The organism is Blastococcus sp. SYSU DS0619 (assembly GCF_054051035.1).
The window spans coordinates 1-90,085 of record NZ_JBJHAM010000015.1; the positions used below are offsets into that span (position 1 = coordinate 1).

The window sequence follows — 90,085 nt, forward strand, 5'->3', positions numbered from 1 at the left end:
CCCCCCCCCCCCCCCCCCCCCCCCCCCCCCCCCCCCCCCCCCCCCCCCCCCCCCCCCCCCCCCCCCCCCCCCCCCCCCCCCCCCCCCAGGACCCGGAATGATCAGGTCACCTGATCATTCCGGGTCCGACGTCAGAGGTAGCGGCGGTAGACGACGGTGGCGACCATCGCCGGCTTGCTGCCGCCCTCGATCTCCACGGTGACGGCGAGGTTCATCTGCACGCCGCCCTCGAACGGGGTCGCCGCGTCGAGGGTGGCCCCGGCCCGCACCTTCGCGCCCACCGGCACCGGCGAGGGGAAGCGCACCTTCTCCGTGCCGTAGTTGACGCCCATCCGGAAACCGGTGATCTCCACGATCTGCGGCATGAGCGCGGGCAGCAGCGACAGCGTGAGGTAGCCGTGCGCGATCGGCCCGCCGAACGGGCTCTCCTTCTTCGCCCGCTCCGGGTCGACGTGGATCCACTGGTGGTCCCCGGTCGCGTCGGCGAACTGGTTCACCTGCTCCTGCGTGATCGTCACCCAGTCGCTGTGGCCCAGGTGCTGACCCACCAGGCCCTGGACCCCCTCGACGCCCTCGGCCGTCGTCTGCGCCATCTGCTCTGCCTCCTCGTGCACGGTCTGGTTGGCTGACTCCACCACACACCACCATGGGACGGGGAGCGGGTTGCTGCGACTGGGAGCCCTCGACGTGCCCGACGGACGGTTCGTCGTCATGGCCATCGTCAACCGCACCCCCGACTCGTTCTACGACCGCGGCGCCACCTTCGAGCTGGCCGCCGCCGTCGAGCGGGTGGACCGGGTCGTCGCCGAGGGCGCGGACATGGTCGACGTCGGCGGGGTGAAGGCCGCGCCCGGCGAGGAGGTCTCCCCCGCGGAGGAGGTGCGCCGGACCGTCGACCTGGTGGCCGCGATCCGGGCCGCGCACCCGGCGCTGCCGATCTCGATCGACACCTGGCGCGCGGAGGTGGCCCGGGAGGTGCTCGCCGCCGGCGCGGACATCGTCAACGACGCCTGGGGCGGGGTGGACCCCTCGCTCGCCGAGGTGGCCGCCGAGGCGGGCGCCGGCCTCGTCTGCACGCACGCCGGCGGGCTGCCGCCCCGCACCCGGCCGCACCGGGTGGTCTACGACGACGTCGTCGCCGACATCGTCACCCGGACGACGGCGCTGGCCGAGGCCGCCGTCGCCGCGGGCGTGGACCCCCAGCGGGTGCTGATCGACCCGGGGCACGACTTCGGGAAGAACACCCGGCACTCGCTGGAGGCCACCCGGCGGCTGGGCGAGCTGGCGGCCACCGGCTGGCCGGTGCTGGTGGCGCTGTCGAACAAGGACTTCGTCGGCGAGACGCTCGACGTCCCGCTGGAGAAGCGGCTCACCGGCACGCTGGCCGCGACGGCGGTGAGCGCCTGGCTGGGCGCACGGGTGTTCCGGGTGCACGACGTCGCCCCCACCCGGCAGACGCTGGACATGGTCGCGTCGATCCAGGGCACCCGCCCGCCGGTGCGCACCGTCCGCGGCCTCGCCTGAACCCCGTAATGATCAGGTGACCTGATCGTTCCGGGTCCTGGCTCACGGTCGGCGGTGAGCCAGGACCCCGCACGGTGAGCCAGGACGTCGTGGGGCCGCCCCGCGCCGCAGGGCGGAGCACCGGTGCCGGCGGTCCCCCGCGCCGACCGGCCGAGCCGCGCGGCTAGGTTCCCTTTCCATGTCCGCCACCGGGTTCCTGACCGCCGACGAGCTCAACGACCTCCTGCCGGGCACCTTCCCGGGCCTGCTCGGCATCGTCGTCGACAGCCACGAGCCCGGGACGCTGACCTCGCACCTCGACATCCGCCCGGAGCTGCTCGCGCCGAACGGCTACCTGCACGCCGGCACGGTCGTCACGCTGGCCGACACCAGCTGCGGGCTGCCCACGCGCGCGCTGCTCCCCGAGGGGGCGAGCGGCTTCACCACCATCGAGCTCAAGAGCAACCACCTGAGCACCGCCCGCGAAGGGCGGATCGCCTGCACGGCCACCAACGTGCACGCCGGGAGGACGACGCAGGTCTGGGACGCCGTGGTGACGAATGCCGGCACCGGGAAGACCATCGCGCTGTTCCGCTGCACCCAGTCGGTCCTGTGGCCCCGCTGATCGGGGGAACCCGCCGGTAACCCCCTTGTGAGCGGGCACACGGCAGGTGTGAGACTGGCGCCACACACCGTGCGAGGAGGAACACCTGTGGCTCTGGCCAGCCGTTATCCCGACGTCGAGATCCCGAACGTCTCCGTCCCCGAGTTCGTCCTGGCGGCAGGCCGGGAGAAGCCCGACGCCCCGGCGCTGATCGACGGCCTCAAGGGCGACGTCATCACGCACGGCCAGCTGGCCCAGTACGTCGACCGGGTCGCCGCGAACCTGCACGCCCGCGGGCTGCGCAAGGGCGACGTCGTCGCCGTCTTCTGCCCGAACACCCCCTGGTTCCCCGTGGTGTTCCACGGCATCGCCGCCGCCGGCTGCGTGATGAGCCCGATCAACTCCCTCTACACGCCCGACGAGATCGCCTTCCAGCTGAAGGACTCCGGCGCGAAGATCCTGATCACCATCGGGCTGTTCATGGACCGCGCGACCGCCGCCGTGGAGAAGACGCCGCTCGACGAGATCATCGTGCTGGACGGCGCCGAGGGGCACGCCAACCTCTTCGACCTGCTGGGCGCCGACGCGCCGTCGGTCCAGGTGGACATCGACCCGGCCAACGACCTGGTCACGCTGCCCTACTCCAGCGGCACCACGGGCCTGCCCAAGGGCGTCATGCTCACCCACCGCAACCTGGTGTCCAACGTGGCGCAGTGCCTGCCGCTGCTCAAGACCGCCTCCGACGAGCGGATCATCGCCGTCCTGCCGTTCTTCCACATCTACGGCCTCACCGTGCTGATGAACCAGGGGCTGGCCCTCGGTGGCGCGGTGGTCACCCTCCCCCGGTTCGACCTCGAGGACTTCCTCCGCACGATCCAGGACCAGAAGATCACCCGCGCCTTCGTGGCGCCGCCCATCCTGCTGGCCCTGGCCAAGCACCCGCTGGTCGACCAGTACGACCTCAGCTCGCTGAACTCGATCCTCTCCGGGGCCGCCCCCCTCGACGAGCAGCTGGCGCTGTCCGCCCAGGAGCGGCTGCGCAAGGGCGCCGACACCGGTGTCGTGGTGGGCCAGGGCTACGGGATGACCGAGCTCTCCCCGGTCTCGCACACCACCCCCGACGTCGACGCCCAGCCCCCGGGTGTCTCCATCGACGTGCCCAAGGGCTCGGTCGGCTTCGCCATCCCCAACACCGAGTGCCGGCTGATCGACCCGTCCACCGGTGAGGACGCCGCGCCGGGCGAGCGCGGTGAGCTGTGGGTGCGCGGGCCGCAGGTGATGAAGGGGTACCTCAACAACCCCGATGCCACGGCGGCCACCCTCGACGCCGACGGCTGGCTGCACACCGGTGACGTGGCCGTGGTCGACGACAACGGCTGCTACACCGTCGTCGACCGGGTCAAGGAGCTGATCAAGTACAAGGGCTACCAGGTGGCCCCTGCCGAGCTCGAGGCCGTGCTGATCAACCACCCGGAGATCGCCGACGCCGCGGTCATCGGCGTGCCGGAGAAGGAGAGCGGCGAGGAGCTGCCGAAGGCGTTCGTCGTCCGCGCGCCCGGCTCGGAGCTGACCGAGGCCGCCGTCATGGCCTACATGGCCGAGAAGGTGGCCCCGCACAAGAAGATCCGGTTCGTCGAGTTCATCGAGCAGGTGCCGAAGTCGGCGGCCGGCAAGATCCTGCGCAAGGACCTCAAGAACCGCTGAGCACGTCCGACGGCGCCGCGCCCCTCCCCGGAGGGGGCGGCGCCGTCGCGCGTTCCCGGCGGCGGCGGGTGCGCCGGGATGCGCACCAGCGCGGCCAGGAGCCCCCTGATGTGCTCCCCCGTGCGCATCTCGGCGAGCAGCGCACCCCCGGGGATCCCTAAGGTCGGGGCATGCGTGCGGTGACGATCAGCGGATCCGGTGGCCCCGAGGTGCTCGGCTGGGGCGAGGTGCCCGACCCGGTCTGCGGCCCGGGCGAGGTGATCATCGACGTCGCCGCGACGGCGGTGAACCGGGCCGACCTGATGCAGCGGCAGGGCTTCTACCCGCCGCCCAGGGGGGCCAGCGAGATCCTGGGCCTGGAGTGCAGCGGGATCATCAGCGAAGTCGGCGAGGGCGTCTCCGACTGGTCGGTCGGGGACGAGGTCTGCGCCCTGCTGGCCGGTGGCGGCTACGCCGAGCGGGTCGCCGTCCCCGCCGTCCAGGTGCTGCCCAAGCCCTCGGGCGTGGAGCTGGCCACCGCGGCCGCCCTGCCGGAGGTCGCCTGCACCGTCTGGTCGAACGTCTTCCTGCTGGCCGGCCTGCGCAAGGGCGACTCGTTCCTGGTGCACGGCGGCTCCAGCGGCATCGGCACCATGGCGATCCAGCTGGCCGCCCGCGCCGGCGCCCGGGTGCTCACCACCGCGGGCACCGCCGCCAAGCTCGACGTCTGCCGCGAGCTGGGTGCCGAGGTGGCGATCAACTACCGCGACGAGGACTTCGTCGAGCGGGTGGCGGAGGCGACCGGCGGCCGGGGGGTCGACGTCGTCCTGGACAACATGGGCGCCAAGTACCTGGCCCGCAACGTCGCCGCTCTGGCCGACGGCGGCCGGCTGGTCATCATCGGCATGCAGGGCGGGGCCAAGGCGGAGCTGGACATCAACGCGCTGCTGCGCAAGCGCGGCTCGGTGCACGCCACCGCGCTGCGCTCCCGGCCGGCGACCGGGCCCGGCGGCAAGGCCGAGATCGTCTCGGCGGTGCGGCACGACGTGTGGCCCGACGTCGAGCGCGGCGTCGTCCGGCCGATCGTGGACCGGCGGCTGCCCATGTCCCGGGCCGCCGAGGCGCACCGGGTCGTCGAGGCCAGCGAGCACGTCGGCAAGGTGCTGCTGCTGCCCGGCGACTGACGGCGCGTCAGCGGGGGCGCAGCGCGGCGACGGCGTCGATGATCCGGCCGACCTCGTCGGCGGTGTTGTAGTGCATGAGGCCCAGGCGCACCGCTCCCCCGGTCTCGTTCACGCCGAGCGCGTCGAAGAGCTCGCGGGCGTAGAAGTCGCCGTCCCAGGCGCAGATGCCGGCCCGGGCCAGCTCGGCTGCCACCTGCCGCGGGCGCATGTGCGCGACCGTGAACGACAGGGTCGGGGTGCAGCGCTCGGGCTCACCGAGCACCTGCACGTGCCGCATCGCGCGCAGCGCCTGGTCCAGCCAGCCGAACAGGTCGCCCTCGTGCCGCGCGACGGCGGCCATGGACGCGCGCAGCCGGTCGCGCCGGGTACCGCCGCCCTCGCAGAGCCCGGCGAGGTGGTCGACGGCGGCGGCGACGCCGGCGTACAGCTCGAACGGGGGCGTGCCGGTCTCGAACCGGTCGGGCACCCGGTCCGCCGATGGCAGCAGCTTGTCCGGCCGCAGGTGCTCGAGCAGTTCCGGGTCGGCCACCACCGCGCCGACGTGCGGCCCGCACCACTTGTGGGCCGAGACGGCCACGAAGTCCGCGCCCATCGACCCCTTGTCGAGGAACACGTGCGGAGCCGCGTGGACGGCGTCGACGTACACCAGCGCGCCGACCGCGCGCGCCTGGGCGGCGATGCCGGCGACGTCGGGCCGCGTGCCCAGCGCGTTGCTGGCGGCCGTCACGGCCACCAGCCGGGTGCGCCGGCTCATCAGCTCGGCGTACTGCCACGCCGGCAGCTCGCCGGTCTCGATGTCCACCTCGGCCCAGCGCACCTGCACCCCGGTCACCGCGGCCAGCTGCACCCACGGCCGGACGTTGGCGTCGTGGTCGAGCCGGCTCAGCACGATCTCGTCGCCGGGACGCCAGGTGCGGGCCAGCGCCCGGGCCAGCCCGTACGTCAGCGTGGTCATGTTCGGGCCGAGCACGACCCCGCCGGGCCGGCCGCCCACGAGATCGGCCACCGCCGCGCGGGCCCCGGAGACGAGCGCCTCGGCCCGGCCGGAGGCGGGGAAGACCCCGCCCCGGTTCGCCACAGGCATGCGCATCGCCGAGCCGACCGCGTGCGCGACGTGCTCCGGGACCAGCGAGCCGGCCGGCCCGTCGGCGTGCACGTAGCCGTCCGACAGCGCCGGGAACAGTCCGCGCACCCGCGCGACGTCCAGCCGGTCCGCCCCCGAAACCATGCGCCGCACCCTAGTTCGTGACGGCTTCCGGCTCCGCGACGTCCCGGAGTGGCGCCCAGCTGCCCCGGCCGCCCGGCCGGCCGTCCCCGGCTCGGGGCAGGATGGAGGGCATGACGGCACCGCAGAACGGCAGCGAACGTCCCCAGCAGGTGGTCGTGGTCGGGCCCGACGGGCGCCCGGTCGGCACCGTGCCCGTGCCCCAGGGCGCCGACGACGACGGCGACGGCGGCCTCGACGTCGGTGAGCTGGTGGAGCAGCCCGCGAAGGTCATGCGGATCGGCACGATGATCAAGCAGCTGCTGGAGGAGGTGCGCGCCGCTCCCCTGGACGACGCCAGCCGCAACCGGCTGCGCGACATCCACGCCTCCTCGATACGGGAGCTGGAGCAGGGGCTCGCCCCCGAGCTGCGCGAGGAGCTGGCCCGCATCACGCTGCCCTTCAACGAGGGCGAGACGCCGTCGGACGCAGAGCTGCGCATCGCGCAGGCGCAGCTGGTCGGCTGGCTGGAGGGCGTGTTCCACGGCATCCAGACGGCCGTGTTCGCCCAGCAGATGGCCGCCCGCGCCCAGCTGGAGGAGCTGCGCCGCAAGGCGCTGCCCGGCGGGCAGGCGCCGGCGCAGCAGGGCGACTTCCGGCCGGGCGGTGGCCAGTACCTCTGACGGGGGGGGGGCGCCGTCACCCGGTCGGGTGATCGTCGCACCGGGCAGGGTTCACCGGCCGTGACGGGGCCACCGGTGCGTGCGACACCGGACGGTCCGGTGCTGACCGCTGGAGGACCCATGACTTCTGGAACGTCGACCGCGCCCGGTACCCGGAGCGGGCAGAACGGGCTGGCCATCGCCTCGCTGGTGACCGGCATCGCGGGCATCGTCTTCGCGCTGCTGTTCGCCATCGTCGGGCTCGCGCTGGGCGTCGTGGCCGTCGGTCTCGGTGCCGCGGCGCGTCGCGGCGGCACCCGCTCCGGACAGGCGACCACCGGCCTGGTCACGGGCGCCGTGGCGATCGTCGTGGCGATCGTGAACATGGTGATCGCCTACAACGTCCTCACCTGATCCACGACGACGGCGCCGCTCCCCGGGTGGGGAACGGCGCCGTCGTCACGGGCAGGGCGGACTCAGACGGTGAACCGCCGGACGGCGTCCTGGAGCTCGCCGCTCATGCGGGCCAGCTCGCCGGCCGCCCGCTGGGCGTCCTCCACCCGCTGGTTGGTCTCCTGGGTGCCGGCAGCCAGCCCGGAGATCGCCGCGGCGATGCCCTGGGTGCCGCTGGCGGCCTCGGCCACGTTGCGGTTCATCTCGTTGGTGGTCGCGGTCTGCTCCTCGACCGCCGCGGCGATCGTCGCCTGGAAGTCGTTGATCTCACCGATCACCTGGCTGATCTGACCGATCGCGTCCACCGCGCCGGCGGTGTCGGCCTGGATGGCCTCGACCCGCCTGGAGATGTCCTCGGTCGCCCGGGCGGTCTCCTGCGCCAGCTCCTTGACCTCGCTGGCGACGACGGCGAAGCCCTTGCCCGCCTCCCCGGCGCGCGCGGCCTCGATGGTGGCGTTCAGCGCCAGCAGGTTCGTCTGCTCCGCGATCCCGTTGATCAGCTTGATGACCGTGGCGATCTCCTGCGAGGAGTCCCCGAGCTTGCCGACCGTCTTCGTGGTGTTCTCCGCGACCGACACCGCCTGACCCGCCACGCGGGCGGCCTCGGTGGCGTTGTGCGCGATCTCCCGGATCGCCGACTCCATCTGCGAGGACCCGGTGGCCACCGTGTCCACGCTGGAGGCCACCGCACCCGCCGAGGCGACGACGTCGTCGGCCTGACCCGCGGCGGTCTGCGCGTTGTGCCGCATCCCCTCGGCCGCACCGCTGAGCTGCTGGGAGGCAGCCGCCAGGCGGGTCGAGGAGTCGTTGACCAGCACCAGCACGTTGCCGATCGAGTCCAGCGTGTGGTCCAGCGACTCGGCCATCTCGCCCAGCTCGGCGCCACCGGTACGCCCGGCGCGGACGGTCAGGTCACCCGCGGCGACCTGGGCCAGCACCTCGCGGATGCGCTGCACCGGGCCGGTCACCCCTCGGGCCACCGCGAAGGCGAGGACCACGGAGATGGCCAGGCCGGCCACGATGATCAGCAGGGTGAGGGTGCGGGCGGTCTCGTAGGCGTCCTTCGCGTCGGTCGCCGTCGCGCGCGCGGCCGCAGCGGCGGCGTCGGTCGCCTCGGCCAGCGACTCCGCGATGATGATCTCGTTCTCGTTCATCGTCCGCAGGATCGCCGGCATGCCGGCGGGGTTGGTGGCGGCGGTCGACTGGAGCTGACCGAGGGCCGCGAGGTAGTTCTCGGTGGCGGTCGCGAACGTCTCGTACGCCGTCCGGGTCGCCGCGTCCAGCGGCATCTCCCCGACCGCGGCGATGTCCTCGGCGAGGGCCTCGGTCGAGTCGACCGTGCCCCGCTGCGCCTTGGCGATCGTCTCCGGCGGCAGCGTGGGGATGGACGCGCGCGCGACGTTGGTCGACAGCCGCCACCAGTCGGACTCGAGCCCCTGCAGCCCGGCGAGCGGCACGGCACCGTTGTCGTACACCTGCTGCGCCTGGTCGCTGATGGTCGACATCCGGTGGATGCCGAAGGCGCCCACGCCGACGGTGGTCAGCGCGACCACGAGGACGGAACCCAGCAGGCGGCCGCGCAGACCGATGCCGGCCAGACCCCGCCCGGGCTCGTGAGCCCCCGGTTCGGCGTTCACCGAGGTGTCGGCGTCGTGCACGTTCTCCATACCTGTTCGCTCCCTGACGTCGGTCGGCCCCCGAGGACCGTCGTGATCCTTTTCGGCACGCGCCCGGCCGACTGCAGCCGAGTGCTGTAGCGGATACAGCGGGCCGACGGTCCCGTTCCCGGTGGGGACGACGACGGCGCCGCGCCCGGGTGGGGCACGGCGCCGTCGTCCGGTGTGGCCGGTAGCGGGAGCTGCCTCAGACGGTGAACCGCCGGACGGCCTCCTGCAGCTCGCCGCTCATCTGCCCGAGCTCGACCGCTGCCCGCTGGGCATCCTCGACCCGCTGGCTGGTCTGCTGGGTGCCGGCAGCCAGCCCGGAGATCGCCGCGGCGATGCCCTGCGAGCCGCTGGCGGCCTCGGCCACGTTGCGGTTCATCTCGTTGGTGGTCGCGGTCTGCTCCTCGACCGCCGCGGCGATCGTCGCCTGGAAGTCGTTGATCTCACCGATCACCTGGCTGATCTGACCGATCGCGTCCACCGCACCGGCGGTGTCGGCCTGGATCGCCTCGACCCGCCTGGAGATGTCCTCGGTCGCCCGGGCGGTCTCCTGCGCCAGCTCCTTGACCTCGCTGGCGACGACGGCGAAGCCCTTGCCCGCCTCACCGGCCCGCGCGGCCTCGATGGTGGCGTTCAGCGCCAGCAGGTTCGTCTGCTCCGCGATCCCGTTGATCAGCTTCACCACGGCCGCGATCTCCTGGGACGAGTCACCCAGCTTCCCCACCGTCGCCGTCGTGTTCTCCGCCACCGACACCGCCTGCTCGGCCACCCGGCTGGCCTGGCTGGCGTTCTGGGAGATCTCCCGGATCGCCGACTCCATCTGCGAGGACCCGGTGGCCACCGTGTCCACGCTGGAGGCCACCGCACCCGCCGAGGCGACGACGTCGTCGGCCTGACCGGCCGCCGTCCGCGCGTTGTCGGCGATCGCCTCGGAGGCCACGTTCAGCTTCTGCGAGGCCTCCCCGAGCCGCGCCGCCGAGTGGTCGACCAGCCGCAGGACGCCGCCGATGGAGTCGAGGGTGCGGTCGACCGAGGCCGACACCCGGGCCAGCTCGGCGCCACCGGTCGGCCCGACGCGCACGCTGAGGTCGCCGTCGGCCACCCGGTCGAGGACCTCGCTGATCCGCTGCACCGGGCGGTTGATGCTGCGGGCCACCAGCACGGCCAATCCCACCGACACGACCAGACCGATCCCGATGACGACGAAGGTCAGGGTGCGGGCGGCCTCGGCCGCGTCCTTGGCGTCCTCCGCGACGCGGCCGGCGAACTCCGACTGGGCGTCGGCGGCCTCGGTGAGCGCGCCGACGGCCTCGATCTCGGCCGCGTCCAGGTCTGCGCCGAGGGTCTCCAGCCGTGCCAGCTGCGCCGGGTCACCGCTCTGCAGCGCCGCGATGATCGCGCCGAGCGCCGTGAAATAGGCGTTCATGGCCGGCTCGAAGCGCTCGAACGCCGCCCGGGACTCCGCACCCAGCGGCTCCTCACCGACGATCCCGGTGAGCTCCTCGACCCGGGCCTGCACCTCGGTGGCGCGGGCCTGGTACTGCGCGACCGCCTCGGGCGCCAGGGCGGGGATGGAGGTGCGCGCCGAGTTCGCCTGGTACTCCCACCAGGCTGCCTGCAGCAGCCGGATCTCGTCGAGCGGGACGGTGCCCTCCTCGTAGACCTGCTCGGCCTGGTCGCTGAGGACGGTCATGCGCGAGGCGCCGATCATCCCGACCGCGAGGGTGGTCAGGGCGACCAGCAGGATGGCCACCAGCAGCCGGCCCTGCAGCCCGACGCGGGAGAACAGGCTGCGGGCGGCGTCGACGGGGGACCCGTCGGTCTGCTGCGGAGATGGGGCGAGCACGGCGTCCATGCCGGTCCTCCTCGGTGCCGGGACCGCTCAGGTGCGATCGTCTGATCGCAGTGTCGGCCGGTTACGGCCAGACTTGAGCCGATACACCGGTGGAGTGACCCCAGGGACCCGTGCGACGTGCCGCCGCGGAGGAGCCGCCTAGAGGGAGCTCAGGAACCGGGCGACGCCGTCGTCGTCGTTGCCGCCCGTGACATCCGTGGCGACGGCGAGCAGGTCGGGGTGGGCGTGCGCCATGGCGACCGCGCGGCCGCCGCCGGCGCGCACCCACTCGAAGGCGGCGATGTCGTTGGGCATGTCGCCGAAGACCACGATGTCCTCGGGGCCGACCCCGTGCCGGTCGGCGACCGTGGCCAGCCCCGACGCCTTCGTCACCCCCACCGCGGAGATCTCCGCGAGGGCGTCCGTCGACGAGCAGGTGACCGTCGCCCGGCCGCCGATGACCTCCTCCACCAGGGCGACGAACTCGTCGCGCGGCAGGGTCTCGTGGCGGGCCAGGAGCTTGGCGACCGGCTGCGCCAGCATCTCCTCCAGCGTCGCCTCCGCGACCCCCGGGGCGTCGACGTCCCACCGCGGCTTGTAGATGGGCTCGTGACGGAACTCCAGTCCGTACTCGACCGCGAACCAGGTGTCCGGCTGCCGCCGGCGCAGCTCGTCCGTGACCGACCGGAGGACGTCGGTGTGCACCGGCTCCTCGTGCTGGATCTCGAAGCTCTCCAGGTCCAGGAGCACGGCGCCGTTGCAGCACACCGCCGTCCCGTACCCGAGCACCTCGCGGATGCGGTGCATCCAGCGCGGCGGGCGGCCGGTGGCCAGGACGACGGGGACGCCGTCGGCTCGCCAGCGCCCGAGCTCGGCGACCGTCGCCTCGCTGACGGTGTCGTCCCGGCGCAGCAGCGTGCCGTCCATGTCGCTGGCGATCAGGCGGGGCTTCCAGTCAGACATGGCGCATCCGGTCAGACACCGAGGACCTCTTCCAGGTAGCGGGCGACGCCGTCGGCGCGGTGGCCGCTGGTGACCCCGGTGGCGACGGCGCGCACTGCAGGGTGCGCGTTGGCGACCGCGACGGCCCGGCCACCCGCCTCCGCGACGGCGGTCAGCATCGGCAGGTCGTTGGGCATGTCACCGAAGACCAGCACGTCGCCGAAGCCCACCCCGTGCCGCTCCAGGGCGATCGCCAGGCCGGTGGCCTTGGTGATGCCGGGGGGCAGGACCTCGATGAAGCCGAGGCCGGCGTGGGTGAGCTCGGCGTCGGCCGGGTCGACGACGGACCGGGCGAGCGCCAGCAGCTCGTCCTGGCCGATGGTGGGCGAGCGCAGGAACACCTTCAGCACGGCCTCGGTCGGCAGCACCTCGTCCCTGGCCAGCAGCTGGGCGTCCTCCGGGTAGGGCCAGTCGAAGCCGTGCTGCACCCGCAGCGCGCCCCGCGCCTCGCCCTGCTGGGCGGCGTCCTCGACGGCCACCACGAGCGCGCCGGTCACCGCCTCGATCCGCTCGATGACGGCCACGGCCTGGGCGCGCGGCAGGGCGACGGCGCGCAGCACCTCGTCCCGCTCCAGGTCGACGACGAAACCGCCCTGGGCGAGGACGGCGACGCCGCGCCCACCCAGGGCGGCGCGGACGCTCTCCAGCAGCCGCGGGCCGCGCCCGGTGACGCCGACCACCGGGATGCCGGCGTCCCAGCAGGCCGTGAGCGCCGCACGGGTGCGTGGGCTGACCTCGCCCGAGGCGTCGAGCAGCGTGCCGTCCAGGTCGCTGGCCACGAGCTTCGGGCGCCACGACCCCAGGTCACCCAGCTCGACGACCTGGTCGGCGCCGGGCAGGACGCCGTAGGCCTGCAGGGCCTTCGGGGGACGTGCGCTCATGCGGACCGCCCGACGACAGCCGCGGGAGCATCGCAGCGAGGTCTGCGAGCGAGGAGCGGACCGGGGCGCGGAGTCGGGCTCATGCGGACCGCCCGACGACAGCCGCGGGAGCATCGCAGCGAGGTCTGCGAGCGAGGAGCGGACCGGGGCGCGGAGTCGGGCTCATGCGATCGCCGGCGGCGGGACGGGGGCCGCCAGGGTCATGCCCGGGGTCAGCGCCTCGACGCCGCCGAGCCACGGGCGCAGGGCCACCGGCACGTGCACCGAGCCGTCGGCGCGCTGGTGGACCTCCAGGAGGCAGGCGATGGTGCGGGCGATCGCGCAGAGCGTGCCGTTCAGCGTGGCGGCGGTCTGCGTCTTCCCGTTCTCGTCGCGGTAGCGGATGTTGAGCCGGCGGGCCTGGAAGGTCGTGCAGTCCGACGTGCTGGTCAGCTCGCGGTAGGTGCCCTGGGTGGGGAACCACGCCTCGATGTCGTACTTGCGGGTGGCGCTGGTGCCGAGGTCCCCGGCGGCGATGTCGACGACGCGGTACGGCAGCTCGAGCGCCTGGAGGAACTCCTCCTCCCAGGCGAGCAGCCGCAGGTGCTCGGCGGCGGTGTCCTCCGGCCGGGCGAAGCTGAACATCTCCACCTTGTCGAACCAGTGCACCCGGATGATGCCGCGGGTGTCCTTGCCGTAGGACCCGGCCTCGCGGCGGAAGCAGGACGACCAGCCGGCGTAGCGCTTCGGCCCCGTCGACAGGTCGAGGACCTCACCGCCGTGCATCCCGGCCAGCGCCACCTCGGAGGTGCCGACGAGGTACAGGTCGTCCCGCTCGATCCGGTACACCTCCTCGTCGTGCTCGCCGAGGAAGCCGGTGCCCTCCATGGCGCTCGGCTTGACCAGCGCCGGGGCGATCACCGGGGTGAAGCCGGCCGCGACCGCGCGGCTGATGGCCAGCTGCGCGAGCGCGAACTCCAGCAGCGCCCCGGGCCCGGTGAGGAAGTAGAACCGCGAGCCGGAGACCTTCGCGCCGCGCTCCATGTCGATCGCGCCGAGGGCCTCGCCGATCTCGATGTGGTCGCGCACCGGGAAGTCGTAGGCGGGCACCTCCCCGACCGTGCGGAGGGTGACCGCGTCGTCCTCCCCACCCGGCGGCACCTCGTCGGCCACCACGTTGGGGATGCGGACGTGCGCGTCGCGCAGCGCGGCGTCGGCGGCGCGCTGCGCCTCCTCGGCCTCCTTGACCTCGGTGGCCAGCGCCCGGGCCCGCTCCAGGACGGCGGGCCGCTCCTCCGGGGATGCCTTCTTCACCGCCTGCGAGGCGCTCTTCTGCTCGGCGCGCAGGTCGTCGGCCCGCTTGACCGCCTCGCGCCGGGCGACGTCGGCGGCGAGCAGGGCGTCGACCAGGGAGTCGTCGGCCCCCCGCGCACGCTGGCTGGCACGGACGAGGGCGGGGTTCTCGCGCACGAGCCGGAGGTCGATCACCCGTCCCAGAGTAGTGAGCGGGTCCGAAGGGGACCGGGCCAGTCCGGACGACGCCCACCGTCCGGCTCGACCCTCGCCGGGGAGGGTCGAGCCGCAGGCGCGCGCGGCTCCACCCTGCTCCGTCCGGGTCGACCCGGACGGGATGGAGCGGCGCCGCCCGCCCGCGCCTCCGTGCGGGACACTGGTCGACATGCGGTTCCTGCAGCGCCCCGACCACGACCTGACCTACTCCGACGTCTTCATGGTGCCGGCGCACTCGACGGTCGGGTCCCGGCTCGAGGTCGACCTGACCACCCCGGACCGGGTGGGCACCACGATCCCGATCGTGGTCGCCAACATGACGGCGATCTCCGGCCGGCGCATGGCCGAGACGGTCGCCCGGCGCGGCGGGCTCGCCGTCCTGCCGCAGGACATCCCGATCGACGTGGTCACCGAGGTCGTGTCGTGGGTCAAGACCCGCCACCCGGTCTACGACACCCCGATCACCCTCTCCCCCACCTCCACCGTCGGCGAGGCGCTGTCCCTGCTCACCAAGCGGGCGCACGGGATCGTCGTGGTGGTCGAGGGCGGCGCACCGGTCGGTGTGGTCACCGACGGCCAGTGCCAGGGCGTGGACCGGTTCACCCAGCTGTCCGAGGTGATGACTCCCGAGCCGCTGACCATCCCGGCCGGCACCGACCTGCCCAAGATCTTCGACGTGCTCTCCGGCGAGCGGATCAGCGCGGCGCCGGTGGTCGAGGGGGACCGCCTGGTCGGCGTGATCACGCGGAAGGGCGCGCTGCGCTCGGCGATCTACGCGCCGGCGACCGACGCCGACGGCGCCCTGCTCACCTCGGCCGCCGTCGGCATCAACGGCGACGTCGCGGGCAAGGCCGGCGCCCTGCTGGCCGGCGGCGTGGACGTGCTCGTCGTCGACACCGCGCACGGGCACCAGGAGAAGGCGATCGAGGCGCTGCGCGCCGTGCGTGCGGTGGCCGGCTCCACGCCGGTCGTGGCCGGCAACGTGGTGACCGCGCAGGGCACCCGCGATCTGATCGAGGCCGGCGCCGACGTCGTCAAGGTGGGCGTGGGCCCCGGCGCCATGTGCACCACCCGGATGATGACCGGCGTCGGCCGCCCGCAGTTCTCCGCCGTCGAGGAGTGCGCCGCCGAGGCCCGCTCGCTCGGCAAGCACGTCTGGGCCGACGGCGGCGTGCGGCACCCGCGCGACATCGCGCTGGCGCTGGCGGCCGGCGCGGCGAACGTGATGGTGGGGTCCTGGTTCGCCGGCACCTACGAGAGCGCCGGCGACGTGCACGAGGACGGCGGCCGCCTCTACAAGGAGTCCTTCGGCATGGCGTCGGCGCGCGCGGTCAGGGCGCGCACGGCGACGCAGACCGGGTTCGAGCGGGCGCGCGCCGGGCTGTTCGAGGAGGGCATCTCGTCGTCCCGGATGTACCTGGACCCAGCCCGGCCCGGCGTCGAGGACCTGATCGACCAGATCGTGGCCGGCGTGCGGTCGTCCTGCACCTACGCGGGTGCGCGCACCGTCGACGAGCTGCACGAGCGCGCCGTCCTGGGGGTGCAGAGCTCGGCCGGCTACGAGGAGGGCCGGCCGCTGCCGACCAGCTGGTGAAGGCGCTGCCGCTGCCGGTGTTCGAGGGCCTGGTCGCCGACGCCCTCGACCAGGTGCCGGCCGAGCTGATGGCGCTGCTGGACAACGTCGTCGTCCTGGTCGAGGACCGGAACCCCGACGAGCCCGGGCTGCTCGGGCTCTACGAGGGGTACGCGCTGACCGAGCGCGGCTGGGACTACGGCGGCTCGCTGCCGGACCGGATCATGATCTACCGCGAGGCGATCTGCGACATCTGCGAGACCGAGGACGACGTCGTCGAGGAGGTCACGATCACCGTCGTCCACGAGATCGCGCACCACTTCGGCATCGAGGAGGACCGCCTCCACGAGCTCGGTTGGGGCTGACGGAGCTCTCCCGCGGGAACCCACGGCGCGCGGCGTCCTGCGCACCTGCGGCCGCGACGAGTGCGCCGGGTAGCGTGGATCGACGTGCCCGACAACATCGCTTCCGAGTCAGCCACGGCCCGGGGCGGCGGCCTGCCGATCAAGATGCTGCACGACCGCATCCTGGTCGCGCTGCGCAAGGAGGACGGCGACCGTCGCTCCAGCGGCGGCATCCTGATCCCCGCGACCGCCCAGGTGGCCAAGCGGCTGGTGTGGGGTGAGGCGAAGGGCGTCGGGCCGAGCGTGCGCCAGGTGAAGACCGGCGACCAGGTGCTGTTCTCGCCCGAGGACCAGCACGAGGTCGAGGTGCACGGCGAGGACCTGATCATCCTGCGTGAGCGCGACGTGCACGCCGTCGCCGCCGAGCGCATCGAGGAATCGACCGGCCTCTACCTCTGAGGCGCAGACACCCTTGCCCCCTGGGGCGCCCGGCCCGATCATGCTCGTCATGACGCGCGTCGCGGACCGGCCCCGACACTTCGCCGTCGGCGTCTGGGCGGTGTTCGTCGCCGCGACCGCAGTGCTCGCGAGCCTGCCCGGAGACCCGGGGACCATCCCCGGCGGCTGGCTGGTGGTCCTGGCGGTCCTCGGGGTGCTGGCCTTCCGGGGGAGCGACGTCGCCTACGCCGTGCTCGTCGTGCTGAACCTGACGCTGCTGGGCACGGTGCTGCTGCTCGCCGCCCCCGTCGCGCCGGCGATCTGGGCCTTCTACGCCCTGGTCGCCGCGGCGCTCGCCGCCCTGGTGGCCATCCCGCTGCTCGCCCGCCGCGCCGCGATCCCTTCCGCGGCTCCCTGACCGGCCCTCAGAACTCGCGGTTCGTGCACGGGCCCTCGGCGAGGAGGCTCGTCGCGTCCGGGCAGCGGGCGTAGGTCCAGGGGCTGGACGCGTACCCGTCGTCGCGCGCGTCGAGCCACCACTCGAGTCCGCCGTCCGGGAGCGATCGGTAGTACGTGGTGATCGGGTCGCCCTCCGCCGTCGACGACCGGACGACGAGCTCGGCGCCTCGCCCCTCCCGGAGCGCGGACTCCAGGCATTCCGCGGGCGGGCCGCCGTCGCCCGCGACGACGGCCTGCCACTCGACCTCTCCGCAGGCGGGGAGCTCGCTCCGGGCCTCGAACCCGCCGGGTACACCGTCGGTGTTCACCGCGACGAAGACCCAGACGATCCCCGCGAGGACCGCCAGCCCCAGAGCGCCGGCCAGGACCCACTCGAGCAGGTGCCGTCGCGTCATGCCCACCTCCGTCCGGGCGGGCAGTGTGCCGCCGTCCGGCGACCTCGGGGAACGGTCGCGGCTGAACCGTTACCCCGTCGACTCCGTCGCGCGGGCGTGCTCGACGATCACGTCGGTCATCTCGACCAGGAACCGGCGGACGACGGCGAGCTCGTCGTCGGTGTAGCCCTCCATCGCGGCGGTGAGGTCGCGGGCGAGCCCGCCGAAGTGCTCGGCGCCGGCCGCCATCGCGGTGTCCGACATCTCCAGCACCACCCGGCGACGGTCCGCGTCGTCCCGGACCCGGCGCAGGTGGCCGCCCTTCTCCAGCCGGTCCACCAACGCCGTCACCGAGGCCGACCGCAGCTCCACGGCCTCGCCCAGGCGCCCGGCGGTGAGCGCCTCACCGCGGCGGGCGGCGTCCATGATCGCGACCAGCGCCCGCACGTCGGTGCGGTTCAGCCCGTGCCGCTGGGCGAATCGCTGCCCGACCGCATCCAGTTCGACGGTCAGCCGGCGAAGGAGCAGGGCCAGCTCCTGCCGCTCCCCGGCGTCAGGCACGCGCCACCTCCGTTCGCACTCCGCCGCCGACCGTCGTAATCTCTCGACGATCGAGATTATCGAACATCAAGGGGAATCATGCCTCGTCGCACCTCTGCCCTCCGCTGGCTGGTCCCCGCCATCATCGCCCTGGCGTGGCTGGCCCTCGCCGGCCCACTGGGCTCCTTCAGCGGCAAGCTCGGCGAGGTCTCGGAGAACGACTCCGCCGCCTTCCTCCCCGACAGCGCGGAGTCCACCCGGGTCACCGAGCTGCAGCAGCAGTTCCGCACCGAGCGCACCCTGCCGGTGATCCTGCTCTGGGAGAGCGAGGACGGCGCGCTCGACCCCGCCGCGCCGGCCGAGGCACAGGCCCGGGTCGACGAGGCGGCCGCCGTCGCCGAGGACGCCGGCGCGCTCGCGGGTGCGCCGTCGCCGGCGATCCCGTCGGAGGACGGCGAGGCCGTGCAGGCGGTGCTGCCCTTCGACCCGGACCTGGGCGAGGCGCTGCCCGAGGTCATCGCCGAGCTGCGCGCCCTCCCCGGCATCGACGGCACGACCGCCTACGTGACCGGCCCCGGCGCGATCTTCTCCGACTTCGCCGAGGGCTTCTCCGGCATCGACGGGCTGCTGCTGATCGCGGCGTTCGGCGTCGTCCTGATGATCCTGCTGGTCGTCTACCGCAGCCCGCTGCTGCCGCTGCTGGTCATCGGCACCGCCGGCCTGGCGCTGACCGTCTCGCTCGCGGTCGCCTACTTCCTGGCGCGGCAGGGCTGGATCGCGGTGAACGGCCAGAGCCAGGGGATCGCCTCGATCCTCGTCGTCGGCGCGGCCACCGACTACGGCCTGCTGCTGGTCGCCCGGTACCGCGAGGAGCTGCGTCGCGAGGAGTCGAAGTACGCCGCGATGCGGGTGGCGCTGCGCCAGTCGTGGGAGCCGATCCTGGCCTCGGGCGGCACGGTGATCCTCGGCGTCCTCTGCCTGCTGTTCTCCGACCTGGGCTCCAACCGCGGCCTCGGCCCGATCTCGGCGGTCTGCATCGCCTTCGCCATGCTGGCTGCGCTCACCTTCCTACCGGCGGTGCTGGTGCTGTTCGGCCGCGCGGCGTTCTGGCCGTTCCGCCCCCGGTACGGCGAGGAGCACGTGCACGGGCGGGGCTGGGAACGGGTGTCGGCGTCGGTCGGCCGCCGCCCCGGCCGGTACCTGCTGGGCAGCGCCGGCGCGCTCGTCGTCCTCGCGCTCTTCCTCCCCACGTTCGACGCCGACGGGATCCCGCTGTCGGAAGCCGTGCGCGGCGGCTCGGAGTCCGGCGCCGGCCAGGAGGCCCTGGCCCGCCACTACGAGGCCGGCGCCGCCAGCCCCGCGGTGATCATCACCCCGGTCGACGACTGGGAGGACGTCGCCGACGCCGCCGCAGCGACCGACGGCGTGGCCGAGGTGGCGCCGTACACCGGCGAGGGCCCGCCCGGGCAGGGCGGCGAGCCGCTGGTGGCGGACGGACTGGTCCGGATCGACGCCACCCTGACCGACGCCCCCGACAGCGAGGCCGCGCAGGGCACCGTCCAGAGCCTGCGGACGGCGGTCGGCGACGTCGACCCCGACGCGCTCGTCGGCGGCTCCAGCGCGAGCGACCTGGACACCCAGGAGACCGCCGCCCGCGACCTGGCGGTGATCGTGCCGCTGGTGCTGCTGGTCATCGCCGTCGTGCTGGCCCTGCTGCTCCGCGCGATCGTCGCCCCGCTGCTGCTGGTCCTCACCGTCGCGCTGAGCACGGCGGCGACCGTCGGCGTGGCCGCGCTGGTGTTCGAGCACCTGTTCCGGTTCCCGGGCAGCGACCCGCAGGTGCTGCTCATCGGGTTCGTGTTCCTCGTGGCCCTGGGGATCGACTACAACATCTTCCTGATGACCCGGGCGCGGGAGGAGTCGATCCGGCACGGCGCCCGGGACGGCGTGCTGCGCGCCCTGGCGGTCACCGGCGGCGTGATCACCAGCGCCGGGCTGGTGCTGGCGGCCACGTTCGGTGCGCTCACGGTGCTGCCGCTGGTGATCCTCATCCAGCTCGGGTTCCTCGTCGGGTTCGGCGTGCTGCTCGACACCTTCGTCGTCCGGACCCTGCTCGTCCCGGCCGCCGTCCACCTCATCGGGGACCGGGTGTGGTGGCCCAGCAGGCTGGCGACGGGGCCGACGGCGCCCGGGGAGCAGCGCGAGCTCGAACGCGTATGAGGGGCACCCCGCCCGCCGGGTGAGCAGTTGGTGTCGCCGACACGCAGCGACGCGCCGCACGCGACGACCACGACTGCTCACCCGGAACTTGACCGGGCGGGCAGGGTGGCTGCGTGAAGACCTTGCGCGTGGCCGTTCTCGGACCCGGGGGCGTCGGCGGGCTGCTGGCCGCCCTGCTGGCGCGGGACGGGCACGCGGTCACCTGCCTGGCCCGACCGGACACCGCCGCGCACCTCGACCGGCACGGCCTGACCGTCACCAGCGACCACTTCGGGGAGCTGGCGGCGCGGGTCCGCGGCGCCGAGCGGCTGGACGGGCCGGTCGACGTCCTGCTGGTGACGACGAAGGCGACCCAGCTGGACGACGCGCTCGACCGCGTCCCGGCCGACGTGCTCGGCGACGCCGTGGTGGTGCCGCTGCTCAACGGGGTGGAGCACCTCGCGGCCCTGCGCGGGCGCTACCCGGCCGCGCGGGTGGTGGCCGGCACGATCCGCGTGTTCGCCTCCCGCCCCGCCCCCGGGGAGATCCGGCACGAGGGGCAGCTCTGCGCCGTCCAGCTGGCGCCGGGCGCCGAGCCGCTGGCCGACGCCCTGGCCGCGACCGGCGTCGACGTCACCATCCGCCCGGACGAGGCCGGCCTGCTCTGGGACAAGCTGTGCTTCCTGGCGCCGATGGCGCTGTTGACGACGGCCGCGGACGCGCCCCTGGGGCCGGTGCGCGACGAGCGGGGCGAGGAGTTCGCGGCGGTCATCGCCGAGGTGGCCGCGGTGGCGCGGGCCGAGGGGGCGGCCGGCGACGCGACGGCCACCCGCGATTTCGCCTGGTCGCTGCCCGACGGGATGCGTTCGTCGATGCAGCGCGACGCCGAGGCCGGCAACCCCACCGAGCTGGAGGCGATCGGCGGCGCGGTGCTCCGGGCGGCCGACCGGCACGGCGTCGAGGTCCCCATCACCCGGCGCATCGTCGAGGAGCTGCGCGCCCGCCTGGGCTGAGGGCGGTCAGCCGGCGACGAGGATCCAGGTCAGCAGGGCGGCCCCCGCGGCCACCCAGGCCAGCGGCACCCGGTTGGTCCACCGTGCCGCGGCGAGGCGCCCGGTCGCGAACAGCACCCAGGCGGTTCCCGTCGTCGCCAGGAGCAGGAACGGGTAGCCGCCCCAGGCCACCATGAGGAGCGCGGCGAACGGGGAGTTCCAGTTCGCCGCACCCATGACGAGCCCGATCGCGAGGAAGAACCACGGGACCAGGCACAGGACGAAGACGCCCTGCAGCACCCCCAGCTCCACCGCGGCACGTCGCCGGGCCGCCGCGTCGAGCGGCAGGTCGCGGCCGGGCGGCGGGGACGGAGCGGTGAGTGCGGTCACGGCGGCGGAGCGTAGCGGCGCTCGGGCCGCACGGGGCGGTGCGCCGCGGGGCGCGTCGGCGACGGAACGCGCACCCCAGGTCCTAGTGTCCGGGGCAGGAGGCCCCACCATCGCCGAGAACCTGACCGGACCGGCCCGCCGCGCGGCGGCCGGCACCGCCCTGGCCCTGCTGGCGGGCCTGGCCGCGTGCTCGTCGTCCCCGGCCCGGCCGGTGGACCAGGTGATCACCGATCCCGCGCTGGCGGCCTGCGTGGCCACCGCCGCCGGGCTGCCGGACGCCACCGCGAGCGCCTCGGACGCCGAGCTCGAGGCGATCGACACCCTCCACTGCGACGGGCAGGTCTCCGCACCCGGGCCGATCCGCTCGCTCGACGGCCTCCAGCGGCTGACCGCGCTGAACGAGCTGGACGCGCCCCGGAACGAGATCAGCGACCTCTCCCCGCTGGCGGCGCTGCCCCGGCTGGGCACGCTGACGCTCACCGACAACGCGGTCAGCGACCTCTCACCCCTGGCCGGGCTGCCACTGTTCGACCTCGGCCTCTCCCAGAACCCCGTCAGCGACCTGACACCGCTCGCCGGGACGACGACGCTCAACGCCCTGGGCGTGGCCGCCGCGCAGGTCACCGACGTCTCTCCGCTGGCCGGCCACGACGCGCTCCGGATGCTGGACCTCTCCGGCAACGCGATCACCGACGTGGCACCCCTGGCCGGGCTGCCCACGCTGGACACCCTGCGGCTGGCGGAGAACCGGATCGCCGATCCCTCCCCGCTCGGCACCATCCCGACGCTGCTGATCCTGGACGTCTTCGGCAACGCGATCACCCACGTCGGCGGGCTGGCCGACGCACCGCTGCTGCAGGAGCTCCAACTGGGCGCCAACCCCCTCACCGACCTCACGCCGCTCCTGCAGGTCCGGTCGCTGGTCAACCTCGGCCTGGACGAGACGGAACCCACCCGGCTGACCGGCATCGAGGAGCTGCGCGCCGCGGGCGTGCACGTCAACGGCCTGGCCTGAGCCCGTCCGACCCGGCCCGGCGCCGTCGGGCGTCGGCTCAGACCTCGCCGGCGCGCACCCGGGCCAGCCATGTCCCGGCGTCGGCGAACGCCGCGTCCGACGACTCGTCGCCCACCGCCCGGTTCTCCCGGCCGTCGGCACGCGGGTAGGAGCCGAGGAAGCGGACGTCGTCGCACCTCCGGTGGAGGGCGGCCAGCGCCTCCCCCACCCGCGGATCGGCGACGTGCCCCTCGCAGTCGAGCGAGAACGAGTAGACGCCGAGCCGCTGCCGGGTGGGGCGCGACTCGATGCGGGTCAGGCTGATGCCGCGGACGGCGAACTCCTGCAGCAGCTCCAGCAGGGCGCCGGTGCGGTCACCGACGACGGCGGTCAGCGACGTCTTGTCGTTGCCCGTCGGTGCGGGCAGCGCCCCGGGGCGCTGCACCAGCACGAACCGGGTGACGGCGCCCGCGTGGTCGGCGACGTCGTCGAAGAGGGTCTCCAGCCCGTACCGGTCGGCCGCGATCGCCGCGCAGACCGCGGCGTCCACGTCTCCCGCGGCCACCGCGGCCGCGGCCGCCGCGGTCGACGTCGTGGGCAGCGGAGGGATCCCGGGCAGGAGGTCGCGGAGCCGACCGACGGTCTGCGCGAGGGCGTGCGGGTGGCTGGCGACCGACCGGACGTCGGCGAGCCCCGTCCCCGGGCGGACGGCCAGGACGAAGGCCACGTCGAGGAAGACCTCGCGGGTGATCACCAGGGGCTCGCCGTCGGCCAGCCCGTCCATGGTCGCGGGCACCGATCCCTCGACCGAGTTCTCCAGCGGGACCAGCGCGGCGTCGGCGTTCCCCGACCGGACGGCGGACAGCGCCGCGGCGACACTCGGCTGGGGGTCCCGCCGTCCCTCCGGAGTGGTAATCGCCCTGCTCAGCGCGGCTTCGGCGAAGGTACCCTCGGGCCCCAGATAGGCGAACCGCGTCGGAGACGGACTGGGTGGCATCCCGGGCATCCGACGAGGGTAGTGCGCACGGCACGAGGCGGTCGCCCCACCCGGGACACGGGTGCGGGGGCCGGCAGCACCGGCCCGCGTGGCCGCCTACCCCGGAGTGGAGGGATGCGTGACCCCCGGTCCGGCTCGCGTCGCCCCCGGTGCGCTCCAGGCGGCGCTGTGGCGGCTGCTCGACGCCAGCGACCGGGAGGACCCCGCGTCGTTCCTCGCCCTCGTCGACGCCGCCGACGGCGCCTTCGCCGCCGCGAGCGGGGAGCCGACGTGGACCGCGTGGCGGCACGCGCTGGATGCCCGGCGGGCGATGCTCGACGGGGACGAGGAGGGCCGGGCGGCCGGGGTCTCCGCCGCACGGGAGCTGCTGGCCGAGGTCCCGGTGTCGTCGGAGACCGCCCTGCTGGTGGCCTATCTGGCCCACATCGAGATGACCACGGACCAGCTCGACCACGCGATGCTGCTGTCGGTCGACGCCAGCGTGCTCACCGACGGACCCGCCGCCCAGCCGTCCCGCGCCCTGCTGCAGGCGCACCGCTGGCTGTCCATGACGCTGTCCGGCCTCGACCTGGAGGAGCTCGCCGTCGCGCACGCCGTCCGCGGCCTCCAGGTCGCCGCCGCGCTCCCCGACGTCGGCGACCTCGGACGCCTGCTGCTGCTCACCGCCCGCCAGCACGTGGAGCTCGCCCAGACCCTCCGCCGGCGGGGCGAGACCGAGCGCGCCGCCGAGCTGGCCGCCGTGGCGATCGCCCGCGCGACCGAGGCCCGGGCGCTGGACTGGGACGCCGAGCAGGCCGACGCCGACCTGCTGGACGTGGTGCACGGCTGGGCGCTCGTGTGCAGCGACGACCTCGACGCCGCGCTCGGCCCGCTGCGCCGCGTCCGCCGCTCGCTGCAGCGCGAGGGCGGCCTCTGGCTGCGCGGCTACACCGACCTGGTGCTCGCCCGGCTGCTCGCCGCCCTCGTCCGGCGGGACGGGGACACCGCGGCGGGCGAGGAGGCGATCGACCTGCTGGTCGACGCCTCGGGGGCCTTCGCGGCCACCGGCGACCGCCGCCGCTACCGGCAGAGCCTGCTGGAACTCGGCCAGGCCTACGCCGACCTGGGGCGCCCGGCCGAGGCGCTGTACTGGCTGGAGGCCTACCGCGCCGACACCGGCCGCTCGCACGCCCGGGGCCGGCAGGTGTGGGCGGAGATGTTCGTGCGCCGCAGCCGGCTGCGCGAGGCCGAGCGCCAGGCGGCGCTGCTGCGCCGGCACGCCCTCGAGGACCCGCTCACCGGCCTGGGCAACCGGCGCAGCGCCGAGCGGCGGCTCGGTGCGCTGCGGATCGGCGAGGAGCCCCTGTCGCTGGCCGTCGTCGACGTCGACCGGTTCAAGGAGGTCAACGACGACACCTCGCACACCCACGGGGACGCCGTGCTCCGCCGGGTGGCCGACCTGCTGCGCGAGCACAGCCGCACCGGCGACGAGGTCTACCGCTGGGCCGGCGACGAGTTCCTCGTCGTGCTGCCGACGGCGACCGAGGCGCAGGCCGTCGTGGTGATGGAGCGGCTGCGGTCGTCCGTCGCCGAGGCCGACTGGACCGACCTGCGGCTGTCCGGGCCGGTCACCGTGAGCATCGGGGTCGCGACGGCCCCCGCGGTCCCCGACGGGGAGCCGGGCACCGTGGTCGGCTGGCGGGCGCTGTTCGACACCGCGGACCTCCACCTCTTCTCCGCCAAGCGCCTGGGCCGCAACCGGGTGCGCGCGCACGGCCCCGGCGATGCGGCTCCGGCCGATCGCGGGGCGAGCGCGTGAGCGTCCCGCACGCGTGGGGCGGGAGGGACGCGACGGACGACGGACGGCGCGTTCCCAGTCACCTCCTCGACACTCTCGGTGACGACATGCACAGTGCGCTGGTGCCACCGGGAGCCCTGCACCACCGGGTGACCGCCGCCCTCAGCAACTGGCAGCTCGACGACGCCGAGCAGCTGCTCGCCGGGGTCGAGCGCGATCCCTCCCCCTACGTCGCCGCCGCTCCGGCCGCCGACGCGACCGACGACGCCCCGGCGTCCCTCGGCCGCGCCTGGGCGGACACCCTGCGCGCCGAGCTCCTGGTGCGCCGGCTGCGCGTCGCCGGCTTCACCCTGGTCGGCGACCCGGTCTCCCCCGACCCGTCCGGCACACCCCCCGAACCGGCCCTGGACCTGCACGCCGGCGTCGCGGAGCTGATCGACGGCACCGGCCCGGCCGACGGCGAGCAGGCCGACCCCCGGTCGGAGTCGGCCTCCCGCGCCGCGCTGGCGATCGCGCTGGTCCGCTCGGCGAAGGCGGCGTTCGACGCCACCGACGACGACCTGCAGCGGGCGGCGGGCCTCGCCCGGCACGCCCGCATCGAGCTGCTGTCGCGGCGGATCGACGCCGCCATGGACGAGGCCGTCGAGGCGGCGAGCCTGCTCGACCCGGCGCTGCCGCCGACCACGCTGCTGGTCGACACCCTCGGCACCCTCGCCGGCGTCCTCGCCGACCTGGAGCTCATGCCGCTCGCGCTGGACTACCAGCGGCGGGCGCACGAGACCGCGCAGGCCGCCGCCGCCGACCCGGCCGTCCTCGGTCCGGAGGACCCCGAGCCGGACGTGCTGGTCGCCGTCGCCGCCACCCGCCTCGGCGAGCTGTGCGCCGAGCTGGGCGAGGGCCTGCTCGACGACGGCGCCCCCGAGTCGGCGGCCCCCTACTTCGCCGAGGCCCGGCAGCTGGCCGAGCAGGCGCTGGTGCAGCTGCCGCCGGACGACGACGGCGTCGTCCCCGCCCAAATCGTGCACGGCTGGGCCCTGGTGGGCCTGGGCGAGCAAGCCGCCGCGACCGGGCCGCTGCGTGCCGCCGTCCGGCTGTCCGCGGCCGCCGCCGACCGCGACCGGCTCGCCTCCGCGCAGCTCGCCCTGGGCCGCGCGCTGCGCCGTCAGGGCGACGGCCGGGCCGGCGACGAGCACCTGGTCGCCGCGCTGGCCCTGGCCACCGAGCACGGCCTGCCCCGGCTGCGGCGGGCCGCCCTCCGGGAGCTGTGCACGCTGCACGCGGACCTCGACGACGCCGGGCGGGCGCTGCCGTACCTGCAGGCCTACCTCACCGACGAGCTGGACCGGGTCGACGAGCGGCGCACCCGCTGGGTGGAGCTGTTCGGCCGGCGCAAGAGCCTGCTGGAGACCGAGCGCGCCGCCGGGCAGCTGCGCCGGCAGGCCTACGAGGACCCGCTCACCCACCTGCCGAACCGCCGCTACGCCGAGGCGCGGCTGGACGGCCTGCTGGCCGCGGGTGACGTGCCCGCGCTCGCCGTGGTCGACGTCGACAACTTCAAGGCGATCAACGACACCGCCGGGCACCCGGCCGGCGACGCCGTGCTGCGCACCATCGGCGAGCTGCTGGTCGCCGGCGTCCGCGACACCGACGAGGTGTGCCGCTGGGCCGGCGACGAGTTCGTGATCCTGCTGCCCGAGACGACCGCCGAGCAGGCCGAGCGGGCGCTGGAGCGGATCCGCGCCTCGGTGGCCCGCTACCCGTGGGCCGACCTCGGCCTCGACGTCCCGGTGACGATGAGCGCCGGCATCGCCTCGGCGACCCGGGGCGACGACCGCAAGACGCTGTTCGCCGCCGCCGACGGCGTGCTCTACGACGCCAAGCGGAGCGGCCGCGACCGCGTGGTCCGGCTCTCGGCCGTGACCCAGACCCGGGCCGAGCCGCTCGACGGGGGCGCCGGCGCCCCGGCGGCGGCCGGTCCCACCGCCGTCGTGCCGGCCGGCTCCGGGCAGGACGACGTGGCCCCCGCTCCGGTGGACGACGTCCTCCGCGCCGTCACCGCCGTGCGCGAGGAGGCCGCCGGCTTCGCCTCCCTGCTGGGGATCCCGCACCCGCCGCTGGGGACCGCGGGACCCGGTGAACCGCTGCTCGGCACGGTCCCGGTGGCCGCCGGGCCGGCCGTCGACGAGCCGACGCCGCTCCCCGTCCCGCCCGCCGGCTCGGTCGAGCCGGAGGTCGTCTGGGCCACCGGCCGCACCACCGAGCAGGTGCTCGCGCTGGTCCGCGAGGCCCGCCGCGCGCACCCGCACCGCCCGGCGCTGGTCCTGCGCGCCGCCGCCGAGACCCTGGTGGCGCTCGCGACGGAGCACGACGGCGGCACGACGATGGACGTCGCGGCCATGGCGGCGGCGATCGGCCCGCTGCCCGAGCCGGTCGGCCGGACGACGGTGCTGTGCGCCGGCGGCGCCGACGCCCCGGTGGCCGCCGAGGTCGCCTTCGTGGCCCGGGTGGCCGGCACCGAGGTCGTGCGGGTCGACGACCTCGCCGGCCGCACCCGCACGCTGCTCGAGGACCGGTCGCTGTTCGACGGGGTCGACTGCCTGGTCGTCGTCGCCGGGCTGGACGCCTCGCTGGCGACGGTCGCCGGCTCGCTGACCGACGTCCCGGTGATCGCCGTCCCCACCTCGGCCGCGCAGCCCACCGCGTTCGGCGGCCTGGGAGCCCTGATGACGATGCTCAACTCGAGCGTGCCCGGCGTGGCCGTGAGCACGATCGACAACGGCTACGCGGCCGGGGTGTTCGCCGCCCGGGTGGCCCGCCGCAGCTCCCGCGGCTGAACGGCTCGACCTCCGTCACCGCCGGTCGCGGAGCCCGCCGGCCACCGCGGGGACGACGGCCAGCACCAGGAGGGCCACCGCGGACATCCCGTCCACGGCCCAGGCGAGGAAGACGAGCAACGACGCCAGCTCCATGCCGGCGCCGGCCACCGAGGTGACCGTCGCCCGGTACGGGCCGCTGATCCGCCGCTGCAGCTCCGCCTCGGCGGCCACCAGGACGGCCACGTACAGCCCGTACGCCGCGGCGAGCAGGGCGAGCGCGACCGCCGGCGGGGCTCCCGGCGTGAGCAGCAGGCCGGCACCGGACGCCGCCAACAGCGCGGCGAGGGTGCGCGGCCGGGGCCGGTCCGCCCGCCCGCCGAGCGCGGCGCCGGCCGCCCCCGCGAGCGAGACGACGAGCACGACCCCCGGGACGGCGGCGGGAGGCACCCCGCGCTGGGTGGCCAGCACCGGGAAGAACTCCTCCATCCCGTCCAGCCCGCCGACCAGCGCCACGGCCGCGACGGCTCCGAGCAGGGCCGGACGCCGCACGGCCAGGACCAGGCCGGTGCGCAGCGAGCCCTCCTCCGGGTCGCCGCCGGGCCGCGGCTCCGGGAAGCGCAGCGCCAGCGCCGCGGCGGCCAGGCAGACCAGGACGCTGACCCAGCCGACGAGGCGGTAGCCGCCGAGGGCGTGCAGACCGGTCGCCGCGAGCGCCGTCGGCACCTGCACCAGCAGCTCGACCGCCGTCATGGCGCCGTTGACCCGGGCGAAGCTCTCCGCCGCCCCGACGTCGGCCAGCCCGTCGTGGACCAGCGCCTCGGCAGCGCCCGAGGTGCAGGCGCCGGCCACGCCCCAGATCACGAAGCCGGCGACGAACGCCCCGAAGGAGGGCAGCGCCGTCCAGAGCGCGAACGCGGCGGCCTGCAGGCACCCGCCCAGCACGAGCGACCCCCGGCGCGACCACCGGTCGGCCAGCAGCCCGGCCGGCACCTCGGCCAGCAGCGCCGACAGCGACCAGGTGGCGAACAGCAGCGACAGCTGGGCATCGGAGAGCCCGGTGTCGAGGAAGAGCAGCGCGTAGAGCGGGTAGAGCGGCACCAACTCCGAGAGCGCTGCCCACCCCACGGCCAGCCGGGCCAGCGCCCGGGCCGGGGGCGGTACGGAGCGGGATCAATGTCGGCGCATGACCGGGACGGTAGCGGTGCCGGAGCCCGTCCGCAGCGGGTTTCCCGGCGGGTCCATGCCGGGCGCCCTTGACCCGTGCGGGGGAAACTGTTCCGGTACGTCTCAATACAGCCGGGCATCCGGCCGTTGCCGATCAGGTCGGACCGCCCTGGTCCGTCCGCTCCCGGAAGGACGCAGCGATGACCGGCACGACCGATCCGGGACCCGCGGGGTCCCGGCCGGAGCTGCCGGCGTCCGGATCCGCCCTCCCCGGCATGGACGCCGACCCGGAGCTCGACGGCCTGGTCCGGGTAGCCGCCGCGATCCCCGGCCTGCGGTACGCCACGGTGATCACGATGGACAACCCGGTCCTCCGGGCGATCTCCCTCCACGGCCGCAGCCCCGTCTCCTGGCCCCGGGACGCCTCGGTGAGCGCGGTGCTGGCCGCCCGCGGCCCCGGCGTGCACACCGTGGACGACCTGTCGGCCGAACCGGAGTTCGCCTTCAGCGCCTGGGTGGACGGCAGCCGGGCCCGGTTGCGCGGCTTCGCGTACGCACCGGTGGTGGAGGACGGCGCCACCGTCGCGGCACTCGTCGTCTTCGACGAGGAGCCGCACCGGTTCACCGCCGACGAGCGCGACCGGCTGGCCGACCTCGCCGCCCTGGTCGCCTCGCTGTTCCGTGCGCGGAGGCAGACCCGCGAGCTGGCCGACCTCGCCGCCGCCAGCCAGGTCGCCCACCAGCAGCTGGCCCGGTCCACCGCCTTCACCCGCGCGCTGCTCGAGGTGCTCCCGGTCGGGGTTGTCGGCGGCGACCCCGAGGGGCGGGTGGCGCTGTTCAACGCGGCCAGCCGCCGGTGGCACGGCATCGACGCCGACCCCACGGTCGACCCGGCGGACATCGCCGCCTCCTTCCGGCTCACCACCCCCGCCGGCCGCCCCCTCCTCCCCGCCGAGGTGCCGCTGACCCGCGTCTACGCCGAGGGCCGGATCGACGACGTCGAGATGGGCATCGCCGGACCTGACGGGGTGCGGCTCATCTCCTCCTCCGGAGCGCAGGTCCGCGACGACGACGGGAACCTCCTCGGCGCGGTCGTGACCCTCTCCGACGTCACCGAGCAGCGGGCGCTGGAGGGCGCGCTGCGCGAGGCGGCCCTGCACGACCCGCTGACCGGCCTGCCCAACCGCAACCTGCTGCTGGACCGGCTGGAACAGACGCTCGCGACCGCGGCGCGCGCCCGGCAGGCCATGGCGGTGCTCTACTGCGACCTGGACGGGTTCAAGCCGGTCAACGACACGGCCGGCCACGCCGCCGGCGACGAGGTGCTGGTGGACGCCGCCCGGCGCCTGGCCGCCTCGGTGCGCCCCGGCGACACCGTGGCCCGGATCGGCGGCGACGAGTTCGTCGTCCTCTGCCCGGAGGTGGGCTCCGAGCGCGCCGCCGAGGTGATCGCCGACCGGATCGTCCGGGCGTTCGGCGCCCCACTGCGGCGGCCGTCCGGCGACGAGCACCGGGTGGGCATCAGCATCGGGATCACGATGTGCGGCCCGGAGGACACCGCCGACTCCGCGCTGGCCGCCGCCGACGCGGCGATGTACCGGGTCAAGGCCGACCGCCGCACCGGGCGGGTGCCCGGTCCCCGCGCCCCGGGCGAGACGGCCGCGACCTCCGACGTCGGCGGCTGCTGAACGCTCCCGGCGCCCTGCGCGACCGCCCCGGCGGCGGTCGCTACCGTTGCCCGTCGACAGCGACTGCCCGCGCCCCGCCCGGCAGTGCCGAGCGAGGAGTGCCATCCGTGATCTGGTCGGTCGTCCTGACCGCGTTCGTCCTGGTGCTGCCGGTCGAGCTGCCCGACAAGACGCTGTTCGCCAGCCTCGTCCTCGCCACCCGGTTCCCCCCGCTGCCGGTCTTCGTCGGCGTCGGGACGGCGTTCGGCCTGCAAGTGGCGATCGCCGTCACCGCCGGCTCGCTGCTCTCGCTGCTGCCCCAGGCCCTGGTCACCGGCGTGGTGGCCCTGCTGTTCCTGGTCGGGGCGATCATCCTGTGGCGCAGCGCCGCCGGCGGGGCGGAGGACGGCGGCGAGGCCGCCGACACCCGCGAGCAGACCTCGTTCCTGCGCGCCGCCGCCATCTCCTTCGGCGTGCTCTTCGCCGCCGAGTGGGGCGACCTCTCCCAGCTGGCGACGGCCGGGCTCGCGGCCCGCTACGACGCCCCGATCTCGGTGTTCGTCGGGTCGTGGGCGGCGCTGCTCGTCGTCTCCGGCCTGGCCGTCTTCCTCGGCAAGAAGCTCGCCGACCGGCTGCCGGTCGCGCTGATCCGGCGGGTCGCCGCCGGCCTGTTCCTGGTCTTCGCCGTCGTCGCCGTCGTGGAGACGATCCGCGCGCTCGGCTGACCCGGGAGCTCAGCCCAGCGTCGGGATCCAGTCGGCCACCGCGCGGCCGATCCCGTGCGGCGAGTCCTCCGGCACGAAGTGGCTGCCCGCGACGGTGACCTCGGTGAGCGCGGGCCAGCCGCGCACCAGCTCGCGCTGGCGGCCGATCAGGATCGAGCCGGGGTCGGCGTCGATGAACAGCTTCGGGACGTCGCTGCCCGCCAGCCAGGCCCCGTACCGCTCCACCCGCTGCACGACGGCCGCGGGCTCTCCCTCGATCGGGAGCTGGCGCGGCCACTCGAGGGTCGGCCAGCGGTCCTCGCGCCGGGCGAAGGGCGCGCGGTAGCGGTCGTGCGCCTCCGGGGTGAGACCGCGGGCCACGGACGCCGGCAGAATCTTCTCGACGAAGACGTTCTTGTCCAGCACCGCGGCCTCGCCGTCGGGCCCGCGCATGAGCTGGAAGATGTTGCGGGCGCCGGCGGGCCAGTCGTCCCAGGTCACCGGCGCCACGATCGCCTCGGTGAACGCGATGCCCCGGATCCGGTCCTGGTGGCGTGCGGCCCAGTCGAAGCCGAGCCCGGAGCCCCAGTCGTGCAGGACCAGGGTGACCCGGTCGCCGACGAAGACGCTGTCGAGGAACTCCTCCAGGTAGGCGGCGTGCGTCTCGAACGAGTAGGTGCCCGGGCCCGGGTCGGGCAGCTTGTCCGACTCGCCCATCCCGATGAGATCGGGGGCGATGCAGCGGCCGAGGTGCTGCACGTGCGGGATGACGTTGCGCCACAGGTAGGACGACGTGGGATTGCCGTGCAGGAAGACGATCGACTCCCCGGTGCCGACGTCCACGTAGGCCATCTCGGCCCCCTGCACCTGCACGCGCCGGCGGGGGAACGGGTCCTCGGGGGAGATCTCGTCGGCCATGCCCCGATCCTCACACGCACCTGGGCGAGGCCGCCGTTCCGGGAGCCGGCGCACCCGAGGCCCGGACGAGTGCCGGGGGCAGGCGTACCGGCCGGGCGGTTCTCGTCAGCGCGGCCGTGCGACCAGGAGCCGGAACAGGTTCTGCAGCCGATAGCCGCCGTCCTCGGTGCGGAAGGGCTCCAGCCGGTCGAGCACCGCCGAGCGCAGGGTGCCCGGGTCCACCCGGCGTGCGACCGTCCTGGCCAGCGGAGTGGCCAGCGCAGGGCGGAGGACCTCGTCCGCGCCGGCGTAGTGGAACGGGACGACCACCTCGTCGAGCCGCTCGACCACCAGGCCCGCCCGCGCGGCCATGGCCCGGAACCGGGCCGGCTCGCTCGTCGTGGACCCACGCGCCGCCCGGCGGGGGCCCAGCCAGGGGGCGAACGCTTCGTCGAACGCCCGCAGGTCGCACTCGCGCGGCCGCCCCCACGCCGTCGCGGCCACCACCCCGCCCACGCGCCCCGCCCTGCGGAGCACCGCGACCGGATCGGCGACGTGCATCAGCAACTGGACAGCCACCACCACGTCGAAGGGGCCAGGCGGTGGGTCCTGCGCGTTCCGGACGGCGAACGTCCCCTCGGGCACCCGGGCGGCAGCCCGCGTCACGGCCTCCCGGTCGGTGTCGACGCCGGTCACCCGGGCACCGCGGTCGCTCGCCAGCCGGGCGAGCGCCCCCGCGCCGCACCCGAGGTCCAGCACGCTGGTACCCGGCCGCACGCCGGTCGCGTCGAGCACGGCCGCGTACAGCGGCCGGGTCGAGCCGAGTGGTTCCTCCTGGGTCACCCGTCGGACCCTAGACACGCCGCCGACCGTGGACCGGGCCCGCCCGACCGCCTACGTTCCGCGCATGGAGTTCCGGACGGCGGTCACGCTCGGCGGTAAGACGGCGACCGGCCTGCAGGTGCCCGACGACGTCGTGGCGGCCCTCGGCGCGGGCCGCCGCCCGCCCGTGGTGGTGACGGTCGGCGGGCACACGTACCGCACGACGGTGGCGCCGATGGGCGGGGCGTCCTGGATCCCGCTGTCCGCCGAGCACCGGACGGCCGCCGGCGTCGCCGCCGGGGACGAGGTGACCGTCGTCGTCGAGCCGGACACCGCCCCGCGCGAGGTCGCGCTGCCCGACGACCTCTCCGCCGCGATGGACGACGCCGCCCGGGCGTTCTTCGCCGGCCTCGCGCCCAGCCACCGGAAGGAGTGGGTGCGCTGGGTGGAGGAGGCGAAGAAGCCGGAGACCCGGACCGCACGGATCGAGAGGACCGTCGAGTCGCTGCGGGCGGGGAAGAAGACCCGGTAGGACGCTTGACCCTGACGCGACGTCAGGCTGTTGCCTTCTCCCTGTCAGAGGAAGGGAGGACCCGATGAACGGTGGGATGAGCGTCGGCGACACCGCCGCGCTGGCCGGCGTCACGGTGCGCACGCTGCACCACTACGACCGGATCGGCCTGCTGTCGCCGTCCGGGCGCACGTCGGCCGGCTACCGGCAGTACGCGCCGGCCGACCTGGAGCGGCTGCACCAGGTGCTGCTCTACCGCGAGCTCGGGTTCCCCCTCGAGGAGGTCGCGACCCTGCTGGACGACGCGTCCGCCGACCCGGCCGAGCACCTGCGCCGGCAGCACCGGCTGCTGCAGGACCGGCTGGAGCGGACGCAGGCGATGGTTGCGGCCGTCGAGAAGGAGATGGAGGCACGAGCCATGGGGATCTCGCTGACCCCGGAGGAGCGGTTCGAGGTGTTCGGCGACTGGCTGCCCGAGGAGTACGCGGCCGAGGCCGAGGAGAAGTGGGGCGACACCGACGCCTGGGCGCAGTCCCAGCAGCGGACCCGCGCCATGACGAAGGACGACTGGCTGCGCGTCAAGGCCGAGAGCGACGACGTCGAGCGCCGGTTCGCCGAGGCGCTGGCGGCGGGCGTCGACCCCTCGTCGGCACAGGCGATGGACCTCGCCGAGGAGCACCGGCAGCAGATCAGCCGGAACTTCTACGACTGCTCGCCGGAGATGCACGCCGGGCTGGGGCGGATGTACGTCGAGGACGAGCGCTTCACCGGGTACTACGAGCGGATCGCGCCCGGGCTGGCGCAGTACGTGAGCGCCGCCGTCCAGGCCAACGCCGCCCGCCAGGGCTGACCCGCCCGGCGGCACTGTGCGCTGATGGCGGGTCTCCGGCCTGGGAACCCGCCATCAGCGCACACCGCTCACCGCACGCGGACGAGCAGCTCGCCGTGCAGCATGCCCAGCCAGCCGTCGTCGGCGTCCGCCCAGCGCAACCAGGCGGCGGCGATGCCCTCGAGCTCCTCGGGCGTGGCCAGCCCGTAGCCGACCGCCTGCTCGGCGAAGGCCGACGCCGTCGCCCGGCCGGCCCACGACCGGCCCCACCACTGCCGCTCCTCGGCCGAGGCGTAGCAGTAGGTGCCGGCGGACGCCGTCGTGTCCCGGAGCCCGGCCGCGTGCGCCCAGGCGAGCAGCCGGCGTCCGGCGTCCGGCGTCCGGCTCGGCGTCGTTGCGGCGGGCCACTTGCCGGTACAGCGCCAGCCAGCGCTCCAGCCCGTCGTCGGCGGGGAACCACGTGGTCGCCGCGTAGTCGACGTCGCGCACCGCGATCACCCCGCCCGGCCGGCAGACCCGCGCCATCTCCCGCAGCGCGGCCACCGGATCGGTCAGGTGCTGCAGCACCTGGTGGGCGTGCACGACGTCGAAGGAGTCGTCCGGCAGGTCGAGGGCGTAGACGTCGCCGACGGCGAAGGTCGCCGCGACGCCGGTGCGCTCGGCGTTCGCGCGGGCCTCGTCGAGCGGGTCCGGGGAGAGGTCCAGGCCGAGCACCCGGCCGGGCGCCACCCGTGCGGCGAGGTCGACGGTGATCGTGCCGGGCCCGCAGCCGACATCGAGCAGGTCGAGCCCCGGGCGCAGCGAGGGCAGCAGGTAGGCCGCGGAGTTCTCCGCGGTGCGCCAGCGGTGCGACTGCAGCACCGGCTCGGCGTGACCGTGCGTGTAGGTGTCCACGGGGACAGTCCTACTCTGTCGTCCCACTGTTCGGAACGACGTTCCCAGATGCTGGGATAGGCCACCGCTCCGGGGGTGCTGCTCGCGCTCCCCCGGTCCTGCAGGACCCGCAGCGCACGAGCAACGCTCCCAGAGCGCGGCGGGCCGGGTCAGCTCTCCTCGGCCAGGACCTCCTCGGCCACTGGGACCGCGCGCTCGCGGTCCGCGGCCACCAGGCCGATGCGGGTCCGCCGGTCCAGCAGGTCGGCCACCGTCCGCGCGCCCTCGTGCCGGACGGCGAAGCGCAGCTCCCCCACCGTCTCGGGGCGGCCGGCCACCACCGCTGCCGGGCCCAGCGCCTCGACCAGCGGCGCCTCGGTGCCGTACCGGGCGACCAGCCGCTCCGGCGCCGGCACCCGGTCCAACGCCACCCGGGGCGCGGCACCGACCAGCGGCAGCCGGGTGGTCGGCGATCGCACCGCGCCCCGCCCGAGCCGGGCCACCACCGCGTCCCCGGCCTCCTCGGCCATCGCGCGGTAGGTGGTCAGCTTGCCGCCCACCACGGAGAGGACCGGTCCGTCCCACGTCAGCAAGTGCTTCCGGGAGAGGTCGGCCGTCGCGTCCCCCGGGCCCGTCCCCGCGGACTCCGGCAGCACCAGCGGCCGGTAGCCGGCGTAGGCGCCGACCAGGTCCGCGCTGGTCAGCGGCTCGGCCAGCACCTGGTTCACCGTGTCGAGCAGCTGCCGCACCTCGGCGTCGGACGGCGTCGCGTCGTCGTCGGGCACCGGGCCCTCCACCGGCTCGTCGGTGAGCCCGAGGTAGACCAGCCCGTCGGGCTGCGGCAGCGCGAACACGTACCGCGAGCGCGATCCGGGCAGCGGCACGGTGAGCGCCGCCGACGGCGACCCCAGCCGCACGCCGGGCACCACCAGGTGCGAGCCGCGCGAGGGCACCAGCCGGATCCGCGGCGCCAGCCGCTGCGCCCACACCCCGGTCGCGTTCACCACCGCGCCGGTCCGCACGGTCAGCGACCCCTCGCCGGTGGTCACGTGCACGTCGGCGCCGTCGACGCCGGTCACCGTCGCACCGGTGAGCACCCGGGCCCCGTGCGCGGCCGCGGTCCGGGCCAGGGCGACGACGAGCCGCGCGTCGTCGGTCAGCTGCCCGTCCCAGAAGACGACGCCGCCGCGGCCGGACCGCACCCCCGGGGCCAGCCGCCCGACGTCGGACGCGGTCACCCGCCGGGTCGAAGGCAGCGTCCGGCGCCCGCCGGGCACCGAGGCGCGCACCGCGTCGCCGAGCCGGCCGCCGAGCCCGGCCAGCGCGGTGACGTCGCGGCCGGCCGCGTCGGGCACCAGGAACGGCAGCGGGCGCACCAGGTGCGGTGCCGTCGCGCCCATGAGGACGGCGCGCTCGCGGGCGCTCTCCCGGGCCAGCCCGATCTCCCCGTGCGCCAGGTAGCGCAGCCCGCCGTGCACGAGCTTCGAGGACCACCGGCTGGTGCCGGCCGCGAGGTCGGTGCGCTCGCAGAGCAGCACCGAGAGCCCGCGCGACGCGGCGTCCAGGGCGACCCCGGCGCCGGTGACGCCGCCGCCCACCACCACGACGTCGACGGCCGAGCCGGCGGCCTCCGCCAGGTCACGGGCGCGGCGCGCGGGCGAGAGCGAACCGATCACGTCGTCCCCCGGCGCTGCGGCACCGGCAGACTGTAGCCGTGCCCGAGCAGCCGGAACTGACGATCCAGGGCTGGGGCCCGCGCCCCGCCTCCCCGGGGGACGAGGGCCTCGACGGCGCCCTGCCCAAGGCCGCCCGCCGGTACCTCGGCCGGGAGCTGGGCTGGGAACCGCGGGCCACGCCGCCCGCACCGGTGGACGGGATCCGGCTGGCGCCGTGCCGGCTGCCCGAGGAGTCCCGCGCCGCGCTGGCCGACCTGCTCGGCGAGGACCACGTGCGCACCGACCGGGAGTCGCGGCTGCGGCACGCGGGCGGCAAGAGCTACCTCGACCTGCTCCGCCGCCGCGAGGGCGACGCCTCCGACGCCCCCGACGCCGTGGTGCTGCCGGGCACGACCGAGGAGACCGCCGCGCTGCTCGCCCTGTGCGGGGAGCGCGGCATCGCCGTCGTGCCCTTCGGCGGTGGGACGAGCGTCGTCGGCGGGCTGGCCGGGGTCGACCCCGACGACCGGCCGACGATCGCCGTCGACCTGGGCCGCATGGCGTCGGTGCAGGCCCTCGACGTGCCGTCGTCGCTGGTCACCGTCGGGCCCGGGATGCGCGGCCCGGCGCTGGAGCAGGCGCTCGGCCGGGAGGGGCTGACCTTCGGCCACCTGCCGCAGAGCTGGGAGTTCGCCACCCTCGGCGGCTACGCGGCGACCCGCTCGGCCGGGCAGTCCTCCACCGGGGTGGGCCGGTTCGACGACCTGGTCGCCGGCCTCACGCTGGCCACGCCGGCCGGGGTGCTGGAGCTCGGGCACCCGCCCGCCTCGGCCGCGGGCCCCGACCTGCTCGGCCTCGCGCTGGGCTCCGAGGGCACGCTCGGCGTCATCACCGAGCTGACGCTGCGCGTCCGGCCGAAGCCCGCGGCCAGCTCCTACGAGGGCTGGTCCTTCCGCACCTGGCCGGCCGGCCTGGCCGCGCTGCAGCTGCTGGCCCGGCACGACCTGCTGCCCGACGTCGTCCGGCTCTCCGACGCCGACGAGACCCGCGCCAACCTGCTCATGGCCTCCGGGCCCGGGGCGAAGGCGCTGCGCGGCAGCCTGCGCGCCCGCCGGCACGGCGACGGCTGCATGCTCGTGGTCGGCTGGGAGGGCGTGCCCGACCTGGTGCGGGCCCGGATGCGGGCGGCGGCGTCGCTGCTGCGCGACGGCGGCGCGATCCGGCTGGGCCGCCGGGTCGGTCAGTCCTGGCGTGCGCACCGGTTCGAGGCGCCGTACCTGCGCGACCGTCTTCTGGACCACGGCCTGCTCGTCGAGACGCTGGAGACGGCGGCCACCTGGACCGCGCTGCCGACCGTCTACGACGCCACCCGCCGGGCGCTGCAGGAGGCGCTCACCCGCGGCGGGCGCCGGCCGCTGGTGCTCAGCCACCTGTCGCACGGCTACCCGACCGGCGCCTCGCTGTACCTGACCGTGATCGCCGACCGGGACGACGCGCTGCCGATCCAGCAGTGGCTCGCCGCCAAGCGCGCCGCGACCGACGCGCTGCTGGCCGCCGGCGGCACGCTCACCCACCACCATGCCGTCGGCGCCGACCACCGCCCCTGGCTGGAGCGCGAGGTGGGCCCGCTCGGCGTCGAGGTGCTGCGCGCGGTCAAGCAGCAGCTGGACCCGCAGGGCATCTGCAACCCCGGCGTCCTGCTCCCCGACTGACCCGCGCCCCCATGGTGATCAGGTGACCTGATCGTTCCGGGTCCTGGCTCACGGTGGATGGTGAGCCAGGACCCCGAGTGGTGAGCCAGGACCACCGACGGTGAGCCAGGACCGCGCGGTGCGCCGGGCGCGGTCAGGAGGTGGTGGCAATACCGCCGTCGACGGGGATGACGGCGCCGGTCACGTAGGCGCCGGCCCGCGAGGACAGGTAGACGACGACGCCGGCCATGTCGTCCGGGCGGCCGATGCGGCCCAGCGGCGACTTCGCCGCGATCTCGGACCCGAAGGCGTCGAGCGTGGCGGCCATCATCTTCGACTCGAACGGCCCGGGGGCGACGGCGTTGACGGTGATGCCCCGGGGACCGAGCTCCTTGGCGAGCACGCGGGTGAGCTGGTGCAGCCCGGCCTTGCTCGCCGCGTAGGAGTAGGTCGGCATCGGGTTGACGTGCAGGCCGTCGATGCTGCCGACGTTGACGATGCGCGCCGGGTCGCCGTCGGCCGCCGCGGCCTCGAGCTTCGGCAGGAACGCGCGGGTGAGGAAGAACGGCGACTTCAGGTTCAGGTCGAGCAGCTTGTCCCAGGCCGACTCGGGGAAGGTCTCCAGCGGCTCGCCCCAGGTGGCGCCGGCGTTGTTGACGAGGATGTGCACGCGCTCCTCGGACCGGCCCACCTCCTCGGCGAGCCGGACGCACTCGGCCTCGGTGGAGAGGTCGGCCGGGATCGAGATGGCGGCGCCGAACTCGGCCAGCTCCGCGACGGCGGCGTCGCCGGCCTCGGCCTTGCGGGAGCTGATGTAGACCTTCGCCCCCGCCTGCAGCAGGCCCCGGGCCATCATCAGGCCGATGCCGCGGGTGCCACCGGTGACCACGGCCACCTTGCCGGTCAGGTCGAACAGGTCCACGGGTACCTCCGGGTCGGCGTCGCGGGGCCGTCGTCGGCACCACCCCAGGCACCCTAACGAGGGCCACGGCGGGCGGCGCCGCGGCCGGGTGTGCCAGCCTGGCGTCCATGATCGAGTCAGCCGCGACGTCGGGTGCCACGAGCGAGGTCGGCCGACTGCGCACCGTGCTGCTGCACCGCCCGGGCCCGGAGCTGCGCCGGCTCACGCCACGCAACAACGACCAGCTGCTCTTCGACGGCGTGCCCTGGGTGGCCCGCGCGCAGGAGGAGCACGACGCGTTCGCGCAGGCGCTCACCGACCGCGGCGTCGAGGTGCTGCACCTGGCCACGCTGCTGGCCGAGATCCTCTCCTCCCCGGCCGCGCGGACAGAGCTGATCGACGCCGCCGTCGACGACCCCCGCCTGGGCGCGACGCTGCAGCGGGACACCACCCGGCACCTGGCCGCGCTGTCGCCGGAGGACCTCGCCTCCGCGCTGATCGCCGGCGTCGCCCACGACGAGCTGCGCGGGCACGGGCTGGCCTACCAGCTCATGGACCGCTCGGACTTCGTCGTCCCGCCGCTGCCGAACCTGCTGTTCACCCGCGACTCGTCGGTGTGGATCGGCGACGAGGTGGCGGTGACGTCGCTGGCGATGCCCGCCCGGCACCGGGAGAGCACCATCACCGCCGCGATCTACACCCACCACCCGCGCTTCGCCGGCGCCGAGCAGCTGTACGGCTCGGACCTGGAGCACCTGGAGGGCGGCGACGTCCTGCTGCTGGCCGAGGGCGTGGTGGCCGTCGGCGTCGGCGAGCGGACGACGCCCGGCGGGGCCGAGCGGCTGGCCCGGCGGCTGTTCACCCGCGGGCTGGCGCACACCGCGCTGGTGGTCCCGATCGCCCAGGAGCGGGCGACCATGCACCTGGACACGATCGCCACGATGGTCGACGTCGACGCGATGGTCATGTACCCCGCGGTGGCCGACTCGCTGGTCGCCTGGACCGTCCGCGCGCGCCCCGGGTCCCCGGCCGACGACGCCGACAGCAGCGACCTCGCCGTCACCGGCCCGCAGCCGTTCGTGGTCGCCGCCGCGGCCGCGATGGGCATCGACAAGCTGCGCGTCATCGACACCGGCCTGGACCCGGTCACCGCCGAGCGCGAGCAGTGGGACGACGGCAACAACACCCTCGCGCTGGCGCCGCGGCTGACGGTGGCCTACGAGCGGAACACCGTCACCAACGCGGCGCTGGAGGCGGCCGGCATCGAGGTCGTGCGGATCGCCGGCTCGGAGCTCGGCAGCGGCCGCGGCGGCCCGCGCTGCATGTCCTGCCCCATCTCCCGCGCCCCCCTCTGAGCCCTTCCGCCGACGAGCGCACGAGGGTTTCCGCGGGGAAGCGCGGGGGGACGGCGGGGCCGCGTTACGGATGGGGGAACTTCCGCACCGGAGGCCCGCCGGCGTGATCACGGCCACTACGCTGCCAACTTCCCGCGCCGGGCCCGGCGCCTCGGCGAAGGGACCCCTGCGGTGGCACGCACGGAGACGGCACGGCGGACCGGGCGGATAGCGGGGATCGGCGGCGGGCTCGTCGGCTACCTGATCTTCGTCGAGTTCACCAGCGGCGTGCTGCAGGGCTACTACGTCCCGCTGCTCACCGACATCGCCCGCTACCTGGGCGTCAACGACGCCGACGTCAACTGGCTCGAGGCCGCGCAGCTGGTGCTCTCGGCCATCGCGGTGCCGGTGCTGGCCAAGCTCGGCGACCTCTACGGCCACCGCCGGGTGCTGCTCTGGTCCGCCGTCGTCGTCGCGCTGTCCACGGTCGTGCTCGCCTTCGCGCAGAGCTTCCCGCTGTTCCTGGCCGCCTGGGCGCTGCAGGGCATGTACGTGGTCTGGCTGCCGCTGCAGGTGGCGCTGATCTGGGACCGGTCCCGCCGGACGCCGGGAGCCGCGAGCCAGACCCGGCGGGCGACCGGGCTGATCGTCGCCGCGCTGCAGGCCGGCGCGATCGTGGGCGCGCTGAGCGGCGGGCAGATCGGGCAGAGCCTCGCCGACTCGTTCTGGCTCGTGCTGATGGCGCCGCTGGTCCTGGTCGTCGGCGTCTGCGTCGTCGTCGCGCTCCGGGTGCCGGAGAGCGAGGACCGCACCGGCGGCAGCATCGACGCGACCGGCGCCGCCCTGCTGAGCCTGGTGCTGCTGGTCATCACCGGCGGGCTGAGCTTCGTCCGGCTCAACGAGGACGCGCTCTGGCCGTGGGCGGTCACCGCGCTCGGGCTCCTGCTGCTCGTGCCGTTCGTGCTCTACGAGCTGCGCCAGGACGACCCGCTGGTCGACTTCCGGGTGCTGCGCAGCGCCTCCATGTGGCCGGTCCAGCTGACCGCCGGCCTCTTCGGCATCAGCGTGCTCGGCGCCCAGGGGCCGCTGTCGACCTTCGCGCGCACCGATCCGGAGGTCTACGGCTACGGGCTGGGGCTCTCCACCAGCGAGGTGTCCATCGTCATCGGCGCCTACGTGATCTCCATGCTGGTCGGCGCGAGCCAGTTCTCCCGGGTCAGCCGGCTGACCACCCCGCGGCGCACGCTGATCGGCGCCGCCACGCTCACCGGCATCGGTTACCTGCTGCTCGTTCCCTTCCACGACACGCTCGCCCAGATGCTGGCCTGCATCGCGATCGCCGGCCTCGGGTCCGGCGCGCTCGTCGCCGCGCTCCCGGCGGCGGCCGCCGCGGCGGCCCCGGTGGGACGGACGGCGGTGGCCACCGGCCTGACCAACACCACCAAGGTGCTCGGCGGGTCGTTCGCCTCCGCCGCCTTCGCCATCGCCCTGGCTTCCAACGTCCCGCTGCTGCCCGACGGGTCGGCGGGCACCGCCGGCTCGCTGTCGGGTTACATCACGGTGTGGGTGGTCTGCGGCACGGCCGCGCTGCTCGCGGCGCTGGCGCTGCTCGTCGTCCCGAAGCTCGCCTTCGCCGACCCGTCGGCCACCGCACCCGCTGAGGAGTCCCGAGCATGAAGCGCACCCTCGCGCTGGCCGCCGCCGCGGCGGCCGCCACCACGACGGCCCGGCGGGTGGCCCGGTTCCGGCCGGACGACCGTCCGGTCGAGCCCGTGGACCTGAACGGCCTGGACGCCGACGCCGCGGCCGGGCGCCTCGCCGAGCTGATCCGCATCCCGACGGTCTCCTCGCGGGACCCCGCCGAGGTGGACCGGTCCGTCTTCGCGGCCTACCGCGCCCGGCTGGCCGAGCTCTACCCGCGCACGCACGAGGCGCTGGAGCGGGAGGAGCTGGGCGACGGCGCCCTGCTCTACCGCTGGCGGGGGACCACCGGCGAGCCGCCGCTGGTGCTGATGGCGCACTACGACGTCGTCCCGGTGGACGGGCAGGAGTGGAGCCGCGACCCGTTCTCCGGCTCGATCGAGGACGGCTGCGTGCACGGCCGCGGCGCGATCGACGACAAGGGCACGATGGTCGCGATCCTGGAGGCCGTCGAGGCGCTGGTCGCCGACGGGTTCACCCCGCGCCGCGACGTCTACCTCTCGTTCGGGAACGACGAGGAGGTGGCCGGCGTCGGGGCGGAGCTGGCGGTCGGGGCGTTCACCTCCCGCGGCATCCGGCCCTGGGCGGTCGTCGACGAGGGCGGCGCCGTGGTGAGCGGGATGTTCCCCGGCGTCCCGGGGCAGGTCGCCGTCGTCGGGCTGGCCGAGAAGGGGCTGCTCGACGTCGAGCTGGTCACCACCGACGCCGGCGGGCACGCGTCCTCCCCCGTCCGCGGCGGCGCTCCCGCGCGGCTGGCGAAGGCGATCCTGGCGATCGAGGACGACCCGTTCCCCGCCCGGCTGCACGACGTCGTCCTCGGCATGATCGACGCCGTCGGCCGGCGGGCGCCGCTGGGTTACCGCGCGCTGTTCGCGCACGCCGACCGGCTGCGGCCGGTGCTGGCCGAGGTCCTGGCGCGGGCCGGCCGGGAGGCCGGCGCCATGGTGCGGACGACGGTCGCCGTCACCCGCCTGGAGGGCAGCCGGGCGGCGAACGTGCTGGCCACCCGGGCGCTGGCGCACCTGAACATCCGGATCGCGCTGGGCGAGACCGTGCAGTCGACCGTGGACCGGCTGCACGCGGTGATCGACGACCCGTCGGTGGAGCTGCGCGTGGTCTCGGGCAACGACCCGTCACCGGTCTCCCGGACCGACAACGAGGCGTTCGCGCTGATCGGCGCCGCGGCGCGGGCCACCTACCCGGACGCCGTGGTCGCGCCGTACGTGATGGTGCAGGCCAGCGACGCCCGGCACTTCAGCCGGATCTGCGACAGCGTCTACCGGTTCATGCCCTTCGACCTGAGCCGGGAGGAGCTGTCGGCGCTGCACGCGGCCGACGAGCGGATCTCGGTGGCCGCCCTGCACCGGGGCGCGGGCTTCTTCCGCCACCTGATCCGCAGCGTCTGACCGGTCAGCGGGCGCGGCGGAGGTTGACCACCAGGCCGACGGCGGCGAGCGCGGCGACCGCCAGCAGGAGCACCCGGTAGCCCCACGCCAGCTCGGTGGCGAACGACAGCACCCCGGTGACGCCGCAGGTGAGCAGCACCGTCGCGGCGAGGAAGGTCAGCACGCTGCGGCCTCCGCCGGGCGGTGGTGCGAACGCGCCGGCCACCGTGGCGTCGGCCGGGGGACGCACCTGCTCGTCCCGCCCGTCGGGTCCCTCGGCCATGCCGGTCCGCGTACCCGCGCCGGCACGCGGCATGCGCCGTCCCCGCGCCCCGGAGGACGCGGGGACGGCGCAGCTCAGCGCAGGGTGATCTGGCGGGACAGCAGGCCGGCCCGCGCGCGACGCTCGTCGGCGTTGAGCGGAGCGGTCTCGGCCAGGGCCTTCTCCAGCCGCGCCTGGAACTCCGTGGCCGGGGCGATCCAGTCGGCGGCCGGGGTGTCGGCGGGCAGGTCCCACACCGGGACGACGAGCCCGTGGGCGCGGAAGGCGCCGGCGTACCGGGTGCCCTCGCCCAGCAGGATCTGCTCGGCCGCGGACAGGCGGGCCAGCGCGTCGAGCAGCTGCTCCTCCTTCTCCGGGCGCACCCAGCGCAGGTGGGCGCGCTCGTTGCCCGGGCGCACCCAGTAGGCCGCCTCCAGCCCCTCGAGCCGGACGGTCGGCAGGATCGCCTCGTTGGCCTGCTGCAGCCCGGCCCGGGCGGCGGCGCCGGGCTCGGTGCCCTCCAGCCAGAACCCGAAGTCGTCGTGGACGGTGACCTCCATCGGCGCGGTCAGGTCCAGGACCTCCTGCAGCCGGGGCCCGGCCGAGCCGGCGCCGCCGATCGGGCCCGGGTCCACCGGTGCGCCGGCGGGGGCCTCCAGGGCGGCCGCGACGGCGGTGCCGAGGTCGCGGCTGACGTCGTCGGACGACGTCTGCAGCTGGGCGCCGACGAGGATCTCGCCGCTGGCGCGGACCAGCGCGGGCGCGCCGCCGGGCAGCACGCTGGCCAGCGTGATGTCGCGGCCGTCGGCCGCCTTCAGCTTCGCCGTCGCCGCGGGGACGAGCTCGCGCAGCGCCACCCAGTCCGCCTCGCCGGGCAGGCCCTCGAACGGGCGGGTGACGACGGGCGCGTAGCCGGAGCCGTGGCAGTGCTTGTAGCGGCGGCCGGAGCCGCAGGGGCACGGGGCCTTGGGGTTGACGCCGCCCTCGGCGACGGCAGTGCTGGAGGAGCGCTTGCGGGAAGCCATGCGAGCAGCGTAGGTGGACCGGTCCGTGGGCCGGAGCACACGCCTAGGCTGCGGCACGTGATCTCGGCCGTGGACCCCCTCGACCTCACCGCCCCGTCCTTCGTCGCCGACCCGTACCCGGCGTTCGCGCGGGCGCGGGCACAGGCGCCGGTGCAGTGGCACGAGGGGCTGGGCCTGTGGCTGGCGTTCACCCACGCCGAGGCCAACGCCGTGCTGCGCGACCGCCGGCTGGGCCGCATCTGGGCCGACAAGGAGCCCGGCGACCGGTTCGAGAGCTTCAACCTGATCCACCGGAACGCCATCCTGGAGATGGAGCCGCCGAACCACACCCGGTTGCGGCGGCTGATCACCAGCGCCTTCGCCCGCGGGCACGTGGAGCGGCTGCGGCCCTGGGTGGAGGAGCTGGCCGGGCGGCTGGCCGGCGAGCTGGTCGAGCGCTCGGGTGGCTCCGAGCCGGTCGACCTGCTCACCGGGATGGCCGAGCAGCTGCCGGTCGCCGTCATCGCCGAGCTGCTGGGTGTGCCGGAGGCCGACCGCCCGCTGCTGCGGCCGTGGTCGAACGCGATCGTGAAGATGTACGAGTACGACCGCACCCGGCAGCGGGAGGACGACGCCGAGCGGGCCGCCGACGAGTTCGTCGCCTACCTGCGGGAGCTGGCCGCCGACCGCCGTCAGCACCCCGGCGAGGACCTGGTCAGCCACCTGGTGAGCGTCCGCGACGCCGACGGCGACACGCTCACCGAGGACGAGCTGGTCACCACCTGCATCCTGCTGCTCAACGCCGGCCACGAGGCGACGGTGAACGTGACCGGGAACGGCATGCTCGCGCTGCTGCGGCACCCCGAGCAGCTGGCCCGGCTGCGCGCGGACCGCGCGCTGCTGCCGGCCGCGCTCGAGGAGCTGATGCGCTTCGACCCGCCGCTGCAGCTGTTCGAGCGCACCGCCACCGCCGACGTCGAGATCGGCGGCGTCACCGTGGCGGAGGGGCAGAAGATCGCCGCGCTGCTGGGCGCGGCCAACCACGACCCCGCCGTCTTCGCCGAGCCGGAGACCCTCGACCTCACCCGCACCGACAACCCGCACATCTCCTTCGGCGCCGGCATCCACTTCTGCATCGGCGCCCCGCTGGCCCGGGTCGAGCTGCAGGCCACGTTCGGTGCGCTGCTGGACCGGGCGTCGGTGCTGGAGCTGGGCGGGGAGCCGGTGCGCCGCCCCGAGTTCGTCATCCGCGGGCTGGACACCCTCCCCGTCGTCCTCACCCCCTGATCGCCGTTACCGAACCGTGACCTGACGGGCTGGGGCCCGGGCCGGCCGCCGATGTGTCTTCCGGGTGGAGACATCGGCGGAGGGTGGGCGCGTGGCACGACCGACGGACGACGGGTTCACGGACTTCGTCCGCGACCACGGGCCGGGGCTGCTGCGCACCGCCTGCCTGCTGACCGGTGACCGCGCCCGGGGCGAGGACCTCGCGCAGACGGCGCTGGCCCGGGCCTTCGCCCACTGGCCGAAGGTGCAGCGGGCCGACAGCCCGCTGGCCTACGTCCGCCGGATGCTGGTCAACAGCCACCTGAGCTGGCTGCGGCTGCTGCCCAACACCGAGCAGGTCATCGCCGCCGTGCCGGACCGCGGGGACGGCACCGACCTGCAGGCCGTGCACGCCCAGGCCGACGAACTCCGGACGGCGCTGCTCCGGCTCTCGCCGCGGGTGCGCACCGCCGTCGTCCTCCGGTACTTCGACGACCTCAGCGAGGCCGAGACCGCCCGGCTGATGCGGTGCTCCACCAGCACGGTCAACAACCACGTCAGCCGCGGGCTGGCCACCCTGCGCACCCTGCTGAACGGCCGGGGCGCCCACGAAGAGCTGTCGAGGAGGTCCTCGTGAACGAGGTCGAGCACTCCCTGCCGGCGCGGCTGACCGCGCTCGCCGACGACCTCGCGGCCGACGGCCACGTGTCGGCCGATGACGTCCTCGCCCGGCACCGGCAGCGGCGCCGCACCCGGGCCGGCGTGCTGGCGACGGCGGCCGCGGTGGTGACGATCGCGGTCGGCGTCCCGGCCACCGCCGGCTCGCTCTCGTCGGCGCCCGCCGGCCCAGCCGCGCCGGCTCCCGTCACGGTGCCGGCCGACGCGGCACGCGAGGCCGAGGCCGCACGCGACGCCGAGGCCGCGCGTGCGGCCGCCGAGGAGGCCCAGCGGGCCGCGGACGTGGCCGCACGTGAGGCCGCCGAGGCGGCAGCCGCCGCGGCCGCCGCGGCCGGGCCCGAGCTGGACGCCGCGCTCGCCGCCCTCGGCGGGCCGGTCGAGCTCAGCTCGCCGCCCGCCTGGGACCAGTGGTTCCCCGAGGGGAAGCCCTATCCGGGCGCGTTCACCGAGGAGGAGATGGCCACCTGCCCGCGGCTGGCCGCCGGGCTGGGCGCGGAGTTCGGGATGGAGTTCAGCTACTGGACCGGCACCCTGCCGGCCGGTCCGGTCGGCTGCACCTGGGTCCCCGTGCCGCTGTCCTACGACGGGCCCTACGACTACGCCTACCACGTGAGCGTCGGCTTCCTGGGGGACGGGACGACGGTGGAGCAGCTGCGGAACACCTTCGTCATGGGCGGCGGCCAGACGCAGTACCCGGGTGCGACGCCCTGCCCCTCGGCCGACGTCCCCGGCGGCGCCGCGCTGATCCGGTGCGCGGGGACGGACGAGCGCTACGACGCCCAGTGGACGCTGGCGGTGCCGGACGCCCGGGGAGCCGGCGTGTGGGTGCTCTCGGCGACGGCGCAGAGCTCGACCGGCCGCTCATCGGCCGAGGTGCTGACCGTGCTGACCGACCTGGTGGGGGAGAACTACGGCTGACCGCACCTCTGGATCGCCCGCGCGGTCACGGGCAGGATCGGGGCGTGCGCGGCGCCGGGACCCCGTCCGTCGACGAGGTGCTGGCCCGGCTGCGCGCGCTCGCCGACCCGGCGCGGCTGCCGGGCATGGCCCGGTACGGCATCGCCACCGAACACGCCTACGGCGTGACGGTCGGCGAGCTGCGCGCGGTGGCGAAGGAGATCGGCCGGGACCGTGACCTGGCGGCGCAGCTGTGGGACAGCGGCGGGCACGAGGCGCGCATCCTCGCCTCCCTGCTGGACGACCCGGCGCGCGTCGACGACGCGCAGTTCGAGCGCTGGGCCGCCGGCTTCGACTCCTGGGACCTCTGCGACCAGGTGTGCCAGAACCTCCTCCGGTACGCGGCGCCGGCCTGGACCAAGGCCGTCGAGTGGACGACGCGACCCGAGCCGCTGGTGAAGCGGGCCGGGTTCACGCTGATGGCGGGCCTGGCGGTCGCGGAGAAGCGGACCGACGACGAGCGGTTCGCCGCGCTGCTCGCACCGCTGGCCGCCGGCGCGGACGACGACCGGCCGCTGGTGCGCAAGGGCGCGAGCTGGGCGCTGCGCGCGATCGGGAAGCGCAGCACGGGCCTGCACCGGCTGGCGATCGAGACCGCCGAGCAGCTGCGGGCGGGCGGCGCCGGGGCCCGGTGGGCCGGCGCCGACGCGTTGCGGGAGCTGCACAGCCCCGCGGTGCGGGAGCGCCTCGCCCGGCGTCCGTGACCGCCCGCACCCGCGGTTCGCCGGCCTCGCGCTGCAGCCCGAGGGCGGCGTGCCGGAGGTGAGGTCGGTGATCGCACTGCTACCGCTGGAAGGTGAGCGCGGTCACTGGCAGGATCCGGTCATGCGCGGCTTGATGCAGGACTACCCCCTCACGATCGACTCGATCTTCCGGCACGTCGAGCAGCACTACGGCGACGGGACGATCGTCACCAACAACCCCGGCGGGGTGACCAGGGCGACGTACGCGGAGTGGGCGCAGCGCACCCGCAAGCTCGGCGGGGTCCTCGACACCCTCGGCATCAGCGCCGACGGGCGGGTGGGGACCTTCGGCTGGAACAGCCAGCGACACCTGGAGCTCTACTTCGCCGCGCCGTGCAGCGGGCGCGTGCTGCACACCCTCAACGTGCGGCTCTTCCCCGAGCAGCTGACCTACATCGCCAACCACGCCGAGGACGAGGTCGTCTTCGTCGACCGCACCGTCCTGCCCCTGCTCTGGCCGCTCATCGACACCATGAAGACCGTCAAGCAGGTCGTGGTCATGGACGACGGCGGCGACAACGAGATCCCCGACGACGACCGGATCCTCGACTACGAGACCCTGCTGGCCGACGCCGAGCCGGTCGAGTTCGCCGTCACGGACGAGTGGCGGGCCGCCTCGATGTGCTACACGAGCGGCACCACCGGCAACCCGAAGGGCGTCGTCTACTCGCACCGCTCGACGTTCCTGCACACGATGGGCGTGATGGCGCCCAACGCCTTCGGCCTGGGCATCTCCGACGTCGCGATGCCGGTCGTGCCGATGTTCCACGCCAACGCCTGGGGCATCGCGCAGGCCGCGCCTGCCGCCGGCGCCTCGCTGGTCATGCCCGGTGCGCTGATGCAGCCCGAGGCGCTGGCCAAGCTGATCGTCGACGAGGGCGTCACCTTCACCGCCGGCGTCCCGACCATCTGGCAGGGCGTGCTCCCCCACCTGGCCGGGCAGCCGCACAAGCTGCGCGACATCGGCTGCGGCGGGTCGGCGGTGCCCAAGGCGCTGAGCGAGGCCTACCGCGAGCAGGTCGGCATCCCGATCCTGCAGGCGTGGGGCATGACCGAGACCCACCCGGTCGCCTCCTCCGGCGTGCTGCCGAAGCGGTACGAGGACGCCGACGACGAGACGAAGGCGGCCCAGCGCGCCCGCGCCGGCATCCCGTTCCTCGGCGTAGAGGCCCGCATCGTCGACTCCGACACCCTCGAGCCGCAGCCGTGGGACGACAAGGCCACCGGTGAGCTGCAGGTGCGCGGCCCGTGGTGCGCGCAGGACTACTACCAGCCGGACGCCGGCGTGGAGCTGACCACGGCCGACGGCTGGATGAAGACCGGCGACGTCGCCGCGATGGACGAGTACGGCTCGATCCGCATCGCCGACCGCACCAAGGACCTGATCAAGTCCGGCGGCGAGTGGATCTCCTCGGTCGACCTGGAGAACGCGATCATGAGCCACCCGGCGGTGAAGGAGGCCGCCGTCGTCGGCATCCCGCACCCCAAGTGGGACGAGCGCCCGCTGGCCTGCGTCGTGCTCAAGGAGGGCGAGAGCGCGACCGAGCAGGACATCCTCGACCACCTCAAGCCGCTGGTGGCCAAGTGGTGGATGCCCGAGGGCGTCGAGTTCATCGACGAGGTGCCCAAGACCAGCGTCGGCAAGTTCTCGAAGAAGGACCTCCGCAGCCGCTTCGCCGAGTACGCGGTGAAGAGCTAGCCCCCGGAGGGAACCCGCGGCCGCCGTCGACCCGTCATCCTGGAGGAGGACGGGTCGGCGGGAGGTGGGAGTGGACCGGGACGAGGAGTTCGCGCGGTTCGTGGACGAGCGCTGGCCGGTGCTCGTCCGCTCCGCCGTGCTGCTCGGCTGCGCCCGCACCGAGGCCGAGGACCTGGTGCAGACGGCGCTGGTGCGCTGCTACGTGGCCTGGGAGAAGGTCAGCGGGGCCGGGAACCGGGACGCCTACGTCTACCGCGTGCTGGTCAACTGCCACCACGACAACCACCGACGTCGCTGGTGGCGGGAGCGGCCCACCGAGCAGGTCCCGGAGGTGCCGGCCGACGACGTCACCGGCCAGGTCGACGACGCGGACGCCGTCCACCGGGCGCTGCGCCGGCTGAGCCCGGCGCACCGGGAGGTCGTCGTGCTGCGCTACTACGCGCACCTGGGCGAGCAGCAGATCGCCGCGGCGCTGAAGGTCGCGCCCGGCACGGTCAAGAGCCGGCTGTCGCGCGCCCTGGCCCAGCTGTCGACCGACCTGGACCTCTCCGAACTGCGCGGCGGGAGGGCATCGTGACCGATCGGGAGACCTCGGCGCTGCTGGGGGACGCGGCCGACCGGGTGCCGGTCGGCCCGGCCCCGACGTCGCAGCTGCTGAAGGCCGGGCGCCGGGCGCGCCGGCGCCGCACCGCGGGTGTCTCGCTGGCGGTGGCCGCCGGCGTCGCGGCGGTGGTCGGCGGTGTGGCCACCGTCGTCGATCTGCCCGGTGGGGACGGCGCCGCCGACTCGGCCTCGGTGCTGGTCGCCGAGGAGCCGCGCGAGGACGCTCCGGGGGCGGCCGACAGCGGTCCGGGCACCGGCATGCCGCCGGCAGACGGCGGGGACCCGCCCGGCGCGGCCGCCGGCAGCGAGCTGTCCCCGCCTGCCGAGGACCCGACCGCCGGGCGCACCGGGCCGCTGGCCGGCACGGAGGCGAGCTCGTGCGCCGTCGAGTACAGCCCGGCCGCGCTCGGCAAGCAGGACTTCGCCTTCGCCGGCGTGGTGGTCGGCATCGGGCCCGCCGTCACCACCCGCCCGGGGCTGCCCGGGCCGCCGGAGGACCTCGTCGGGGTCACCTTCGCCGTGCAGGAGTGGTTCTCCGGCGGGTCGGGCGACACGGTCACCGTCGACCTCCCGGCGCCGTACGACGAGGCCGCCGGCAGCACCACGCCGGGCCCGGTCTACGGCGTCGGGTCGCGGCTGCTGGTCAGCGGAGCCGACCGGTGGGAGGGCGAGCCGCTGGAGCCGATCGCCTGGCTGTGCGGCTTCACCCGCTACTACGACGAGGAGACCGCGGCCGCCTGGCGCTGAACGTCAGCGGACGATCTCGGCGGTTCGCTTCCGCGCCGCCGTCCGCTCCTCACTCGCTGCGATGCTCCGCCGGCTGTCAGCGCACGAAGGGCTCCTCGCCGGTCTCGCTCACCATCGGCTTGCCGGCGGCCTGCCACTCCCCCATGCCGCCGCCGACGTTCACCGCGTCGAAGCCGTTGGCGTTCAGCCACGCGGCCACCCGCGCCGAGCGGCCACCGCCGCGGCAGGTGACGTAGAGCGGGTCGCCCTCGGGCAGTTCGTCGAGCTTGGCCGGGACGTCACCCATCGGGATGTGGGTGGCGCCCTCGATGTGGCCGTGCACCCACTCGTCGTCCTCGCGGACGTCGAGCACCACGGCGTCGGCGGGCAGCTCGGAGGCGGGCACGGTCGGAACCTGCTGCGGCATCACGGGGTCCATCGTGCCAGTGCCCCGGACATCCCGACCGGTGGACGGCTCTGCCCGGACACCGCTCTCCTGGCCGGGGCGCCTGCGAGGATGAGGGCGATGTCCCCCAGCCACCGGGCCGCCTCGCGGACCGCTCCCACCTCGCCCGTGCGCGAGCCCGCCTGGGAGCTGCCGCGGTCGGCCATCGGGCTGTGGGTGACCGAGAGCGTGTTCAGCACCATCGTCATGTGGCTGGCCGTCGGTGCCTTCCTGCTGTTCGCCCCCTCCGACGGCGGTCCCCTGCCGTTGCTGCACCGGGTGCTGCCGGTCGCCGCGGCCCTCTACGGGGTCGTCGCGATGGGCATCCGCCCGTGGTTCAAGCACCGGGTGTACCGCTGGGAGATCACCGCCGAGGCCGCCTACACCCGCACCGGCTGGCTCACCCAGACCTGGACCCTGGTGCCGATCTCCCGCATCCAGACCGTCGACGTCACCCGCGGCGTGCTCCAGCAGATGTTCGGCCTGGCCACCGTCGCGGTGCTCACCGCCTCCAGCCAGGGCACCGTGCGGATCTCGCACCTGGAGCACGACGTCGCCCAGCGCGTCGCCGAGGACCTCGCCCACCGCGCGGAGCAGGTCCGCGACCAGGCCACGTGACCGCTCCCCCACCGGCCCGGCGCACGTCCCCCCGGATCGTGCTCGTGCACACGGTCACCTTCCGGCAGGCCCGCCAGTTCGTGCCGGTGCTCATCCCGGTCGGCGCCGCCACCGGGTTCGGCGGTGGCACCGGCACGGTCATCGCCCTCGTCGTGGCCGTCACGCTCTTCTCCCTGGCCGCGGCCGCCGTGACCTGGTGGCGGTTCAGCTACGCCGACGGCCCGACGGCGGTCGTCGTCACCCGGGGCCTGCTCTCCCGTTCGGTGCGCACCGTGCCCAACGACCGCATCCGCGGTGTGGAGGTGGAGGCGCCCGCGCTGCACCGCCTGTTCGGGCTGGTCCGGGTGCGCATCGACGCCGCCGCCGGCACCGCCGCCGGGCAGGAGGAGGAGATGGTCGTCGACGGCGTCCCGCGCGCCGAGGGCGACCGGCTGCGGGTCGCCGTCCTCACCCACCGCTCCGCACCGCTGGCGCAGCCGGACGCCGATGCCCCGGCGCCACCGGAGGAGGAGCTCTCCCGCTGGGACAACCGGTGGCTGTTCTACGCACCCCTGGTCGGCAGCTACCTCGCGCTGCCGCTCGCCGGGATCGGCGCGCTGTTCCGGCTGGGCGAGGAGCTGCCCGACGACCTGCTCGACCGCCTCCCCGACGTCGACGTCCCGTCCGGGTGGGTGATCGGCGCGGTCGTCCTCGGCATGCTGCTGCTGGTCCTCGCCGGGTCGGTCATCGGCGCCGCGATCGTCAACTGGGGCTTCCGGCTGGTGCTGCGCGGCACCACGCTGGTCTCCGTCCGCGGCCTGTTCACCCGGCGGCACACCGAGCTCGAGCTCGACCGCATCCGCGGCGTCGCCGTCTCCGAGGGGCTGGGCATGCGGCTGGTGCGCGCCGCCCGCGCCGGCGCGCTGGTCACCGGCCTGGGCGACGCCGAACGGCGCGGGCAGCTGCTGCCGCTCGGGCCCCGCGACGAGGCATGGACGCTGACCCACCGGCTGGTCGACGACCCGGGCCCGCTCCGCGCCCATCCCCGGGCCGCGCTGCGCCGCCGGATCGTGCGGGCGCTGACCGTCGGGCTGGGGGTCAGCGCGGGCGGCGCGGCGCTGCTGGCCACCACCGGCCGCTGGGACGTGCTGGCGGCCGGCGTCGCGCTGACCGTCCTCGGCGTCCCGCTCGCCTACGGCCTCTACGGGGCGCTCGGGCACGCGGCGGGCCCGCACTCGTTCAGCGTGCGGCGCGGCTGGCTGGTGCGCGAGCAGGTGGTGCTCGAGCAGCGCGCGGTCGTCGGCTGGGAGATCCGGCAGTCGTTCTTCCAGCGGCGCGCGGGGCTGGCGACGGTCACCGCCTGCGTGGGCGCCGGCAGCGGCGGCTACGCCGCCGTCGACATGGCCGCGGGCGACGTCGCCGCCTTCACCCTCGCCGCCTCCGAGCCGTGGGCCGGCGCGCTCGAACGGCCACGGCGGGACGGCGCCCGGGTGTAGGGAAGGGAAACCTTCCCTCACCGGCGCTTGGCGAGCCGGGACCCGGGTAGCTGGCCGGTCGATGACCCCCCGGCGAGCTCACCCCGCGAGGCCGCCGGCCTGCCTGCCCGGCGCCCCGGAGTCCTTCCCGAGGCCGACCCGTCCGGCCAGCGCCGCCGCCTCCACCCGGGTCGCCACGCCCAGCCGGCGCAGCAGGTGCGCGACGAGGCGCTTGGTCGTCCGCTCCGAGACGTGCAGCGTCGTGGCGATGTCCACGGTGCTCGTGCCGTCGGCGATCAGCCGCCACAGCCGCCGCTCGTCGGCGGTCAGCGTGTCGGCGATGCTCTGCTGCCCGGACGGCGCCGCCTCGTCGAGCAGCTGGCGCAGCACCGCCTCCGGCAGCACCGACCAGCCGTCCAGGACGGCGAGCAGCGGCCGCACCAGCGCCTCCGGGTCCGCGGTCTTGGGCAGGAAACCCGACGCCCCGGCACGCAGCGCCTCGATCGCTGCATCGGCCTCGGCCAGCCCGGAGAGCGCGACCACCCGGACCAGCGGATCGGCGCGGCGGATCGCCGCGATGGCCCTGGTCCCGCCGGGCGGCGGCATGTGCAGGTCGACGATCGCCACGTCGGCGTGGTGCCGGCGCACCAGCGCCGCGGCGGCCGACGCGTCCTCCGTCGTCCCCACCACCCGGACCCTGCCGCCGCTGAGCCCCGGCAGCAGCAGGCTCAGCCCACGCGTGAACAACGGGTGGTCGTCGACGACGACCACGTCCACCGGCGGCCTGCGGTCAGCAGCGGTCGCGTCGTCGGTCTCTCCCACATCGCTCCTGACGGTCGGTGCGTCTCCCGGCGCCTCCGGCCGGTGCCCGAGGAGGTGCCCGTGACCCTGGCTGCCGACACGCAGGCGTCCACGCGTAGTCGTGGACTGCTCAACGATCTCGCTCGAGTGCTGCGCGCGCATCTCCCGCGCCCGCGCCGGGCCTCCGCCACCGAACCGGAGGCGCCCAGCCCCGAGGACGCCGTCGTCCGCGCGCTCTGCCACGACATGCGGAGCCCGCTGGCCTCGCTGGAGGCGGTGCTGGGCTCCCTGGACCGCGCACCCGCGCAGGCCGGCGAGCTGCTGGCGCTCGCCCGGGCCCAGACCGCGCACCTGTCGTCGATGCTGCGCACCGCCGACGCGACCGGGGGTGCGGAGCGGCGGTCGCCGGGCACCCGCCGCCTCGACGACGTGCTCCGGGCGTCGGTGGCCGCCTCGGGGCTGCCCCGGTCGCAGCTCACGTGCGAGCTGGACGACGGCGCCGGGGACGTCGGCGTCGCCGACGCCCGCGTGCAGCGCATCCTGATCAACCTGCTGGAGAACGCCCACCGCCACGGGGACGGCGCCCCCGTGCGGCTGCGGGTGACCACCCGCAGCGGCTGGGTCGACCTGGCGCTCAGCCAGACCGGCGTGCCCGTGGACCGCGTGGTCCAGCACCTGCAGACGGCGAAGCCGCCGGTGGACCTCACCGGGCTCGGGCTGTGGTCGGTGCAGCGGCAGGCCGGCGAGCTCGGGGGCCGGGTGCTGTGGTTCGAGGAGGGCGAGACGTTCACCCTCCTGGTGCAGCTCCCGGACCGCTGAGCCGACGACAGCCGGGTCGTGCCCAGTGGGGCCCGGAGGGTTCCGCGCAGGCGCGGCGGCAGGCGGGCGCCAGTGGGGGACGGCACGTGGCCGCGGTGTCGTCCGGAGGACGACCGTGTGATTGGCACCGGCGGGCCACCGGACGGCACCGGTGGGCCACCCGGGGCGGGCAGATCCCCTGTGTCACCGCAAACGCGGGACGGCGACGACGCAGAGGAGAACACCGTGTTCACGCACACCCAGGCGCTGCAGTACGAGGCCAAGCCCGACGGCCCGGACCCGGACTTCGCGCGCAAGCTCCAGGAGGTCCTCGGCGGTCAGTGGGGCGAGATGACCGTCGCCACCCAGTACCTGCTGCAGGGCTGGAACTGCCGGCTGCCCGGCAAGTACAAGGACATGCTCCTCTCGATCGGCACCGAGGAGCTCGCCCACGTCGAGATCCTCGTGACGATGATCGACCGGTTGCTCGACCACATGCCGCTCAAGCCCGACGCGTCGGACCGCACCAAGGAGGCGGCGGCGGGCTACGGCCAGCACAACCCGCAGCACCCGCTCACCAACGGCGGCGGCGCGTCCTACATGGACAGCATGGGCAACCCCTGGACCGGCGCCTACGTCACCGCCAGCGGCAACCTGATGGCCGACTTCCACTACAACGCCACCGCCGAGATGCAGGGCCGGCTGCAGGTCGCCCGGCTCTACAACATGACCGACGACCCGGGCGTCAAGGAGACCCTGAAGTTCCTCATCGCCCGTGACCACATGCACCAGATGCAGTGGCTCGCCGCGATCGAGGAGCTCAAGGCCGACGGGCTCGAGGGCATCCCGGTGCCCGAGGCCTTCCCGATCGAGGAGGAGCCCGGCGACGCCGGCTACGCCTTCATCCTCGCCTCCGACGGCCCCGAGGCGGCCGCCGGCCGCTGGGCGCACGGCCCGACCCCGGACGGCCGCGGCGAGTTCACCGCCCGCCCGATCGAGGCCGCCGCCGACGCCCCGGTGCTGCCCCCGGGCGACCCGCGCCTGTTCCCGACGCCGCAGATGCCGGGCCAGTCGATGCTGCAGAAGGCCAAGGACCTGCTCACCTGAGGTCTCGCACCACCCCGTTGCGCCGTCGCCGTGCCGGTGGCCCACCCTCTCCCGGGTGCGGCCGCCGGCCCGGCGGGCCACCCCCTCCAGGAGGTCCTGCCGTGCACCCCCACCTGCACCTGCCCCGCCTGCCGGTCCCTGCGGTCCTGCTCTCCGTGGTCTACCTGGCCGCGATCGCCGTCGCGGTCAGCGCCCCCGGCCAGCACGCGGTCGCCGGCCTCGTCGTCCTCACCGGCCTGGTCGCCCGCTGGGCCGTCCGCGCCCGCCGCCCCGAGCGCTCGGCCACCCCGGTGGCGCTCGCCGTCGCGGGCACGGCCACCGCGGTCGACGCCGTCCTCACCCCCGAGCCCGCTCCCGCCCGCATCGCCGCCTGACCGCGGCGCCGGGCCCGGCGCCCATCCGCCGGCCGACGTGCTCACCGCCCTCACCGTGAGGTCGCCGACCGCGTGCTGCAGCGCGAGGCCGGCCACCCCACCGCGAGGTCCGGCGTCCGTACCCGGCGACCCGGGAACGCGCGAGGCGCGCGCCCCCCTCGGGGGACGCGCGCCTCGGCTGGTGCCCCGTCCCAGGAGGACGGGGTCCGTGCTCAGTGGTTGACGGCCTTCTCCGCCCCGATGCCGGTGAAGGCACGGACCTCGAGCTCGGCCCACTTCGCCTCGTTCGGCTTCTCCTTGGTGAGCACCGTGCCCAGGTACCCGAGGAGGAACGACGCCGGGATCGACACCAGGCCCGGGTTGCGCAGCGGGAACCAGGCGAAGTCGGCGTTCGGCAGCATCGACGTCTCCGTGCCGGACACGACCGGCGAGAAGACGATCAGCCCGATGCAGATGATCAGACCGCCGTAGATCGACCACAGCGCGCCCTGGGTGGTGAACTTCTTCCAGAACAGCGTGTAGAGGATTGTCGGCAGGTTCGCCGAGGCGGCCACCGCGAACGCCAGCGCCACGAGGAAGGCGATGTTGATCCCGGCGCGCAGCGCCAGGATGCCCAGCCCGATGGAGACCGCGCCGATGACGACCGCGGTGATCCGGGCGACCCTGACCTCGCCGTTCGGCGGGACGTCGCCCTTCTTGATCACCGAGGCGTACACGTCGTGGGCGAACGAGGCCGACGCGGTGATCGTCAGACCGGCCACCACCGCCAGGATGGTCGCGAACGCGACGCCGGCGATGATGCCCAGCAGGACCGTGCCACCGAGCTCGAACGCCAGCAGCGGCGCGGCGGCGTTGACCCCGCCGGGTGCCGCGACGATGGTCTCGGCGCCCACCATGGCACCGGCGCCGTAGCCGATGACCAGGCTGAACAGGTAGAAGATGCCGATCAGCCAGATCGCCCAGACCACCGACGTGCGGGCGGCCTTCGCCGTCGGCACGGTGTAGAAGCGCATCAGCACGTGCGGCAGGCCGGCCGTGCCGAGCACCAGGGCCAGCGCCAGGCTGATGAAGTCCAGCCGGGTCGCCTCGCTGACGCCGTACTGCGCGCCCGGGTTGAGCACGTTCTCGTTGCCGGCGCTGTCCACCGCGCCGCCGAGCAGCGCGGAGAGGTTGAAGCCGTAGTCGGCGAGCACCCAGATGGTCATCACGAGCGCGCCGGCGATGAGCAGGCTGGCCTTGATGATCTGCACCCAGGTCGTGCCGCGCATGCCGCCGACGAGGACGTAGAAGATCATCAGCGCGCCGACGATCGTGACGACCAGCGCCTCGGCCACCGGCCCGCTCACGCCGAGCAGCAGCGCGACCAGACCGCCGGCCCCGGCCATCTGCGCGAGCAGGTAGAACAGCGAGACGGCCAGCGTGGAGATGGCGGCCGCGGTGCGCACCGGTCCCTGACGCATCCGGAAGGCCAGGACGTCGGCCATGGTGAACCGGGCGGTGTTGCGCATCAGCTCGGCGACGAGCAGCAGCGCCACGAGCCACGCCACCAGGAAGCCGATGGAGTAGAGGAAGCCGTCGTAGCCGTAGATGGCGATGGCGCCGGCGATGCCGAGGAACGACGCCGCCGACAGGTAGTCGCCGGCGATGGCCAGGCCGTTCTGCTGGCCGGTGATGGTGCGGCCGGCGGCGTAGTAGTCGGCGGCGCTCTTGTTGTTGCGGCTGGCCCGGAAGGTGATGGCCAGGGTGATGACGACGAACGCGCCGAAGATCGAGATGTTGATCGCCGGGTTGCCGATGGTGGCGTCGGCGGCGAGCACGTCAGGCACGGGTGGCCCCCTGGGTGTCGGTCGGGTTGCCGGCGGTCGTGCCGGGCGCGAAGTCGTGGGCCTCGAGACGGTCGCGCATCTCGTCGGCGATGGGGTCGGTGCGCTTGTTGGCGTGCGCGACGTAGAGGTGCGTGATGACGAACGTGGTGACGAACTGGCCGAGGCCGAACAGCAGCCCCACGTTGACGTTGCCGAAGACCTGCGTCGACATGAAGTCCGTCGCGTACGTCGAGAGGAAGACGAAGAGCAGGTACCAGACGATGAACGCCACGGTCATCGGGAAGGCGAAGCTGCGGAAGCGCTTCTTCAGCTCCACGAACTCCGGTGAGTCCTGCGCAGCGCGGTACTCCTCGGGCGTCAGCAGACGCCGTTCATGTGGATCGGTCACGGTGCGAGCTCCTGGTTCGATCGAGCGGGGCATCGGCATGCGGACAGCCGGGACTGTGAGCCCTGTCACGGTAGGGCGCACGGGCCGAGGAGAGCGCCGGTCGCGCCGCCGCTGCGCCGAGCGGTGAGCAGGAGTCGTCGTACGGCAGGTCCGGCGGGACGAGCGGTCGCGCGGCGCACCTCGGCGCGGCCCGAGCGCGCCGTGCCCGGCGCGGTCCGGCCTCCCCCGGTGCCACGTCCGAGCGCATGATCTCCCTGGTCAGGGAGCCGGGCTCACCGCGGCAGGATCCCTCGGTCGAGCTGCACCGCCTCGGGAGTGTGCAGCCGGACCATGGTGCGGGCGGCGTGCCGCGGCACCCGCCGGGGCGTGGCCAGCGACACCGCCACCATGGTGAGGAACGCGAGCGGGACGGTCCAGGCCGCCGGCTGGGCGAGCAGCGCGCCGGGCCAGCCGACGGGTGCCGCGCCGAGCAGGGTGGCGACCACCGCCGCGCCGGCACACCCGCCGCCGACGAGCATGCCCGCGATCGCACCGGCGTCGGTCAGCCGGCGCCACCAGATGCCGAGCACCAGCAGCGGGCAGAAGGTGGAGGCGGCGAAGGCGAAGGCCAGCCCGACGGCCTGGGCGACGCCCACTCCCTCGGCCAGCAGGGCCAGGCCCAGCGGGACGAGGACGGCGACGACGGCACCGACCTGGAAGGCGCGCACGCCGCCGAACCGGCGGCCCAGGACGTCCTGGCTGATCACGCCGGCCACCGCGACGGTCAGCCCGGACGAGGTGGACAGGAACGCCGCGAACGCCCCGGCGGTGGTGAGCGCGGACAGCAGGTCGCCCAGCGTGCCGGCCACCATGCGTGCCGGTAGCTCCAGCACCACCGACTCGGTGTTGCCGCTGGCGATCAGGTCCGGCGCGTAGAGCCGACCCAGCCCGCCGTACACCGGTGGCAGGAGGTAGAAGAGCCCCAGCAGCGCCAGCACGAACAGGGTCGTGCGCCGCGCCGCGGCCCCGTCGGGGTTGGTGTAGAAGCGCACCACGACGTGCGGGAGGCCCATCGTGCCGAGGAACGTGGCGACGATGATCGAGTACGTGGTGTAGAGCTGGTACTCGCCGGTCCCGGCCAGCGGCGACTCCCAGGAGTCCCCGGGCGTCGTCCCGGTCGAGGCAGGGGACACCCCGCCGTCGCCGAGCCAGATGGTCACCATGAACAGCAGCGGGAACAGCAGCGCGGTGAGCTTGAGCCAGTACTGGAAGGCCTGGACGAAGGTGATACTGCGCATGCCGCCGAACAGCACGTTGACCAGCACCACCGTCGCGACGAGCACGCCGCCCAGCCAGGCCCCGGTCCCGGTGGTGGCGGCCAGCGCGATCCCGGCGCCCTGGAACTGCGGCATGAGGTACAGCCAGCCGATGGCCACGACGAGCAGCGCGGACAGCCGGCGCACCCCGCGCGACTCCAGCCGGCTCTCGGCGAAGTCGGGCAGCGTGTAGGCGCCGGAGCGGCGCAGCGGCGCGGCGACGAGGACCAGCAGGACCAGGTAGCCGGCCGTCCAGCCGACCGGGTACCACAGCATCTCCGTGCCGAACGCCAGCACCAGACCGGCGACGCCGAGGAAGGACGCCGCGGAGAGGTACTCCCCGCCGATGGCCGAGGCGTTCAACCCGGGCCGCACGGTGCGGGAGGCCACGAAGAAGTCGCTGGTGGTGCGGGAGAACCGCCAGCCGTAGGCGCCGACCGCCAGCGTGGCCACGACGACGGCCGTGACCGCGATGACGCTGTAGCCCGCGGCGCTCACGAACGGCTGCTCATCGGCCGGGGGTCACGAGCGGTCGAGCACGTCGGTGAAGGCGCGTTCGTTGCGCTCGGCGGCCCGCACGTAGAGCCAGCCGATCGCGAGCAGGAACGGGTAGACGGCGAACGCCAGGAGGAGCCACGGGAGCGGCACGGCGAGCACCTGGACGCTGGACAGCTCCGGCGCGAGCCAGAACAGCAGGGGGATCCCGCCGACTCCCACGACGAGGGTGGTGAGGGCGAGCAGCGCCAGCCGGAGCTGGGAGCGCAGCAGCGAGGACATGTACACCTCGCCCAGGGCGGTCTGGGCGTCGATCTCGCTGGCGACCGGGACCAGCTGCACGCGTGCGGCACCGGTGCGCGGGCTGGTGACGCGCACCCGGCGGGGCGGGGTCTCCGGCACCGGTCAGCTCCGGCCCTGCGTGCCCGGTCGGGCGCGCCGCACCAGGAGGTCGCGCAGTTCCCGGGTGTGCCGCCGGCTCACCACCAGCTCGGTGCCGCCGACGACCACCGTGCACCGCCCGGCGTCCATCCGGACCTCCTCGACGTGCTGGAGCGCGACCAGCAGCGACCGGTGGATCCGCACGAAGCCGGCGTCCTTCCAGCTCTCCTCGAGGGTGGTCAGCGGCACGCGGACCAGATGGCTGCCCGACGCGGTGTGCAGCCGCGCGTAGTCACCCTGCGCCTCGACGTAGCCGACGCTGGACCGCGGGACGAACCTCGTCACACCGCCCAGCTCCACGGCGATGTCGTCGTCCACCGGCACCGGTCCCCCGGCCCGCGCGCCGACCACCCGGCGGACCGCCTCGGCCAGCCGGTCGTCGCGGACCGGCTTGAGGACGTAGTCGACGGCGCCGAGCTCGAACGCGTCCACCGCGTGGTCGTCGTACGCGGTCACGAAGACGACCGGCGGCGGCACCTTGAACCGGGACAGCACGCGCGCCAGGTCGACCCCGCCGAGCCCGGGCATCCGGATGTCGAGGAAGACGGCGTCGACCGACCGCTCCTGGAGCAGGCGGAGCGCCTCGGTGGCCGAGTCGCTGGTCAGCACGGTCGCGATCCGCCCGTCCCGCTCGAGCAGCCAGCGCAGCTCCTCGAGGGCGGGGCGTTCGTCGTCCACCACCAGGACGGTCAACCGGTCTGCGGTCACGGCACCTCCTCGCCGGCGGTCGTCGGCGTCGCGACGGACCGTCCGCGTGCGGGACGTCGCGAACCCGGTCACGGGTGCACCCCCGGCGCGAACTTGGGGACGCGCACGGTGACCTTGGTCCCCGCGCCGGGGGCGGTCTCGACGACCAGACCGTAGTCGTCACCGAAGGCGGTGCGCAGCCGGGCGTCGACGTTGCCCAGCCCCACCGAGTCGACCGAGACGTCACCGGCGAGGGCCCGCCGCACCTTCTCCGGGTCCTCGCCGACCCCGTCGTCCTCGACCGAGATCAGGCACTCCCCGGCCTGGTCGGCGGCGATGATGGTCACCGTCCCGGTGCCCGGCTTGCGTTCCAGGCCGTGCCGGACGGCGTTCTCCACGAGCGGCTGCAGGCAGAGGAACGGGACGGCGACCGGCAGGACCTCCTGCGCCACCCGGAGCGTGACCTGGAGCCGGTCACCGAACCGTGCCTTCTCCAGCACCAGGTACCGCTCGATCGACCGCAGTTCCTCGGCCAGGGTCGTGTACTCGCCGTGGTGGCTGAAGGAGTACCGCGTGAAGTCGGCGAACTCCAGCAGGAGCTCCCGTGCCCGCTCGGGATCGGTCCGGACGAACGAGGCGATCGCGGTCAGCGAGTTGTAGATGAAGTGGGGGCTGATCTGCGCCCGCAGCGCCCGGACCTCGGCCTCCATCAGCCGCGTCCTCGAGGCGTCGAGCTCGGCCAGTTCCAGGTTCCCCGACACCCAGCGCGCGACCTCGGTCACGGCCCGGACGAGTCCGGCGGAGGCCGAGGAGGTGAACGCCTGCAGGGTGCCGACCACCCGGTCCTCGACCACGAGCGGGCTGACGACGACCTGCCGCAGCGCGCAGGCGGCGTCCGAGCAGGGGAAGTCCGCGCGGCCGCGGACCACGGTGTTGCCCGACTCCAGGACGGTGGCGGCGAGAGCTGCCGCGTCCCGCTCGTGGTGGCCGAAGCGGCCGTCCCAGGCCAGCGCCGTCACGGTGTCGGTCAGCGCGACGGCCGGCACCCCGAGCAGGTCCCGCAGGTGCCGGATCGCGCGTCCGGCGGAGCCGCTGGTCAGGCCCTCGCGCAGCTCCGGCGCCGTGAGGGAGGCCGAGTGGAGGGTCCGGAACGTCGCCTGCTCCGCCTCCGTGCCCAGGTGACCGGGCCGCAGCCAGCGCAGTGCGTCGCGCATCGACGGTGTCTCCCTCCAGGCGGGCCGGCCGACCGGCGGACGGTGAGCCAGCGAACCCTAGATCCTGACGGCCCGCGCGGGCCGGCGAACCCGGACGTGTCCCCGGGTCGGGGTACGACCTCGTGCCCCGCGGCCGCCGGACGCACGGTCGGACCGAGACGTAGCCGAACCGCTCCATCGCCGTAACCCCGTGTGCACAGGGCACGGGTGCAATGGCTCATGGCCGCATCCAGTGCTGCAGCGTCGGGATGGTTCGCGGTGGCCCGCGCCGCCGAGGTCGGCAGCACGCCGGTCGCGGTCGGCGCCGGCGGGCGCAGCTACGTCGTCGTCCGCCTCGGCCCCGGTCGCGAGGTGAGCGCGTTCCCCGCCCGGTGCCCGCACCGGCTCGTACCGCTGGCCGCGGGACACGTGACCGACGGCCGGCTGGTCTGCCCCGCACACGGCTGGCGGTTCGACGGCGACGGCCGCTGCACGGACGTCCCCACCCTCGGTGCGGACGGCTGCCCACCGCCGCGGGCGGACCTCGTCGGCCCGTGGGCGGTGGAGGAGCGCTACGGCTGGGTCTGGCTGGCCCCCGAGCGGACGGGCTCCGGCCCACCCCGGCCGGTCTCCGAGCCGCGACCCGAGCCGGCCCCACCGCCGGGCCCGCCCGGCGGCCGGGTCCTCGACAACCTCGACCCGTCGCTGGACCACGCCTGGCACCCGGTGGCGCTGGCCACGGAGCTCCGGACCGGCGGCTGGCTGCAGGTCCGGCTGCTCGGTCGCACCTGGACGCTGGGTCGTTCCGACGACGGCCTGGAGGTCTCGCCCCCCGCGTTCGGGGTCCGCGAGCGGCTCGGGCTGGTGTGGCTGGCGCCGGCCGAGCCGATCGACCGGACGCTGGAGGTGCCGGAAGTCGCCGATCGGCGCTTCGTCCCCAGGTGGCTGCCTCCTACGCGGTCCCCCGGCCCGGCCGGCCCGCTCGCGGACACCTTCCTCGATCCGACGCACGGCCCGTTCGTCCACGCCACCACGATCGGCACGCCCGACCGCCCCGACGTGCACCCGGTGGAGGTCCTGGCCGAGCCGGGCGGCTTCCGGATCGTCCGCGAGCAGTGGGTGGACAACCCCGTGGACCCCGAGGTGGCCACCGGCGCCCGCCCGCTACGGCAGCGCCGCCGGACCACCTACGTCTTCCGGGCGCCGTTCCGGCTGCGGCTGCGGCAGGAGTTCCTGGACTCGGGGGCAGCCACGACGCTGCTCTACTTCCTGCAGCCCGAGGACCTCGACTCCACCCGCGTGTACACCTGCCTGCTGGTCTCGGCCGGCCCCGGACAGCCCCGGCCCGCCCCCGGCTGGCTCGCCGACCTGGTGGCCCTGCAGCGCCGGATCCTCGCCGAGGACATCCGGTCGCAGGAACTCCTGGCGATCAGCGGGCTGCCGCTGGACCCGCGGGACGAGGTGCACGTGCCGGCGGACCGGGCGGCCGTGGCACTGCGCCAGGGGTTGTGCGAGTTCATGGCGGCTGCCCGTCTCCTGGCCGGGCGGTCCGCCGCGGCCTGACCCCTCACTCCGTCGGCAGCCGCTCCCCGCACCGGGGGCAGACCGTCGGCGGGTCCTCCTCGGCCAGCCCGCCGCACGCAGGGCAGACCCGGCGCAGCCAGCAGGCGGGGTCGCCGCCGCCGTCGTCCGGCACCCGCCGCACCCGGTCGTCGTCCACGCGGCCTCCCAATGCGACAACTCTGTTGCGGTCCACCCGATCGGCGGGAGCCCGGAACCGGCCGGGGTAGCCCTGGACGGACGTACACCACTCAGGGAGGACCAGCATGACCCGCCGCCGCACGCGCACGCACCCGCTCGCCGCCCTGCTCTTCGCCGCGGCCCTGCCCCTGGCCGCCTGCGGCGGAGGTGACGACGCAGGGACGGATGACGTGGCGTTGGACGACGCGGGGGTGGATGACATGGACAACCCGCTCGACGTCCCCGGCGACGAGGTGATCGGCGGGAACCCCGGCCCCGACGAGGCCGTGACCGAGGACATCAAGGTCACCGCCCTGCAGCTCGCGTACCCCGAGGACGGCGTGTGGGAGGAGGGCGAGGAGGTCCCGCTGTACGCCGCCATCGCCAACACCGGGACCACCGGCGACCAGCTGATCGAGGTCCGCGGCGCGGACTTCACCGGCGCGGAGCTCCTGGCGGTCGACGGGACCGACGGGGCGATCGAGGTGAACGAGGACGACAACGTCTACCTGGAGCCCGAGGGCCCGCCGTCGGTGATGCTGACCGGCCTGGACATGTCCCTGCGCTCGTCGCAGTCGATCCCCGTCACCTTCGTGTTCGAGCAGGCCGGCGAGGTGACCCTGGAGGCGCCGGTCGCCTCCTCGCCCCCCGGCCAGGGCGACTTCACCGCGCCGGAGGACCCGACGACCGAGAACTGATCGTCCTGCGGGCGGACGCGGAGATCCTCCCGAGGGGCGACGAGATCCGGCGGCGCGGTCCCTAGGCTTCGACCCATGGACCGGTCCGCGCCCGTGGAGCGCCTGACGGCGTGGCTGCGCGAGCGGCCGTTCCTCGCCGACGGGCTGCTGGCGGCGGCGATCGGCTTCGTCACGGTGGTGCTGCCCGCCGGGACGTACTGGTCGTCCGAGGGCGCGTCCTTCCTCGTCGGCGTGCTGCTGGTGGTGCCGCTGGCGTGGCGCCGCCGGGCACCGGTCGCCGCGGCGGTGGCCGTGGTGGTGGCCTGCCTGCTGGAGCTGGTGGTCTCCTCCCAGTTCCTGGCGGCGAACTACGCGGCGCTGGTGATGGTGTACTCGCTGGCCGCCTACGCCCCGCGCTGGGCCGGCCGGGCGGGCCTCGCCGTCGGGCTCGTCGGCGCCCTGCTCGCCAGCCTGCGGTACTACTCCATCGACGTGTTCACCGCCGTCTTCCCCGCAGGCTCCATCGGCGTGACCGTCGTCGCCGCGTGGGCGCTGGGCGACCTCCGCCGGGCACGGATGCTGCGGCTCTCCGGACTCGAGGAGCGCGCCCGGCTGCTGGAGCTGGAGCGCGACCAGGAGATGCGGCTGGCCGCCACCGCCGAGCGGGCGCGGATCGCCCGCGAGATGCACGACGTCGTGGCGCACTCGCTCTCCGTCGTCATCGCCCAGGCCGACGGCGGCCGGTACGCCGGGAAGGCGGACCCGCAGGTCGCCACCCAGGCGCTGGAGGCGATCGCCGCGACCGGCCGGCAGGCCCTGACCGACATGCGCGCGCTGCTCGGCGTCCTGCGCGACGGCGGCGGCGAGGAGTACGCCCCGCAGCCCGACGTCGCGGCGATCCCCGCCCTGGTCGAGGACGTGCGGGCCAGCGGCCTGGACGTGGACCTCATCGTGGAGGGCACGCCGCACCCGCTCCCGGCGGGCCCCCAGCTGGCCGCCTACCGGATCGTCCAGGAGTCGCTCACCAACGTGCTCAAGCACGCCGGGCCGGCCGGGCGGGCCTGGGTGCGGCTGCAGTGGCGGCCCGATGCGCTGGAGCTGTCCGTGCTCGACGACGGCCGCGGCGCCTCGGCAGCCGTCGTCGACTCCGACGGCAAGGGCCAGGGCTTGCGCGGGATGCGCGAGCGGGCCCAGTTGCACGGCGGGCGGCTCGACGCCGGCCCGCGGCACGGCGGGGGGTTCGGCGTGCACGCGGCGCTGCCCTACCGTTCGGTCCGATGAGCGCGATCCGGGTGGTCCTCGTGGACGACCAGCAGATGGTCCGGGCGGGGTTCCGGATGGTGATCGACTCCCAGCCCGACCTCACCGTGGTGGGGGAGGCCGGCGACGGCGCGGCGGCGGTCGAGCTGCTGGCGCGCACCCCCGCCGACGTCGTCCTGATGGACATCCGCATGCCCGGCACCGACGGGATCGAGGCGACCCGGCAGGTCACCGCGCGGCCGGAGCCGCCGCGGGTCGTCGTCCTGACCACGTTCGACCTCGACGAGTACGTCATGGCCGCGATCGGCGCCGGGGCCAGCGGCTTCCTGCTCAAGGACGCCGCACCCGAGGACATGCTCGCCGCCATCCGGACGGTGCACGCGGGCGACTCCGTCATCGCGGCGAGCTCCACCCGCCGGCTGCTGCAGCACGTCGCCCCCCTGCTGCGCGGCGGAGCGCCGGTCCTGCCGGCCGGTGAGGCCGATCCGGGCCTGGCCGAGCTGACCCCGCGCGAGCGCGAGGTGCTCGAGCAGATGGCCTACGGCGCCACCAACGGCGAGATCGCCGCGCACTTCTTCGTCAGCGAGGCGACGGTGAAGACCCACGTCGGCCGGGTGCTGGCCAAGACCGGGTCCCGCGACCGGGTGCAGGCCGTCGTCCTGGCCTACCGCACCGGCCTGGTCGCCCCCGCGGACCTGCTGCGCAACGCCTGACGCCGCAGGGCGCCGGGGCGATGTGCGCCGGTGGCGCGTCCGGCGGCGCGGAACGCGCCGCCTCCGCACATCGCCGAACCGGCTGAGCCCTCCTCCTGCGGGATGACGGCGGGGTCCACCCGGGGGCCCACCTGCGACGGCGGGAAGATCGCTCCCCGCTCCGACGCGGGCGGACGCGGTCGACCGGCAGCGTGATCACCGTCGAAGATCACTGCCTCCGGAGGTCCGAATGTCCGTTCCCGTCATGACCGTCCCCGGCGAGCCGCCCGCCTCGCTGTCCACCGCCGCCGTGCGCGCCTCCGGGCTGCGGAAGACCTACGGCACGGGTGAGACCGCCGTCCAGGCGCTCGCCGGCGTCGACGTCGCCTTCGCCGCGGGCGAGTTCACCGCGATCATGGGGCCGTCCGGCTCGGGCAAGTCCACCCTCATGCACTGCCTGGCGGGCCTGGACTCCGCCACCGCCGGGGAGGTCTGGCTGGGCGGCACCGAGCTGACCCGCCTGCGGGACGACGAGCTGACGAAGCTGCGCCGCCAGCGGATCGGGTTCGTCTTCCAGTCCTTCAACCTGCTCCCGGTGCTCGACGCCCGCGACAACATCGCGCTGCCCATGCAGCTGGCCGGGCAGCGACCCGACAAGGCCTGGCTGGACTCGGTCGTCGCCCGGCTGGGTCTGCGCGAGCGGCTCGGCCACCGTCCCCACGAGCTGTCCGGCGGCCAGCAGCAGCGGGTGGCCATCGCCCGCGCGCTGCTCCCCCGCCCGGACGTCGTCTTCGCCGACGAGCCCACCGGGAACCTGGACTCGCGCTCCGGTGCCGAGGTGCTCGGCCTGCTGCGGTCGAGCGTGCGGGAGACCGGCCAGACCGTCGTCATGGTCACCCACGACCCCGTCGCCGCCGCCTATGCCGACCGCGTCGTGCTGCTGGCCGACGGCCGGCTCGCCGGCGACATCGACGCCCCGACGGCCGAGTCCGTGCTGGACGCGCTGCGCGGACTGGGGGCCTGACGCCATGCGCGGAGTCACCTTGGCGAGCGTCCGGGCGCATCTGCCCCGCCTCATCGCCTCGACCCTGGCGATCGTCATCGCCGTGGGCTTCGTGGTCGCCACCCTGGTGCTCAACGAGACCACGAGGGCCACCGTGCTGAAGGCCGCCGGCGCCCAGTACGTCGACACCGACGTGGTGGTCACCTCCGACAGCGGCACCGGGCTGGCCGCGCACGTCGACACGCTCACCGCGCTGACCTCCGTGCAGGCCGTCGACCCGACCTGGCAGACCTCCGTCCAGGCCGTCGCCCCCGGGCGGACCGGCGCCCAGTACCTGCTGGTCGAGTCCGTGGCCGCCGACCCGCAGCTGCGCTGGCAGCAGCTGACCGCCGGTGCCCTGCCGGAGCGGCCGGGCGAGATCGCGGTCAGCGAGCGCGTCGGCGCCGCCGTCGGCGACACCCTCCCGGTCAGCAGCTACGACGCCGAGGGCACCGCCACCACCGCCGACGTCACGGTGACCGGCGTCGTCGACCTGGGTGGCGACCCCACCGCCGGGGTCTACGGCAAGGCCTACGTCACCGCCGACCAGGCCCGGGCCTGGGGCGCCGTGGAGCCCACCGAGCTGCGCATCGCCGGCCCCGCCCGCACCGAACCCGCCCTCCTGGCCGACGAGGTGCGCGCCGCGCTGCCCGGCGCCGACGTCACCGTCCGCACCGGCACCGAGCAGGCCGAGAAGTCCGTCGCGGCGCTGACCGGCGACGCCACGTGGCTGACCACCGGTCTCCTGGTGTTCGCCACCATCGCGGTGCTCGTCGCGGGGCTCGTCATCGCGAACACCTTCGCCGTGCTCCTGGCCCAGCGGACCCGGGACCTGGCGCTGCTGCGCTGCGTCGGCGCGACCGCCCGGCAGGTGCGCCGCAGCGTGCTCGGCGAGGCCGTGCTCACCGGCCTGGCCGCCTCCGTCCTCGGCGTGCTGGCCGGGATCGGGCTGTCCGCAGCCGTCTCGGCGGTGGTGTCCGGCATCGACTCGCCCATCCCGCTGTCCGGGGTGTCGGTGCCGCTGTACGCCGTGCTGGTCGGCCTCGCCGTCGGCACGGTGACCACGCTGATCGCCGCGCTGGCCCCGGCTCGCGCCGCCACCCGGGTCGCCCCGCTGGCCGCGCTGCGGCCGACGGACCCCGCTCCGCTGCGCTCCCGCGGCGGCGTCGCCCGGCTGGTGACCGGCCTGGTGCTCGCCGTGACCGGCGTGGCGCTGATGGCCTGGGGCGTGGGAACGGCGGACCTCCTCATCGCGCTGGCCGGCGGGGTGCTCAGCTCGCTGGGCCTCCTGCTGCTCGCCCAGCGGGCGGTGCCGCCGATCGTCGCCGCGGCGGGCCGGCTGCTCGGCCGCCTCGGCGGGCTCCCCGCGCGGCTGGCCACCGGCAACGCCACCCGCAACCCGCGCCGGACGGCGGCCACCGCCACCGCGCTGCTGATCGGCGTCACGCTGACCACGGCGATGGTGGTCGGCGCCAGCTCCACCCGGGCCACCGCCCAGGAGGGCCTGGCGGCCAACTACCCGACCGACGTGATCATCCAGAGCTTCGACGAGCCGGTACCGGCCACGCTGCAGGGCCAGCTGGAGTCGGTCGACGGCGTGGTCGCGGCCACCGGGCTCACCGCGGCGACGGTCACCGGGCCGGACGGCACGGAGAGCTGGGTCAGCGGCGTGGACGCGGCGCAGGCGCTCCCGGTGCTGCGCTCCACGACCGACCTGACGCTGCCCGGGGTTGGTGAGGTCGTGCTCTCCGGCTGGGAGGCCGACACCTGGGGCCTGCAGCCGGGCGACCCGCTGACGCTGACCGCCGGCGAGCGCTCGCGCACGCTGACCGTGGTGGCGGGCGACACCGACCGCACGCTGCTGACCAGGGCCGACCTGCAGGGCCTCGTGCCCGGGGCGCAGGTGGAGACGATGTGGCTGCGGCTGGCCGACGACGTCGACCAGACCGCGGTGATCGACGAGGTCACCGACCTGGTCGGCACCGCGCTGCCCACCTCGTTCGTCACCGGGGTGGCCAGCGAGCGGGCCGCCATCGACGAGGTGGTCGACGTCCTGCTGCTGGTGGTCACCGGGCTGCTGGGCGTGGCGGTGCTGATCGCGCTGATCGGGGTCGGCAACACGCTGGCCCTGTCGGTGGTCGAACGGCGCCAGGAGAGCGGCCTGCTGCGGGCGCTGGGCCTGACCCGCGGCCAGCTGCGCGCGCTGCTGGCCTGGGAGGCGGTGCTCGTCGCCGGGGTCGCCGCGGTGCTCGGCGTGCTGGTCGGCGGCGCCTACGGCCTGGTCGGGGCCGCCTCGGCGCTCGGCGAGTTCGGCGAGGTGGTGATCAGCATCCCGTGGCTGCAGATCGGCGCCATCGTGCTGGTCGCCACGGTGGCCGGGCTGCTGGCCTCCGTGCTCCCGGCCCGGCGCGCCGCGCGCACCTCCCCGGTGGCCGCCATCGCCGGCTGACCTGCGGTGATCAGGTCACCTGATCGTTCCGGGTCCTGGCTCACCGTCGATGGTGAGCCAGGACCCTGGATGACCAGGTCTCCTGATCGTTCAGGGAGGTATCACCCGCTCCTCGGCCGGGACGGAGCTGCGGCTGGGATGCTGGGACCGTGCCGTCCCCCCTCGCTCGCCGCACCGCCCTGACCGCCGCCGCCCTCGCCCTCCCCGTCGGCTGGCTCGCCCGCGCCGCCTGGGGCCTGCCGACGGCCCTCGGCGCGCACCGCCGCCGGCTGCGCCCGGTCGTCACCGGCTCGGCGCAGTTCTCCGAGGGCAAGTTCCACAACCGGATGCCGACGCCGGCGCTCTCCCCTGCCAACACCCGCGACGGCCTGCTGCGGCAGTGGCACGAGGAGCGGCACGTGGGCCTCCCCGGCGGGCCCATCCCGCTGGCCACCTCGCCGCTGCCCGACCAGGCCGGCGAGCTCGCCGTCACCTGGTTCGGCCACGCCAGTGCGCTGCTCGAGGTCGACGGCCAGCGCGTCCTGGTCGACCCGGTCTGGGGCCACCGGGTGTCGCCGTCGCCGGTGTTCGGGCCCACGCGCCTGCACGAGCCGCCGATCGCGATCGAGGAGCTGCCCCCGGTCGACGCCGTCCTCATCTCCCACGACCACTACGACCACCTCGACCTGCCGACCGTCCGGGCGCTGGTCGCCACGCAGACGGCGCCGTTCGTCGTGCCCCTCGGTATCGGTGAGCACCTGCGCAAGTGGCGCGTGCCCGAGGAGCGGATCATCGAGCTGGACTGGGACCAGACGCACGTCGTCGGGGGGCTGACGCTCACCTGCACCGAGGCCCGGCACTTCTCCGGCCGCTACTTCCACCGCGACACCACCCTGTGGGCGTCGTGGGCGGTCGCCGGGCCGCGGCACCGGGTCTTCTTCGGCGGCGACACGGGGTACACGCCCGCATTCGCCGGGATCGGCGCCCGGTTCGGCCCCTTCGACCTGACGCTGCTGCCGATCGGTGCGTACAACGACGCCTGGCACGCGATCCACATGGACCCCGAGGAGGCGATGCGCGCGCACGGCGACCTCGGCGGGCGGGTGCTGCTGCCGATCCACTGGGCGACGTTCAACCTGGCCTTCCACCGCTGGGCCGAGCCGGTGCAGCGCCTGCTGGCCGCCGCCGAGCGGCGCGGAGCGACCGTCGTCGTGCCGCAGCCGGGCGGGCGCATCGACGTCCTGGACCCGCCGCAGGTGCACGACTGGTGGACGGCGGTCGGTTCCGCGACCCCCGAGGCGCAGGAGGACGCCGGGGTCGGCTCCTCGGTGCTCGCCAGGACGCTGACCCGGCTGCTGTCCTCACGACCGGACTGATCCTCGGGGCGGCAGCCCGGGCCTCCGTGGCGAAACGGTCCTGAACGTATCCGTTGCGCGCAATCTCTTCGGGTGATCCAGATGAATCCGGACTCAACTACCTGCCTCCGGATCCCGATGGTCGAGCACGCCCATCGATGGAGGAGCTCCACCATGTCGCCGTTCAGCCGTCGGCCGCCGCACGCCGAGCAGTCCGTGCACGTCGCCGAGGCGCGGGCCAACGTGGAAGCGGTGACCGAGGTGGTGACCGCCCTCAGCCGCGCCACCACCGCCACCGAGGCGGTCACCGCCGCCCTCGACGCTGTCCGGAAGTGCTTCGGCTGGGCCTACGGCTCGTACTGGCGGGTGGAGCCCGCCGAGCGGGCGCTGCGCTTCGTCCAGGAGTCCGGCGACGCCGGACCGGAGTTCCGCGAGGTGACCCGGCAGGCGTCCTTCCGCGAGGGCGTGGGGCTGGCGGGCCGGGCCTGGCGGGCCCGCGACCTCGTCTTCGTCGCCGACCTGGGGCAGGTGCCCGACTGCGTGCGCGCCCCGGCCGCGCAGCGCGTCGGCGTCCGCAGCGGGATCTGCTTCCCGCTGCTCGAGGACGGCGCGGTCGTCGGCACCATGGACTTCTTCGCCACCGAGACCCTCGACCCGTCCCCCGACCGGCTGGGCGCCCTGCGGGCCATCGGCCGGCTGGTCTCCCAGACCATCGAGCGGATCGTGGCCGCGGAGCGCCAGGCCGAGGCGGCGCAGGACACCGACGCCGTGACCCGGGTGCTGCGGGAGATCGCCGCGGCGGCGACCCCCGAGGACGCCATGGCCCGGTGCCTGGACACCATCCGCGAGGGCTTCGGCTGGGCCTACGGCTCCTACTGGCGGGTGCGGGAGGAGGACCGGGCGCTGCACTTCGTGCAGGAGTCGGGCACGGCCGGCACGGAGTTCCGCGAGGTCACCCTGGCCGCCTCCTTCCGGGAGGGCGTCGGCCTCTCGGGGCGCGCCTGGCGGACCCGCGACCTGGTGTTCGTGGAGGACCTGGCACAGGTGACCGACTGCGTCCGCGCCCCGGCGGCGCAGCGCGCGGGCGTGCGGTCCGGCGTCTGCCTGCCCATCACGGTCGCCGGCGAGGTCGTCGGGACGATGGACTTCTTCGCCACGGAGACCCTGACGCTCGCCCCCGGGCGCGCGGACGCGCTGCGCAACACCGCCTTCCTCCTCGGCCAGGGGATGGAGCGGTTCGCCGCGTCGCAGAAGCTCGAGCGGGCCGGCCGGGAGCTGCTCGAGTCGATCACCGAGGTGGAGCGGAACGTGCTGTCGGCGGCGACCGTGGCGGGCGAAGGCATGCGGCTCACCGAGCAGGCCAACGACCAGGTCGCGGGCCTCGGGGACTCCAGCGCCGACATCGGCAAGGTGGTCAAGACCATCCGCGGCATCGCCGACCAGACCAACCTGCTGGCGCTCAACGCGACGATCGAGGCGGCGCGCGCGGGCGAGGCCGGGCGCGGGTTCGCCGTCGTCGCCAACGAGGTCAAGGAGCTGGCGGCCGAGACGGCGCGGGCGACCACGGACGTCGACGCGAAGGTGTCCGCGATCCAGGACCAGGTCGACCGGGTCGTGGCCGCGCTGGCTGCGATCAGCACCGCGGTCGAGGAGATCAACGAGACGCAGCGGGTGATCGGCGGGGTGCTCACCGAGCAGTCCGCCGTCACGAAGGCGATCCTCGGCTGAGCCCGGGGCCCGGGGTACACCGGCCGTGCCCCCGGGTCAGCGCAGCAGCTTCGACATCCGCCGGTCGGCCAGCGGCTTGCCACCGGTCTGGCAGGTGGGGCAGTACTGCAGCGAGGTGTCGGCGAAGCTCACCTCGCGCACGGTGTCGCCGCAGACCGGGCAGGGCAGGCCGGTGCGCGCGTGCACCTGCAGCCCCGACCGCTTCTCGCCCTTCATCGTGGCGGCCCGCTGACCCACCTGGCGGTCGAGCGCCCCGGTGAGCGTCGCGCGCACGGCGTCGAAGAGACGGACCAGTTCGTCGTCGGTGAGCTTGTCGGCCATCTTGAACGGCGAGAGCCGGGCGGCGTGCAGGATCTCGTCGGAGTAGGCGTTGCCGATGCCGGCGATCAGCGTCTGGTCCGTGAGCGCGCCCTTGAGCTGCCCGGAGCGGCCGGCCATCAGCCGGGCGAACGTCTCGCGATCGGCCTCGAGCGCGTCCGGGCCCAGTCGCGCGATGCCGGGCACCTCGGCCGGCGAGCGGACGACGTAGACCGCCAACCCCTTGCGGGTGCCCTGCTCGGTGAGGTCGAAGCCGTCCCCGTCGTCGAGGTGCACCCGCAGCGCGAGCGGGCCCTTGCCCGGCTTCGGCGGCGCGGCCGGCAGGCTCTCCCGCCAGTGCAGCCAGCCGGCACGGGCCAGGTGGACGACGAGGTGCAGCCCGCTGACGTCGAGGTCGAGGAACTTGCCGTGCCGGGCGGCGCCGGTGATCTCCAGTCCGGCGAGCGACGACAGCGGCGGGTCGAAGGTCTTGATCGCCTGGACCGCGGCGAGGTCGGCGCGCGCCAGCACGTGGCCGACGGCGTTCTCGCGCAGGAACGCGGCCAGCGCCTCCACCTCGGGCAACTCGGGCACCCGCCCATGATCGCCCGGATCGCGGCGTCGCGCCGTCCCCGATCGGGCGGTTTCCCGGCGGCGGCGTTGCGGCGGTACGACGACCGCATGACGGCCACGACGACCTGGTGGAGACCCTGTTGCGGCGGCTTCCGGGGCCCTCGCCCGCGAGTACACCTTCGTCCGTAGGCCCGTTCCACCGGGCGCGGGCCCCGACGATGGAGGTCATCGTGACCAGGTTCCGACTCAGCTCCCTGGCGGTCCTCGCCGGCGTGCTCGCGCTGCTGGTCGGCGTGCTCACCCCGGCGTCGGCCGCGGGAGCGACCGCTGCGCCGTACTGCGGGCTGGTGTGGGGCTCGCTTCCGGAGAACGGCGCCGCAGCCACCCCCGGCCTGACCGTGACCGACGTGCGCGCCGGCCGGCACGCCTGCTTCGACCGCCTGGTCGTCGACCTGCGCGGTCCCGCGGCGGCGGCCGGCTACTCGGTGCGCTACGTCGACGCGGTGCACCGGGAGGGCTCGGGCGACGTCGTCCCGCTGGCGGGCGGCGCGGCGCTGCGGATCGTCGTCCACGCCCCGGCGTACGACGCGTACGGGCGGGCCACCTACCTGCCGCCCAGCCCCGGCGAGGTCGTCGACGTCGACGGCTTCCGCACCCTCCAGCAGGTCGCGTGGGCCGGCTCCTTCGAGGGCCGCACCACCCTGGGGGTCGGCACCCGCGCCCGGCTGCCGTTCCGCACCTTCACCCTGCTCGGCACCCCCGGGGACGACGACGCGGTGCGCCTGGTGATCGACGTCGCCCACCGCTGGTGACCGCTCCGCACCCGACGGGGGCTGCACACCGGGCCGGCTCCGGTGTGCAGCTCCCGCCGTCGTCTCAGCCCCGGTGCAGCACCTCCACCACGACCCGGTTCGGGCTCTGCAGCCGGTAGACGCGGAACGGTCGCTCGGCCGCGATGCCGAGGAACGACACCAGCTGCCCCTCGAACACCGGGTCCAGCACGACCTCGCGCACGGCCGGCCCGACGGCGGGCAGCCGACCGGGCCCCGCGTACGGGGCGATCCCGGTGTCCCCGGGAAGCCCCACCCCGGTGACCACGAGCTGGAGGACCGCCTCCCCCGCCACGGTCACCGCGGCACCGCTCCCCGCCGAGCGCGCCTCGGGCACGTAGCGGGCGTCCCAGCCGGGCAGCCCCGCGCCGTCCACCTCGAGGACGACCCGGTCGAACCCCTCGTGCCGGCCGACCCGGACGTCGGTCACCGTCACCGCCGCCCCCGGCGACGCCGCGGCCGTGTCCGGCCGGGTGTCGGCGACGAAGGGCGGCGGCACGGTGGGCGACGGCCGCGGCGCGGTGGTGGGCTGCGGCACGGGGGTGGCCGGCGCCGTCGTGGCGGCGGACGGCGACGACGGGTCCGGCGACGGGGTCGGCGCCGGAGGAGTGAGGAACTCGGCGTAGTCGGCCGGCAGCAGCGGCGCGTCCGTGAGCGCACCGGAGGGCAGCGGTGCCTCCACCGGCTCTCCCCCGCTGGTCAGCAGGACCGCCGCGACCCCCGGCAGGCTGGTCGCGGTGAGCACGATCTGCGCCACGGCCCGGCGGCTGGCGGACAGCGGCGCGGTGCCGGAGAGGTCGATCGTCGCCGTGGCCGCGTCGATGCCGGTCACCGACAGCGTCGTCCCCGAGGGCAGGGCCGTGGACAGCTGCTCCCGCTGCTCCTCCTCGGTCGGGCCGGCGGACAGCGCGGACAGCAGCTCGCCCAGCCGCTCCTCGGGGGTCCCCGCGCCGGTCTCGCGGGCTCGGGGGACGAGCGCCTCGTCGCCGCCGACGAAGTAGGCCCAGCCGGTCTGACCGACTACCGACGACGGCACGGCCGACGGCGCCGGCGTCGGCGCGGCGAGCCCGTACGGGACGTCGCCCGGCGCGATCGTCGACGGGCCCTCGCCGGTCGGGACCCCGCACGACGCCGTCACCGCGAGGACGGCGCCCAGCGCGCCGGCGGCGCGCAGCCGGTGGCGGCTCACGTCGGCGCCGCCGGCAGCGAGAGGACGAACCGGGCGCCGCCGCCCGGGCTCGCGGCGCACCACGCCGCGCCGCCGTGCTGCGCGGTGGTCTCGGCCACGATGGCCAGGCCCAGCCCCGCGCCGGGCACCGATCGGCGCGCCGAGCCGGGCGCCCGGGCGAAGCGCTCGAAGATCCGTTCCCGGTCCAGCGGGGCCACGCCGGGACCGGCGTCGTCCACCGTGACGAGCACCGCGCCGTCGCCGCGCCGGACCTCCACGCACTCCGGCCCGCCGCCGTAGCGGTCGGCGTTGTCCAGGAGGTTGCGCACCGCCCGCTCCAGCCGCGACTTGTCCCCGAGCACGGTGGTCTCCTGCTCGGGAGCGGCCGCCAGCAGGCCGTCGGGCCGGCCGGTCCGTGCCAGCACCTCGCGGACCAGCGCCGTCATGGACACCGGGACGGCGTCGGGCACGTGGCCCGCGCCGTCGAACCAGGCGAGCTCCAGCAGGTCGTCCAGGGTGACGCGCAGCCGCGCGACCTCCCCCTCCACCAGGGCCAGGGCCTGCTGAGCCCGCGGCGGGAGCTCGTGGCGCCGGGTGGCCAGCACCTCGACGCTCGTGGTCAGGCTGGTGAGCGGGCTGCGCAGCTCGTGGCTGACGTCCCCGACGAAGCGGGCGTCGCGGGTGATCCGTGCGGCGAGGGCGTCGACCATGCTGTTAAAGGCGGCCACGATGCCGACGAGGTCGGGGTCGTCGGTGGCCGGGAGCCGGGTGGACAGCTCGCCGCCGGCGATCCGGGTGGCCGCGCCGGCGACCTGCTCCAGCGGGGAGACGGCGCGCCGGCTGGCCCACGCCCCGAAGCCGGCGCCCGCCAGGGTCGCCACGGCCGCGCCGGCACCGAGCACCACGGCCAGCGTGCGCAGCAGCGTCTCCAGGTCGTCGAGCGGTGCCACCTCGTAGAACTCGATCCCCGCGCTGACCACGGGAACGGCGACGACGAGCCGCGGGCCGTCCGCCGTCTCGACCCGCACCGCGCCCGCCGCGCCGGTGCCCACCACCTCCTGCACGGCCGCCGGCACGTCCCGCCGTCCGATCTCCAGGCTCGAGGAGTACCAGTCGTCCCCGCTCCGGACGACGACCTCCGCGTCGCCGAACGGGACGAGCTCGCCCAGCACCCGGCCGACGTCGTCCCCGGCGCCGGACAGCCGGTTGCGCAGGACGTCGGCGTCGGCGAACGCCTGCTGGGTGAGCGCCTGCTCGCGCTGCTCCACGACGAAGCTGCGGGCCAGCAGCCAGGTGGTGATCACGAGCACGGCCGAGACCAGGAGGGTGCTGGCCGCGAAGCCCAGCACGATGCGGCGCCGCAGCCCCCGCCGCCCCGGGATCCTGCTCACCGGCGGCTCACTGCGGGTCCAGGCGGTAGCCCAGCCCCCGGACGGTGACCACCAGCCGAGGGCTGCTCGGATCCCGCTCGACCTTCGTCCGCAGCCGCCGCACGTGCACGTCGACGATCCGCTCGTCCCCGAAGAAGCCGTGCTCCCACACCCGCTCGAGCAGCGCCTGCCGGCTGAAGACCCGCCCCGGAGCACCCGCCAGCTCGCACAGCACCCGGTACTCCGTCAGCGTCAGCGGGACCAGCTGCTCCCCGCGGTAGACGGTGCCGCTGGCCTCGCGCAGGACCAGCGGCGCGCGGGGGTCGTGGTCGAGGACCACGCCGGCCTGACCGCCGGCCTGCCCGGCGGTCTGGTGGTGTCCCGGTGCCTGCGCGGTCCGGCGGCGCAGGGCGCGCAGCCGCGCGGTGATCTCCTTGATCTGGAAGGGCTTGGTCACGTAGTCGTCGGCGCCCGCCTCGAGCGCCTCGACGATGTCCTGCGTGTCGGCGCGGGCGCTGACCACGACGACGGGCAGGTCGTGGGCGCGGCGCACCTCGCGGATGACGGTGAAGCCGTCCATCGAGCCGAGCATCAGGTCGACGATCATCATGTCGGGCGCGGCGATGCCCACCATGCGGACGGCGTCCTCCCCGGAGGCGGCCTCGGCGACGTCGTACCCCTCGTCCTCCAGCGCCCACCGCAACGCGGTCCGGATGGAGTCGTCGTCCTCGACGACCAGGATCCGCAACGACACGCGGACATGCTGCCACCGCCGGGCCCCCGCCCCGAGCGCGCCGGCTCCCGTCATCCGATCGCAATGGAACGACACGGAGGATCGCAAAGTCGGGTCGCGAGGCTGGGGGAGACCGTGCGGATGCCGACCGCCGAGGAGACCCCCGTGCGCCCTGCCGACCGCGACCGCGTGGACCCCGGCGCGTCCGGGGCCGGGTCGGACGAGGTCGTCGTGCGGCTCACCGAGGACATGCTCGCCGACGGGGTGGCCGACATCCGCTGGGCGCTCCACGATGCACTGGTCACAGGTGCGCGGCGGGTGGTCGTCGACCTCCGGGACGTGGAGCACCTGTCGAGCCCGGCGGCGGCCAGCCTGCTCACCGCGCACCGGGCGTGCCGCGCCCGCGGCGGCAGCGTGGTCGTCCGCGGGGCCAACCGGCGAACCGTCGGCCTGCTGCGCCGCACCGGCCTGTGGCGGGTGCTGGGGCTCGAGGACCTCGGCCGCTCCGCCTGACCGGCCTTTCCGCGGGAACCCACGCCCGCCCTTCCGCGGAGCCGCTGGGGGAGCGGCGCGGCAACGCCGCTCCTAGGCTCGCCGGGTGCCCACCGCGCTGCTCTGGTTCCGCCGGGATCTGCGGCTGGGCGACCACCCCGCACTGCTCGCCGCCCGCGATGCGGCGGGCCCGGACGGCGACGTCCTGCCCGTGTTCGTCTTCGACGACCGGCTGTGGGGGCCGTCCGGCGAGCCCCGGCGTCGCTTCCTCCTCGACTGCCTGGCCGCGCTGGACGGCGACCTCGACGGCGCCCTGGTGCTGCGCTCCGGCGACCCGGCGCAGGTCCTGCCCGCGCTGGCGCAGGAGGTGGGTGCGACGTCGGTGCACGTCAGCGCCGACGCCGGTCCGTACGGCCGCCGCCGGGACGACGCCGTGGAGCGGTCGCTGGGTGACGTCCCGTTCGTGCGCACCGGCTCCCCGTACGCGGTGACGCCCGGCCGGGTCACCAAGGCCGACGGGACGCCGTTCCGCGTCTACTCCCCCTTCGCCCGGGCCTGGCGCGAGCACGGCTGGCGCGCGCCGGCGTCGTCCCCGGACGGCGTCCGGTGGCGCACCGGCGTCCGCTCGGAGGAGCCGCCTGCCGCGCCGGACCTCTACGGGGTCGTCCTCCCGCCCGCCGGCGAGCAGGCGGCGCGCGCCGCCTGGGCCCGCTTCCGGGACGACCGGCTGCTGGGCTACGCCGACGGGCGCAACGTGCCCGGCGGCGACGGGACCAGCCGGCTGTCGGCGTACCTGAAGTACGGCTGCATCCACCCCCGCACGCTGCTGGCCGACCTCGCCGCGGCCGGGCAGAGCGAGTCGGTGCGCCGCTACGCCGACGAGCTGGCCTGGCGGGACTTCTACGCCGACGTCCTCTGGCACCGGCCGGAGTCGGCCCGGGAGTACCTCAAGCCCGAACTGCAGGCGATGAGCTACGACGACGGCCCGCACGCCGACGAGCTGGTGCGCGCCTGGCAGACCGGCCGCACCGGCTTCCCGATCGTCGACGCCGGCATGCGCCAGCTGCTGGGCGAGGCCTACGTGCACAACCGGGTGCGAATGATCGTCGCCTCGTTCCTGGTCAAGGACCTGCACCAGGAGTGGACGCTCGGCGCCCGGTACTTCATGGAGCACCTGGTCGACGGGGACCTGGCCAGCAACAACCACGGCTGGCAGTGGGTCGCCGGTACCGGCACCGACGCCTCGCCGTACTACCGGGTGTTCAACCCGATCACCCAGGGCAAGAAGTTCGACCCCGACGGCACCTACGTGAAGCGCTGGGTGCCCGAGCTGCGCGACCTGGACCCGAAGCACGTGCACGAGCCGTGGACGGCGCCCGGCGGGCTCCCGGCCGGCTATCCGGAGCCGGTCGTCGACCACGCGCACGAGCGCCAGGTGGCGCTGGACCGCTACGCCCGCGTCCGCGGCCGCTGAGCCCGGTCGGCCGGTTCAGCCGACGAGCAGCGTCACCGGGTCCCGCCGGACGACGGTGCGGACGACCAGGGCGACCGCCACGGCCGAGGCCGCGGCGACGGCGGCGACCATGACCGGGGCCGGGCCGCCGTCGACCGCGACGGCCAGCACGCCCCACACCACGGCGAGCGCGAAGGGCCCGGCGGCCGCGCGGGCGGTGAGCACCAGCGCGCAGGCGACCAGGGCGACCGCGATCAGGGCGCCGACCGCCCAGATCTGGGCGGTGGTGCCCGATGCCGGGGCGCCGAGGGCGACCCCTGCCTGGCCGGCGTTGACCGTCGCGGCCACCGTGACCCAGCCCAGCAGCAGGCCGGCGACGGCGGCCGGCAGCACCCGGCCCAGGCCCTCGACCGGGAGGTCCTGCAGCCGCGCCCAGGCGACCGCGGTGGCCGCCACGATGCAGAACAGCAGCACGAGCGGGAACAGCGGCACCGAAACCCCGATCAGGGGGAACGCGATCTCCCACGCCGCGTTCCCGGCGAAGGCGGCGGCCAGCGGCCAGCCGGTGCGCCGGTGCAGCTCCCGCCCGCGCTGCGACGGCAGCGCCTGGTAGACCGCCCACGCCAGCGCGCCGGCGAAGATGACGCCCCAGATGGTGAAGGCGTAGCCGGCCGGGGTGATCAGCGAGCCGGTCTCGTCGCTGACCGCGCCGACGCTGCGCCCGGCGAGCGCGCTGCCCAGGGGGCTGCCGGCCACCTGCGCGACGGCGGCGGCGAGCACCGCCGCGGCCCGGATCCCGTCCTGTCCTGCTCCGCTCGAGGTCATGCCGCGGGTGTGCCCGGGCCACCCGACGGCGAACCGGTCAGCCGCGCAGCCGGGGGGCGGCGGCGGCCGGGTCACCGGCCGTGCCCGGAGCAGCGGCGAGGGCCCGCGCCCACGCCACCAGCCCGGCGACGTCGACCCCGTGCGGCGGGGCGGCCGCGTACCCGGCGACGTTCCCCGCGCCCCGGTCCAGCAGCGTGGCCGCTCCCCGCGCGTTGCCGCGGGCGGCATGGGTCAGCCCGACGGCGAGCTGCGCCAGGCCCCGCCACAGCTGCCGCTCCTCCTCGGGCGCGGACTTCCAGGCGTCCTCGAGCACCTCGTGCGCGTGGAACGGGCGGCCCGCGTCCAGCAGCTCCTGGGCCTCGGCGAGCGCCACCTCCGGCGGCCGGACGACGCCCTCGGGGGCGCGCCCCTCGCCCACGGCGCCGTGGGGCAGCGGACGCCCGAGGGCATCCCGCGGCCGCGCATTGCGGGCCCGGCCCTCGTCGTCCCGGTCACGGTCGGCCACGACGCCATCCTGCCCGCCCACGGTGGACGCGCGACGGCCGACCGTGCGGTTGCATGACATTCGTCGGACGGCCCGTGCATCCAGGACGGCGGGGGGCACGGAAGAGGGGGTGTCGCACCTCCTGCTACGAGAGGAAAGACCATGAACACCACCACCCGCACGATCGGCCGCACCGCCGGTGTCCTCACCGCCGCCGGCGCCATGGCCCTGGTGGCCACCCCGGCCCTGGCCGACAGCCACACGGCGACCGTCTCGGTCCTCCACGGCATCCCGGAGACCCCGGTCGACGTCTACGCCAACGGTGAGGAGCTCATCTCCGACTTCCAGCCGGGCACCCTGACCGACCCGCTGACGCTGCCCGGCGGCGAGTACGACCTGACCGTGTACCCGGCCGGCGCCGACCCGGAGTCCGCCGAGGTCGCGGTCAGCCTCGACGACGTGGAGATCCCCGCCGGTGCCAACGCCACCGTGGTGGCCCACCTGACCGAGGGCGGCGACCCGGAGCTCACCCCCTTCGTGAACGACACATCCGCTGTCCCCGCGGGCGAGGGGCGAGTCACCGTGCGGCACGTGGCCGCCGCACCCGCGGTCGACGTCCGGGCCGGCGGCCAGGTCGTCATCGACGGGGTGACCAACCCGAACGAGGAGTCGCTGACCGTCCCGGCCGGGACCGTGTCCGCCGACGTGGTGCTCGCCGGCACCGACACCGTGGCGATCGGCCCGGCCGACCTGTCGGTGGCCGAGGGCGCGAACACGATCGTCTACGCCTGGGGTTCCGGTGACGCCGGCTACGAGCTCGCCACCCAGACGGTGACCGGTGCGGCCTCCGCCCCGAGCGGCGTCCCCGGTGGCACGGCCGGTCTCGCCGAGGAGTCGGGCCTGCCGCTGCCGGTCGGTGCCGCCGTCGTGGCCGGTCTCGCGCTGGCGGGTGCGGGCGCTGTCCGCATGGCCCGCGCCTCGCGCTGACCGCCAGAGGACCGAGGAACTGACCGTGCGACCCGCCGCCGCCTCCGTCGGTCTGGGCCTGGCCCTGGCCGTCGGCGCGCCGATCGCCTGGGCCGTGGCCCAGCCGGAGGCGACGGCTGGCGCACCGCTCGACCAGGCGCTGGAGCGTCCCGGCATCGTCGCCGAGGCGCCGCCCCCGTCGACCGAGGCGCCGTCCTCGTCCGTCCAGGTGCCACCCGCGACCGCGGCGGCGCCGTCCAGCACCAGGTCCCTGCCACCGGTGACCGTCCGCGACGCGTCACCGGTGGTGGTGCCCGCCGCCCCCGCCCCCGTCCGTCTCCACCTGCCCGCTCGCGGTATCAGTGCACCGATCGACCCGGTCGGCGTCGCCGGGGACGGCCAGATGGAACTGCCGGAGGACGTGGACCGGGTGGGCTGGTACCGCTTCGGCCCGGAGCCCGGCACGGACGGCAACGCCGTGCTCGCCGGGCACGTGGACGACCGGGAGCAGGGCATCGGCGCCCTCTTCCCGGTGCGCGACGCCGAGCCCGGCGACGAGCTCACCGTCACCGACGCGGCCGGGGAGACCACCCGCTGGCGCGTCGTGTCCCGCGAGCTCGTGCAGAAGCAGGTGCTGCCGCTCGAGGAGATCTTCGCCCGCACGGGGCCGCCCCGGCTGGTCGTCATCACCTGCGGCGGTCCGTTCCTGCCCGAGTTCCGCAGTTACCGCGACAACGTCGTCGTGGTCGCCGAGCCGGTGGTGGACGCCGCGCGGTGACCGGGCTGCTCACCCGGCCGGTGGGCGACCTCGGTAGCGTCCCCGACGTGACCTCCGATCCGGTGCCGACGCCTCCGGGTGCCGCGGACCCGGAGGACGCCGAGGTGGGCCGCCGCTTCGCCGCCGGTGACGAGCAGGCGCTGGTGCTGGCCTACGAGCGGTGGGCCGGCCAGGTGCACGGGATGGCGGTGCGCGCCTTCGGCTCCGGGCCGGACGCCGAGGACGTCACCCAGCAGACCTTCATCTCCGCCTGGACCGGGCGCGCCCGCTACCGGCCGGACCAGGCACCCCTCCCGGCCTGGCTGACCGGCGTCTGCCGGCACAAGATCGCCGACACCTGGGCGCGCCGCGACCGGATGCGCCGCGAGGCCGAGGCCGCCGTCTCCGAGGCAGGGGCCACACCTGCCCGCGGGACGACGCCGGCGGTCGACACCGTTGTGGCCGACAGGATGCTGGTGCTCGAGGAGCTGGACCGTCTGGGGCAGCCGCAGCGCGGGATCATCGAGCTCGCCTTCTTCGCCGACCTCACCCACGCCCAGATCGCCGAGCGCACCGGAATTCCGCTGGGCACGGTGAAATCCCATATCCGCCGCACGCTCGAACGCCTGAGAAGCCGATTGGAGGTGGACGGTGACGCACTGCCAGCCTGAGCAGCTCGCCCTGGCCGCCCTGCGCGAGCCATTGCCCGACGACGACGCCGCCCACCTGGCGTCGTGCGAGGACTGCCGGTCCGAGGTCCGTTCCCTGCAGCGGGCCGTCGACGCGGTCGCAGTACCCGAGTTCGCCGCGTCCGTCGCCCCCGTGGCGCCGCCGGCCTCGGTGTGGGCGGGCATCGCCGCGGCCACCGGGGTGTCCCCTGCCCCGCGGTCGGAGGCGTCCGCCGCCACGGCACCGGCCCCGCCGGTCGCGGTCGCCCGGCCTGCGCCGGTCGCCGCTCCGCCCGAGGACCCCCCTGCGGGCGCCCAGGTGCTGCCGTTCCGCTCCCGCCGTCCCCGGGTGCTGCTGATGGCCGCGGCCGGCCTCGTCGGCGCCGTCGTGGGCGCCGGTGCGGTGGCCGTGCTGGACCGCACCGACGACGTCGAGCCGCTCGCCGCGGTGGCGCTCGACCAGCTCGCCGATGCGCCGGCGTCGGGCCGTGCGGAGGTCGTGGTCCGCGACGACGGCTCCCGCGCCCTGCAGGTGGACCTCGAGGCCCCGGACCTGGACGGCGAGTACTACGAGATCTGGCTGATCGAACCGGATGTCGTCGAGATGGTCCCGCTCGGCGTGCTGCGCCCGGGGAACCAGACGTTCGAGCTGCCGGCGGGGCTCGACCTCGCCGCGTACCCGATCGTCGACGTCTCGGTGGAGCCGCTCGACGGCGATCCGGCGCACTCGGGCGTCTCGGTGGCCCGGGGCCAGCTGGAGAGCTGACCGGTGCCTGGCGTGTGGACATGACGCCCGACGCGCTGCCTTCGGACGACCTCGGCGCCTCCTGGCGCGCGGTCCGCCCGCGTCCGCCGGGCCGGCACCTGGACAGCGCCGCGTCCAGCCGGCAGAGCCACCGGGCGCTGGAGGCCGCGGCGCACCACGCCCGGCACGAGGCGGAGCTCGGCGGCTACGTCGCCGAGGCGACCGCCGACGACCTGCTGCAGCAGGGCCGCTCGGTGCTGGGCGGCCTGGTCGGCATGGCGGCCGCCGACGTCGCCTTCGTGGAGTCCGCACAGGCGGCGCTGGTCGCCCTGCTCTCCGGCTGGCGGCTGCCCGCGGGTTCGCGGGTGGCCTGCCTGCCCGGCGAGTACGCCCCCAATGTGGCGCAGCTGCGGGCGGCGGGGCTGCAGCCGGAGCCGCTGCCGGTCGACGGCCTGGGCCGGGCCGCCGTCGACGGCGTGGCCCGGCTGCTGGCCGTCGATCCCCCGCGGTTCGTCCACCTGACGCACATCGGGAGCCACCGCGGCCTCCTGCAGCCCGCCCGCGAGATCGCCACCCTCTGCCGCGAGGCCGGTGTCCCGCTGGTCCTCGACGCCGCGCAGTCCCTCGGGCACGTGGACGTCGACCTGGGCGCCGACGTCGTCTACGGCACTTCCCGCAAGTGGCTGGCCGGCCCCCGGGGGGTCGGGATGCTCATCGCGCGCCCGGCGATCGCGGCGCAGCTGGTCCCCGTGCTGCCGGAGCCCGCGGACGTGCCGCCGATGCGGGCCTTCGAGTCGGGGGAGGCGCACGTCGCGGGCCGGGTCGGGCTGGTCGTCGCGGTCGGGGAGCACCTCGCCGCGGGCCCCGACCGGGTGCGCGACCGGCTGGCCGCGCTCGGCCGGGCCACGCGGGAGCTGCTGGACGGCGTGGCCGGCTGGCGCGCCGTCGAACCGGCAGGGGAGCCGACCGCGACGACGACCCTGCGCCCGCCGGACGGCGTCGACGTCGTCGCGACCCGCACCCGGCTGCTGACCGAGCACGGGATCGTGCTCAGCGCGATCGGTCCGGAGCGGGCGCCGGGCGAGATGACCGGGCCGGTGCTGCGGGTCTCCCCGCACCTGGACGCGACGGTGGAGGACCTCGAGGCGCTCGCCGCGGCTCTCTGACCGGGCGGCAGGTCCCCACCCGTCCGGGAACGCCTCTTGCGCTGCGTGCGCGGCCACCTCTACGGTTCATTACATGAGTAATGAACCCAGGGAGCTCATCGGCCCTGGAGCGGCCCGGTCCGCCCCGTGAACGAGGACGGTGGACCGATCTTCCGGCAGGTCGCGGACCTGATCGAGAACGCGATCGTCGACGGCTCCCTCGACGAGGAGAGCCAGGCGCCCTCGTCCAACGAGCTGGCCGCCTTCCACCGGATCAATCCCGCGACCGCCGCCAAGGGGCTCAACCAGCTGGTGGCCGACGGGGTCCTCTACAAGAGACGAGGAGTCGGGATGTTCGTCGCCACGGGCGCCCGCGACCAACTGCTCAAGCGGCGGCGCAGCGAGTTCGCCGACCTCTACGTCCGTCCGCTCCTGGCCGAAGCGCAGAAGCTCGGCATCTCCGCGCGGGAGCTCACCACCATGATCGACCGCTGGGAGGACCCCCGATGACCGCCGTCGCCACCATCCGGAACGTCACGATGCGCTACCGCGACCACACCGCGCTCGACGACGTCACCACCGCTTTCGCGGAGCACGCCATCACCGGTCTGCTGGGCCGGAACGGCGCCGGCAAGACCACGCTGATGCAGGTGCTCACCGGCCAGCGGGTGCCCACCAGCGGGCACGCCGAGGTCTTCGGTGGACGGCCCTACGAGAACGACGAGGTGCTGGGCCGCATCTGCTTCATCAAGGAGGGGCAGCGCTACCCCGACCACTTCCGGGTCCGCGACGCCCTGGACTCGGCGGCCATGGTCTTCCCCGGCTGGGACGACGCCCTGGCCCGCTCGCTGGTCGACGCCTTCGAGCTCCCCGCCAAGCGCCCGATCAAGAAGCTCTCGCGAGGCATGAACTCCGCCGTCGGCATCATCATCGGGCTGGCCTCGCGCGCGCCGCTCACCCTCTTCGACGAGCCCTACCTCGGGCTCGACGCCGTCGCCCGGCACCTCTTCTACGACCGGCTGCTCGCCGACTACGCCGAGCATCCGCGCACCGTCGTCCTCTCCACGCACCTCATCGAGGAGATCGCCGACCTGCTCGAGCACGTGGTGCTCATCGACCACGGCCGGCTGCTCGTCGACGCCGACGCCGAGACGCTGCGGGCCAGCGCCGTCACCGTGACCGGGCCGCAGGAGCGCGTCGCCGCCTTCGCGGCCCGCCACGAGCTCCTGCAGCAGGAGTCGCTCGCCGGCTACAGCCGGGCCGTCGTCCGCCTCCTCGGCGACGCCGACGGCGACGACGCCGCGGCGGCCGACCTCGCCTGGGAGCCCACTCCGCTCCAGACGCTCGTCGTCGCCCTCAGCCTGCGTTCCGTCTCCCCCGCGACCGCTCCCACGGGCCTCCAGGAGGTCTCCCGATGAACCGCATCCTCAGTGCCGCGCGCCTGCACGTGGTGCACCCGCTGGTCATCCTCGGCGTCCCCTGGGTGGTCGTGGGGATCAGCTTCGCCATCAACGTGGCCCTGTGGGGCAGCGTCGGGATCGGCGAGGACGACCCCGGCGCCACCACCTGGGGTGTCGTGGCTCTGTACGCGGCGGTGGCGTTCATCTTCGGCCAGGCGGTGACCCAGCTGCTGCCCTTCGCGATGGGCGTGAGCCTCAGCCGCCGCGCCTTCTTCCTGGGGACGGCGCTCGTGGCGGCGGTGCAGGCGGTGGGCTACGGGCTCGCCGTGGCCACCCTGACCCGGATCGAGCGGGCGACGGACGGCTGGGGCGTCGCGCTCTCCTACTGGGCGCCCGGGCCGCTGTACGTGGAGAGCTTCTGGCTGCAGGTCCTGGTGTCGGGGACGCCGATGCTCGCGTTCATGGCGATCGGCGTGGGTGTCGGCATCGTGCAGAAGCGCTGGGGGCTCAACGGCATCTGGGGGCTCATCATCGGCCTCACCGCGGTGATCGGCGGACTCATCGTGCTGATCAGCTGGCGGCGCGGATGGGACGACCTCGGGTCGTGGCTCGGGGACCGGGACATCGCCACGCTGGCCGTCGGTCTCCCTCTCGCCGTGGCCGCGGTCCTGGGCGTGCTCGCCTTCGGTGGGATCCGTCGCGTCGTTCCCTGACCCGCGCTCCTGGCACCCGGGCCCCTGTTCCGCCACGTGACGGAACAGGGGCCTTGCCGTGCCCGATGCCATGCCCGCAGAGACCGCGGTCCTGCGCCGCCGGTCGGCATGTTCGCCGCGACCCCGACCGACCGCACACCTCTCCCGGAGGCGAGGCCGCACCCGCCGGCTATGGCGTCGATGCACGCCGTTCTCCTCGGCTGTCGTGCTTTCCGCGGTGGAGCCTCGTGAGGGTGGCCGGCCCGGCGGCCCGGCGGTGGCGTTTTACGGCGGGAAGCGTCGCGGGGGCGGGGCCGGCCACCGCGGCGGTCGAGGCGGGTGCGGGCATGACGAAGGGGCCCCAGCACGAATGCTGGGGCCCCTTCGGGAATGGTTGTCCGGCGGCGTCCTACTCTCCCACCCCGTCTCCAGGGCAGTACCATCGGCGCTGAAAGGCTTAGCTTCCGGGTTCGGAATGTGACCGGGCGTTTCCCTCTCGCCATGGCCGCCGTAACT

Annotated in this window: 88 protein-coding genes and 1 rRNA gene; 54 read left to right on the forward strand and 35 right to left on the reverse strand. The window is 75.1% G+C overall.

The genetic code is table 11. The features are described 5' to 3' along the window. Positions 1-131: 131 nt before the first annotated feature. Positions 132-635: a MaoC family dehydratase gene (locus ACI79T_RS15390; protein WP_456610950.1), complete on the reverse strand. Its 504-nt coding sequence runs from the start codon at positions 633-635 to the stop codon at positions 132-134. Between the two features lie 52 nt (positions 636-687). Here ACI79T_RS15390 and folP point away from each other — a divergent pair, with 52 nt between their 5' ends. The 4 genes from folP (at position 688) to ACI79T_RS15410 (ending at position 4,974) form a co-directional block, all read left to right on the forward strand. Beyond that, on the forward strand, positions 688-1,524 hold the full coding sequence (folP, locus tag ACI79T_RS15395; RefSeq protein ID WP_456610951.1) for a dihydropteroate synthase: 837 nt from the start codon (positions 688-690) through the stop codon (positions 1,522-1,524). Positions 1,525-1,702: 178 nt separating this feature from the next. Then, positions 1,703-2,128: a PaaI family thioesterase gene (locus tag ACI79T_RS15400; RefSeq protein WP_456610952.1), complete on the forward strand. Its 426-nt coding sequence runs from the start codon at positions 1,703-1,705 to the stop codon at positions 2,126-2,128. Between the two features lie 87 nt (positions 2,129-2,215). Beyond that, positions 2,216-3,811, forward strand: coding sequence for a 4-coumarate--CoA ligase family protein (locus ACI79T_RS15405; RefSeq protein WP_456610953.1), 1,596 nt, complete (start codon positions 2,216-2,218; stop codon positions 3,809-3,811). 170 nt (positions 3,812-3,981) lie between these two features. Beyond that, positions 3,982-4,974, forward strand: coding sequence for an NAD(P)H-quinone oxidoreductase (locus ACI79T_RS15410; RefSeq protein ID WP_456610954.1), 993 nt, complete (start codon positions 3,982-3,984; stop codon positions 4,972-4,974). Between the two features lie 7 nt (positions 4,975-4,981). On the opposite strand, the gene ACI79T_RS15415 is transcribed toward ACI79T_RS15410, so the two are convergent. Beyond that, on the reverse strand, positions 4,982-6,202 hold the full coding sequence (locus ACI79T_RS15415; protein ID WP_456610955.1) for a cysteine desulfurase-like protein: 1,221 nt from the start codon (positions 6,200-6,202) through the stop codon (positions 4,982-4,984). 110 nt (positions 6,203-6,312) lie between these two features. Between ACI79T_RS15415 and ACI79T_RS15420 the strand changes: the two genes are divergently transcribed. Next, positions 6,313-6,861, forward strand: a complete 549-nt coding sequence (locus tag ACI79T_RS15420) for a bacterial proteasome activator family protein (RefSeq protein ID WP_456610956.1) — start codon at positions 6,313-6,315, stop codon at positions 6,859-6,861. A 120-nt stretch (positions 6,862-6,981) separates the two neighbouring features. Next, complete coding sequence (locus ACI79T_RS15425) at positions 6,982-7,254, forward strand: DUF4190 domain-containing protein (protein ID WP_456610957.1); 273 nt, start codon at positions 6,982-6,984, stop codon at positions 7,252-7,254. A 62-nt stretch (positions 7,255-7,316) separates the two neighbouring features. Here the strand turns inward: ACI79T_RS15425 and ACI79T_RS15430 are convergent, their stop codons facing one another. The 5 genes from ACI79T_RS15430 to serS form a co-directional block, all read right to left on the reverse strand. After that, positions 7,317-8,960, reverse strand: coding sequence for a methyl-accepting chemotaxis protein (locus ACI79T_RS15430; protein WP_456610958.1), 1,644 nt, complete (start codon positions 8,958-8,960; stop codon positions 7,317-7,319). A gap of 196 nt (positions 8,961-9,156) precedes the next feature. Then, positions 9,157-10,812 (reverse strand): methyl-accepting chemotaxis protein, encoded by a 1,656-nt coding sequence (locus ACI79T_RS15435; RefSeq protein ID WP_456610959.1) that lies wholly within the window; start codon positions 10,810-10,812, stop codon positions 9,157-9,159. Positions 10,813-10,950: 138 nt separating this feature from the next. Next, positions 10,951-11,754 carry an HAD family hydrolase gene (locus tag ACI79T_RS15440; RefSeq protein WP_456610960.1) on the reverse strand — a complete coding sequence of 268 codons (804 nt, stop codon included), beginning with the start codon at positions 11,752-11,754 and terminating at the stop codon, positions 10,951-10,953. Positions 11,755-11,765: 11 nt separating this feature from the next. Beyond that, positions 11,766-12,674, reverse strand: a complete 909-nt coding sequence (locus ACI79T_RS15445) for an HAD family hydrolase (protein ID WP_456610961.1) — start codon at positions 12,672-12,674, stop codon at positions 11,766-11,768. Between the two features lie 162 nt (positions 12,675-12,836). Next, positions 12,837-14,141, reverse strand: coding sequence for a serine--tRNA ligase (gene serS / locus ACI79T_RS15450; protein WP_456610962.1), 1,305 nt, complete (start codon positions 14,139-14,141; stop codon positions 12,837-12,839). 190 nt (positions 14,142-14,331) lie between these two features. Between serS and ACI79T_RS15455 the strand changes: the two genes are divergently transcribed. The 4 genes from ACI79T_RS15455 to ACI79T_RS15470 all read left to right on the forward strand — a co-directional run bounded on the left by ACI79T_RS15455 (position 14,332) and on the right by ACI79T_RS15470 (position 16,935). Then, a complete protein-coding gene (locus ACI79T_RS15455) occupies positions 14,332-15,756 on the forward strand; it encodes a GuaB1 family IMP dehydrogenase-related protein (RefSeq protein ID WP_456610963.1) in 1,425 nt (474 codons plus the stop codon). After that, positions 15,753-16,100 (forward strand): metallopeptidase family protein, encoded by a 348-nt coding sequence (locus ACI79T_RS15460; RefSeq protein WP_456610964.1) that lies wholly within the window; start codon positions 15,753-15,755, stop codon positions 16,098-16,100. The genes ACI79T_RS15455 and ACI79T_RS15460 overlap by 4 nt, the downstream gene beginning before the upstream one ends. An 84-nt stretch (positions 16,101-16,184) precedes the next feature. Next, positions 16,185-16,538 carry a GroES family chaperonin gene (locus ACI79T_RS15465; protein ID WP_456610965.1) on the forward strand — a complete coding sequence of 118 codons (354 nt, stop codon included), beginning with the start codon at positions 16,185-16,187 and terminating at the stop codon, positions 16,536-16,538. 49 nt (positions 16,539-16,587) lie between these two features. After that, entirely contained in the window at positions 16,588-16,935 is a 348-nt protein-coding gene (locus ACI79T_RS15470; RefSeq protein ID WP_456610966.1) for a hypothetical protein, read from the forward strand. A 7-nt stretch (positions 16,936-16,942) separates the two neighbouring features. Here ACI79T_RS15470 and ACI79T_RS15475 read toward each other — a convergent pair whose 3' ends face one another. Both ACI79T_RS15475 and ACI79T_RS15480 read right to left on the reverse strand, forming a co-directional pair. Continuing rightward, positions 16,943-17,371: a hypothetical protein gene (locus tag ACI79T_RS15475; RefSeq protein WP_456610967.1), complete on the reverse strand. Its 429-nt coding sequence runs from the start codon at positions 17,369-17,371 to the stop codon at positions 16,943-16,945. 69 nt (positions 17,372-17,440) lie between these two features. After that, positions 17,441-17,911 carry a MarR family winged helix-turn-helix transcriptional regulator gene (locus ACI79T_RS15480; RefSeq protein WP_456610968.1) on the reverse strand — a complete coding sequence of 157 codons (471 nt, stop codon included), beginning with the start codon at positions 17,909-17,911 and terminating at the stop codon, positions 17,441-17,443. A gap of 78 nt (positions 17,912-17,989) precedes the next feature. On the opposite strand from ACI79T_RS15480, the gene ACI79T_RS15485 reads away from it, so the two are divergent. Beyond that, positions 17,990-20,110 carry an MMPL family transporter gene (locus ACI79T_RS15485; protein ID WP_456610969.1) on the forward strand — a complete coding sequence of 707 codons (2,121 nt, stop codon included), beginning with the start codon at positions 17,990-17,992 and terminating at the stop codon, positions 20,108-20,110. 113 nt (positions 20,111-20,223) lie between these two features. Further along, complete coding sequence (locus ACI79T_RS15490) at positions 20,224-21,102, forward strand: ketopantoate reductase family protein (protein WP_456610970.1); 879 nt, start codon at positions 20,224-20,226, stop codon at positions 21,100-21,102. Positions 21,103-21,108: 6 nt separating this feature from the next. On the opposite strand, the gene ACI79T_RS15495 is transcribed toward ACI79T_RS15490, so the two are convergent. Beyond that, positions 21,109-21,471, reverse strand: coding sequence for a hypothetical protein (locus ACI79T_RS15495; RefSeq protein ID WP_456610971.1), 363 nt, complete (start codon positions 21,469-21,471; stop codon positions 21,109-21,111). Positions 21,472-21,556: 85 nt separating this feature from the next. Here ACI79T_RS15495 and ACI79T_RS15500 point away from each other — a divergent pair, with 85 nt between their 5' ends. Continuing rightward, positions 21,557-22,486 carry a leucine-rich repeat domain-containing protein gene (locus ACI79T_RS15500; RefSeq protein WP_456610972.1) on the forward strand — a complete coding sequence of 310 codons (930 nt, stop codon included), beginning with the start codon at positions 21,557-21,559 and terminating at the stop codon, positions 22,484-22,486. 37 nt (positions 22,487-22,523) lie between these two features. On the opposite strand, the gene pheA is transcribed toward ACI79T_RS15500, so the two are convergent. Further along, a complete protein-coding gene (pheA, locus tag ACI79T_RS15505; protein ID WP_456610973.1) occupies positions 22,524-23,471 on the reverse strand; it encodes a prephenate dehydratase in 948 nt (315 codons plus the stop codon). A gap of 109 nt (positions 23,472-23,580) precedes the next feature. Here pheA and ACI79T_RS15510 point away from each other — a divergent pair, with 109 nt between their 5' ends. Together ACI79T_RS15510 and ACI79T_RS15515 are read left to right on the forward strand one after the other, a co-directional pair. Continuing rightward, entirely contained in the window at positions 23,581-25,260 is a 1,680-nt protein-coding gene (locus ACI79T_RS15510) for a diguanylate cyclase (protein WP_456610974.1), read from the forward strand. Positions 25,261-25,361: 101 nt separating this feature from the next. Continuing rightward, positions 25,362-28,073 carry a diguanylate cyclase domain-containing protein gene (locus ACI79T_RS15515; protein WP_456610975.1) on the forward strand — a complete coding sequence of 904 codons (2,712 nt, stop codon included), beginning with the start codon at positions 25,362-25,364 and terminating at the stop codon, positions 28,071-28,073. Between the two features lie 15 nt (positions 28,074-28,088). Here ACI79T_RS15515 and ACI79T_RS15520 read toward each other — a convergent pair whose 3' ends face one another. Beyond that, complete coding sequence (locus tag ACI79T_RS15520) at positions 28,089-29,153, reverse strand: MFS transporter (RefSeq protein WP_456610976.1); 1,065 nt, start codon at positions 29,151-29,153, stop codon at positions 28,089-28,091. 266 nt (positions 29,154-29,419) lie between these two features. On the opposite strand from ACI79T_RS15520, the gene ACI79T_RS15525 reads away from it, so the two are divergent. After that, positions 29,420-30,907, forward strand: coding sequence for a diguanylate cyclase domain-containing protein (locus ACI79T_RS15525; RefSeq protein ID WP_456610977.1), 1,488 nt, complete (start codon positions 29,420-29,422; stop codon positions 30,905-30,907). 107 nt (positions 30,908-31,014) lie between these two features. Continuing rightward, positions 31,015-31,611: a TMEM165/GDT1 family protein gene (locus ACI79T_RS15530; RefSeq protein ID WP_456610978.1), complete on the forward strand. Its 597-nt coding sequence runs from the start codon at positions 31,015-31,017 to the stop codon at positions 31,609-31,611. Between the two features lie 9 nt (positions 31,612-31,620). Here the strand turns inward: ACI79T_RS15530 and ACI79T_RS15535 are convergent, their stop codons facing one another. Together ACI79T_RS15535 and ACI79T_RS15540 are read right to left on the reverse strand one after the other, a co-directional pair. Further along, complete coding sequence (locus ACI79T_RS15535; RefSeq protein ID WP_456610979.1) at positions 31,621-32,508, reverse strand: haloalkane dehalogenase; 888 nt, start codon at positions 32,506-32,508, stop codon at positions 31,621-31,623. A 105-nt stretch (positions 32,509-32,613) separates the two neighbouring features. Beyond that, positions 32,614-33,330, reverse strand: a complete 717-nt coding sequence (locus tag ACI79T_RS15540) for a class I SAM-dependent methyltransferase (protein ID WP_456610980.1) — start codon at positions 33,328-33,330, stop codon at positions 32,614-32,616. A gap of 64 nt (positions 33,331-33,394) precedes the next feature. Here ACI79T_RS15540 and ACI79T_RS15545 point away from each other — a divergent pair, with 64 nt between their 5' ends. Together ACI79T_RS15545 and ACI79T_RS15550 are read left to right on the forward strand one after the other, a co-directional pair. After that, positions 33,395-33,841, forward strand: coding sequence for a YdeI/OmpD-associated family protein (locus tag ACI79T_RS15545; protein ID WP_456610981.1), 447 nt, complete (start codon positions 33,395-33,397; stop codon positions 33,839-33,841). A gap of 64 nt (positions 33,842-33,905) precedes the next feature. Continuing rightward, positions 33,906-34,670, forward strand: a complete 765-nt coding sequence (locus tag ACI79T_RS15550; protein ID WP_456610982.1) for a MerR family transcriptional regulator — start codon at positions 33,906-33,908, stop codon at positions 34,668-34,670. A gap of 54 nt (positions 34,671-34,724) precedes the next feature. Here the strand turns inward: ACI79T_RS15550 and ACI79T_RS15555 are convergent, their stop codons facing one another. Both ACI79T_RS15555 and ACI79T_RS15560 read right to left on the reverse strand, forming a co-directional pair. After that, positions 34,725-35,543 carry a class I SAM-dependent methyltransferase gene (locus tag ACI79T_RS15555; RefSeq protein WP_456610983.1) on the reverse strand — a complete coding sequence of 273 codons (819 nt, stop codon included), beginning with the start codon at positions 35,541-35,543 and terminating at the stop codon, positions 34,725-34,727. A gap of 149 nt (positions 35,544-35,692) precedes the next feature. Beyond that, positions 35,693-37,198 carry a glycerol-3-phosphate dehydrogenase/oxidase gene (locus tag ACI79T_RS15560; protein ID WP_456610984.1) on the reverse strand — a complete coding sequence of 502 codons (1,506 nt, stop codon included), beginning with the start codon at positions 37,196-37,198 and terminating at the stop codon, positions 35,693-35,695. 38 nt (positions 37,199-37,236) lie between these two features. On the opposite strand from ACI79T_RS15560, the gene ACI79T_RS15565 reads away from it, so the two are divergent. Then, positions 37,237-38,889 (forward strand): FAD-binding oxidoreductase, encoded by a 1,653-nt coding sequence (locus ACI79T_RS15565; protein ID WP_456610985.1) that lies wholly within the window; start codon positions 37,237-37,239, stop codon positions 38,887-38,889. A gap of 133 nt (positions 38,890-39,022) precedes the next feature. Here ACI79T_RS15565 and ACI79T_RS15570 read toward each other — a convergent pair whose 3' ends face one another. Beyond that, positions 39,023-39,790: an SDR family oxidoreductase gene (locus tag ACI79T_RS15570; protein WP_456610986.1), complete on the reverse strand. Its 768-nt coding sequence runs from the start codon at positions 39,788-39,790 to the stop codon at positions 39,023-39,025. A gap of 107 nt (positions 39,791-39,897) precedes the next feature. On the opposite strand from ACI79T_RS15570, the gene ACI79T_RS15575 reads away from it, so the two are divergent. From ACI79T_RS15575 to ACI79T_RS15585, 3 genes are all read left to right on the forward strand, one after another. After that, entirely contained in the window at positions 39,898-41,124 is a 1,227-nt protein-coding gene (locus tag ACI79T_RS15575) for an arginine deiminase (protein WP_456610987.1), read from the forward strand. A 171-nt stretch (positions 41,125-41,295) separates the two neighbouring features. Further along, a complete protein-coding gene (locus ACI79T_RS15580) occupies positions 41,296-42,780 on the forward strand; it encodes an MFS transporter (protein ID WP_456610988.1) in 1,485 nt (494 codons plus the stop codon). Then, the gene (locus ACI79T_RS15585) at positions 42,777-44,210 is read left to right on the forward strand and encodes a M20/M25/M40 family metallo-hydrolase (protein WP_456610989.1); all 1,434 of its coding nucleotides are present in this window, start codon (positions 42,777-42,779) and stop codon (positions 44,208-44,210) included. The genes ACI79T_RS15580 and ACI79T_RS15585 overlap by 4 nt, the downstream gene beginning before the upstream one ends. 4 nt (positions 44,211-44,214) lie before the next feature. On the opposite strand, the gene ACI79T_RS15590 is transcribed toward ACI79T_RS15585, so the two are convergent. Both ACI79T_RS15590 and ACI79T_RS15595 read right to left on the reverse strand, forming a co-directional pair. After that, positions 44,215-44,472, reverse strand: coding sequence for a hypothetical protein (locus ACI79T_RS15590; RefSeq protein WP_456610990.1), 258 nt, complete (start codon positions 44,470-44,472; stop codon positions 44,215-44,217). Between the two features lie 74 nt (positions 44,473-44,546). After that, the gene (locus ACI79T_RS15595) at positions 44,547-45,476 is read right to left on the reverse strand and encodes a DUF5926 family protein (protein ID WP_456610991.1); all 930 of its coding nucleotides are present in this window, start codon (positions 45,474-45,476) and stop codon (positions 44,547-44,549) included. Positions 45,477-45,533: 57 nt separating this feature from the next. On the opposite strand from ACI79T_RS15595, the gene ACI79T_RS15600 reads away from it, so the two are divergent. The 7 genes from ACI79T_RS15600 to ACI79T_RS15630 all read left to right on the forward strand — a co-directional run bounded on the left by ACI79T_RS15600 (position 45,534) and on the right by ACI79T_RS15630 (position 52,148). Next, positions 45,534-46,742 (forward strand): cytochrome P450, encoded by a 1,209-nt coding sequence (locus ACI79T_RS15600; RefSeq protein ID WP_456610992.1) that lies wholly within the window; start codon positions 45,534-45,536, stop codon positions 46,740-46,742. Positions 46,743-46,833: 91 nt separating this feature from the next. Next, entirely contained in the window at positions 46,834-47,358 is a 525-nt protein-coding gene (locus tag ACI79T_RS15605) for a SigE family RNA polymerase sigma factor (protein ID WP_456610993.1), read from the forward strand. Next, the gene (locus ACI79T_RS15610) at positions 47,355-48,317 is read left to right on the forward strand and encodes a hypothetical protein (RefSeq protein WP_456610994.1); all 963 of its coding nucleotides are present in this window, start codon (positions 47,355-47,357) and stop codon (positions 48,315-48,317) included. The genes ACI79T_RS15605 and ACI79T_RS15610 overlap by 4 nt, the downstream gene beginning before the upstream one ends. Positions 48,318-48,361: 44 nt before the next feature. Then, positions 48,362-49,060: a DNA alkylation repair protein gene (locus ACI79T_RS15615; protein ID WP_456610995.1), complete on the forward strand. Its 699-nt coding sequence runs from the start codon at positions 48,362-48,364 to the stop codon at positions 49,058-49,060. Between the two features lie 121 nt (positions 49,061-49,181). After that, positions 49,182-50,798: a long-chain fatty acid--CoA ligase gene (locus tag ACI79T_RS15620; protein WP_456610996.1), complete on the forward strand. Its 1,617-nt coding sequence runs from the start codon at positions 49,182-49,184 to the stop codon at positions 50,796-50,798. Positions 50,799-50,868: 70 nt separating this feature from the next. Next, entirely contained in the window at positions 50,869-51,375 is a 507-nt protein-coding gene (locus ACI79T_RS15625; protein ID WP_456610997.1) for a SigE family RNA polymerase sigma factor, read from the forward strand. Then, positions 51,372-52,148, forward strand: coding sequence for a hypothetical protein (locus ACI79T_RS15630; protein ID WP_456610998.1), 777 nt, complete (start codon positions 51,372-51,374; stop codon positions 52,146-52,148). The genes ACI79T_RS15625 and ACI79T_RS15630 overlap by 4 nt, the downstream gene beginning before the upstream one ends. 76 nt (positions 52,149-52,224) lie before the next feature. Here ACI79T_RS15630 and ACI79T_RS15635 read toward each other — a convergent pair whose 3' ends face one another. Further along, the gene (locus ACI79T_RS15635; RefSeq protein ID WP_456610999.1) at positions 52,225-52,554 is read right to left on the reverse strand and encodes a rhodanese-like domain-containing protein; all 330 of its coding nucleotides are present in this window, start codon (positions 52,552-52,554) and stop codon (positions 52,225-52,227) included. Positions 52,555-52,653: 99 nt separating this feature from the next. On the opposite strand from ACI79T_RS15635, the gene ACI79T_RS15640 reads away from it, so the two are divergent. Both ACI79T_RS15640 and ACI79T_RS15645 read left to right on the forward strand, forming a co-directional pair. Next, positions 52,654-53,190 carry a PH domain-containing protein gene (locus ACI79T_RS15640; protein WP_456611000.1) on the forward strand — a complete coding sequence of 179 codons (537 nt, stop codon included), beginning with the start codon at positions 52,654-52,656 and terminating at the stop codon, positions 53,188-53,190. After that, positions 53,187-54,665, forward strand: coding sequence for a PH domain-containing protein (locus tag ACI79T_RS15645; RefSeq protein ID WP_456611001.1), 1,479 nt, complete (start codon positions 53,187-53,189; stop codon positions 54,663-54,665). The genes ACI79T_RS15640 and ACI79T_RS15645 overlap by 4 nt, the downstream gene beginning before the upstream one ends. 78 nt (positions 54,666-54,743) lie before the next feature. Here ACI79T_RS15645 and ACI79T_RS15650 read toward each other — a convergent pair whose 3' ends face one another. Next, complete coding sequence (locus ACI79T_RS15650; RefSeq protein WP_456611002.1) at positions 54,744-55,466, reverse strand: response regulator; 723 nt, start codon at positions 55,464-55,466, stop codon at positions 54,744-54,746. Between the two features lie 60 nt (positions 55,467-55,526). Here ACI79T_RS15650 and ACI79T_RS15655 point away from each other — a divergent pair, with 60 nt between their 5' ends. The 3 genes from ACI79T_RS15655 (at position 55,527) to ACI79T_RS15665 (ending at position 57,724) form a co-directional block, all read left to right on the forward strand. Beyond that, positions 55,527-56,264, forward strand: coding sequence for a sensor histidine kinase (locus tag ACI79T_RS15655; RefSeq protein ID WP_456611003.1), 738 nt, complete (start codon positions 55,527-55,529; stop codon positions 56,262-56,264). A 225-nt stretch (positions 56,265-56,489) separates the two neighbouring features. Further along, on the forward strand, positions 56,490-57,350 hold the full coding sequence (locus tag ACI79T_RS15660) for a manganese catalase family protein (RefSeq protein WP_456611004.1): 861 nt from the start codon (positions 56,490-56,492) through the stop codon (positions 57,348-57,350). A 101-nt stretch (positions 57,351-57,451) separates the two neighbouring features. Beyond that, positions 57,452-57,724, forward strand: a complete 273-nt coding sequence (locus ACI79T_RS15665; RefSeq protein WP_456611005.1) for a hypothetical protein — start codon at positions 57,452-57,454, stop codon at positions 57,722-57,724. 212 nt (positions 57,725-57,936) lie between these two features. On the opposite strand, the gene ACI79T_RS15670 is transcribed toward ACI79T_RS15665, so the two are convergent. The 6 genes from ACI79T_RS15670 to ACI79T_RS15695 all read right to left on the reverse strand — a co-directional run bounded on the left by ACI79T_RS15670 (position 57,937) and on the right by ACI79T_RS15695 (position 64,070). Then, a complete protein-coding gene (locus tag ACI79T_RS15670) occupies positions 57,937-59,550 on the reverse strand; it encodes a solute symporter family protein (protein ID WP_456611006.1) in 1,614 nt (537 codons plus the stop codon). After that, the gene (locus ACI79T_RS15675; protein ID WP_456611007.1) at positions 59,543-59,938 is read right to left on the reverse strand and encodes a DUF485 domain-containing protein; all 396 of its coding nucleotides are present in this window, start codon (positions 59,936-59,938) and stop codon (positions 59,543-59,545) included. Before ACI79T_RS15675 ends, ACI79T_RS15670 begins: the two co-directional genes overlap by 8 nt. Before the next feature lie 272 nt (positions 59,939-60,210). After that, a complete protein-coding gene (locus tag ACI79T_RS15680) occupies positions 60,211-61,731 on the reverse strand; it encodes a sodium/solute symporter (RefSeq protein ID WP_456611008.1) in 1,521 nt (506 codons plus the stop codon). Positions 61,732-61,755: 24 nt separating this feature from the next. Further along, positions 61,756-62,130 carry a hypothetical protein gene (locus ACI79T_RS15685; RefSeq protein ID WP_456611009.1) on the reverse strand — a complete coding sequence of 125 codons (375 nt, stop codon included), beginning with the start codon at positions 62,128-62,130 and terminating at the stop codon, positions 61,756-61,758. 3 nt (positions 62,131-62,133) lie between these two features. Beyond that, a complete protein-coding gene (locus ACI79T_RS15690) occupies positions 62,134-62,877 on the reverse strand; it encodes a LytR/AlgR family response regulator transcription factor (protein WP_456611010.1) in 744 nt (247 codons plus the stop codon). A gap of 68 nt (positions 62,878-62,945) precedes the next feature. Next, complete coding sequence (locus tag ACI79T_RS15695) at positions 62,946-64,070, reverse strand: sensor histidine kinase (protein ID WP_456611011.1); 1,125 nt, start codon at positions 64,068-64,070, stop codon at positions 62,946-62,948. Positions 64,071-64,328: 258 nt separating this feature from the next. Here ACI79T_RS15695 and ACI79T_RS15700 point away from each other — a divergent pair, with 258 nt between their 5' ends. Next, on the forward strand, positions 64,329-65,612 hold the full coding sequence (locus ACI79T_RS15700; protein ID WP_456611012.1) for a Rieske 2Fe-2S domain-containing protein: 1,284 nt from the start codon (positions 64,329-64,331) through the stop codon (positions 65,610-65,612). Between the two features lie 4 nt (positions 65,613-65,616). On the opposite strand, the gene ACI79T_RS15705 is transcribed toward ACI79T_RS15700, so the two are convergent. After that, on the reverse strand, positions 65,617-65,769 hold the full coding sequence (locus ACI79T_RS15705; protein WP_456611013.1) for a hypothetical protein: 153 nt from the start codon (positions 65,767-65,769) through the stop codon (positions 65,617-65,619). Positions 65,770-65,875: 106 nt separating this feature from the next. Here ACI79T_RS15705 and ACI79T_RS15710 point away from each other — a divergent pair, with 106 nt between their 5' ends. From ACI79T_RS15710 to ACI79T_RS15740, 7 genes are all read left to right on the forward strand, one after another. After that, positions 65,876-66,487: a copper chaperone PCu(A)C gene (locus ACI79T_RS15710; RefSeq protein ID WP_456611014.1), complete on the forward strand. Its 612-nt coding sequence runs from the start codon at positions 65,876-65,878 to the stop codon at positions 66,485-66,487. A gap of 75 nt (positions 66,488-66,562) precedes the next feature. Next, positions 66,563-67,747: a sensor histidine kinase gene (locus ACI79T_RS15715; protein ID WP_456611015.1), complete on the forward strand. Its 1,185-nt coding sequence runs from the start codon at positions 66,563-66,565 to the stop codon at positions 67,745-67,747. Continuing rightward, positions 67,744-68,439: a response regulator gene (locus ACI79T_RS15720; RefSeq protein ID WP_456611016.1), complete on the forward strand. Its 696-nt coding sequence runs from the start codon at positions 67,744-67,746 to the stop codon at positions 68,437-68,439. The genes ACI79T_RS15715 and ACI79T_RS15720 overlap by 4 nt, the downstream gene beginning before the upstream one ends. A gap of 229 nt (positions 68,440-68,668) precedes the next feature. Next, positions 68,669-69,442, forward strand: coding sequence for an ABC transporter ATP-binding protein (locus ACI79T_RS15725; RefSeq protein WP_456611017.1), 774 nt, complete (start codon positions 68,669-68,671; stop codon positions 69,440-69,442). Positions 69,443-69,461: 19 nt separating this feature from the next. Continuing rightward, complete coding sequence (locus tag ACI79T_RS15730; RefSeq protein WP_456611018.1) at positions 69,462-71,909, forward strand: ABC transporter permease; 2,448 nt, start codon at positions 69,462-69,464, stop codon at positions 71,907-71,909. 149 nt (positions 71,910-72,058) lie between these two features. After that, entirely contained in the window at positions 72,059-73,264 is a 1,206-nt protein-coding gene (locus tag ACI79T_RS15735) for an MBL fold metallo-hydrolase (protein WP_456611019.1), read from the forward strand. A 153-nt stretch (positions 73,265-73,417) separates the two neighbouring features. Beyond that, a complete protein-coding gene (locus ACI79T_RS15740) occupies positions 73,418-74,971 on the forward strand; it encodes a GAF domain-containing protein (protein ID WP_456611020.1) in 1,554 nt (517 codons plus the stop codon). A gap of 36 nt (positions 74,972-75,007) precedes the next feature. Here the strand turns inward: ACI79T_RS15740 and ACI79T_RS15745 are convergent, their stop codons facing one another. Beyond that, positions 75,008-75,862 (reverse strand): Fpg/Nei family DNA glycosylase, encoded by an 855-nt coding sequence (locus tag ACI79T_RS15745; protein ID WP_456611021.1) that lies wholly within the window; start codon positions 75,860-75,862, stop codon positions 75,008-75,010. Between the two features lie 209 nt (positions 75,863-76,071). Here ACI79T_RS15745 and ACI79T_RS15750 point away from each other — a divergent pair, with 209 nt between their 5' ends. After that, positions 76,072-76,653, forward strand: coding sequence for an AMIN-like domain-containing (lipo)protein (locus tag ACI79T_RS15750; protein WP_456611022.1), 582 nt, complete (start codon positions 76,072-76,074; stop codon positions 76,651-76,653). Between the two features lie 64 nt (positions 76,654-76,717). Here ACI79T_RS15750 and ACI79T_RS15755 read toward each other — a convergent pair whose 3' ends face one another. From ACI79T_RS15755 to ACI79T_RS15765, 3 genes are read right to left on the reverse strand one after another with little or no spacing between them, the layout of a single operon-like run. Next, positions 76,718-77,860: a GerMN domain-containing protein gene (locus tag ACI79T_RS15755; RefSeq protein ID WP_456611023.1), complete on the reverse strand. Its 1,143-nt coding sequence runs from the start codon at positions 77,858-77,860 to the stop codon at positions 76,718-76,720. Beyond that, positions 77,857-79,230, reverse strand: a complete 1,374-nt coding sequence (locus ACI79T_RS15760) for a sensor histidine kinase (RefSeq protein ID WP_456611024.1) — start codon at positions 79,228-79,230, stop codon at positions 77,857-77,859. Before ACI79T_RS15760 ends, ACI79T_RS15755 begins: the two co-directional genes overlap by 4 nt. Positions 79,231-79,237: 7 nt before the next feature. Continuing rightward, complete coding sequence (locus ACI79T_RS15765; RefSeq protein WP_456611025.1) at positions 79,238-79,963, reverse strand: response regulator; 726 nt, start codon at positions 79,961-79,963, stop codon at positions 79,238-79,240. Positions 79,964-80,083: 120 nt separating this feature from the next. Between ACI79T_RS15765 and ACI79T_RS15770 the strand changes: the two genes are divergently transcribed. Further along, positions 80,084-80,455 (forward strand): STAS domain-containing protein, encoded by a 372-nt coding sequence (locus ACI79T_RS15770; RefSeq protein WP_456611026.1) that lies wholly within the window; start codon positions 80,084-80,086, stop codon positions 80,453-80,455. A gap of 85 nt (positions 80,456-80,540) precedes the next feature. After that, the gene (locus ACI79T_RS15775; RefSeq protein WP_456611027.1) at positions 80,541-81,908 is read left to right on the forward strand and encodes a cryptochrome/photolyase family protein; all 1,368 of its coding nucleotides are present in this window, start codon (positions 80,541-80,543) and stop codon (positions 81,906-81,908) included. Positions 81,909-81,923: 15 nt separating this feature from the next. Here ACI79T_RS15775 and ACI79T_RS15780 read toward each other — a convergent pair whose 3' ends face one another. Together ACI79T_RS15780 and ACI79T_RS15785 are read right to left on the reverse strand one after the other, a co-directional pair. After that, a complete protein-coding gene (locus tag ACI79T_RS15780) occupies positions 81,924-82,712 on the reverse strand; it encodes a hypothetical protein (RefSeq protein ID WP_456611028.1) in 789 nt (262 codons plus the stop codon). Between the two features lie 37 nt (positions 82,713-82,749). Further along, positions 82,750-83,217, reverse strand: a complete 468-nt coding sequence (locus ACI79T_RS15785) for a DUF309 domain-containing protein (RefSeq protein ID WP_456611029.1) — start codon at positions 83,215-83,217, stop codon at positions 82,750-82,752. Positions 83,218-83,358: 141 nt separating this feature from the next. On the opposite strand from ACI79T_RS15785, the gene ACI79T_RS15790 reads away from it, so the two are divergent. The 8 genes from ACI79T_RS15790 to ACI79T_RS15825 all read left to right on the forward strand — a co-directional run bounded on the left by ACI79T_RS15790 (position 83,359) and on the right by ACI79T_RS15825 (position 89,590). Continuing rightward, positions 83,359-84,183 (forward strand): DUF4397 domain-containing protein, encoded by an 825-nt coding sequence (locus ACI79T_RS15790; RefSeq protein ID WP_456611030.1) that lies wholly within the window; start codon positions 83,359-83,361, stop codon positions 84,181-84,183. 25 nt (positions 84,184-84,208) lie between these two features. After that, positions 84,209-84,940, forward strand: a complete 732-nt coding sequence (locus ACI79T_RS15795; RefSeq protein ID WP_456611031.1) for a class F sortase — start codon at positions 84,209-84,211, stop codon at positions 84,938-84,940. Positions 84,941-84,987: 47 nt separating this feature from the next. After that, entirely contained in the window at positions 84,988-85,590 is a 603-nt protein-coding gene (locus ACI79T_RS15800) for an RNA polymerase sigma factor (protein ID WP_456611032.1), read from the forward strand. Next, on the forward strand, positions 85,571-86,353 hold the full coding sequence (locus ACI79T_RS15805; RefSeq protein ID WP_456611033.1) for an anti-sigma factor domain-containing protein: 783 nt from the start codon (positions 85,571-85,573) through the stop codon (positions 86,351-86,353). Before ACI79T_RS15800 ends, ACI79T_RS15805 begins: the two co-directional genes overlap by 20 nt. 20 nt (positions 86,354-86,373) lie before the next feature. Beyond that, positions 86,374-87,498, forward strand: coding sequence for an ergothioneine biosynthesis PLP-dependent enzyme EgtE (egtE, locus tag ACI79T_RS15810; protein WP_456611034.1), 1,125 nt, complete (start codon positions 86,374-86,376; stop codon positions 87,496-87,498). A gap of 126 nt (positions 87,499-87,624) precedes the next feature. Continuing rightward, positions 87,625-87,987, forward strand: coding sequence for a GntR family transcriptional regulator (locus tag ACI79T_RS15815; protein WP_456611035.1), 363 nt, complete (start codon positions 87,625-87,627; stop codon positions 87,985-87,987). Next, positions 87,984-88,895, forward strand: a complete 912-nt coding sequence (locus tag ACI79T_RS15820; RefSeq protein ID WP_456611036.1) for an ABC transporter ATP-binding protein — start codon at positions 87,984-87,986, stop codon at positions 88,893-88,895. Before ACI79T_RS15815 ends, ACI79T_RS15820 begins: the two co-directional genes overlap by 4 nt. Beyond that, positions 88,892-89,590: a hypothetical protein gene (locus ACI79T_RS15825; protein WP_456611037.1), complete on the forward strand. Its 699-nt coding sequence runs from the start codon at positions 88,892-88,894 to the stop codon at positions 89,588-89,590. The genes ACI79T_RS15820 and ACI79T_RS15825 overlap by 4 nt, the downstream gene beginning before the upstream one ends. A 375-nt stretch (positions 89,591-89,965) precedes the next feature. Here ACI79T_RS15825 and rrf read toward each other — a convergent pair. Then, positions 89,966-90,082, reverse strand: a 5S ribosomal RNA gene (rrf, locus tag ACI79T_RS15830). Positions 90,083-90,085: the final 3 nt, after the last annotated feature.

Coding starts and splice junctions, on each gene's coding strand:
- ACI79T_RS15435 (WP_456610959.1), bottom strand. CDS start 10,812: ATGGACGCCGTGCTCGCCCCATCTCCGCAGCAGACCGACGGGTCCCCC.
- ACI79T_RS15820 (WP_456611036.1), top strand. CDS start 87,984: ATGACCGCCGTCGCCACCATCCGGAACGTCACGATGCGCTACCGCGAC.
- ACI79T_RS15695 (WP_456611011.1), bottom strand. CDS start 64,070: ATGCGCGACGCACTGCGCTGGCTGCGGCCCGGTCACCTGGGCACGGAG.
- ACI79T_RS15780 (WP_456611028.1), bottom strand. CDS start 82,712: ATGACCTCGAGCGGAGCAGGACAGGACGGGATCCGGGCCGCGGCGGTG.
- ACI79T_RS15415 (WP_456610955.1), bottom strand. CDS start 6,202: ATGGTTTCGGGGGCGGACCGGCTGGACGTCGCGCGGGTGCGCGGACTG.
- ACI79T_RS15535 (WP_456610979.1), bottom strand. CDS start 32,508: ATGGCCGACGAGATCTCCCCCGAGGACCCGTTCCCCCGCCGGCGCGTG.
- ACI79T_RS15400 (WP_456610952.1), top strand. CDS start 1,703: ATGTCCGCCACCGGGTTCCTGACCGCCGACGAGCTCAACGACCTCCTG.
- egtE (WP_456611034.1), top strand. CDS start 86,374: ATGACGCCCGACGCGCTGCCTTCGGACGACCTCGGCGCCTCCTGGCGC.
- ACI79T_RS15525 (WP_456610977.1), top strand. CDS start 29,420: ATGACCGGCACGACCGATCCGGGACCCGCGGGGTCCCGGCCGGAGCTG.
- ACI79T_RS15640 (WP_456611000.1), top strand. CDS start 52,654: ATGTCCCCCAGCCACCGGGCCGCCTCGCGGACCGCTCCCACCTCGCCC.
- ACI79T_RS15635 (WP_456610999.1), bottom strand. CDS start 52,554: ATGCCGCAGCAGGTTCCGACCGTGCCCGCCTCCGAGCTGCCCGCCGAC.
- ACI79T_RS15440 (WP_456610960.1), bottom strand. CDS start 11,754: ATGTCTGACTGGAAGCCCCGCCTGATCGCCAGCGACATGGACGGCACG.
- ACI79T_RS15790 (WP_456611030.1), top strand. CDS start 83,359: ATGAACACCACCACCCGCACGATCGGCCGCACCGCCGGTGTCCTCACC.
- ACI79T_RS15545 (WP_456610981.1), top strand. CDS start 33,395: ATGGAGTTCCGGACGGCGGTCACGCTCGGCGGTAAGACGGCGACCGGC.
- ACI79T_RS15410 (WP_456610954.1), top strand. CDS start 3,982: ATGCGTGCGGTGACGATCAGCGGATCCGGTGGCCCCGAGGTGCTCGGC.
- ACI79T_RS15420 (WP_456610956.1), top strand. CDS start 6,313: ATGACGGCACCGCAGAACGGCAGCGAACGTCCCCAGCAGGTGGTCGTG.
- ACI79T_RS15430 (WP_456610958.1), bottom strand. CDS start 8,960: ATGGAGAACGTGCACGACGCCGACACCTCGGTGAACGCCGAACCGGGG.
- ACI79T_RS15425 (WP_456610957.1), top strand. CDS start 6,982: ATGACTTCTGGAACGTCGACCGCGCCCGGTACCCGGAGCGGGCAGAAC.
- ACI79T_RS15725 (WP_456611017.1), top strand. CDS start 68,669: ATGTCCGTTCCCGTCATGACCGTCCCCGGCGAGCCGCCCGCCTCGCTG.
- ACI79T_RS15710 (WP_456611014.1), top strand. CDS start 65,876: ATGACCCGCCGCCGCACGCGCACGCACCCGCTCGCCGCCCTGCTCTTC.
- ACI79T_RS15740 (WP_456611020.1), top strand. CDS start 73,418: ATGTCGCCGTTCAGCCGTCGGCCGCCGCACGCCGAGCAGTCCGTGCAC.
- ACI79T_RS15575 (WP_456610987.1), top strand. CDS start 39,898: ATGATCGAGTCAGCCGCGACGTCGGGTGCCACGAGCGAGGTCGGCCGA.
- ACI79T_RS15550 (WP_456610982.1), top strand. CDS start 33,906: ATGAACGGTGGGATGAGCGTCGGCGACACCGCCGCGCTGGCCGGCGTC.
- ACI79T_RS15620 (WP_456610996.1), top strand. CDS start 49,182: ATGCGCGGCTTGATGCAGGACTACCCCCTCACGATCGACTCGATCTTC.
- ACI79T_RS15485 (WP_456610969.1), top strand. CDS start 17,990: ATGCCTCGTCGCACCTCTGCCCTCCGCTGGCTGGTCCCCGCCATCATC.
- ACI79T_RS15590 (WP_456610990.1), bottom strand. CDS start 44,472: ATGGCCGAGGGACCCGACGGGCGGGACGAGCAGGTGCGTCCCCCGGCC.
- ACI79T_RS15445 (WP_456610961.1), bottom strand. CDS start 12,674: ATGAGCGCACGTCCCCCGAAGGCCCTGCAGGCCTACGGCGTCCTGCCC.
- ACI79T_RS15720 (WP_456611016.1), top strand. CDS start 67,744: ATGAGCGCGATCCGGGTGGTCCTCGTGGACGACCAGCAGATGGTCCGG.
- ACI79T_RS15825 (WP_456611037.1), top strand. CDS start 88,892: ATGAACCGCATCCTCAGTGCCGCGCGCCTGCACGTGGTGCACCCGCTG.
- pheA (WP_456610973.1), bottom strand. CDS start 23,471: ATGCCCGGGATGCCACCCAGTCCGTCTCCGACGCGGTTCGCCTATCTG.
- ACI79T_RS15475 (WP_456610967.1), bottom strand. CDS start 17,371: ATGACGCGACGGCACCTGCTCGAGTGGGTCCTGGCCGGCGCTCTGGGG.
- ACI79T_RS15715 (WP_456611015.1), top strand. CDS start 66,563: ATGGACCGGTCCGCGCCCGTGGAGCGCCTGACGGCGTGGCTGCGCGAG.
- ACI79T_RS15585 (WP_456610989.1), top strand. CDS start 42,777: ATGAAGCGCACCCTCGCGCTGGCCGCCGCCGCGGCGGCCGCCACCACG.
- ACI79T_RS15455 (WP_456610963.1), top strand. CDS start 14,332: ATGCGGTTCCTGCAGCGCCCCGACCACGACCTGACCTACTCCGACGTC.
- ACI79T_RS15770 (WP_456611026.1), top strand. CDS start 80,084: ATGCCGACCGCCGAGGAGACCCCCGTGCGCCCTGCCGACCGCGACCGC.
- ACI79T_RS15595 (WP_456610991.1), bottom strand. CDS start 45,476: ATGGCTTCCCGCAAGCGCTCCTCCAGCACTGCCGTCGCCGAGGGCGGC.
- ACI79T_RS15470 (WP_456610966.1), top strand. CDS start 16,588: ATGACGCGCGTCGCGGACCGGCCCCGACACTTCGCCGTCGGCGTCTGG.